The sequence below is a fragment of the Phenylobacterium sp. genome, from assembly GCF_030693625.1.
GTDB classification, from domain to species: Bacteria; Pseudomonadota; Alphaproteobacteria; order Caulobacterales; family Caulobacteraceae; genus Phenylobacterium; species Phenylobacterium ferrooxidans.
Window position 1 is genome coordinate 1 of the sequence record NZ_JAUYAF010000051.1, and the last position, 99,821, is coordinate 99,821.

A 99,821-nucleotide genomic window follows, 5' to 3' on the forward strand; every position below is an offset into this window, starting at 1 on the left:
CACGATCGTGGCGGTCCAACGCCGCCAGCGCACCTTCTCCTTGGCGAGGACGACGGCGACCAGGACCGAGAACAGCGGCTGCGAGAAGGCGATCGCCGTCGCATCGGCCAGCGGCAGCATCGACACGGCATAGAAGCCCAGCACCATCGAGGCGGTGCCCATGACAGTGCGCCAGAAATGGCCGGCGAGGCGCTTGGAGTGCCAGGGCTTCACCTGGCCGGCCACGATGATGGGCAGCAGCAGGACGAGGCCGATGACGGCGCGGAAGAAGGCAGTCTGGACGCTGTCGATCTGTTCCGACAGCAGCCGGATCATGACGCCGGTGGACGTGAAGATGAATCCGCCGCTGACCAGCCACAACGCACCCTGCACGTTCGGCGGCAGACGTCGCAGCCAGGCGAGCATAGATCTTCCGCCCTTCAGATCTTGCGATCATGGCCGGCCCAGTAGGGCGCGCGCAGGTCCTTCTTCAGCACCTTGCCGACCGGACTTCGGGGAAGGACCGCGATGAAGTCGACCGACGTGGGTGCCTTCACGCCGCCGAGCTTCTCCTTGGCGAGATGGATCAGCTCGTCGGCCGCCACGGCGGCGCCGGGCTTCAGCTCGACCACCGCCTTCACCGCCTCGCCCCACTTCTCGTCAGGCACGCCGATCACAGCGCAGTCCTGCACGGCGGGATGGCTCCACAGCACCTGCTCGACCTCGCTCGGGAAGACGTTGAAACCGCCGGAGATGATCATGTCCTTCTTGCGGTCCATGAGCGTCAGGAAGCCGTCGGCGTCGAACACGCCGACGTCGCCCGTGCGGATGTAGCGAAGGCCTTCGGGCGAGTACCACTCGGCCTCGGAGGTCTTGCCCGGCTGGTTATGGTAGCCGACCATCATGGCGCCCGAGCGGCCGACGACCTCGCCGATCTTGCCCTGGGGCACCTCCTTGAGGTCCTCGTCGATCAGGCGGATGTCGTGGCCCGGCAGGGGCCGGCCGACGGTGTGCAGCTTGTCGGGGAACTCGTGGGCCGCCAGGCCGCAGGAGCCGCCGCCCTCGGTCATGCCGTAATATTCGATCAAGCCGCCGGGCCAGCGCTTCAGCACGTCGGCCTTCAGGGCCGCGGCGAAGGGGGCGCTGGTGGAGAACTTCATCACGTAGCTGGAGAGGTCGTAGCTGTCGAAGTCCGGCCGCTCCATCAGCCGGCGGTACTGCACCGGCACCAACATGGCGTGGGTGGCGCGGTATTGCTGGGAGAGCTTCAGGAACTGCTCGGCGTCGAACTTGGGCATCAGCACCGCCGTGCCGCCGTTGGAGAGGGTGGGCAGGTAGGAGACGAGCGTGGTGTTCGAATAGAGCGGGGTGGAGATCATGGTCACCGCGTCCTCGCGATAGACCCCGCGCCGGATCTGGCCCCAGCGCATCTGATGCGGCTGGACGATGCCCTTGGGCGTGCCGGTGGTGCCCGACGAATAGATGATGTTGAAGGCCTGTTGCGGGGTGACGGTCACCGGCTTGGGCTTGGAGCCTTCGGGGGCCAGCCATTGCGTCAGGGGGATACCGGCGTCGGAGCCGTCCAGGGCGACCCGCTGGGCGGTGATCTGGTCGGCGACGCCGGCCAGCGCGTCAGACACGCCCTTGTCGAGGAAGAAGACCTTGGCCCCGCAGTCCTTCAGCATCCCCACCAGGCCTTCGGGGGTGGAGGACGGGGCCAGGGGCGCGACGGCGGCGCCGGCCCGCAGGATGCCGAAGAAGGTCGCGCCATATTCCACCGAGCTGGTGGCGCAGACCGCGGCGACGCCCTGGTTCTCAACGCCCTCGCGCTGAAGCGCCGTGGCCATGCGATCCATGAAGGCGTCGAGCTGGCCGTAGGTCATGGTGGATTTGGCGTCCACCAGGGCGTGCTTGTCGGCCCGTTCCTTGGCCTGCTGCCCGATCACCTCGGCCAGCGTCCCGAAATCCTGGCTCAGCATCTGTTCGACAGACATCGACGGCTCCCTACCCAAGGCTCAAATTTTGTCGGGCCGTCATAGCCACAAGGCCCCGGCTCCGCCAATCGAATATGGCGCTTGCCGAGACGATCTTCCGCGAGGGAAAATGGTGGCGACCCCGCAGCATAGGCGGGGCGCCTCGCCCGGAATTCAATCGGGTCGATTTCATTTGGGACGACACATAATTATGGCCGACGAGATGATTTCCCTCGGCGCGAAGCTCAAGGCCTTCGCGCAATCCCAGCCCGACGCTCCGGCGGTGAGCTGCGGCGATGTCACCCTCTCCTATTCCCAGTTCCACAGGCTGACCAACCGCGCCGCCCGCGGCCTGCTGGCCTATGGGGTCAAGCACGGCGACCTGGTGACGCTGGGCCTGCCCAACTCCACCGACTTCGCCGTCGCCTGCTGGGCCATGTGGAAGATCGGCGCGACGCCGCAGCCGGTGGCCTTCCGCCTGCCCCAGGCCGAGCTGGAGGCCATCATGGAGCTGGCCAAGACCCCGGTGGTGATCGCCGAGTTCGAGGCCAAGATCGACCGGCCGCTGCTGAAGGTTTCCGACCTGCTGGCCAAGAGCGATGACGACAGCGACCTGCCCGACGCCACCTCGCCGGTCTCCAAGGCCCCCACTTCAGGGGGGTCAACCGGCCGCCCCAAGCTGATCCTGGCCGGCCAGCCCGGCGTGACCACCAAGGAGACGCCGGCGGTGGGCGGCTGGCAGCTGACGCCTGAGTCCATCGCCGTCCTGCCCGCGCCGCTCTATCACAACGCCGGCTTCGGCATGATGATGAGCGTGCTGAACCTGGGCGCGCACCTGATCGTCCTGCCGCGCTTCGATCCCGAGGGCACGCTGGCGGAGATCGAGAAGCGCCGCGCCACCTGGATCTACATGGTGCCCACCATGATGAACCGGATCTGGCATCTGCCGGAGGAGGTGCGGACCAAGTACGACCTGAGCTCGCTGAAGACCCTCTGGCACCTGGCGGCGCCCTGCCCGCCCTGGCTGAAGGAGGCCTTCATCCTCTGGCTGGGCGGCGAGGTGATCCAGGAGCTCTATGCCGGCACCGAGGCCCAGGCCTCCACCGTCATCTCCGGCACCGAGTGGATGGAACACCGGGGCTCGGTGGGCAAGGTGCGCATGGGCGAGATGGTGGCCTTCGACGACGACGGCAATCCGCTTCCGCCCCGCGAGATCGGCGAGATCTACATGCGCCGGCCCGAGGGCATGGCGCCCAGCTACAAGTACCTGGGCGCGACGGCCAAGGTGCTGCCGGGCGGCTGGGAGAGCCTGGGGGACATCGGCTGGTTTGACGAGGACGGCTATCTCTACCTGGCCGACCGGCGCACCGACATGATCCTGGTGGGGGGCTCCAACGTCTATCCCGCCGAGATCGAGGCCGCGCTGGAGGAGCATGACAGTGTTCAATCCTGTGCGGTGATCGGCATTCCGGACGACGACCTGGGCAACAAGATCCACGCCATCGTTCAGACGCGGGGGCCTGGCGACGAGGCGGCCCTGCGCGAGCACCTGAAATCGAAACTCGTCACCTACAAGCAGCCGCGAACCTACGAGTTCGTGGACGAGCCCCTGCGCGACGACGCCGGCAAGGTGCGGCGCACCGCCCTGCGCGACGTCCGCATCGCCAAGCTGAAGGACCAGCAGCCGGCCTGAGGCTTCGCAAGCGCGCGGACCCGTCGGCCCTCTCGCCGACGGGCCGAGGTTTGCGCTTGGCGCGCCTGAGGGCTAAGCCAACCGCCATTCATGAAAAGACGAATTTGAGGAAGGGGATCGATGAGTATTAAGGGCAAGGCCTACATCATGGGGGCCTATGAGCACCCCACCCGGGATGCTCCCGACAAGTCGACGCCGCAGCTGCACGCCGAGTGCGCCAAGGGCGCCCTGGCCGACGCGGGCCTCACCAAGGACGACATCGACGGCTACTTCTGCGCCGGCGACGCACCGGGCTTCGGCGGCATGTCCATGGTCGACTATATGGGCCTCAAGAACGTCCGCCACATGGACTCCACCGAGACCGGCGGCTCGTCCTACCTGCTGCACGTCGGCCACGCGGCCCAGGCGATCGCTGCGGGCAAGTGCACCGTGGCGCTCATCACCCTGGCCGGCCGTCCCCGCCAGAACAAGTTCTTCCCCGGCGGCGGCGGCGGCCGTCCCGGCCAGCTCACGGACGGCGCGCCGGAAGCCGGCTTCGAGAACATCTACGGCGGCTCGACCCACAACACCTACGGCATGTGCGCCATGCGCCACATGTACGAGTACGGCACCACCAGCGAGCAGCTGGCCTGGATCAAGGTCGCCGCCAGCCACCACGCCCAGTACAATGAGCACGCCTTCCTGAAGGACGTGGTCACCGTCGAGCAGGTGGTGAACTCCCGCATGATCGCCGACCCGCTGCACCTGCTGGACTGCTGCGTCGTCACCGACGGCGGCGGCGCCCTGATCGTCACCAGCCCGGAAGTCGCCAAGAGCCTGAAGCGGCCCCTGGTGAAGGTGATCGGCGCAGGCGAGGCCCCCAAGGGGCCGCGCGGCGGCAAGGACCTGGATCTCACCCACTCCGGCGCCCTGTGGTCGGGGCCCATCGCCTTCGAGGAGGCGGGCGTCACGCCGCAGGACATGAAGTACGCCTCGATCTACGACAGCTTCACCATCACGGTGTTGATGCAGCTCGAGGACCTGGGCTTCTGCAAGAAGGGCGAGGGCGGCAAGTTCGTCTCCGACGGCAACCTGATCTCCGGTGTCGGCAAGCTGCCCTTCAACACCGACGGCGGCGGGCTGTGCAACAACCACCCCACCAACCGCGGCGGCATCACCAAGGTGATCGAGGCGGTGCGCCAGCTGCGTGGCGAGGCCCACCCCAAGGTCCAGGTTCCCAATTGCGACCTGGCGCTCGCCCACGGCACGGGCGGATCGCTTGGCACCCGCCACGGCGCGGGCACCGTCATCATGGAACGGGAGGCGTAAGATGAGCCAAGCCCAAGACAAGCCGGCCGAGGGCCGCAAGATCCCGGCCCCGGCCGTGACCATCGAGAGCAAGCCCTTCTGGGACGCCGCCGAACAGGGCAAGTTCCTGATCAAGCGCTGCAACGCCTGCAACGAACCGCACTGGTATCCGCGCGCGCTCTGCCCCTTCTGCTTCTCCGACGACACCGTCTGGGAAGAGAGCCCGGGCGAAGGGGTGATCTACACCTACTCCACCATGCACCGCTCGCCGACCGGCCCCTACGCGATCGGCTATGTCACCCTCAATGAGGGCCCGGCGGTGCTGACCAACTTCGTGGACTGCGACCTCTCCAAGCTGGCCATCGGCCAGAAGGTGAAGGTGAAGTTCCAGGCCACCGAGGGCGGTCCGCCCGTCCCGGTGTTCTCGCCGGTCTAGGCGCAAGAGATGCTCCCCCTCTGGGGGAGCTGTCAGCGAAGCTGACTGAGGGGGACTTTGACTCTTGTTTTGGGGTCAAAGATGTCGCCTACGGCGATCCCCCTCCGTCAGCCGGCTGCGCCGCCTGCCACCTCCCCCACATCGCCCTGCGGCCCCGGGGGAGGATCTTGGCGCCCTACTCCGTCTTCAGCCCCATCTCGGCGGTCACCTCGGCGGTGTCCTGTCCCAGGCGCGGGGCGTGGCGGCGGATGTTGGAGGGCGAACCGGTGAAGCGCACCGGCGGCTTCATGGCGTTGTAGGGCCCCGAATGCGGGTGGTCGTAGCGCTCGAAGAAGCCCACGGCCTTCAGGTGCGGGTCGTCGGGCAGATCGTCCAGCCGGGCGGTCTTGACGATGGGGATGGAGAGCGGCTTCAGCAGGTCCAGCCATTCCTGGGTGGTCTTGGTTTGGGTGACTTCGCCCACCAGGCCGTAGAGCTCGCCGATGTGCTTGGCCCGTGTCGCGTAGTCCGAGAAGCGGGGATCCTTGCCGAAGGTCTCGGCCATGCCGGCGGCGGCGAAGAACTGGTCCCACTGCTTGTCGGTATAGGGCAGCAGGCCGATGTAGCCGTCCTTGGTCTGGTAGGGTTTGCGGTTGGGATTGGCCACCCGCTGGTAGGCCCACTGGCCGGTTGGCGGCTCGAAGGTGTGGTCGTAGAGGTGCTCCACCAGGTTGAAGCTGGTGACGCATTCCAGCATCGGCACCTCGATGAACTGGCCCTGACCGGTGCGTTCCTTGTGCAGCAGCCCGGCGGTTATGGCCTGACACATGAACAGGCCCGAGACCTTGTCGGCCACCAGGGTCGGCAGGATGCGCGGCGTGGGGTTGCCGTCAGTGCGGGGCAGCAGGTCGGCCAGGCCCGAGGCCGACTGGATCAGGTCGTCATAGGCGGGCTCCCCGGCATAAGGCCCGTCAGAGCCATAACCCGCAGCGTGAACATAGACGACGTCAGGCCGCAGGGCCTTCACGTCCTCATAGGCCAGGCCCAGGCGCTTCAAACCCTCGTAGCGCACCGAGACCGCGAAGACGTCGCAGCTCTTGATCAAGGCCTCCAGCAGGGGACGCGAAGCCGGGTCGCGCATGTCCATCAGCACCGAGCGCTTGTTGCGGTTGATGGTCAGGAAGATGGGGCCGAGGTCGCGCGGGGTTCCCTCGGGCACGTGGCCAGCCCAGCGCATGATGTCGCCGCCGTCGCCCCGGCCCGAGCCGGGGTCCTCCAGCTTGATGACCTCCGCGCCCTGGTCGCCGAGCATCTGGGTGGCGTAGGCGCCGAACACCACGCTGGTCAGGTCCAGGATGCGGATGCCCGCCAGGGGGCCGGTGGCCTTGTCCGCAAGTTGCTTGGTGTCGGTCACGTCGATGCTCCCCGTCGGTTCTTAGGCCCTGGAAGATCATTGAAGCCGGGGTGGACGCAAGGGGTCACGCCGGGGCGCTGGGCCAAGGAATTTTCACCGGGTGCTTGCCGTCCGGCGCGGCAACCCGGCTAAATCGCGCCAAGGCCGGATCAACAGGCATTGAGGGCGGACGCATGGACTTCGAACTTTCCGAAGAGCACCGGATGCTCAAGGACCTGGCGCAGAAGTTCGTCCGCGACGAGCTGATGCCGCTGGAGAGCGCGGTCCTGGCGCGGGAGGCCTCAGGTCACGGCGTCGGCCTGACCAAGGCGGAGCGCGAGAAGATCGACGTGGTCTCCAAGCGCCTGGGCCTCTGGGGGCTGGACGCGCCGGAGGACGTGGGCGGTTCGGACCTGCCGCAGGTGGCCCTGGTGGCCGTGAACGAGGCCCTGGGCTCGACGGTCACCCCCTACACCCTGCCGCCGGACTCGCCGAACCTGCGGATGCTGATGGCCACGGTGACCGAACGCCAGCGCGAGGCCTATCTCGCCCCCTATGTGCGCGGCGAGACCATCAGCGCCATCGGCATCTCCGAGCCGGGCGCGGGCGCCGACCCCGCCGGCATGATCACCAAGGCCGTGCGGGACGGCGAAGACTGGATCATTGACGGAAGAAAAATCTGGACGAGCCGGGCCGCCGAAGCCGACTTCACCATCGTCATGGCGGTGACCGACCGGGAGAAGGGCGCGCGGGGCGGGATGAGCGCCTTCCTGGTGGACGGCGACAATCCGGGCTTCAAGGTCCTGCGCAAGATCCCGATGATCGGCGGGGCGACCACCTATGAAGTGGCGCTGGAGGACTGCCGGGTGCCGGGCTGGAAGCTCCTGGGGACTGAGGGCCAGGGGTTCGCGCCGATGCAGGTGCGACTGGGGACCCGGCGGATGGAGATGGCCGCCTGGTGCATCGGCCTGGCGCAGCGGGCCCTGGACATGATGTGCGAGTACGCGCCGCAGCGGGTGACCTTCGGCCAGGCCCTCTCGGACCGCCAGGCCGTGCAGTGGTGGGCGGCCGACGCGGCCATCAAGATCCACGCCGCCCGGCTGATGACCTATGACTGCGCCGCCAAGCTCGACCAGGGCCGCGACGTGCGCAACGAGATTTCCATGGTCAAGGTGTTCGCCACCGAGATGGCCTGGGAGGTCATCGACAACGCCATGCAGTGCTTCGGCGCCATGGGCATGACCAAGGAAATGCCCTTGCAGCTGATGGCCTCGCTGGTACGCAACATGCGGATCTATGACGGCCCCTCCGAAGTCCACCGCATGGTGGTCGCCCGCAACCTGATGGGAACCCGACGATGAGCAGCTATGACCACCTGAAGGTCACCCATGATGGCCACGTGGCGACCGTGGAAATCGACCGCCCGCCCTTCAACCACGTCTCCGTCGAGCTGATGGCCGACCTGGCCGAGGCCCTGGAAACCCTCGACGGCGACGGCAAGACCCGCGCCGTGGTGCTGTGCTCGGCGGGCAAGGCCTTCTGCGCCGGCGCCGACCTGGTGGCCAGCGACGGCATCGCCAGCGGCGGCATGGGCGGCATCGGCAGCCTCTATGACCAGGCTGTGCGGCTCTATTCCATCGAGACCCCGATCGTGGTGGCCGTGCAGGGCGCGGCGGTGGGGGCGGGTCTCGGCCTGGCCCTGGTGGGCGACTTCAGGGTGGCGGCGCCCGAGGCGCGGTTCACCGCCAACTTCGTCAAGCTGGGCTTCCATCCGGGCTTTGGCCTGACCCACACCCTGCCCCGGCTGATCGGTCAGCACCGCGCCAACCTGATGTTCCTGACCGGTCGGCGGGTGAAGCCCGAGGATGCGCTGGCCTGGGGCCTGGTGGACGAGATCGCGCCCCTGGCCGACCTGCGCGCCGCGGCCGGCCGCCTGGCCCAGGAGATCGCCGAGAACGCGCCCCTGGCCGTGGTGGCCACCCGCAAGACGCTGCGCTCTGATCTCGCCGCCGCCGTCCGCGCCCAGACCTTCCACGAGCATGAGCAGCAGACCCTCCTGCGGGTCACCGACGACTATGCCGAGGGCGTGAAGGCGGTGTCCGAACGCCGGGCCGGCAATTTCACCGGCCGCTAGAGGAATGGTCCACCCGCTGGATCGACCAGTGTGGAGCACGTTGAGCACCCGCCAGCGGGCCCTGGCCTTGGGCGATGAGAGGGCCCTGCGCTTCGAGCCGCGCTACAACGTGTTCGGCGCGGCGGCGGATGGGTCGCCGGAGAACCTGGCGGCGCTCGCCGAGTTGATCCCGGCGGATGGGACCCTGTGGGTGGTGGAGGCCGAGCCGTTCACGCCGCCGCCCGGCGTCGTGGTGCGGAAGGCCGCCGTCTGCGCCCAGATGGTCGCCGAGCGCCCCAGGCCGGGCGATCCGGACTTCGCCTTCGAGGACCTGACCGAGGCTGACGCCCCGCAGATGCTGGCCCTGGCCACCCTTACCGAGCCGGGGCCGTTCCTCGAGGCCACCCACCGGCTGGGCGCCTTCGTGGGGATCAAGCAGGACGGGCGGCTGGTGGCCATGGCGGGCGAGCGGATGCGTCCCGACGGCTTCACCGAGGTCAGCGGCGTCTGCACCCATCCCGACCATCGCGGGCGCGGCTACGCCGGGCGGCTGATGCGGGTGGCGGCCGGGCGGATCACAGCCCGCGGCGAGACGCCCTTCCTGCACTCCTACGCCAGCAATCTGGGCGCGATCAGCCTCTATGAGTCGCTGGGCTTCGTGATCCGCCGCGAAGTGACGGCGACGGTGCTGGCGAAAGCCTAGGCGGCCTTGCCGAGCTGCGAGGCCGCGCGGGCCAAGTCCGTGATCCGGCCCCAGTCTCCCGCGCGTACGGCGTCCATCGGCGCGACCCAGGAACCGCCGACGCAGATGACATTGGGCTGGGCCAGGTAGTCGTCGGCGTTCTCCAGGCTGACGCCCCCGGTGGGGCAGAACATAGCCTGGGGGAAGGGGCTGGCGAAGGCCTTGAGCGCGCCCACGCCGCCGACGATGTTGGCGGGGAAGAGCTTGAAGTGGGTGTACCCGGCGCGCAGGCCCCACATCAGTTCGGTGGCGGTGGCGATCCCGGGCAGCAGGGGCACCGGGCCGTCGAAGCCCTCGCCCTCAATCAGGCCGGGGCTGACGCCGAACTTCGCGCCCGCATCGGCCACGGACTGGCGGGCCGAGGCGGTGGTGATGGTGCCGGCGCCCACCACCGCGCCCTCGACCTCACCGGCGATGCGGCGGATGGCTTCAAGGGCGGCCGGGGTGCGCAGGGTGACCTCCAGGGCGTAGAGCCCGCCCGCCACCAGCGCCTTGGCCAGGGGGACCGCGTGGGCCTCTTCCTCGACGATCAGGACCGGGACGACCGGGGCGAGCTTGAGGATGTCCTGCAGGGTCAAAGCCGGTTTCCTTCCAACTGTTTCAGCGCCCGGGCCGAGCCCACCAGCGCTGCGTAGGGATGGACGATCAGGGAGGTGGGGATGTCGCGGGTATAGTCGGAAAGCCGGCCCTTGTCTTCGAACCGGCGGCGGAACTCACCGCTGTTGAGGCGGTCCACCATGCGCGGCGCGATGCCGCCCGAGACATAGACCCCGGCGCGGGCGCCGAAGGTCAGGGCCAGGTCGCCGGCCACCGAACCGAGGATGCCGCAGAAGCGGTCCAGGGTCTCGGCGCAGAGCGGATCGCCCGCCTGGCCGGCGGCGAACACCGCCTTCTCATCCGCCAGGCCGGTCTCGACGCCACGAATATCCCCCAGCGCCTTGTAGAGCTGGAACATGCCGCGGCCGGACAGAACCCGCTCGATGGAGACCCGTCGGTGGATCTTGCGCAGGCGCTCCAGCACCTGGGCCTCCAGCTCGTCATGGGGGGCGAAGGCGGCGTGGCCGCCTTCGGTGGCGATGGGCACGTCGCCCCGCTCCGAGCGGGCGAGCCCCGCGACCCCGAAGCCGGTGCCGGCGCCCAGGACCACGATAGGCGCGCCCTCGGCGCCCTTCATCACCGGCCCCAGAGGCTTGAGATCGTCGGCGCTCAGGGCCGGGGCGGCCATGGCCTGGGCGGCGAAATCGTTGATCAGCCGGGCCGCCTCGAAGGCGAAGGTCCCCACCAGCTCGCCCTCGGAAATCCGCCAGGCGAGGTTGGTGAACTCGATCTCGCCGTCCACCACCGGACCGGCCACCGCCAGGACGGCGCGCGGCGGACAACGACGGCCGACCGTGGTGTCCAGGTACTGGCCGATCACCTCGCCCAGGGAGCCGAAGTCGGCGGCGGGATAGGTCTTCGGATGGCGGATGTGACCGGCGTCGTCCACCAGGGCGAGACGTGCGTTCGTGCCGCCGACGTCGCCGACGAGGCCTGTGTAGCTTGTTTTCATGCGACGTCCCCGAACAGGGTGCAGGCGCCGGCCTCGGCGGGTCCGGCGGCGCGGCGCATGGCGCCGAAGAGCTCACGGCCGTAGCCGAAGCCGGCGGCGGGCTTGGGGGCCCGTGGTCGCGCGGTGAGCTCGGCCGGATCGACGAGGATCTCCAGCACGCCCGCATGGGCGTCGAGGCGCACCCTGTCGCCGGTGCGCACATAGGCCAGGGGGCCTCCAAGGCCCGCCTCCGGCGAGACGTGGATCGCGGCGGGCACCTTGCCCGAGGCGCCGGACATACGGCCGTCGGTGACCAGGGCCACCTTGAACCCCTTGTCCAGGAGGACGCCGAGCACCGGGGTCAGGCTGTGCAGCTCGGGCATGCCGTTGGCCTGGGGGCCCTGGAAGCGGACCACGGCGACGAAGTCGCGGTTCAGTTCGCCGTTCTTGTGGGCCTCCAGCAGGTCGTCCTGATCGTCGAAGACGATCGCCGGGGCCTCGATGATCAAGTGCTCGTCCTTCACCGCCGAGGTCTTGATGACCGCGCGGCCAAGCCCGCCGGCCAGCAGGCGCATCCCGCCCTCGGGCTGGAACGGATCACTGGCGGGCCGCAGGATGTCGAGATTGAGGGACGTGGTGGGGCCTTCGCGCCAGACCAGCTTGCCGTCCTGCAGGAAGGGCTCCTGCTGGTAGCGGCGCAGGCCCTCCCCAGCGACGGTAACCACGTCCTCGTGGGCCAATCCCGCGTCCAGCAGCTCGCGAACCACATAGGCCATGCCGCCGGCGGCGTGGAAGGCGTTCACGTCCTCGCTGCCGTTCGGATAGACCCGCGCCATCAGCGGGGTGACCCGCGACAGTTCGTCGAAGTCGGTCCAGTCGACGATGACCCCGGCGGCCCTCGCCATGGCGACGATGTGCAGGGTGTGGTTCGTCGAACCGCCGGTGGCCAGCAGGCCGACGATGGCGTTGACGATGGACTTCTCATCCACCACCGCCGACATCGGCGCATAGGCGTTGGTCCCGTCGGCGATCTCGATGGCGCGCAGGGGAGCGTGGGCGGTGAGCGCATCGCGCAGGGGCGTATTGGGGGTGACAAAGGCCGCGCCAGGCAGGTGCAGGCCCATCATCTCCATCATCATCTGGTTGGAGTTGGCGGTGCCGTAGAAGGTGCAGGTGCCGGGGCCGTGATAGGACCTCATCTCCATGTCCAGCAACTCGTCGCGGGTGGCCTTGCCCTCGGCATAGAGGCCACGGACCCGGGCCTTGTCGGCGTTCGAGGCCCCGGTGGTCATGGGCCCGCCGGGGACGAAAATCACCGGCAGGTGGCCGAAAGCCAGGGCGCCGATGGTCAGGCCGGGCACGATCTTGTCGCAGATGCCCAGCATCAGGGCCGCGTCGAAGGCGTCGTGGGTGAGAGCCACGGCGGTGGACATGGCGATCACGTCGCGGCTGAACAGCGACAGCTCCATGCCCGGACGGCCCTGGGTGACCCCATCGCACATGGCCGGAACGCCGCCGGCGAACTGGGCCGTGGCGCCCACGGTTTCCGCCGCGGCCTTGATGATCTCAGGGAAGCGCTCCAGCGGCTGATGGGCCGAGAGCATGTCATTGTAGGCCGAGACGATGGCCACGTTCGGCGCGCTGGGATTGCGCATCCGCTGCTTGTCGCCCTCCGGGGAGGCGGCGAAGGCATGGGCCCAGTTGGCGCAGGACAGCTTGGCGCGGCCGGGACCGGCGTGGCGCGCAGCCTCCATTCTCGCCAGGTAGTCGGCGCGGGCCTCGCGGCTGCGCTCGACGATGCGCGCGGTGACGGCGGCGGTGACCGGATGCATGGGGAGTGCTCCTAGACCTACGGCGTCCAGAGGACGCGCACAGGCGCTTTAGACTGTTTGAGGAAGGCGTGCACGGGCAGTCCCGAGCCGTTCTCGACGATGTCGCGCTTCGCCGCGCCGCGGATCAGCACCAGGGCCGAGCGGGCCGCCAGCAAGGCCGGCAAGGTGAGGCTGATGCGGGCCACCGGCGGCGAACCGACGCCGGCCGGAACGCCGATGACGAAGCGGCCGCCGGCCGGGTCCAGACCGGCCGCCATCACCGGACTGCCGGGAATCAGGGAGGCGACGTGGCCATCCTCGCCCATCCCCAGGAACAGCATGTCGAAGGGGGCGAGGGCGCGGAGCTGGGGTTCGGCGATGTCGGCCGCCGCCTCGGGGCTGGGGGTGTTGGCGTAGAGGGGCAGGAAGGTGGCGGCCGCAGCCCGGCCCTGCAGCAGGCGCTCACGGACCAGGCGCTCATTTGAGTCCGGCGACGTCATCGGCAGGAACCGGTCATCGGAAAGGCCCACCGTGACCCGGCCCCAGTCGAGGTCAGCGTCCCGCAGAGCGTCATAGACCGGCGCGGGCGACCGGCCGCCGGTGCCGATCAGGGTGGCGTGGCCGCGCAGGGCCAGGCCCGCCCTCAGGACGTCGGCCGTCGCGGCGGCCGCGGCGGCGGCCAGGGCGGCCTCGTCTGCGAAGGTTTCGATCATCTCCCGCCCATAACGCGGCGCGGCCCGGTCGGATCAGAAAATCTGCGTCGCGCTGCGGAACTTTCTCGCGATCTCGAGGCCTATGTCTTTGCGGATTCTCCTGCACCGCAGAGCGATTCGACTCGCAACAGTCCAAGGATTGCCGCCATGAGAATCGCCCAGGTCCCGCCTCTGTATGAAGCGGTGCCTCCGCGGCTGTACGGCGGCACCGAGCGCGTGGTCTCCCACCTCACGGACGCACTTGTGCAACTGGGTCACGACGTGACCCTGTTCGCCAGCGCCGACGCCCGCACCAAGGCCAAGCTCGTCACCGTCCGCGATCAGGCCATCCGTCTGGATCCGGCGGTCCTGAAGAGCGACCTGGCCGCCCACATGTCGATGCTCTCGGAGGTCCGGCGCCGTGCGGACGATTTCGACGTCATTCACTTCCACACCGACATGGTCCACTTTCCCTTCTTCGAGGACGTGGCGAGCAAGACGATCACCACCCTGCATGGCCGCCTGGACCTGAAGGACCTGGCCGGGGTCTATGAGCGCTGGCCGCAGTATCCCCTGGTCTCCATCAGCGATGACCAGCGCCGGCCCCTGGCCTCGGCGAGTTGGGCCGGTACCGTGCACCACGGTATGACCGCAGACATCTATGAGTTCAGCGCCACGCCCAAGGGCTACCTGGCCTTCCTGGGTCGAATATCACCGGAGAAACGGCCGGACCGGGCCATCGCCATCGCCAAGAGTCTGGGCAAGACCCTCAAGATCGCCGCCAAGGTGGACGCCGCCGACTTGCGCTACTTCCATGACAAGATTGAGCCCTTGATCCTGGGCGATCCGCTGATCGAGTTCGTGGGCGAGATCGGCGACGCCCACAAGTCGGAGTTCCTGGGCGGCGCCGACGCCCTGCTGTTTCCCATCGACTGGCCCGAACCCTTTGGCTTGGTGATGATCGAGGCGATGGCCTGCGGCACGCCGGTTGTGGCGTTTGCCTGCGGCTCCGTGCCCGAGGTGATCGAGCACGGTGTGACGGGCTTCATCGTGCGCACCGACGGGGAAGCCGTGCATGCGGCCCGCCAGGCCGCCAACCTGGACCGCCGGGAGGTGCGCCGCCAGTTCGAGCTGAAGTACTCCGCGACAGCGATGGCGCGGCGCTATCTCAACCTCTACGCCCGGCTGGGCGCGCCGCTCAGCCAGGCCTTCGCCGTCGCCGCAACCGCCTGAGGCAAGAACAGATGGACGATCTCGCACCGGCGCCAGGAGCCCCGGTCGAACATGGCGAGTCGGTCGAGCCCCGCACCCCGCATCGGCTGCATGCCCTGAAGGACAAGGACACCTTCGTGGTGGCCGATTCCTATGGCGACATCCTGGGGGCGGGGGACGGCCTGTTCCACAACGACACGCGCATCCTGTCGCGGTTCCGCGTCCTTCTGGGCGACAAGCCGCCGTCGCTGCTGTCGGCGGCCATCGCGCAGGACAATGTGTTCTTCACCTTCAATGGCGCCAACCAGGCCCTGCCCTATCCGGGCGGGCCTATGGGACCGCCGGGCGTGCTGCACCTGGAGCGCAAGCGCTTCCTGTGGGAGGAGCGGCTTTACGAACGGATCACCTGCACCAACTACAGCCGCGACGTGGTGCTGTTGCCGCTCTCCATCGAGTTCGGCGCCGACTTCCAGGACATGTTTGAGGTGCGCGGCATGACGCGCGCCCGGCGCGGCCACATGCTGCCTCCGGTGCTCGACGGGCGCCGGGTGCGGTTCACCTATGTCGGCCTGGACCAGATTGAGCGCGCCAGCGTCGTCGCCTTCTCCGATCCGCCTGGCCGGCTGACACCGGGCCGGGCGGACTTCATGTACTCCCTGGCGCCCGAAGGGCGGCTGGAGCTCTATCTCGAGATCGGCTCGACCGAGGCGCCGACACCCAGCCGCGAGCGATTCCGCGACGGCGCGGCGCGCGCTCGCTGGGACATGCGCGCCCGGCGCCGGCACGGAGCGCGGATGCGCAGTTCGGGCCGCCTGTTCAATGAGTGGCTGGAAAAGTCGAGGGCCGACCTGGCCCTGCTCACGACGCGCATGGAGACCGGGCCCTACCCCTATGCTGGCATTCCGTGGTTCTCCACCGCCTTTGGTCGCGACGCCATCATCACCGCGTGGCAAATCCTGTGGTTCGAGCCCTCCCTGGCCAAGGGCGTCCTCACCTACCTCGCCGCTCACCAGGCCGAGGAGATTTCCGCCTTCCGCGACTCCGCGCCCGGCAAGATCATGCATGAGACCCGAAAGGGTGAAATGCCGGCCTTGGGCGAGGTGCCCTTCGGCCGCTATTACGGAGGGGTCGACACCACGCCGCTGTTCGTCGCCCTGGCCGGAGCCTATGCCGAGCGAACCGGCGACATGGCCTTGATCGACGACCTATGGCCGGCTCTGAAGGCCGCCACAGCCTGGATGGAGCACTTCGGCGACACCAACGGAGATGGGCTGATCGACTATGCCCGCGGCCAGGAGAGCGGCCTGGCCAACCAGGGCTGGAAGGACAGCCAGGACAGCGTCTTCCACGCTGACGGCCGGTTCCCGAACGGGCCGATCGCCCTGGTGGAGGTGCAGGGCTACGCCTTCGCCGCCTACAAGGCCATGGCGCGCTTCGCCGGCCAGCGGGAGGATCTCGTCAGCCAGACGCGTTGGAGCGAACGGGCCGAGCACATCCGGGAGACGGTGGAGGACCGCTTCTGGATGGAGGACCAGCAGTTCTATGGCATCGCCATCGACGGCGACGGCGTCCTGTGCCGCACGCGAACCTCCAATCCCGGCCACCTGCTGTTCTGCGGCCTGCCATCACCGGAGCGCGCCGCCAAGGTGACGGAACAGCTGCTGTCCGCGCGGTTCGATTCAGGCTGGGGGGTGCGCACCCTGGCCACCGGCGAGGCCCGCTACAATCCGATGAGCTATCACAACGGCTCGGTCTGGCCGCATGACACTGCGGTCTGCGCCATGGGCCTGTCGCGCTATGGGGAGCGTGACGGGGTGGTGAACCTGACCTCGGGCCTGTTCGAGACCGCCGCCAGCTTCGAGATGCGGTTGCCGGAGCTGTTCTGCGGCTTTGGCCGCAACGCCGGCGAGCCGCCGGTGAACTATCCGGTGGCCTGCCTGCCCCAGGCCTGGGCGGCAGGGTCGGTGTTCATGATGCTGCAGGCCTGCCTGGGGATAGGCGTGAACGGCGCTGGCGGCGGTGTGGAGATCATCGACCCGCGCCTGCCCATCGGCATCGACGTCCTGGCGGTGGACGGCCTGCGGGTGGGCGAGGAGAAGGTGGACCTGCTGTTCGAACGGATTGGCGGCAAGATCGTGGTGCAGGCCAGAGGCCAGAGCCTGGTGCCGGTCAGGATTTGCTGAAACAGGAGTAGTTCAAGCTTGAACTAAATCTCAGCGCTTGATCGGCGTATGGGCCAGCCGGAGGATATTGGCCGCGCCGGGCGAGCCCATGGGCAGGCCCGCCAGGATCAGGACCCGATGGCCGGGGGGCGCAAGGCCCATCTCGGTGGCGACAGCGACCGCCACCCGGGCCAGATCCTCGGGATCGGAAATCTCATCGACAACCCGAGCTTCCACGCCCCAGGCCAGGGACAGCCGGCGCGCGGTGGTCAGACGGGTGGTGAGCGCCAGGGTCGGCTGAAGCGGGCGTTCCCGCGACAGGCGCAGAGCCGTCTGGCCGGTGGTGGTGAAGGCCACCAGGCAGGCGGTGGAGGCGGCCTCGGCGGCACGGCGGGCGGCGGCCACCAAGGCGTCGGCGTCGGCGTCCTCCACCGGATATTCGGCGCGCATCAGCTCGGGCCAGCGCGGGTCGCGCTCCACCCGGGTGATGATGCGGTCCATGATGGTCACCGCCTCCACCGGATACTGGCCGGCCGCGGTCTCGGCCGAGAGCATGACGGCGTCGGCGCCCTCATAGACCGCGCCCGCCACGTCGGAGGCCTCGGCGCGGGTGGGGGTGGGGGCGGAGATCATGCTCTCCAGCATCTGGGTGGCGACGATCACCGGGATCCCCCGGGTCCGCGCCGCGCGGATCAGGGATTTCTGCACCACCGGCACGTCTTCCGGGTTCAGCTCGACGCCCAGGTCCCCGCGCGCCACCATGACCGCTTCGCAGAGGTCCAGGATCTCATCGAGGGCCTCCAGGGCGGCGGGCTTCTCGATCTTGGCCAGGACGCCGGCGCGGCCCTGCACGATCTGGCGCAGCTCGGCCATGTCGGAGGCGCGCTGCACGAAGGAGAGGGCCACCCAGTCGACACCCTGGGAGAGCGCGAAGTTGAGGTCCTCCAGGTCCTTGGGTGTCAGGGCGGGAATCGGGATGGCCAGGCCCGGCAGGTTCAGGCCCTTGTGGTCGGAGAGCGCCTCGCCCGCCACCACGACGGTGTCGGCGAAGTCAGGCCCGCACTTGCCGACCTTCAGCCGCACCTTGCCGTCGTCCAGCAGGATGTCGGCGCCGGGCTTCAGGGCCGCGAAGATCTCGGCATGGGGGACGCAGACGCGGGAGGCGTCGCCTTCGGCGGTCTTGCGGTCCAGGCGAAAGTCCTGCCCCACCTTCAGCCGCACCCGACCGTCGGCGAATTCACCCAGCCGCAGCTTGGGGCCCTGCAGGTCGGCCAGCACTGCCAGGGGACGGCCCACCAGGGCCTCCACGGCGCGGACATTGGCGATCGTGCGGGCGTGGTCCTCATGGTCGCCGTGGCTGAAATTCACACGGAACACGTCGGCGCCGGCTTCCGCGAGCGCCCGGATCTGAACGGCGTCGCGGCTGGCGGGGCCAAGCGTCGCAACAATGCGGGCGCGTCGGGCGCGGATCATCTGGTCAGCCTGCCAAATCGCGTTGCGTCGAATAGTTCGATGCTTATCAAAAGACCACCATGCGGTCAGGGCGCAACTGAAGCGGGTCCGTCGCGAATCGAACACAAAGGTCGAGGATTCGGAGCATATGACCCAGACTCTCGACCTGTTTCCCATCGGCAACTGCGCGGCCAGCGCCCTTATCGACCGTTCCGGGCGATTCGTCTGGGCCTGCACGCCGCGCGTGGACGGCGATCCGACCTTCTGCGCCCTGCTGTCGGGGGAGAAGTCGGAGGAACAGGGCTTCTGGTCGATCGAAGTCGACGACATGGCCAGCGTCCGCCAGCACTATGTCCGCAACACCCCGATCCTGGTCACCGAGATCACCGACAAGTCCGGCGCCGTGGTGGAGATCATCGACTTCGCCCCGCGCTACCGGCAGTTCGGGCGGGTCTACCGGCCCATGGCCTTCGTGCGGAAGATCCGTCCGATAAGCGGCACGCCCCGCATCCGGGTGCGCATGCGGCCGATGGTGAACTGGGGCGAGGCGCCGGCGACGATCACCACCGGCTCCAACCACCTGCGCTATGTGGGCGGCGAGATGACCCTGCGGCTGACCACCGAGGCGTCGGTGTCGCACATCCGCGACGAGCGGCTGTTTCGGCTGGAGGAGCCGTTCTCCATGTTCCTCGGCCCCGACGAGGGGTTCGACGCCGACGTGGCCGCCACCACCGAGCGGATGCTGACCGAGACCACCCACTATTGGCGCGCCTGGGTGAGGACCCTGTCGGTGCCCCTGGAATGGCAGGAGGCGGTGATCCGCGCCGCCATCACCCTGAAGCTCTGCGCCCATGAGGAGACCGGCGCGATCGTCGCGGCCCTGACCACCTCGATCCCCGAGCACGAGGGCAGTCAGCGCAACTGGGACTATCGCTACTGCTGGCTGCGGGACGCCTATTATGTGGTCCAGGCCCTGAACAGGCTGGGCGCGGCGGACCTGCTGGAAAACTACCTGGTCTATCTGCGCAACGTCATCGACACCGCCCAGGGCGGCCATGTGCAGCCGTTGTATGGCGTCGGGCTGGAGCCGTCCCTGGTGGAGCGCTTCGCCGACCACCTGCCGGGCTATCGCGGCATGGGGCCGGTGCGGGTGGGCAACCAGGCGCACGAGCATCTGCAGCACGACGTCTACGGCCAGATCGTGCTCTCCACCGTCCAGGCCTTCTTCGACCAGCGCCTGCTCCGGCCGGCGACGGTGGAGGACTTCCGCGACCTGGAGCCGGTGGGGGATCGGGCCTTCGAACTGCACGACCAGCCCGACGCCTCGCTCTGGGAGTTCCGCGGCCGGGAGAACGTCCACACCTATTCGGCGGTGATGTGCTGGGCGGCCTGCGACCGGCTGGGCAATGCGGCCCGGCAGCTGGGCCTGATGGAGCGGGCCGACTTCTGGAACGGCCGCGCGGCCAAGGTGCGCGAGACCATCGAAACCGGAGCCTACAACGAGACGCTCGGCCGCTTCGCCGCCACCTTCGGCGGCGACGAACTGGACGCCTCCCTGCTGCAGCTGGTGGACGTGCGCTTCGTGTCGCCCGAGGACCCGCGCATGGCCGCCACCATCAAGGCGGTGGAGGACGGCCTGCGGCGGGGGCCCTACATGCTGCGCTACGCCGTTCCCGACGACTTCGGCGAGCCCAAGACCGCCTTCAACATCTGCACCTTCTGGCTGATCGAGGTGCTGCACATGTCGGGCCGCACCGAGGAGGCGCGCGAGCTGTTCGAGGAGATGCTGGGCCGCCGTACGGCGGCTGGCCTGCTGTCGGAGGACATCACCCTGGATGGGGCGGAGCTGTGGGGCAACTACCCGCAGACCTACTCCCTGGTGGGGCTGATCAACTGCGCCAACATGCTCAGCCGCCCCTGGACCAGCGTGCGGTGACCGGCTGGCTGAGTGAATCCTTTTCCCGCCGGGGGCGTTAGACCCTCGCAGGAGCGCCCCATGAACGACCGCCACTTCTCCGCCCGCGCCGTCACCGAAGGCCAGCAGCGCGCCTATGACGTAATGGGCCCCGACTTCGAGACCGCCGCCTTCGAGTTTGTCGACCACTGGCACCCCCAGCCCGACGAGGACGGCGACGTCGAGGTGGTGGTCACCGACACCGAGACCGGCGAGCGCCACTGCTTCCGCATCGACCTGGGGTCGGGCGAGGCCGAGGCCTGCGGCTAAGACCCCAAATCAGTCGTACCAGGCCCGCTCTGACCGCTCGATGAGGGCGAAGGCGCCGGCCGGGCCCCAGCTGCCGGCGGCGTAGGGCTTGGGAACCATGCCGCTGTCGGCCCAGGCGGCCTCGATGCCATCGATCCAGGTCCAGGCCTGCTCCACCTCGTCGCGGCGCACGAACAGCGTGCCGTTGCCGTGCATGACGTCCAGCAGCAGCCGCTCATAGGCGATGCGCCGGCGCGCATTGGGCCCGGAATAGGCGCGGAGCAGGGACAGGGACAGCGGCAGGGACTGCAGCCGCATCCCGCCCTGGGTCAGGCCCGGGGCCTGGTTCATCAGGGTCAGCTCGATATCCTCGTCCGGCTGCAGATCGATCACCAGGCGGTTGGCCACCAGGTCGGCCTTGGCGTGATCGCCGAAGATCGAATGGGGCACAGGCTTGAACTGAATGGCGATCTGGGTGCGGCGCTCGGGCAGGCGCTTGCCGGTGCGCAGGAAGAAGGGCACGCCCGCCCAGCGCCAGTTGTCGATATCGGCCCGCAGGGCGACGAAGGTCTCAGTGTTGCTGGCCTGGCCACGTTCGGCCTCGTAGCCGGCGGCGGACCCGCCGCCCACCACGCCCGGCGTATACTGGCCCCGCACGCTGATCGACTGCACATCGGCCCGGGTGAACGGCCGCAGGGACCTCAGCACCTTGACCTTCTCGTTGCGAAGGGACTCCGGCGCCATGTCGGAAGGCGGCTCCATGGCCACCAGGCACAGAAGCTGGAGCATGTGGTTCTGCACCATGTCTCGCAGGGCGCCGTACTCGTCGTAATAGGGCCAGCGGTCGCCGACCCCTTCAGTCTCCGCCACGGTGATCTGCACGTGGTCGATGGTGAGGTTATTCCACAGCGGCTCGAAGAGGGTGTTGGCGAAGCGCAGGGCGATCAGGTTCTGCACCGTCTCCTTGCCCAGATAGTGGTCGATGCGGAACACACACTGTTCCGGGAAGACCGCGCCCACCGCGTCATTGATGACCTTGGAGCTCTCCAGGTCCCGGCCGATGGGCTTTTCGAGAACGATGCGGGCGTCGGAGCCTCCGAGGCCAGCCTCGCCCAGGGCCGCGCAGACCGGGGCGAAGAGGCTGGGAGACAGGGCCAGGAAGAAGATCGGCGTCTTGGCGGCTCCCATCGCCCTTTTCAGCGCGGCCATGCCCGCCGGCTTGGTGGCGTCGCCGCCGACATAGTCAAGCCGGGCGGCGAACCGCTTCCACACCTTGGCGTCGACGGCCCCGGCGCGGATCTTCACCGCCTCATGCACCTGATCGGCGAAGGCCTGGGTGGTCATATCGGCCCGGGCCGTGGCGATGACGCGGAAGTCGTCGGCGAGAAATCCATCGGCGTCGAGGAAGTAGAGCGACGGGAAGAGCATCCTCTGGGCAAGGTCGCCCGTGCCGCCGAACAGGACGATCACGTCGGCCGTGGGGGATTGCGCCATCGCGTCACCTTTCGCGAACCTTCAGATGCAAACCGCGCATAGCGGCGTTCGCCCCCGCAACGTCAAGCCCGCTCATTCGTTCTCTAAGCCAACAAAGGATCGAACCGTGACCGTGAGCGTTCCTGCTCGCGTGCCCGGGGCTATGTGTTTTCGATGACTGTGACTGAGCTGGATCTCCGACCTAACGCGCCGCCCGCGCCCCTGGCCCTGGCGAACGCCGCCCTGTTCCTGGACCTTGACGGCACCCTCGCCCCGATCGCCGCGCTGCCGCAGGATGTGGCGCCAGATCCGCGCAGGACGGCCATACTCGAAAATTTGATGGGCAGGCTTGAGGGTCGCCTCGCCGTGGTCAGCGGCCGCACCCTTGCAGACATCGATCGCATCCTGGAGGGCCGTGTGCCGGCTGTGGCGGCTGTACATGGCCTGGTGCTCCGAGGCGCCGACGGCGCGGTCACCCAGACCGAACCGCACCCCGCCCTGCCCCAGGCCGTCGCCGCCTTGCGGCTGTTCGCCGCCGACCATCCAGGCATGCTGGTGGAGGACAAACTGCTCTCCGCGACGCTGCACTATCGCGGCGACCCCGAGCACGGCCAGGCCGCCCGGGCCGAGGCCGAAAGAGTCGCCGCCCTCACGGGCCTCGCCGTGCAACCCGGCGACATGGTGATGGAATTGCGCACGCCGGGCCCCACCAAGGGCGACAGTGTCGAGGCCTTCCTGGCCCACGCCCCCTTCAATGGCGCGACGCCGATCTTCCTGGGGGACGATCTCACCGACGAGGACGGCTTCGCGGCCGCGCGCCGGCTGGGCGGGTTCGGCGTGTTGGTGGGCCCTGCGCGCCCCACCGCAGCGCAACTGCGCCTGGACGACGTGGCGGCCGCCCTGGCTTGGCTTAAGGCCGCGCGATGAGCCGGCTGATCGTCGTTTCAAACAGGGTCAACGCCCCGACCGGCAAGGGCGACGAGACGGTCGGCGGCCTGGCCATGGCCCTGTCGGCTGCGCTGCGGGAATATTCCGGCCTCTGGTTCGGCTGGAGCGGCAAGACCACCGAAAAGTTCACCGGCGAACTGAACGTGGAGCGCTGCGACGGGGTGACCGTGGCCACGCTTGATCTCGAGGAAACCGACCTCAACGAGTATTACAACGGCTACGCCAACAAGACCCTGTGGCCCCTGTTCCACTATCGCCAGGACCTGACCGCCTATGACCGGTCCTATGGCGAGGGCTATGAGCGGGTGAACCAGCGCTTCGCCGAGACACTGGCCCCGCTGATCGAGCCCGACGACCTGATCTGGGTGCACGACTACCACCTGATCCCCCTGGCCCGGGAGCTTCGGAAGCTGGGGGTGAAAAACCGGATCGGCTTCTACCTGCACATCCCGTGGCCCGCCCACCAGCTGATGGTCACCCTGCCCGGGCACCAGAAGCTGGTGCAGTCGCTGTTCGACTACGACCTGGTGGGCTTCCAGACCGCGGACTACCGCCAGGCCTTCGAGGAATATGTGCTCACCGAGGCCAAGGGGGTGATGGTGGGGTCGGACCTGCGCGCCTTCGGCCGCACCGTGAAGGTGGGCGCCTTCCCCATCGGGGTCGACGCCGCGGAGTTCGCCGAGATGGCCAAGAGCGAGCGGGCCTGGCGCACCTACAACGTGATGATGGCCCACACCGCCTTCCGCAGCCTGATCATCGGCGTCGACAGGCTGGACTATTCCAAGGGTCTGGAGGAGCGGTTCGCCGGTTTCGAGCACTTCCTGGCCCACAACCCCGACGTCCGCCGCGAGGTGCTGTTCCTGCAGATCGCCCCGGTGAGCCGCGAAGGCGTCGAAGCCTATCAGGAGATCCGCGCACGCCTGGATTCCCTGTCGGGTCGCATCAACGGTGAGTTTGCCGACATCGATTGGAACCCGGTGCGTTACGTGAACAAGACCTACCGGCGCGACGAGCTGGCCGGGGTCTACCGCGCCGCCCGGGTGGCGCTGGTGACGCCGCTGCGGGACGGCATGAACCTGGTGGCCAAGGAGTTCGTGGCCGCGCAGAATCCCGACGACCCCGGAGTGCTCATCCTGTCGCGGTTCGCCGGCGCCGCCGACCAGTTGAAGCAGGCGCTGATGGTCAACCCCAACAGCCCGGAAGAGATCGCCGAGGCCCTGAAGCGGGCCCTGGCCATGGACCTATCCGAGCGTGTCGCGCGCTGGGCCCAGATGTTCGAAAACGTCACTCGCGAGGACGTCAACGCCTGGCGCGACGCCTATGTGGGCGCCCTGTCCGACGTGAGGGAAACCCACACCGCCCTGGCCAGCTGAACCTCAGTCTGGATGGTCGGCGGCGCTGGCGGGCGCGACGTGAGGCGGGAAGGCCTGGCCAATGGGACCGTATTTCGCACGGGCCGCCGCCACCCGGGCGGTCATGTCGGCCAGCGCCTGGGGATGGAGGGACGCCACGCTGTAATTCTCGCCGGGGTCGGACCCCATGTCGAACAGCAGGGGATAGCGGTCCAGCGGCACGTCGTAGGTCCGGTAGTAGGAACGCACCACATATTTCCAGCGCGCGGTGCGGACGGCCGCGACATGGGTGTTGTCGAACAGCACGATCTGCTCGTTCGGCGAGGCCGCGCCACGGGTCATCACCGCGCTGAGATCGGCGCCGTCCAGCTCGCGGTCGGCGGGAACCGCGATCCCCGCCATGGCCAGAAGGGTGGGCAGGATATCCAGATTGCTGGAGAGCGCGTCGGTGACGAGCCCGGCCGGCAGGGTTCCCGGCTGACGGGCGATAAAGGGCACCCGGAAGCCTCCGTCCCAGGCCGAGCCGCCCTTGCGGTCGCGGAAGGGGCCCGATGACCCCTCGAACCAGGGGCCGTTGTCAGAGGTGAAGATGACCAGGGTGTCTTCGTCGAGGCCGAGCGCCTTCAGCCTGGCCAACAGGCGCCCGACATTGAGGTCGATCTCCTCCACCACCTCGCCATAGGCGCCGCCGGGGGAGCCGGTGAGGTCGTCGGGATTGGGTTTCAGCGGGATGTGCGGGGCGGTCAGGGTGACCAGGGCGAAGAAGGGCCTGTCGCGGTTCTCCTCCACGAAGGCGATCGTCTGCTCGAAGAAGGTCTGGGTCAGCTTGGCGAAATCGGGCTTCGGCTCGATGACCTCGACCCCGGCCCCCTCGCCCGCATAGAGCGCCAGCGGCTTCATGTCGTGGCTGTAGGGCAGGCCGTAGAAGCGGTCGAAGCCATGGACCGTGGGCGGCCAATGGGGCGCCACATGGCCCAGATGCCACTTGCCGATCAGGGCGGTGGCGTAGGCGTCGCCGAGCGCCTTGGGGATGGTGATCTCGCTGAGCGGCAGGCCGGTGGTGTCGGCGGGCTGGATCACCTCATGGGCCAGCCCTGAACGGATCGCGTAGCGGCCGGTGAGCAGGCCGGCCCGCGACGGGGTGCAGACATTGGCCGAGGCGTAGAAGTCGGTGAACCGGACCCCCTCGGCGGCCATCTGGTCCAGGTTCGGCGTGCGGATGATGCTTCCGCCATCGCAGCCGAGATCGCCATAGCCCAGGTCGTCGGCCAGGATGACGATGAAGTTGGGTTGGCGGCCGGTCATTTCGCCAGCTCCAGGGTCGGCAGGGCGGCGGCCTCCTGGGCGTCCAGGCGGGACTTGCGGAAGTTGGTGCGGACACCGCTCGGGGCGCCGAACTCCATCAGCTGGTCGGACTTGGGATCATAGGCCGGCCAGCCGGCGCAATCGGGCTTGCCGGTCTTGGCGAAGGCCACCCAGCAGCCGTGCATCAGCGTCGCCATGGCCTGGTCGTCAGGCTTGATCATGCTCAGCGGCGTGCGACGGCCCCAGTACTCGAAGACGTACTGGATCTCCGCGGCGTGGAAGGCCCGCGTGACCATCGGGCGGAAACGCGAGCCCACATAGGAGAAGTGGTAGAGCCAGGCGGGCTTGCCCTTGGCGGCCTTGGCGGCCGTCCAGCGCGCCGGCGCGCCGAAGGCTCGGTCAGTGAACACCGCGCGGCCCAGGACCTCATCGCTCTGAGCGGCCTCTTGGGCATAGACCGTACGCACGGCCTGCGGCAGGGCCTTGCCGACAGCCGCCGCACCCAGGCCGAACTCGCTCATCAACGAGTCCTCGCCGGAATTGGAGCCGATGATCAGGGGCACATCGTTGGCGCGGCCCGCGGCGAAGGCCTGGGCCGGGGTCTGCTTCATCAGCCGGCCATCGACGAAGGGCCCGAAATCGCCCTGCGCCTTGGCGATGAGATCGGCGGCGGGAACAGCGCGAAGCTGATCGGCGGCGGGGGCCGTCAGACCCAGCGCGGCGGCGGCCTTCACCCCCTCGGCCTCCTTGTCGGCCAGGGTCGTGGGAGCGCCCCAGCCGCCGCCCGATTGCACGACCGCCTTCTGGTAGAGGCCCTTGGACCTCCGTGCGGCCAACAGGGCGAGCGTGCTGGCGCCCCCGGCGCTCTCGCCGAAGACGGTGACATTGGCGGGGTCACCGCCGAAGGTCCTGATGTTGCGCTTCACCCATTCGAGGGCGGCGATCTGATCCATCAAGCCATAGTTGCCAACCATCCCTGCGCCAGCCTGCTGGGTCAGGGCCGGGTGGGCGAAGTAGCCCAACGGGCCCAGGCGGTAGTTGATGGCCACCAGCACCACCCCGTCGCGGGCGAAGTTGGAGCCGTCATATATCCAGCCGGCGCCATAGCGGTGCGAGCCGCCGTGCAGCCAGACCATCACGGGCGCCTTCCTGGCCCCCTTGGGCGCGAAGACGTTGAGCTGCAGGCAATCCTCGCTCATCGGCCCATTGGCGCTGCCGGAGTTGGGGGCGCCGTCGGCGCGCATGGTCTGCATGCAGGAGACCCCAGCCTTGGTCCCGTCCCGCTCGCCGGCCCAGGGAACCACCCTGGCGGGCGGCGCCCAGCGCTGGGGCCCGATGGGTGGGGCGGCATAGGGAATGTTCCGGTAGATGGCCGCGGTCGGGGTTTCGGTTCCGACGATCACGCCGCCTTCCACGGTCGCCTTGACCGACTGCGCCAGGGCCGGGGCGGCGACGAGCGCCAGGATCGTGGAAAACACGGCGAGCTTCATGGGTTTCGTCCCCGGGCGGCCTGAAATGCGGTCGGCCATCTTGAAATGTCGGGCCGAACCATTCGCCGGCCAGGGACCCGGGTCAAGGCCACGCTCTAGTGGAAATCGCGGCTGTGGATCAGGCCCCCAGCCTTGCGTCCGGAATCCGCCGCCGGCCCCTCGTCGCGCAGGCGGGCGGTGAGGTGGGAGAGGTCGGTGAAGCTCTTGGCCACCAGGTGGACCACGTCGCTCTCGATCTGCAGCTGGCCGTGGACCTGCAGCAGGGTGGCGGTCATCACCAGCCGGCGGTTGGCCTCGAAGGCGTCCTTCCAGATGACGATATTGGCGATCCCGCTCTCGTCCTCCAGGGTCATGAACACCACCCCCTTGGCGGTGCCCGGCCGCTGGCGCACCAGGACGATCCCCCCCACAGAGGTCCAGCGCCGGTCGCGCATATGCTTCAGCGCCGCCGACGGAACCGCACCCGCCTGGGCCAGTTCCCCCCGGAAGAATTCGCAAGGGTGGGCCTTCAGGGACAGGCGCGTGGTGCGGTAGTCCTCGGTGACATTCATGGGCAGGCTCATCAGGGGCAGCTCGACCTGGACCTCCGGACGGTCCATCGCGGCCAGCAGCGGGGCCTCGATCTCGACCCTGGTCTCCCCCAGCAGCCCCTTGACCGCCCACAGGGCCTGGCGGCGGCTCAGGCCCATCCCCGCGAAGGCGTCGGCCTCGGCCAGCAGCTCCATGGCGCGTCGCGACAGGCCGCGCGCGAAGGCCTCGAGCGTGCAGGCGCCGGCGGCGCGCATCTTCATCAAGGTCTTCCCGTCGCCTTCCTTGAAGCCCTTGATCTGCCGCAGGCCCAGGCGCACGGCGCGCAGGCGCTGGCCTGCCAGCGGCTCCAGGGTGCAGTCCCAGTCGCTGGCCATCACGTCGGGCGCGCGCACCTCCACCCCATGCTCGCGGGCGTCGCGGACCAGCTGGGCCGGCTGGTAGAAGCCCATGGGCTGGCTGTTGAGCAGGGAGGCGCAGAAGGCGTCGGGCCAGAAGCACTTCACCCAGGCCGAGGCGTAGACCAGCAGGGCAAAGCTGATGGCGTGGCTTTCGGGGAAGCCGTAGGAGCCGAAGCCCTCGATCTGTCCGAAACAGTTGTTGGTGAACTCCTCGTCGTAGCCCTTGGCCAGCATGCCGGCGATGAACTTCTCGCCGTATTCCCCGACATTGCCGTGGTGTCGGAAGGTGGCCATGGCCCGGCGCAGGCCGTCGGCGGCGGTGTCACTGAAATTGGCGCCCTCGATAGCGATCCGCATGGCCTGTTCCTGGAAGAGCGGCACCCCCAGGGTCTTCTTGAGAATCCGCTCCATCTCCTTCTGGTCGAACCCCTCCGAGGGTCGCGGATAGCTGACCTGGCTCGGGTCGGCGCGGCGCTTCAGATAGGGATGGACCATGTTGCCCTGGATGGGACCCGGCCGGACGATGGCGACCTCGATCACCAGGTCGTAGAACTTGCGAGGCCGCAGTCTCGGCAGCATCGACATCTGGGCCCGGCTCTCCACCTGGAAAACCCCCACGGAGTCGGCCTTGCAGAGCATGTCATAGACCTCGGACGCCTCCTGCGGGATGTGGGCGATGTCGCTGATGACGGTTCCGTCCTCCAGGGGCGGCAGCATGTCGAAGCTGCGCTTCAGGGCGGTCAGCATGCCGAGCGCCAGGATATCGACCTTCATCAGGCCGATGGCGTCGATGTCGTCCTTGTCCCATTCGATGAAGGTGCGGTCAGCCATGGCGGCGTTGCCGATCGGCACGGTCTCGTCCAGCCGACGCTTGGTGAGCACATAGCCGCCGACATGCTGCGACAGGTGGCGCGGGAACTTCAGCAGTTCCTGGCCGAGCGCCGTAGCCCGGCGGATTTCGGGATTGTCGGGATCCAGCCCCGTCTGGCGGATGTGCTCATCGGCGGTCATGTCGCCCCAACTGCCCCAGACGGTGCCAGACAGGGCGGCGGTGACGTCTTCGGTCAGGCCCAGCGCCTTGCCCACCTGGCGGATGGCCATGCGGGGGCGGTAGTGGATGACCGTGGCGACGATGGCGGCCCGCTCGCGGGTGTAGCGGCGATAGACGTACTGCATCACCTCCTCCCGGCGCTCATGTTCGAAATCGACATCAATGTCGGGCGGCTCGCCGCGCTTTTCGGAGATGAAGCGGGAGAACAGCAGGTCCTGGTCGTCCTTGGTGGGGTCCACCGCCGTGATCCCCAGGCAGAAGCAGACACAGGAATTGGCGGCCGATCCGCGCCCCTGGCAGAGGATGTCCTGGCTGCGGGCCCAGGCGACGATGTCGTGGACGGTAAGGAAGTAGTTGGCGAAGCCCAGCTTCTCGATCAGGTCGAGCTCGTGCTGGATCGTCGCGCGCTCCTTTTCTCCCATACCCCCCGCGAACCGCCACTCAGCCCCCGCCCAGGCCAGGTCGCGGAGATGCTGGATCGCGGTCTTGCCCGGCGGCACCGGCTCGTCGGGATACTCGTAGCTGAGATCGGAAAGATCGAACTTGATCCGCCCGGCGATCTCGACGCTGCGCTCCACCGCCCCGGGGAACCTGGCGAACAGACGGGCCATCTCCTCGGGGCTCTTCAGGTGCCGCTCGGCGTTGGCCTCCAGGCGCAGGCCGGCCTCGTGGATGGTGCAGGTCTCGCGGATGCAGGTGACCACGTCCTGCAGGGCCCGGCGTTCGGGGCCGTGGTAGAGGACGTCGTTGGTGGCCACCATCGGGGCTCCGCTGTTCTGGGCCAGGGCCGCCAGCTTCGAAAGGCGGTGCAGATCCCGCGCGCCATAGGGCCGCGACGCCGCCAGCCAGACCGAGCCTCGCAGGGACTGGGCGATCATCACCAGCTTGGCCTCGAATTCGGCGTCCAGGCGAAGCGGCGCAACCACCAGGGTGAGCTGGCCCTCGGCGTGCTGGAGATAGTCTTCCCAGTGCAGTTCGCACTCGCCCTTGAGGCAGCGCCGCTGGCCGGCGGTGAGCAGGCGGGTCAGCCGGCCATAGGCCTCGCGGTCGGAGGGGTAGCAGAGCAGGCTTGGCGTCCCGTCGGCGAAATCGAGACGACAGCCGGTGAAGGCGCGGAACGTCGTGTGCTTCCCCAGCTCCTTCACCGCCGACCAGGCGCGCACCACACCGGCCAGGCTGTTGCGATCGACGACGCCGATGGCGTCGAGGCCCAGGGCCGCGCCCGTCTCCACCAGTTCGTGCGGGTGCGACGCGCCCCGCAGGAAGGAGAAGTTGGTGGTGGTCTGCAGCTCGACATAGCGGGTCATGCGAACAGCCCGTGCAGCCACCACTTGGCCTCCACGCCGGGGGCGTAGATGCCGGCGCGGAACAACCAGAAGCGGGCGCCGGTCTCGTCCTCCACCCGGTAATAGTCGCGGATGTGCGTGGTGCGGGCGTCCTCGATGGCGCCGCGCCACCATTCCTCGCCGATCCGCTCGGGGCCCTCGGCGCGGCGCACCCGGTGCATCTGGCCGCGCCAGCGGAACTGCACCGGCGGGTCATCGGGGATCGGGGCCATCACCAGTTCCAGGGGCTCGGGCCGGCTGAACAGGCGCAGGGGCCGGGGGCGTTCCGGGTCCCATCCGGCCAGCGGCGGGGCCATGGGCGCGCCCGGCGTGGCGGACTGTTCGGGGACGTGGCTCTCCACCGGACGCGCCTTCCAGACCCGGTCCTCACCCAGCCGGTTGGTGAGCCGGTCGATGAGGGGTGCGAGGCCCTCGGCGCCGCCGGCCTCGATCAGGCTGTCCAGGCGGGCCTGGCGGCCGGACACTGGCTCCACCTCGGCGGCCTCCAGGGTCACCACCTCGATCCCGAAGCCCGGATCGACGGTCTCCAGCTTCGGCGCGAACAGCTTGGCGATGCGGGCGGCGTCGCGCCCGGCCAGGGACAGGCCGATGGTCAGCGGCGCCACATAGCCATCCAGGCGATGGAAGCAGAGCTCGAAGCGCCGCGCCCCCTGTCCTTCCTTCTCCAGCCGCGCGCAGAGCTTGGCGGCGACGTCGATGGTGACGCGGGCCATGTCGTCCGGCGCGCTGATCGGCTCGGCGAAGGCCAGGCGCGCGAACCAGGGATTGGGGGGGCGGCGATAGGTCAACGCCTCCTTGGAGCGCCCCAGCGCCTGGTCGATGCGGGTCAGGGTCTCGATGCCGAAGCGGCGGGCGAGCGGCGCGCGGGGAATGTCGAAGAGCTGGGCGAGCGCCTTCAACCCCAGGCGGTCGATCTGGGCGGCGGTCTCAGGCGCCAGCCGCAAGGCCGCCGGCGGCAGGGGCGCCAGCAGGCCGATCTGCTGTCCAGGCCGGGCGATGGCGCCGTCCTCGCCATAGTGGGCCAGCGCCCAGGCCGCGCCGGGGGTGTCGGCGATGGCGACGCGGAAGGCCAGGCCATTGGCCATCAACCGGGCGCGGAAATCGGCCAGCAGCGCCTCCTCCCCACCCCACAGGTGGGCGACCCCGCTGATGTCGAGGAACAGGCCGTCGGGTTCGTCGGCGGCGACGGCCGGCGAGAAGCGGACGCACCAGTCCACCAGGGCCGACAGCGCCAGGGCGTCGGCCTCCGGCTCGGCCTCGGCGGTGATTAGGTCCGGGGCGATGGCCGCCGCATCGGTGACCTTCTGGCCCACATAGAGGCCCAACCTGCGGCCCGCCCGGTCCACGGCCGACAGACGCCGCGTGCCCTTGGCGGACTCGATGAGCGCGAAGGGGCTAGCCTGCGCGGCGGAGGGGTTGCGCCGTCGCCAGTTGGAGATCGCCCAGAGGGGCGACCAGGCGCAGAGGATGCGTGCCATCAGAAGCCTCATGGGTGTAGGCGTCGCCCGCCTCGAACAGCCAGGCGCCGGTACGGCCGCCGCGGCAGCGTTCCAGGGTCACCGCCCAGCGCGGGGGACCCAGGCCAAATTCCCCCGGTCCCGGCTCGCTGGCGGCGGGGGTCACCCGCCAGCGGCTGGCCGCGGCTGAGCCGGTCGCGCCCCGGGCCTTGCCGCCATAGGGCCGCCTGCGGATCACGAAGCCGGTGGCGCCGCGCTTCTCGCAGGCCAGCTGCAGGCGTCGCCCGGCGGTCAGGCTGACGGCCTCCACCTCGGCGAAGACGGCGGCCACGCCGGGGGTGGCGAGCGCGTCCTCGGCCACGGCCAGGGCCTCGTCCTCGTCGCGGGCGCAGACCTGGATCAGCCGCTCGGCGGGAAAGCCAAGCCCCACCAGGCCTGGCGCGAAGAGGTCATCGCGGCGCAGGATCCACACCGCCTCGCCGCGCCTGGCGAGCGGCGCGGCGACCAGGGCGGCGAAGGCGGCGGGACAGGCGGCGGTCTCGGCCTCCATCCCCTCAGCCCCGAACTCGTGCCAGCAGCCCAGGGGAAGACCGTCCCCCAGGAAGCAGCTGTCGATGCGGGGATCACCGAAGGGCAGGGATTCAGAGTCCGTCCGTCCGCCCGCCTCGAGGGTGGCGATCTTCGCCTTGAGAGCGGCGAGCCGCTCATCGCGAAAACCGGACATGACTTCCTGTTCCTTTGTTCCTATTTTGTTCTAGGCTCGGATCAGCAAGAGTCAATCACCCCACGGTGGAGTCCGTCGCCGGCTAGAGGCTGTGAATTTCTTCCGGCTCGGGATCGACCGTAAACCGGACGGCGTCGATCTGGGCTCGGCCCTCGATCCAGGCGCGCGCGATACGGTGGCCACCGTCCATCAGGCGGCCGTCGGCGGAGAAGATAATCGGATAGGAAAGGTCGGCCGCCATGATCCGCCGCGCGTGCGCGGCCACGTCGCGCAGGCTGGGCGCCTGTCCTCGGAACCAGCAGTCCTGGTCGAATTCCGGGATATCGGCGATGGCGACCTGGATCACCGGCAGTCCGGCGGCGGCGGCCCACAGCTTCTGCGTCAGCCAGTAGGCACGACCGCCGGGTACGGTGTGGGAATGTCGTTCGGGACGAGACATGGCGGCAGCTTCACGAGGAAGCCGCCGCCGATCAAGTTCTAGAACCGCAGGGTGCGGGCTTCCTTCACGTGCGGCAGGGCGCGGATCTTGGTGATCAGGGCTTCCGACGGGTCCTGGTCGACGCCCACCAGGGCGATGGCGTCTTCGCCGGCGGAGACCCGGCCCAGGTTGAAGGTGGCGATGTTGACATTGGCGTCGGCCAGGACGGCGCCGAGATTGCCGATGAAGCCCGGCTTATCCAGGTTGTTGACGTAGAGCATGGTCGAGCCAAAGGGCGCGTCCAGGTCCATGCCCTTGACCTCGATGATGCGCGGGGCGCCCGCCATCACCGAGCCGGCGAAGGAGCGCTTGCCCATCGCCGTGGTGACGGTGATCCGCACCAGGCTCTCATAGATGGGGCTGTCGTCCTGCTTGCTCTCCGAGACCGAGATGCCGCGCTCGCGGGCGATGGCGGGCGCCGAGACCATATTGATCTCCGCCAGCATGGGCCGCATCACGCCGGCCAGGGCGGCGGCGGTCAGGGGACGGGTGTTGAGGTTGGCGACCTCGCCCTCATAGGCGATGTCGATGGCCTTGACCTCCACGTCGACCATCTGGCCGGCGAAGGCGCCGAGGCGTTCGGCCAGGGCCACGAAGGGCTTCAGCTTGGGCGCTTCGTCGGCGGTGACCGAGGGGCTGTTCAGGGCGTTGGAAACCGCGCCGGTGAGCAGGTAGTCGCTCATCTGCTCGGCGACCTGCAGGGCCACATTCTCCTGGGCCTCCATGGTCGAGGCGCCAAGGTGCGGGGTGGCGATGAAGTTCTCGGCGCCGAACAGCACGTTATCCTTGGCCGGCTCCTCCACGAAGACGTCGAAGCCCGCGCCGCCGATGTGGCCGCTGTCGAGGCCGGCGCGCAGGGCGGCCTCATCCACCAGGCCGCCGCGGGCGCAGTTGATGATCAGCACGCCCTTCTTGGCCTTGGCCAGGGCCTCGGCCGACAGGATGTTGCGGGTCTTGTCGGTGAGCGGGGTATGCAGGGTGATGACGTCAGCGCGGGCCAGCAGCTCGTCGAGCTCGACCTTCTCCACGCCCAGCTCCACGGCGCGTTCGGCCGAGAGGAAGGGGTCGTAGGCCACGACCTTCATCTTCAGGCCGTTGGCGCGGTCGGCGACGATGCCGCCGATGTTGCCGGCGCCGATCAGGCCGAGCGTCTTGGCGTAGAGCTCCACGCCCATGAAGCGGTTCTTCTCCCACTTGCCGGCCTGGGTGGAGACATCGGCGGCGGGCAGCTGGCGGGCCAGGGCGAACATCATGGCGATGGCGTGCTCGGCCGTGGTGATCGAGTTGCCGAAGGGGGTGTTCATCACCACGATCCCCTTGGAGGTCGCGGCGGGGATGTCGACATTGTCCACGCCGATGCCGGCGCGGCCGATGACCTTCAGGTTGGTGGCGGCGGCGATGACGTCCTTGTCGGCCTTGGTGGCCGAGCGAACGGCCAGGCCGTCATACTGGTCGATGATCTTGAGCAGTTCTTCCTTGCTGAGGCCGGTCTTCACGTCGGCGTCGACGCCGCGTTGCTTGAAGATGTCGATGGCGGCGGGGCTCAGCTTGTCGGCGATGAGGACGCGGGGCATGGGGCGGTATCCTTAGGCGATGTGGGAGCGCGCTCCCGGCGCCGGCGCGTGCGGCGGTCCGGGCGGCGGGAGCGCGAAGGGTCTTAGGCGGCTTGCAGGTCGGCGGAAGTGGACGCGAACGCCCAGTCGAGCCAGGGCGTCAGGGCCTCCAGGTCAGAGGTCTCCACCGTGGCGCCGCACCAGATCCGCAGACCCGCCGGGGCGTCGCGATAGCCGCCGATATCCAGGGCCACGCCTTCCTTCTCGAGGATGGCGGCCAGCTTCTTGGCGAAGTCGGCCTGGGCGTCGTCGGAAAGCGCCGTGATGGCCGGATCGACCACCTTGAGGCACACCGAGGTGTTGGACCGGGTCGCCGGATCGGCGGCCAGGAACTCCACCCACGGGGTCTTGGCGACCCAGTCGGCCAGGGCGCCCAGGTTGGCGTCGGCGCGGCGCTGCATCTCGGCCAGGCCGCCGATGGAGGCGCCCCATTTGAGCGCGTCGATGGCGTCTTCCACGCAGAGCATGGACGGCGTGTTGATGGTGGCGCCCTCGAAGATGTCGAGGCTGACCTTGCCGCCCTTGGTCATGCGGAACAGCTTGGGCATGGGCCAGGCGGGCGTATGGCTTTCCAGGCGCTCCACGGCACGGGGGCCGAGGATCAGGACGCCGTGAGCGCCTTCGCCCCCGAGCGCCTTCTGCCAGGAGAAGGTCACAACATCGAGCTTGGCCCAGTCAAGGGCTTGGGCGAAGGCGGCGCTGGTGGCGTCGCAGATGGTGATGCCTTCACGGTCGGCGGCGATGAAGTCGGCGTTGGGAACCCGAACGCCGGAGGTGGTGCCGTTCCAGGTGAAGACCAGGTCGGCGTCCTTGCGAACCTTGGTCAGGTCCGGAAGTTCGCCATAGGGGGCGTCCAGCACCTCAGCCGGCAGCTTCAACTGCTTGACGACGTCGGTGACCCAGTCCTTGCCGAAGCTCTCGAAGGCCAGAAGCTGCACGGTCTTGGGACCCAGCATCGACCACAGGGCCATTTCCACGGCGCCCGTATCCGAGCCGGCGACGATTCCGATCAGATAGTCGTCCGGCACCTGCAGCACCTCACGGGTGCGGTCGATAGCTTCCTTGAGCCGGGCCTTGCCCAGCTTGGAGCGGTGCGAGCGTCCGAGGACGGCGTTCTGGAGATTTTGAGGAGTCCATCCGGGGCGCTTGGCGCACGGGCCGGATGAGAATTCGGGGCGAGCCGGGCGCATGGCCGGCTTGGCGAGGGTATTCATAGCGATGTCTCCCATCCTTACAGATGAGCAGCGCCCCGTTGGGGGGGCGTGGCCCGCCGCGCAAAAACTCCCGTTTCGCGAACAGGGCAAGCGTAATTTTCCGAAAGACAGATTGAGCGGCGCAGGCGCCACATAGGCTTGGCCTCGGCGGCCAGCCATGATTCCTGGGCCCGCGGCGACCGCCGCCGGAGCGCCCCCGCAAGCCATGACCCGTCCGAAACCCATAGACTGGCTGGTCCTGGCCGCCCTGGTGGTCACCTGGGGATCGGCCTTCGCGGCGTTGAAGATCGCCGTCGCCCATATCCCGCCCTTCTGGAACACCGCCCTGCGGCTGTGGATCGCGGTGGCGACCCTTGGCCTCGTGCTGGCGGTCCAGCGCCAAGGCCTGCCCGGCTGGCGGGACCCCGCCTGGCGGTTCTACGCCTTCAACGGCCTGGTGGGGATGGCCGTGCCCTTCGCGCTTTTCGCGCTCGCCGCCGAGCGCCTGCCCTCGGCGATCAACGCCATCTGCAACGGCGCCTCCCCGATCTTCACGGCCTTGCTGGCCCATGCCTTCGTCTCGGGCGAACGGCTTACCGCGCGAAAGGCCGGCGGCGTAGGCCTGGGGTTCGTGGGCCTGCTGGTGCTGGTGGGGCCGCGCCTGACCGGAGGGCTGAGCCTGGAGGCCCTGGCCGTGATCGGCGCCCTGGCCGGCGCCGCCCTCTATGCGGTGTCCAACGTCGTCACCAAGCGCGCGCCGCCCGTGCCGTCGAGCGTCGGGGCCCTGATGATGTGCGCCTGGGGGGCGGTGTTCGCCACGGCGGCGGCGGTGTTCACCGGACCCTTCCCGGCCTGGCCGCCGATGTCCGCGGTGCTGGCGGTGACAGCCCAGGGGGTGTTCCCCACGGCGCTGGCCACCATCGGCTATGTCTATCTGATCCAGCGGCGAGGGCCGCTGTTCCTGTCCATGGCCATCTACATGGCGCCGCTCTGGGCGACGGTTGTGGGGGTTTTGTTCCTGGCCGAGCGGCTCAACTGGACGGCTTTCGCGGCCCTGGCCCTGATCCTCGGCGGCGTGGCCCTGGCGACTCTGGAGCCGCGGCGGGCCGGCGCTCCGGCGGCGACCTAGCGTGGCAGGGCAGGGGCGGAACGGGCGGCGCGGGTCGCCCGCAGGACGGCTAGGGTCCCCAGCAGAATCCCCAGCAGAGTGCCCCAGGTCACCAGGTTGTTGACTATGGCGTAGGTGCGTCCAGGGACCAGCTTGGTGACAAAGAAATAGGCGTGGAGACTGAACTGCACGCCCTGCAGCAGCATCACCGCTCCGATCCACAAGCTGGCGTAGCGGACCGCGAGCACCAGAAAGCTCAGCGCCAAGACCCCGTCCAGCACGAGATGGGGTACCGGGCGGGCCATTTCAGGCACGAGCTCGTTGACGATGACGAAGGCGATGGAGATCAGCAGAGTCATGCTGGCGCCAATGCGCTCAGCCGGGCCGCCCTTAAGCAACCCAAACGCGCAGACCGCGATGATGGCGACCCAAAGAGTTTGGGCAGAGAGTGTTATTGGCATGTCTTGCGCCCCTAACAGGCATTAGGGGCGCAAGACTAGTTAAACTATTGCAACCAAGCGGGTCAGCCGACCTCGCGCATGGTGGTCTTCTCCGCCTTGCGCATGAACTGCGGCGGCTTGTTCTCCGCGCCACCGAGGGTGGTGCGGATGCCGAGGCGGAGCTTGGCCTCGGTCAGTTCATTGTGCACGCCAACCATGGCGGTGCGAGCTTCGCCCAGGGCCTTGATGGCTTCCACCATCTTGATCTGAACGTCGTCGGCGAAGACCAGCGAGGTTCCGACGTCGGAACGGGCCTTCAGGAGGTCCGCCATCAGTTCGGTAGCTTCGATCATGGCCGCGTCAACCGCGGCTTCCGTCGTGAACAACTTGGTCGCGACACGTTGCGCAACAAAGGCCTTTTCCATGGGGGAGCCCCTCTCCAAGAGAATTAACTCAACGGTAGTAGAGGTAAACCAGAGGTTAAGCTCCGTCCACGGGATTCAGACTTTGTTAACTGCGACAACTACGCGCACAGGTTGAGACTGTGTCGGGAAGGACACGGATTCTCCCGACAGGCGAGTGCTTGGAAGCGAAGCGTTAGGAGAATTGGCTTAGAGCTCGATTGCTGGACGGGACTGCGGACGCTCATGACCCAACAACTTCGCGCAACGGGCCCGGCGCACAACGCGACGTTCCATGCTCGCGTGGCGGGTATCGCCCTGATCACGACCATGGTGGTGTTGATCGCCGCCTGCCTCACCTTCATGCTGCAACAGTGGGCGGTGGCTCGCGAGCAGAGCCACATCAATCACGTGGCCTTGTCGGAGATCACCGCGGGCGCCGCAGGCCCGGCCCTGTCGCAGATGGACGCTCAGGCCGCCCGAGCCGCCATCTCCGCCCTCTCCCAGGCCCAGTCGGTGACCAGCGCCCGTCTGCTGGACTCGTCTGGCCAGATCGTCGCCACCTACCAGCGTGCGCAGGGGGCGCCTGGCGGGACCGACGTCATTCGCGCGCCGGTGAAAGTGCAAGGCCTGCGTGTGGGCGAACTGGTGGTGGATGTCATGCCGCCCGCGCTCGGCGCCCTGCTGCCCCAGTTCGTCGCCCTGACCGGCGCCCTGTTCTTCGGTGGGGTCGGCGTGGCCCTGTTCCTGGCCCGCGGGCTCGCCCATAGGGTGATCGCGCCGGTCCAAAAGCTGTCCGACGCCATGCATGACGTGGCGGCCAGCGGCAGCTTTGCTCCCGTCCAGGTGGAAGCGCAGGACGCCCTGTTCCGCAGCCTGACCGCCAGCTTCAACCATCTGCTGACCAAGCTGGACGAGCGCGAGCAGGCCCTGCAGAGGACTCTGCAGGAACTGGTGGAGGCCCGCGACGCCGCCAACGCCGCCAATACTTTGAAGTCCCAGTTCCTGGCCAATATGAGCCACGAGATCCGCACGCCGCTGAACGGTGTCCTGGCCATGGCCGAGGTCATGTCCATGGGCCAGATGGACGATATCCAGCGCGAGCGCCTGGAGGTGATCCGCCAGTCGGGCGGCCTGCTGCTGGCCGTGCTGAACGACGTGCTGGACCTGTCCAAGATCGAGGCCGGCAAGCTCACCCTGCTTGTCGACGACTTCGACCTGGAGTCCGCCATCGCCCCGGCTCGTGAGAGCTTCGCGATCATGGCCGAGAAGAAGGGCCTCGATTTCAAGCTGGACGTCGAGGCGACCGCACAGGGCGCCTGGCGTGGCGACGCCGACCGGCTGGGTCAGATCGTCGGCAACCTGCTGTCCAACGCCGTCAAGTTCACCCAAGCCGGCGAAGTCGCCGCAAGCTTCTCCCTCAACCCCGACACCGGCGCGGTGCGGCTGACGGTGCGCGACACCGGCCTTGGAATCCCCGCCGAGAAGCAGGCGACCCTGTTCGAGAAGTTCGTCCAGGCCGACAACTCCGCCACCCGTCGCTTCGGCGGCACCGGCCTTGGCCTCGCCATCTGCCGCGAGCTGACCCAGATGATGGGGGGCGCGATCTGGGTGGACAGCCGCGAGGGCAAGGGCTCGACCTTCACCGTCGAACTGCCCCTGGAACGCGGCGTCGCCGTCGCAGCGGCTCCAGCCGCGGCGTCCGCCGGGGACAATCCGGAAGAAGGCGCTCTGCGGCTGCTGGCGGCCGAAGACAATCCCACCAACCAGCAGGTCCTGGCCGCGGTCATGGGTTCGCTGGGCCTCGACATCGATATCGTCGCCGACGGGAAGCTGGCCTTTGAGGCCTGGCGCGACGGCGCCTATGACCTGATCCTGATGGACATCCAGATGCCGGTGATGGACGGCATCGACGCCGCTCGGGCGATCCGCGCCGCCGAGCGCGAGCAGGGCCGCCCCCGGACCCCCATCGTGGCCCTCACCGCCAACGCCCTGTCGCACCAGGTGGAGGAATACCTGGCGGCCGGGATGGACGGTCACGTGGCCAAGCCCATCGAGATCGCCAAGCTCTACGAGGCCATCAGCCGCGCCCTCAACGACGCCGCCCAGAATGCGGCCGCCGCCAGCGCAGCCGCCGCGGCCTGATCCCCGCTGCCGCGAAGCTGAACGCCAGACAACGGCGGGCTCAGATCGGTTTCAGGTTCGAAATGTTCATCTCCTCCTCAAGCACGCCAACCGGCGCTGCAGGACATCCAAGGAGGATGGAAGATGAAGAAGATTCTGATTTCGATCGCGGCCGCTTCCGCCCTGGCCGCCGCCGCCGCCCCCGCCGCGGCTCAGTCGTACGGCGCCTATGATCGCGGCGATAACCGGCATGACCGGGGTGGCCAGCACTGGGATGATCGCGGCGGTGGTCGCGGCGGTGATCGCGCCGACATGTTGAAGTTCCGCATCGACCGCGCCGAGCGTAACCACCAGATCAGCCGACGCGAGGCGTTTCGCCTCCGCGAGCAAGTCCGCCTGACGGAGCGTCTTTCCTGGCGGTACCGCGCCGACGGCATCGTGACCCGCTGGGAACGCGCCGACCTCGACCGCCGCTTCGACTCCATTCGGGTCCAGCTGCGCTACGAGCGCAACGACCGTGACTACGGAGCCGGCTACGGCGGCTATCGCCGCTAGACCCTGACGCGAACGAGCGGCCCCACCTCCACGGTGGGGCCGTTTCTCGTTGCGCGGCAAGCTGTTGCAGTCGCGAAACCTGATGAACCGAGAATAACGCAGCGCTCAGATCAGCGTCAGGGGCCGTGTGGTCTCCTAGGGTCAACGTCGCCACACGGGGCGGCGGACAGATCAAAGGACCAACCCCATGAAGAAGATTCTCCTGACCTTGGTCGCGGTCTCCGCCCTCACCGCCGCCGCCCTCCCCGCCGCTGCGGCGCCCCGCGGCGCCAACAACATCAACGCGCACCAGGCGCAGATCGAACACCGCATCAACCAGGGCGTCCGCGGCCACAAGCTGACCCAGCGCGAAGCCACCCAGCTCCGCACACAGGTCCGCCAGGTCGCCCGTCTCGAAGCCCGTTATCGGGTGAACGGCCTGCAGAACTGGGAACGCCAGGACCTCGACCGTCGCCTCGACCGCGTCGGCGCGCAGGTCACCGCCCAGATGAACGACCGCGACCGCGGCGGCGGCCACTATGCCGGCGGCTATCGCCGCTAAGCGTCACAAACGCCCTTCCCCCAAGACCCGCCCCACTCGTCGTCTGCGAGGAGTGGAACGAGAAGAACGACCCAAGGAGACTATCTGATGAAAACCCTCACCATTCTCGCCGCCGCCTCCGTCCTGGCCCTGTCGGCCGGCGCCGCGTCGGCCCAAGGCTGGACGTCCATCAACCAGCGCCAAGCCAGTCTCGACGCGCGCATCGACGCCGGCGTCCGTAGCGGCGATCTGACCCGCCAGGAGGCCGTCGGCCTGCGCAGCGACTTCCGCGCCGTCTCGAACCTGGAAGCCACCTACCGTCGTGACGGCCTGTCGACCTGGGAACGGACCGACCTGGACCGGCGCTTTGACGCCCTCTCCAACCGCATCCGGTTCGAGCGCAACGACCGCCAGGAGCGCCCGCACCACAACGGCGGTAATGGCTGGCAGAACATCAACCAGCGCCAGGCCAACCTGGATCGCCGGATCGACCAAGGCGTCCGCAATGGCAGGATCTCACGGGCCGAGGCCGTGCGCCTGCGCGCCGAGTTCAAGACGATCGCCCGTCTGGAAAACCGCTATCGCGCCAACGGCTTGTCGAATTGGGAGCGGACCGATCTGAACCGCCGCTTCGACACCCTCTCGGCTCGCATCCGGCTCGAGGCCAATGACTCCAACCGCTACGGGGGCGGGTACGGCCACCGTCGCTAGGTCTGCGGGCGGCGCGGCCACGGGTCGCGCCGCCACCCGACTGGATGATGGACATGTCCAAGATCGAGGCTGGCCGCATGAGGGTGGCCCCCCCTTCGACCTGGCGCGCGCCTATCACTGGGTATCGGTCGAAAGCTACTGGGGCGCCGGCATCCCGCGCGAGACCTTTGAGAAGGCGGTGGCCGGCAGCCTGACCATCGGGGTCTATGCGGCGGACGCCCAGTAAGGCTTTGGCCCGTTGACCGGCGTCGACCGCTGGATGGAGATCCGCAAGACCTACGCCTGAGGAATGATGGTCAGTTCCGGCCAGCGGCTGCGGGCCGCCTCGGCGGTGCGCGCGAAGCCTGAGACCCGGCGATTGGGGTTCTCGCGATAGGTCAGCGAGAACAGGTCCCCCAGGCCGAAGGGGGCGACGATGGTCATGGCGCCGTCCGCCTCGAGCCTTGCCGCCACAGCGTTCAGCGGGCTGGCGAACCGGGTCAGGGCCTGGGCGCTGGAGGACAGAGGGGCGTAGGATTCGCCGAACTTGGCTTCGAACCAGAGGTGGACGCGGGCCTGGTTGCGGACCTCCACCATCTCGCGGACCGGCGGCTGGAAGGCCGCGGCCACCCGGGCGATGACGGCGTCCTCGGCGTCCCAGGAGGTGTCGGGGTCGAAGTAGGCCAGGTCGTAGTCCTTGATCCCGTGGTCGGGGTCGCGGCCGGTCAGGTGGTTCAGGACCCGCTGGTAGATGGCCCCGGAGAAGATCAGCCAGTCGGGAAGCTCCAGGGTCGCCGCCGTCTCCATGACAGCCATCAGGCTGGGGGCGGCGCGGAGGATGGCCTCCAGCTCATCGCGATGCTTCACGCCTTGCCCCGCAAGGGCCAGGCGTGGTCGAGGGGGCCGTGGCCGGCGCCGAATCCGGGGGCCTGGCGCATGGCCTCGTGGACATAGGCCCAGGCCCGGGCGACGGCCTCGGTGAGGCTCAGCCCCTGGGCCAGGCCGGCCGCCACGGCCGAGGCCAGGGTGCAGCCGGTGCCGTGGGTGTGGCGGGTGTCGAGGCGCTCGCCCTCGAAGCTGGTCTCACCGTCAGGGGTCATCAGGACGTCGATGACGGTGTCGCCCTCGACGTGGCCGCCCTTCATCAGCACCGCCTGGGCGCCCAGGGTCAGCAGGCGTTCGCCGGCCCGGCGCAGGTCGTCGGTGGTGTGAACCGGCAGGCCGCTGAGGGCCTCGGCTTCGGGAGCGTTGGGGGTCAGGACGGTGGCCCTCGGGATCATCAGGGCGCGCACCGCGTCGACGGCATTGGGGGCGAGCAGGTTGGAGCCGCCCTTGGCCACCATGACCGGGTCCACGACGACGGGAACCCTTACGGTGTCGAGGATCGCGGCGACGCGCTCGACCATCTCCACGTCGCCGAGCATGCCGGTCTTGACGGCGTCGGCGCCGAGGTCGTCGAGGACGGCGCGGGCCTGGGCCTCCACCATGGCGGGGGGGATCGCATGCACCCCGTGGACGCCGAGGGTGTTCTGGGCGGTGATGGCGGTGATGGCGGTGGCGGCGTAGCCGCCGAGCGCGGTGACGGTCTTGATGTCGGCCTGGATCCCGGCCCCGCCGCCGGAGTCGGAGCCGGCGATGATCAGGACGCGTCCGCGGGAGTCAGCCATCCTGGGGGAATAGCGGATTTGGTGGTCTCCGTGGAGGGAAGACTCGGGGGTTTTCAGCTAGGCTCACCCCCATGAGCACCGACATCAAGACCGCCATCGTCACCGGAGCCGGGTCCGGGATCGGCCGGGCCAGCGCGCTAGCCCTTGTGGAGGCGGGGTTTCACGTTTTCCTGGCCGGCCGCCGACTTGGTGAGCTGGAGGAGACGGCCCGACGAACATTGGCCGACAAGTGCACAACGATCGCCACCGATGTGAGCGACGAGGCCTCCGTCCTGGCTCTGTTCGAGGCGGTGAAAACCCGCTTTGGCCGGCTGGACCTGTTGTTCAACAACGCCGGGACCGGGGCGCCGCCCGTGCCGATGGAGGAGCTCAGCCTCGCCCACTGGAAGCGGGTGGTGGACGTCAACCTGACCGGCGCCTTCCTCTGCACCCAAGGCGCCATCCGGCTGATGAAGGCCCAGGACCCCAGGGGCGGGCGGATCATCAACAACGGCTCGATTTCGGCCCACAGCCCCCGGCCCCGGTCGGCGGCCTACACCGCCACCAAGCACGCCATCACCGGCCTGACCAAGTCCACCGCCCTGGATGGGCGGCCCTTCGACATCGTGTGTTCCCAGATCGACATCGGCAACGCCGCCACCGAGATGACCGCGGCCATGGCCAAGGGCGTGCCCCAGGCCGACGGGACACTCGCGCCCGAGCCGATGATGGACGTCAAGGCCGTCGCCGACGCCGTGGTGTTCATGGCCGGCCTGCCCCTGGAGGCCAATGTCCAGTTCATGACCGTGATGGCCACCAAGATGCCCTTCATCGGGCGGGGCTAATACCCGCCCATCCCGGCGAAGGCCTCCCACACCCGCAGCGCCTGGACGGTCTCGGCGACGTCGTGAACCCGCACCGCCGCGACGCCGGCCGATGCGCCGGCCAGGGCCGCGGCCAGGGAGCCGCCGAGGCGGTGGGCGGGATCGCGGGCGGCCGGGTCGAGGCGGGCCAGGAAGCTCTTGCGGCTGGCGCCCAGCAGGACGGGGAAGCCCAGGGCGGTGATCTGGTCGAGGGCCGCCAGCAGGGCGAGGTTGTGCTCGAGCGTCTTGCCAAAGCCGATGCCGGGATCGAGCCAGATGCGGTCGCGGGCCACCCCCGCGGTCATGGCCGCCCGCGCGCGGGCCAGCAGGAATTCGCAGACCTCGGCGACCACGTCCTCGTAGCGGGGGTCGGCCTGCATGGTGCGAGGCTCGCCCTGCATGTGCATGAGGATGACCTCGCAACCGAGTTCGGCGGCGGTCTCCGGCACGCCGGGAGCCGACAGCGCGGTGATGTCGTTCCAGATCGAGGCGCCGGCGAGGACGGCGGCGCGGGCCACGGCGGGCTTCACCGTGTCGATGGAGATGGGGACGCTGGTGCGGGCGCGGACCCGGGAGATCAGCGGGACGACGCGGGCGATCTCGTCGGCCTCGCCGACCGGCTGCGCCCCCGGGCGGGAGGACTCACCGCCGATGTCGAGGATGTCGGCGCCGGCCGCCACCAGCGCCAAGGCGTGGTCGAGGCCGGCGTCAGGATCGAGGAACAGGCCGCCGTCGGAGAAGCTGTCGGGGGTGGCGTTGACGATCCCCATCACGCGCACGGGCGCCGCGGGCCTGGAGGGCGTGGACCGGGGGGTGGAACGTCCGGGTGGCGAGGTCATGGTCCGAGCAGCTAGCAGACCTGCGTGGGGAGTCGAGGTCCTGGACGGCGCGCAGGACCAGCCGGTCTGATCCTTCGGTTCGCGGCGACGCATCTGTAATGGGCGCCTGAGGAGGTCGGCGCACGACTCCGCCCCCAGATTGGGGGGCCCTGCTCATTCCGTCATGTTCGATGTGCTAGAAGGCGGCGAGCAAGCGAGGCTGAGATGATCCTCAATCCCGTCCGTGCATACAGGCGCTGGCGTCGCGCCCAGGAAGAGGCCCTGGACGAGGCCCACATGCTGCGGCGGCGTCATGGCGAGGCCGCCCTGGACGCCGCGCGCGCCAAACTCTCCCGCGAGGACCTGAGTTCCTGGGGACGACGCGTGCTGCAGGAAACCGTGAAGGTGCTGGAGAAGGCGTGAGGCCTGGGGGAGCCCGCCTCTTCCTCCCCTATAGCGAAGCGTATGGGGGAGAAAGAACGACAAAGGGGAGCCGTGAGGCTCCCCTTTGCTTTGGTGCTGGTGGTCAGCCTCAGGCCGGTTCGGGGTCCGTCCGGGGGGAGAGGGGGACCGAGGCGACCGGGAGGGCCGGGCGCCTTGAGTCGCTGTCGTCGCGGTTGGGGGAGACGCCCTTGAGGATGTTGATGATCTCGTCGCCGCTGAGGGTCTCGTACTCCAGCAGGGCCTTGGCCAGGGTGTGCAGGTCGTCCAGCTTTTCGGTCAGAATCCGGCGGGCCTCGTCGAAGGCGGTCTGGACCAGGGTCTTGACCTCCTCGTCGATGAGGTTGGCGGTCTTTTCCGAGACGCTCTGGGTGCGCGACACCGAGTGGCCGAGGAAGACCTCGTCCTGGTTCTCGCCGTAGGAGACGACGCCCAGCTTGTCGGAGAAGCCCCACTTGGTGACCATGGCGCGGGCCAGGCGGGTGGCCTGGTCGATATCCGACGAGGCGCCCGAGGTGATCTTGTCCTTGCCGAAGATGATCTCCTCGGCCATGCGGCCGCCCATCAGGATGACCAGGCGCGAGGTCATCTGCTCATAGGACATCGACAGCTGATCGCGTTCCGGCAGCTGCATGACCATGCCCAGAGCCCGGCCACGCGGGATGATGGTGGCCTTGTGGACGGGATCGGTGGCCGGCACCGAGAGGGCCAGCAGGGCGTGGCCGCCCTCGTGATAGGCGGTGAGGCGCTTTTCTTCCTCGGTCATGGCCATGGATTTGCGCTCGGCGCCCATCATGACCTTGTCCTTGGCGTCCTCGAAGTCGCGCTGCAGGACCATGCGGCGGTTCTTGCGCGCGGCCATCAGGGCGGCTTCGTTGACCAGGTTGGCCAGGTCGGCGCCGGAGAAGCCCGGGGTGCCGCGGGCGATGGTCTTCACATCGACGTCGGCGGCGAGCGGCACGTTCTTCATGTGGACGCGCAGGATACGCTCGCGGCCGCCGACGTCGGGATTGGAGACCACCACCTGGCGGTCGAAGCGGCCCGGACGCAGCAGGGCCGGGTCCAGGACGTCGGGACGGTTGGTGGACGCGATGACGATGATGGCTTCCGACGGATCGAAGCCGTCCATCTCCACCAGCAGCTGGTTGAGGGTCTGCTCGCGCTCGTCATTGCCGCCGCCGAGGCCCGCGCCCCGGTGGCGGCCGACGGCGTCGATTTCGTCGATGAAGATGATGCAGGGACTGTTCTTCTTGGCCTGCTCGAACATGTCGCGCACGCGGCTGGCGCCGACGCCGACGAACATCTCCACGAAGTCGGAACCGGAAATATAGAAGAAGGGCACCCCCGCCTCGCCGGCGACGGCGCGGCCGAGCAGGGTCTTGCCGGTGCCGGGAGGGCCCACCATCAGGGCGCCCTTGGGGATCTTGCCGCCCAGGCGCTGATACTTCTGCGGGTCCTTCAGGAACTCGACGATCTCGGTGAGCTCTTCCTTGGCCTCGTCGACCCCGGCCACATCATCGAAGGTGATGCGGTTCTTGTTCTCGGTCATCATCTTGGCCTTGGACTTGCCAAAGCCCATGGCCCCGCGGGCCCCGCCCTGCATCTGGCGCATGAAGAAGATCCAGACGCCCACCAGCAGCAGGATCGGCAGGCTCTGGACCAGCAGGCCCACCAGGCCGCCCCCCATCTGCTTGACCTCGATGTCCGCGCCCTGGCTTTCCAGGCGCTTGACCAGGTCGTCCTGGTTGTTGGGGGTCATGGCGGCGAAGGACTTGCCGGCCGCGTCCGTCACCTCGACGCTGGGGCCGCGGATCGTGGCCTTCTTCACCTCGCCCGAGGACACCTTGGCCAGCAGCTGGCTATAGGTGATGTGACCGCCCGCGCCGGCCGCCTGGCCGCCGCCGGTCATCATGCTGTAGAGCCCGATCAGGACGACGACGATGACGCCCCAGATGGCGAGATTGCGCAGGTTCATATTGGTTCAGACCGTTCCGGAAAGTGTCCGCTAGACCCCAAGATAGGTGTGCGGACGCGGTTTCACCAGCAAGCAGGGCGCCACAGGACAGAAGATCGCAGCGGCGCCGTGAAAAATCAGCAAAAGCAAAAGGCCGCGCGGGGATCCGCACGGCCTTTCAAATACTTAAGCTTGGAAAAGGGTCAGGGCTCTACCGAGCGCCGGGAGCCTTCTTCGGGGCCGGGATCAGGCCCTCACGCTGGGCGCGCTTGCGGGCCAGCTTGCGGGCGCGGCGAACGGCCTCGGCCTTTTGGCGGGCGCGCTTTTCGCTCGGCTTTTCGTAATGCACGTGCCGCTTCATTTCGCGGAACGAGCCCTCGCGCTGCATCTTCTTCTTCAGCGCCTTGAGAGCCTGATCGACGTTGTTGTCGCGGACGAAAATCTGAACCAGAGTTATCTCTCCTGTTACCCGTTCCCGCTCGGCCAGTCCTGGGGTCAGGCGGCGGCGAACGGACAATAGCCTTGCCCCCGGCGGCACGAGCCTCCGGGATGAGGGCGGCGAAATACCAGACACAGAGGGCGATGTCCACGGCGGACAGGAGCCTTTGGGCGCTATATTGTAAGGCATGGCGCACGAAATCGACTGGGCTGAGGCCACCGAACAACAGATTCTGGATCAGGCTCTCAAGCTTGCCCCGGCGCAGGGGTGGACCTGGCCGATGGTCCGGGCGGCGGGCAAGGCCTGCGGCCTCTCCGTGGCCGAGACCGAGCTGTTGGTTCCCCATGGGCCCGCCGACCTGGCGGCCCTGCTGTCGCGGCGGCATGACGCGCAGGCGCTGGAGCGCCTGGCGGGGACCGATCCCAAGGGGCTGAAGATGCGCGAGCGCATCCGGGCCGGCGTCGAGGCGCGGCTGGATGCGGCGGCCGCCGACGAGGGCGCCGTCCGGCGCTGGGCGGGCTATCTGGCCCTGCCGACCCGGATTCCGCTGGCGCTGAAGCTGCTGTGGGAAAGCGCCGACAGCCTGTGGCGCTGGGCGGGCGACACCGCCACCGACGAGAACCACTATTCCAAGCGCGCGATCCTGTCGGGCATCCTGATCTCGGGGCTAGCGATGCGGCTGTCGGGCGGCAAGGCGCAGGCGATGGCCTTCGTCGACAGCCGCATCGAGAACGTCATGGCCTATGAGAAATGGAAGGCCGGCCGCAAGGGCGGGGACCTGCTGGCCGACGTGGCCGCCGCCTTGGGGAAGATGCGGTACGGGTAATACCGCTCATCCCGGCGAAGGCCGGGACCCAGATACATCCCCCATGCCGGCCGCTGGCCACCCGTTCGTGTGGTTCGTGGGCAATCTTGACGGACCTCTGCGGCTTCGCAGGTCCGAAGAATTGGAACCACGAACCACACGAACCACACAAACCGGGTTCTGACCGAAAGCCGGAGACGAATCTTGGGTCCCGGCCTTCGCCGGGATGCGCGGATGTTTGCCTTCCACCGCGTCAGGGGCCGATGATGTCTCCAACGAGAGGAAACACCATGACCGATGTCACCACCGCCCAGTTCGCCTGCTTCAACGTCACCATCGAGGACGGGGTCGCCCATATCCAGCTCAAGCGCCCGGAGGCCATGAACTCCATGAGCCGGGAGTTCTGGAACGAGCTGCCGGTGATCGTGAAGGACATCGACCATAATGCGCGGGCCCGCTGCATCGTCATCAGCTCCACGGGCAAGCACTTCTCGGCCGGCATGGACCTGGCGGTGTTCGGCGGCGGGGGCTCCACCTCGGCCAACCAGGTCGCCGACCGCCACATCAACGCCGAGCAGCAGCGGCATCATATCCTCTGGCTGCAGGACTGCTTCGGCTGCCTGGACGACGCGCGTATCCCGGTGATCGTGGCCATCCAGGGCGGCTGCATCGGGGGGGCGGTCGACATGACCAGCGCCTGCGACATCCGCTACGCCACCGAGGACGCCTTCTTCTGCATCCAGGAGATCAATATCGGCATGACTGCCGATGTCGGCACCTTCCCCAGGCTCTGCAAGCTGATCCCCGAGGGCTGGGTCCGGGAGATGGCCTATACCGGCCGCCGCATGCCCGCCCAGAAGGCCAAGGAGATCGGCTGGGTCAACGAGGTGTTCCCGACCCACGGGGCCTGCGTCGACCACGCCCTGGTGACGGCCCGCGAGATCGCCTCCAAGGCGCCCCTGGCGGTGACGGGCTCCAAGGTGATGATCAACTATGCCCGCGACCACACCATCAAGGACGGACTGGACTATATCCCCGTCTGGCAGACCGGCATGTTCTCCGGCGCCCACATGGGCGAGGCCTTCACCGCCAAGGCCGAGAAGCGCGACGCGGTGTTCCAGGACCTGCAGCCGCTGAAGCACGGGATGTGACTGTCACCTCCTCTCCCGCCTGCGGGAGAGGGTAGGGTGAGGGCTCTTTCTGAGGTTCCGTTGTTGCTCGTAGGCCGAGACGCGCAGCCTTGCTGCGCGCCCCCTCACCCTACCCTCTCCCCCTGAACGGGGAGAGGAGAAGAGCTAGGCCTCCAGCTCCGCGCCCCGCAGGTTGCAGCCCTCGAGCTTGGCGCCGGCCAGGTCGGCCTCCAGGAAGCGGGCGCGGGGGGCCGAGGCGCCGGTGAAGTCTGCGCCGCGCAGGATAGCGCGCGACAGGTCGGTGCGCACCATGCGGCCGTCGTCGATGGAGAGCGGTCCCAGCTTGGCGCCGCGCAGATTGGCCCGCGTCAGCAGGGCGTCGGTGAGCCGGGCGCCGCGCAGGTCGGCCATGCTGAGGTTGACCCCGCGCAGGTCGCAGCCCGAGAGGTCGGCGCCCTGGAGCTGGACCCCCTGCAGGTCCATGCCGAAGAAGATCGAGTTCGGAGCCGAGAGCCCGCTGAGCCTGCGCCCCTTCAGCCCTCCCGGCACGGAGCGGAAGTCGGTGTCGGGCAGGCGGACGGTCTTGCCGCTCGCGCCGGCGGAGTCACAGAAGGCCTCGTGGGCGGCCAGGACCGCGTCCAGGGGCTTGTCGTCGATATAGACCGCCGCGGCCGGCGCCCTCAGCACCCCGGTGAGGTCGGCGTTGTCGATGTTGGCGAAGCCGATGTCGCAGCGGACCATGATCGCCCGCTTGAGCGAGGCGCCCGACAGATCGGCGCCCGCAAGGTCGGCGCCGGTGAGGTTGGCGCCGTCCATCACCGCCTTGATCAGCTTGGCGCCGCCCAGCGTGGCGCCCGAGAGGTCGGCGTCGGTGAAGTCGGCGGCCATGGCCGAGAGGCCGTGCAGGTGAGCCCCGGCCAGGTTGGCGCCCGACAGCACCGCGAAGCTCAGTTCGCCCGGCCGCTCCTCGTGCTGCAGGATACGGAAGCCCTCGGCCCTGTCCTGCAGGGCGATGCGGCCCTCGCGCAGGTCACAGCCGGAGAGGTCGGCGTGGGCCAGATTGGCGCCGCGCAGGCAGGCGCCGCGCAGGTCGGCCTTGGAGAGGTCGGCCCGCCGCAGGTCGGTGTCGCGCAGGTCGGCCCCGAACAGCACCGCGCCCGCCAGCCTGGTCCCCACCAGGGAGGCGCCGTTGAGCCGGGCCCCGGTCAGGTCGGCGTCGCGCAGGTCCATCCCGTCGAGCTGGCGGTTGGTGAGGTCGACATAGGCGAGGTTGGCGCGCCGGCCGCCGCTGCGGCCCTCGAGGAATCGCCGGTGCTTGTCCAGCGCCAGGCGCAGGCCATCGATGTCGAGCGGTCTGAGGACGAGGACGGCGGGCGGCATGGGGATGCGGAAATTCCTGACTCCGCAATCTTCCCCCTTCGCGTTTAAGGAACCGTTGCGTCAATCCGCCACAGGGGCGCGCCCCGGCGGGATTGCGTCAAAGCCAGCGCTTTTTCTTGAACCACAGGAAGGGGCCGACGCCGGCGATCACCATCAGCACCAGCGCCATCGGGTAGCCGAAACGCCAGGACAGCTCGGGCATGTGGTGGAAGTTCATGCCGTAGATCGAGGCCACCAGGGTCGGCGGCATCAGGGCCACGGAGACCACGGAGAAGAACTTGATGATGCCGTTCTGCTCGATGTTGATCAGGCCGAGCGCCGCATCCAGCAGGAAGGCGATCTGGGAGGCCAGGGACCCCGCATGCTCGGTGAGCGAGCCGATGTCGTGCTGCACCGAGGTGAGATGGGCCCGGCTGGCCGAGGCGGCGGCGATTTCCGGGGCGAGACCGGCGAAGCTGGCCAGACGCCCCAGGCTGACCAGGCTGGTGCGGGCCATGGCCACCACAGACTGGGTGCGGGCCAGGCCCGTCAACAAGGGCTCGAAGGCGCCGCCGTGGGGACGGTCGAAGATGGCATGGGAGCTTTCCTGCACCGCCGCGGAGCCGGCCTCGAGCACGTAGGCCAGACGCTCGACGATGGCGTCCAACAGCTCCAGCATCACCTCCGCCCCGTTGGTGAGGTCGGGGCTTTCGGCGGCGCGCACCGTGAACACCGTGAAGGCCTTGAAGTCCTCATAGCGGATGGTCACCAGGACGCCGCGGGCGAGCACGAAGGTCGCGGGCGCCGAGGTCGGGTGGTCGTCCTGGCTGCGGGCCAGCAGGGTGGCGGTGAGGAAGGTGGCCTTGTCTTCCTGGTAGAGCCGCGACGAGGGCTCGATCTGAGCCATCTCCTCCCGGGTGGGGAGGTCGACGCCAAGCACGCGCTCGACCGCCAGCTCCTCCTCACGCGTGGGGTTGAGCAGGTCGATCCAGATGGTGTCGGCGGGCAGGACCCAGTCCTCGCCGGGCGTTTCGGACGTGGAGGCCGAAGCGCCGCGGCGGATCAGGTTCAGCATCAGCCTATTTGGCTTCGGACGAGCCTTGGGTCGCGGCCATGATCAGGGCGGCGATCTTGTCGGTGGAGTCGGCCGCCTGGCTGAGCATCGAGAAGGGACCGGCGCCGGGACGGACGGCCTGGGCCATCTGGGTGGCGGCGCCCTGGGCCATGGCGACGGCGGTGTTGCCGGCGGCGTTCAGACCGGAATTGGCCACGCGCTGGGCGTGGGTGTCCTGATAGATGAAGCCGTGGGTGGGGTAGGTGGTCGAGCCGAGGTCACGGATGGGATCGTACCAGACCTTGACCTGAGACCAGTCGCCGGCCGGCGAGACGTCGATCACGGTGACGTCCTTCTCGACCTGACCCCGGGTCCCGCCGATGCGCGACCAGTTGGCGTGGGTGATCTGGATGACCCGGTCGGTGAGCACCTGGCTGACCACGGCCACGTGGCCAAGTTGCATCTTGCCGTTGGGCTTGAAGCAGAGGACCGCGCCGGCCTTGGGAGAGAAGCCCGTCTCGTACTTGCCGGCGGCCTGCTTCCACCAGGTCCAGGCGTCGCCAAAGATCTGGACGCCGGAGATCAGGCGGGCGAAGGGCACGCACTGCCAGTAGGTGTCAGCCACCGCGCCAACAGGCGCGAGTGTCAAAACCGCTATGGCGGCCAGGGAACCCAGGACGGTTCTGGTCCGTTTCAGCATGTTAAGAGGAACTCCCCACGCGAACTGCGATTAGGGATACTCATCCGCGGCGCGAAAGCAAAGAGCTTTTCCACGTGTGCGGCGGAAGGTCGCCGAGTCTCCCACAGGGAATTCCACAGCTTCACTGGGCTGTCACACGCCTCAAGGCCAAGATTGTACAGGCAACGGGGAAGTCAAAAGGTTAAAGTTAGGGAAACTAATCCCGATTTTTGGCCTTGCGCTCCGTTATTAAGCTGTCATCGCCTACCGGCTACATTCTTAGATACTGTAATTTTTCCGGCCACTGCTTTCGACCCCGGCGGGTGAAACAATCCGAAACAGACGAACGCACCGTCTCCCAAGACCTCGACGCCGGTTGCGGCGCGCCGTGCCAAGAAGAGACGCGGCGCCTCGTGACGGGTCACATTTCGGGCATTGGCCGGCATTTCGCCTTCGCCCGGGCCGTCCGGCGCCCGGAAAAGCGGCGCCGTGGGCATACCGCTGGGGGCGACTCAGACTTCCCGCGCGATTTTGAGAACCATTCGCAGTAGTCGGGGCCGACGGATAGGCTAGAAGTTGGGGAACGTTCATCTTTCGAGGACCCCCATGGATAGCCTTATGACCCTGGCCGCCGATCCGGCCGCCTGGGCCGCCCTGATCACCCTCGTCGTCATGGAGGTGGTTCTCGGCATCGACAACCTGGTCTTCATCTCCATCCTGTCGAACAAGCTGCCGCTGGAACAACAGGCCAAGGCCCGCCGACTTGGCATCGCCCTGGCCCTGATCATGCGGCTGGCGCTGCTATCCACGATCGCCTTCATCGTCGGCCTCACCGCCACGGTCTTCGAACTGCCCTGGACGGGACCGATCGGCGAAGATGGCAAGGCCATGTTCGAGCTGGCCTTCTCCTGGCGCGACCTGATCCTGATCGCCGGCGGCCTGTTCCTGGTCTGGAAGGCCACGACCGAGGTCCACCACACCATGGACCCGACCCCCAGCCCCAACCTCCTCGACAAGGACGGCGTGATGGCGGCGGGCGTGACCATGAACTTCAGCGCCGCGATCGTTCAGATCCTGCTGCTGGACATGGTCTTCTCCATCGACTCGATCCTGACGGCGGTGGGCATGACCGATCACCTGCCGATCATGGTGATCGCCGTCGTGGTCGCCGTGGTGGTGATGCTGGTGGCCGCCGAGCCCCTGGCCAAGTTCATCAACGACAACCCCACCGTCGTGATGCTGGCCCTGGGCTTCCTGCTGATGATCGGCGCGACCCTGATCGCCGACGGCTTCGGGGTGCACGTGCCCAAGGGCTACATCTACGCGGCCATGGCCTTCTCGGGCCTGGTGGAGGCGCTGAACATGGCCTCGCGCCGCGCCCAGCAGCGCAAGGCCCAGGCTGCGATGGATAATTCCCAGAGCGTTCCGTAAGGTCCAGACAAGGGGGCGGCCGCATTTCCGTCCGCCCCCGGACGTTGCGATAATAAAAATAGATCATTAGGGGCGGCCCTTTCGCCGCCGGGAAACGGCCTTGAACGAACCTCACGTCTATAGCCACGACGAGCGCCGGCTGACGCTCATCTCGGTCATGATCGTGTTCCTGCTGTCGGCCATGAGCCAGACGATCGTCGGCACGGCCATGCCCCGCATCATCGCCGAGCTCTCGGGCCTGCACCTCTATGCCTGGGCCACCACCGCCTATCTTCTGGCCTCCACGGTCATGGTGCCGATCTGGGGCAAGCTGGGGGACCTCTATGGCCGCAAGCCGATCCTGCTGATCGGCATCGGCATCTTCCTGGCCGGGTCCTGGCTGGCGGGCCTGGCCGGCGAGTTCGGCGACCTGCCCCTGCTGGGCGGCGGCATGACCCAGCTGATCATCTTCCGCGCCGTCCAGGGCGTGGGGGGCGGGGCGCTGTTCACCACCGCCTTCGCCATCATCGCCGACCTGTTCGCCCCCCGCGAGCGGGCGAAGTTCTCCGGCCTGTTCGGGTCGGTGTTCGGGATCGCCAGCGTGTTCGGCCCGGTGGTCGGCGGCTTCTTCACCGACCACGGCACGGTGACCCTGTTTGGCCACGTCATCGCCGGCTGGCGCTGGGTCTTCTACTGCAACATCCCCTTCGCCCTGGCCGCCGTGGCGATGATCCTCATCAAGATGCCGACCCTGCCGATCCGCGGCGTGGGGCGCATCGACTGGGCCGGGGCGGGCCTGATCATCGCGGGCTTCGTGCCCCTGCTGCTGGCCATCACCTGGGGCGGGCGGGAATACGCCTGGGCCTCGCCGCTGATCCTCGGCATGCTGGGCTTCGCCATGGCGGTGCTGACCGGCTTTGTGTTCGTAGAGAAGCGGGTGCGCGACCCGATCATCCCGCTGGAGCTGTTCAAGAACACCACCTTCACCACCGCCAACGGCGCGGCCTTCGTCTATTCCATGGCCTTCATGGGGGTCACCAGCTTCCTGCCGCTCTACATGCAGGTGGGCCAGGGCATCCCGGCCACCACCAGCGGCCTGACCATGCTGGCCCTGATGGGGGGCATGATCTCCAGCTCGACCATCAATGGCCAGCTGGTCACCAAGACTGGCCAGTACAAGCCCTTCATGATCGGCGGCGGGGTGGTGCTGATCTTCGGCGTCTTCCTGATGTGCTTCATCGGGCCCGACACCACGACCCTGGACCTGGCCTGGCGACTGCTGATCGTCGGCATCGGCCTGGGTCCCGGCCAGAGCCTGTTTGGCCTGGCGGTGCAGAACGCCGTGCCCTTCCACCAGATCGGGGTGGCCACCAGCTCAGGCCAGTTCGTGCGTCAGATCGGCTCCACCATGGGGGTGGCCCTGTTCGGCGCCCTGCTGACCTCGGGCCTGGCCAGCGAACTGGCCAAGCGCACGCCGGCCGAGCCTGGCGCCGTGGTGCGCACCCTGGACCTGTCGGACCTGCAGGCCATGGCCATGGAGCGCAACCTGCACCCTGAGCAGGCCGCCGCCCGCGCCGCCGATCCCAAGCAGGTGGCGATGGAGCGGACCATCCGCACCAGCTTCTCGGTGGCCATCGTCCACGGGATGATCTTCGCCCTGTGCTCGCTGATCGCCGGCTTCATCCTGATGCTGTTCATCCCGGTGGCGACCCTGAGGGAGCGCCCCATGGCGGCGGCCAAGGCGGCGGAGCCTGGCGGGGATGTGGCGGAGGAGGCGGGGGAGGTTTGAGGGCCGCACCCTCTCCGCTCGTCCCGGCGAAGGCCGGGATGAGCGGGTTTTGGGGGCTACAGAAAACTGTACGGGTCCACGTCGATGGCCACGCGGATCATGCCGGGGGGCCGGAACCGCGCGCGCCAGGCGGCGAGGTAGGCGGAGAGATCCACCGTGCGGTCGGCGCGGATGAGGAAGCGCTTGCGGCGGCGGCCGCGGATCAGGCCGAGGGGGGCGTCGGCGGGGCCGTAGACGGCGACGCCTTCGGCGTTGGGCGCTGTCTGGGCCATCTTTTCCACGAAGGCTTCCAGCTGGACAGGGTCGGGACCGGAGACGATCAGGGCGGCTAGCCGGCCGTAGGGCGGCAGGCCGGCGATCTCGCGTTCCTCCAGTTCGGCTGTGGTGAAGGCGTCGCGGTCCTGGGCCTTCAGGGCCTGCATGACCGGGTGCTCCGGCGCGTAGGTCTGCAGCATGGCGCGGCCGGGACGGTCCTTGCGTCCGGCGCGGCCGGTGGCCTGGGCCAGCAGCTGGTAGGTGCGCTCGGCGGCGCGCAGATCCCCGCCGCGCAGGCCGAGGTCGGCGTCCACCACCCCCACCAGGGTCAGGCCCGGGAAGTTGTGGCCCTTGGCGGCGGCCTGGGTGGCGACGAGAATGTCGATCTGCCCCTCCTCCATGGCCTGGATCAGGCGCTTGGCTTCGCGGGCGTCCCAGACCGTATCAGAGGAGAAGATGGCGATGCGGGCGTCGGGGAACAGGCCGCGCGCCTCCTCCTCCACCCGCTCCACGCCGGGGCCGATGGAGGTCAGGCTGTCCTTGGCGCCGCAGTGGGGGCAGGCCAGGGGCTTGGGCATGGAGAAGCCGGTGAGGTGGCAGACCAGGCGCCCGGAGTAGCGGTGCTCCACCAGCCAGCTGTCGGTGTCGGGCGAGGTCATCCGCTCGCCGCAGGCCTTGCAGAGCACCAGTGGCGCGTAGCCCCGGCGGTTGAGGAACAAAAGCGTCTGTTCGCCCCGCGCCCAGGTCTCGCCCATGGCCTTGACCAGGGGCGGCGACAGCCAGCGGCCGGCGTCGGGCGGGGTCTCGCGCATGTCCACCAGGGTGATATCGGGCAGGACCGCGACCCCGTGGCGGGAGGTCAGGCGCAGCCATCGGTAGCGGCCGGTCTCGGCGTTGCGCAGGGATTCCAGGGAGGGCGTGGCCGAGGCCAGGACGACGGCGGCGTCCTCGATCTTGCCGCGCGCCACGGCCAGGTCGCGGGCCTGGTAGATGAAGCCCTCCTCCTGCTTGTAGGAGGCGTCATGCTCTTCATCGACGACGATGAGGGCCAGCTTGGCGAAGGGCAGGAACAGGGCCGAGCGGGCGCCGATGACGATGCGGCACTGGCTGGTGGCCACGGCTTCCCAGACCCGACGCCGGGCGGGCGGGGTGATGTCGGAGTGCCATTCGGCCGGCGCGGCGCCGAAGCGGGCGGCGACCCGGGCGATGACCGCCTGGGTGAGCGCGATCTCCGGCAACAGGATCAGCACCTGGGCGTCCGGGTCGGCGGCCAGGGCGGCGGCGACGGCCTCCAGATAGACCTCGGTCTTGCCCGAGCCGGTGACCCCGTCCAGCAGGGCGACGTTGAAGCCGCCCTCCCCCAGCATGGAGATCAGGGCCTTGGCGGCGGCATCCTGGCTGGGATTGAGCGGGTGGCCGGCCCGCGACAGGTCGGGGGGCGCGAAGGCCACGGGCGCCTCCACCAGGCGCACAGCCAGCACGCCCTCATCCACCAGGCCCTTGATGACGCCCGAGGAGACCCCGGCGGCGCGGGCGAGGTCGGGCGGGGAGAGGCGCTGGGTCGCAGCCGTCTCCAGGACCTTTGTGCGAGCAGCGGTGGGGCGGGCGGGCTGCACGCCCGTGGCCTCGACGAGCTTTTCGGGGCGGGCCTTTTGAGCCCGGGCGCCGCGCAGGGTGATGGCCAGGGGTGAGCCCGGTGAATCCACCGAATAGCGCGCGGCCCACTGGATGAAGTCGATGGCCCGTTGCGGCAGGGGCGGATCGTCCAGCTTGCCCTCGATGACCTTCAGGGGGCGATTGCCGCCGGTCCCGTCGCGCAGGGCGGTGACCACGCCCCGCAGCAGGCGGGGGCCCAGGGGCGCGGCCACCTGGTCGCCCACCTGCAGGTCCATGCCCTCGGGTTCCTCATAGTCGAAGGCCTCGGGCAGGGGCATGGGCAGCAGAACAGACGCGATGCGGCGGGTCATGATGTGGGGCCCTTCTCCCCTTGCGGGGTCGAGAGCGGCGCTTCGCCAAATCGTTGGCGAAACGCATAGCCGGACCCAAGTGGCCCGGCTCGCTCTCGACGGTGGCCGGTCGGAGACCGGTCGGATGAGGGGTCACGCTCCGCGATCGGCAAACCGCCGCTCATCCCGGCGAAGGCCGGGACCCAGGTGAAACCCACTTCGTTCTCATGGGAAGCCCCAGCGTCGTTCCGGATCGCCTTCGACCGCTCAGGATGAATCTGGGTCCCGGCCTTCGCCGGGATGAGCGGATATGACGTGAGCCTGGCGCGACCCCTCATCCGACCCTGCTCCGCAGGGCCACCTTCTCCCGCAAGGAGAGAAGGACTGGGAAGGGCCTGCTCGTGGCGCATCACGCCCCGCACAGAGGCTGGCCGCGCCGGGGCGCAAAGGCTAAGGAAGCCCCGTTCATTTCCGCGCAGAGGCCCGTCATGCAGCTCTTTCTCGACACCACGGACACCGCCGTCCTGAAGGACCTGGCCGCCACGGGCCTGGTGGACGGCGTCACCACCAACCCCACCCTCATCGCCAAGTCCGGCCGGCCCATGCTGGAGGTCATCGCCGAGATTTGCGATCTCGTCGAGGGGCCCGTGAGCGCCGAGGTGGCCGCCACCGACGTGGAAGGCATGCTGAAGGAGGGCGCCAAGCTGGCCGCCATCGCCACCAATGTGGTGGTCAAGCTGCCCCTGACCCGCGAGGGCCTGATCGCCACGGCCGAGTTCGCCGTGCAGGGCATCGCCACCAACGTCACCCTGTGCTTCACGGCGGCCCAGGCCATGCTGGCCGCCAAGGCCGGCGCCACCTACATCTCGCCCTTCATCGGCCGGCTGGACGACTATGGCATGGACGGGATGGACCTGATCCGCGAGATCCGCGCCATCTACGACAACTATGATTTCGACACCGAGATCCTGGCCGCCTCGATCCGCAACCCCGCCCACGTGACCGCCGCCGCCCTGTCCGGCGCCGACTGCGCGACGATTCCACCCGGGGTTTTCTTGGACCTCTTCAAGCACCCGTTAACCGAGAAGGGTCTTGAACAGTTCATGAGCGACTGGGCCAAAACGGGTCAGTCCATTCTTTAGAACCACAGGGGCGGATGCATGGATCTCGGGGTCGGGCTGAAGGATCAGACGCTAGGCCCCGATGAGGTGCGCCGCTTCCTCGCCGACAATCGCGAATTCCTGCTGTCCGACACCGCCCTGATGGCGCAGCTGGGCCTGCGCCCCGACGCCGCCAATGTGGTGGAGTTCGGTCCCGCGGCGCTCGCCCGCGTGCACGAGGCCCACAAGAAGGAATCCAAGGCCCGCAAGCACCTGGAAGCCACGGCGCGCGCCAATTTCGCAGCCCAGGCCCAGACCCATGGCGCGGTGGTCGACCTGCTGGACTCCCGCAACCATGCCGACCTGGCCCGCCGGGTCGACGAGCTGGCCCAGCTGCGCTTCGGCCTGGCCGCCGGCGTCGTCGCCCTGGAGGGGCCTGACCGCACCCCGGCCGGCTGGCGGGTGATGGCGGAGGGTCAGATCGATCTCGTCATCGGCCACCAGCGCGTGGCCCTGATGGGCTTCCAACCGACCGCGCTTGGCCTGTTCGGCGAGCGGGCGCCGCAGATCAGGTCCATGGCCATGGTGCGCATGGCGATCTGGGAGCCGGCCCGCACCGGCCTGCTGGCCTTCGGCTCGGCTGATGAGCACGGCTTCACCGAGGACATGGGCGCCGAGCTGGTGGCCTTCCTGGCCCGGGTCGTCGAACGCACGGCGGAGCGATGGCCGGTCCTGTGACCACCGCCCGGCAGGTGCTGGCGGAGTGGCTGGTCCACCTGGCCCAGGAACGCCGCGCCTCGCCACGCACCGTTGAGGCCTATGGCTTCGCCGCCGGCCGCTACATCACCTTCCAGGAAGGGCATCGGGGCGAGACCCTGACGCTGAAGGCCTGCGGTGAGCTGACCGCCGGCGAGATCCGCGCCTGGCTGGCGCACCTGCGGTCCGGCGACCATCCCCTGTCGCCCCGGTCGCTGTCCCAGTCCCTGTCAGCGATCCGCACCTTTCACCGCTATCTCGACCGCCGCCACGACACCCCCAACCCCCACCTGGCCCTGGTGCGGGGGCCCCGGGTGAAGCCGTCGGCGCCACGTCCGGTCACCGAGGACCAGGCGCGGGGCATGATCGCCGAGCCCGCGATGGATCCCGACCGAGAAGACTGGGAGGTCGCCCGCGACGAGGCGGTGCTGACCCTGCTCTATGGCTGCGGCCTGCGGATTTCCGAGGGGCTGTCGCTGAAGCGTTCGGACGCGCCCCTGGGGGAGTCGCTACGGATCGTCGGCAAGGGGTCGAAGACCCGGATCGTGCCGGTGCTGCCGGCCGTGCGCGAGGCGGTGGACGCCTATCTGGCGACAGTTCCCTTCGTGCTGTCGCCGGGCGAGCCCCTGTTCCGCGCCAAGCGAGGCGGGGCGCTCAGCCCGCGCCATGTCCAGGCCACGGTGCAGCTGTTGCGGGGGCGCCTGGGCCTGCCCGCCAGCGCCACGCCGCATGCCCTGCGCCACTCCTTCGCCACCCACCTGCTGGGGGCCGGCGCGGATCTGCGCTCCATCCAGGAACTGCTGGGACACGCCTCCCTGTCCACGACCCAGCGCTATACCGACGTGGACGCGGCGGCTTTGTTGAGCGCGTACAACTCGGCCCACCCGCACGCGTAACCCACGTCATCCCGGGCGAGCGCAGCGAAGACCCGGGACCCAGGGGCGGTGTGCTGGGCCCCTGGGTCCCGGATCGCCTATCGGCGTCCGGGATGACGGGATTGGTTAGCCCCGCAGGTGCGCTGTCTCATTCAGGCTGAGGATCGCCCTCTGGCCGCTGCGGGCGCACATGTAGCGGTGGATGCTGGTGTAGCGGGGCTCGAAGAACAGGCGCGGGGCCATGCCCAGCACGTGGGCGGTCCAGACATTGATCACTCCGCCGTGGCAGAAGACCGCCACCCGCTGGCCGGGATGGCTCTCGATGATCTCCTCCAGGGCCTCGACGACCGCCTGCTGGAAGACGCCGATGTCGACGCCGTGGTCGCCGTCGGCCATGGCCTTCCAGGCGGCGTAGTCCTCGCGCTTCAGCTCCTCCATGGGGACATAGGCGCCTGAGTCACGGTCGAACTCGGCGATGCCGTCATGGTGGCGAAGGTCGTGGCCGCTGTGGGCCAGCAGGGGACCGGCGGTCTCGATGGCGCGCAGCATGGGGCTGGAATAGACCGCGTCGAAGGTCTCGCCGGCCAGCCACTCGGCGACCCTGCGGGACTGGTCGTGACCCTCGTCGTGCAGGGGCGGATCGGCGCTCTCGTGGCTGCGCACCGGCAGGCCATGGCGGATCAGCACGAGTTCCATCGGTTTCCTTCCCCAACGCTTTGCACCCAGGGGACCGGGTTTTCAGGCGCGCCGCAAGGGCTCAGGTCCAGGCGGTTGAAGGTCTCTCCATGCGCACCCAAGGGACGCCGTCATCGCCCTGCGCGACCTCAGCGAAGCCCTCACGGGCGTAGAAGGCCCGCGCCCGGATATTGGCGGTCTGGCACTTCAGCGACAGCGGGTTGGGCGCGGAGGCCGCGACATGATCCAGCAGGGCCTTGCCGACACTGTGGCCGCGGACATCGACATAGAGGGAGTGCAGGAACGAGTCGCGGCGATAGAGGGCCGCGACGCCGGCGATGCGGCGCTCGAGGACGGCGACATAGACCTCCTCCTCTCGGGCGTCGCGAAGGAAGTCCTGGGCGTTGTGGCGCCAGGCCGGAAGCCAGGTGAAGGTCTCGCGCAGCACCTTCTGATAGATGGCGCCGGCGATGGGCAGCTCCTCCGGGCGGACCCGGCGAACCTCCATCAGGCTTGCATGATCCAGCCCTCGACCCCCATGGCGGCCTGGCGGCCGGCCTCGGAGCGAGTGGGATGGGGGTGGCAGGTGCGGGCGATGTCCTCACTGGCGGCGCGGAAGGCCATGGCCACGCAGTATTCGCCGATCAATTCGCCCGCCTGGGGGCCGATGATGTGGACGCCGAGGATCTCGTCGGTCTTGGCGTCGGCCAGGACCTTGGCGAAGCCGTCGGTCTCGTGGTTGATCTTGGCGCGGCTGTTGGCGGTGAAGGGGAACTTGCCGGCCTTGTAGGCCACGCCCGCCTCCTTCAGCTGCTCCTCGGTCTTCCCGACCCAGGCGACCTCCGGGTAGGTGTAGACCACGCTGGGGACCAGATTGTAGTCCACGTGAGCGTACTTGCCGGCGATGAGCTCGATCACCGCGACGGAGTCCTCCTCGGCCTTGTGGGCCAGCATGGGTCCGTAGATGGCGTCGCCGATGGCCCAGACGCCGGGCGCCGAGGTCTTGAAGTGGTCGGTCTCGATGAAGCCGCGCTTGTCGGGGACCACGCCCACGCTCTCCAGGCCCAGGCCCGCGGTATAGGGCCTGCGGCCGATGGCCAGCAGCACATAGTCTGCGGTCAGCGTCTCGATCTCGCCACCGGCCACCGGCTCGACGGTGAGGGTCACTCCGGTCTTCGACGACTTGGCGCCGGTGACCTTGGAGCCCAGCTTGAAGGCCATGCCCTGCTTGGTGAGGGACCGCTGGAAGGTCTTGGCGGTCTCGGCGTCCATGCCCGGCGTGATCCGGTCGAGGAACTCCACGACGGTGACCTCTGCGCCCAGGCGGCGCCAGACCGAGCCCAGCTCCAGGCCGATGATGCCGGCGCCGATCACGATCAGGCTCTTGGGCACCTCCGGCAGGGTGAGCGCGCCGGTGGAATCGACGATGCGCTTGTTGTCCACCACGACGCCCGGCAGGCCCGAGGGCTCCGAGCCCGTGGCGATGACGATGTTCTTGGTCTCCAGCACGGTGACCGAACCGTCGGGGCCGGTGACCTCGACCTTGCCGGGCCCGGCGATCTTGCCCATGCCCTTGATCCAGTCGACCTTGTTCTTCTTGAACAGGAACTCGATGCCCTTGGTCAGGGCCAAGACGCTGTCGGCCTTCTGTTTCATCATCTGGGGCAGGTTGAGGGTCGGCGTCACCTCGATGCCGAGGGTGGCGAAGTCCTTGTTCGCCAGCTCAAACATCTCCGAGGCGTGCAGCAGGGCCTTGGACGGCATGCAGCCGACGTTCAGGCAGGTGCCCCCCAGGGTCTCGCGCTTCTCGACCACGGCCACCGAGAGGCCAAGCTGGCCGGCCCGGATGGCGCCATTGTAGCCGGCGGGACCGCCCCCGATGATGACGACGTCGTATTGGGCCATGAGCCTGGTCTTCCGAATTGAGGTGCGCTGGGGAGGATATGGGGAGGCGGACGCCTTCTAGATATCCAGCAGCAGGCGCTCCGGGTTCTCGATGGCGTCCTTGACGTGGACCAGGAAGGTCACCGCGCCCTGGCCGTCCACCACGCGGTGGTCGTAGCTGAGCGCCAGGTACATCATCGGGCGGATCACCACCTGGCCGCCGATGGCCATGGGGCGCTCCTGGATCTTGTGCATGCCGAGGATGCCCGACTGCGGCGCGTTGAGGATCGGCGTCGACATCAGCGAGCCGTAGACCCCGCCATTGGAGATGGTGAAGGTGCCGCCCTGCAGGTCTTCCATGGCGAGCGCCCCGTCCCGGGCCTTCTTGCCCAGGGCTCCGATGGCCTTCTCGACGCCGGCCAGGTTGAGCGCGTCGGCGTCACGGACCACGGGAACCACCAGGCCTCGGTCGGTGCCGACGGCGACGCCGATGTCGTAGTGGTTCTTGTAGATGATGTCCTGGCCTTCGATCTCGGCGTTGACCTCCGGGACCTGCTTCAGGCCGTGGACCACGGCGGCCACGAAGAAGCTCATGAAGCCCAGCTTCACGCCGTGGGTCTTCTCGAAGACGTCCTTGTACTTGGTGCGCAGGGCCATGACGTTGGTCATGTCGACCTCGTTGAAGGTCGTCAGCATGGCCGCGGCGTTCTGGGCCTCCTTCAGGCGGCGCGCGATGGTCTGGCGCAGGCGGGTCATGCGGACCCGTTCCTCGCGCGCATGGATCTCGCGCGGAGCCGAAGCGACAGGGGCGGCGGCGGGCGCATTGGCGCGGGCCTCGAGGGCCGCGAGGGCGTCACCCTTGGTCACCCGGCCGTCCTTGCCGGTCCCGGATATCGCGCCGCCGTCGAGGTTGTTCTCAGCCACGATGCGCTGGGCCGAGGGGGCGAGGGGCGCCGCGGCGGCCGCGGGCTTGGGCGCGGGAGCCGCAACAGGCGCAGGCGCGGGCGCAGGAGCGGGAGCGGGAGCGGGAGCGGGAGCGGGCTCGGCCGCCTTGGGGGCTTCGGCCTTCGGGGCCGCCGGCTTCGGCGCGGCGGCGACAGCGCCCTCGGTCACGTGACCCAGGACCGCGCCGGGCTCGACCGTGGCGCCTTCCTCGGCGCTGATGGAGGTCAGCACCCCGTCAGCGGGGGCGGCGACTTCCAGGCTGACCTTGTCGGTCTCCAGTTCGACGAGGATCTCATCCTTGCGGACCGCGTCCCCGGGCTTCTTGGCCCAGCGCGCCACAGTCGCCTCGGTGACGGATTCGCCGAGCGTGGGCGTCATGATGTCGGCCATTGGAGAGGTTCTTCCTGTTCTTTCGGGCGGTCGGTTTAGGCGAAGGCTTCAGCAAGGAACGTCTGAAGCTCCTTCATGTGCCGGCTCATCTGGCCGGCGGCGGTGGAGGCCGAGGCGGGGCGGCCGACATAGCGGGCGCGCTTGGCCTTGATCTTCAGGCGTTCGAGGGTGAGCTCCAGCCACGGGTCCACGAAGGTCCAGCCGCCCATGTTCTTCGGCTCTTCTTGACACCAAACGAGCTCAGCATTGGGGAAGCGCGACAGCTCGGTGGACAGCGACTTCACCGGCCACGGATAGAACTGCTCCAGGCGCATGAGATAGACGTCGTCGACGCCCTTCTCCTCGCGGGCGTCCAGCAGGTCGTAATAGACCTTGCCCGAACACAGCACGACGCGGCGGATCTTGTCGGGCTCCACCAGCTTGGTGGCGGTGTTGACGCCGCGCTCGGCGTCGTCGTGCAGCACGCGGTGGAAGGACGAGCCCTCCGCCAGGTCCACGAGCCGTGACGTCGCCTTCTTGTGCCGCAGCAGCGACTTGGGCGTCATCACCACCAGGGGCTTGCGGAACTCGCGGCGCATCTGGCGGCGCAGGACGTGGAAGTAGTTGGCCGGCGTCGAGCAGTTGACGACCTGGAGGTTGTCCTCCGCGCAGAGCTGCAGGAAGCGCTCCAGGCGGGCCGAGGAGTGTTCCGGGCCCTGGCCCTCGTAGCCATGGGGCAGGAGCAGGACCAGGCCGCTCATCCGCAGCCATTTCCGTTCACCCGAGGAGATGAACTGGTCGATCACCACCTGTGCGCCGTTGGCGAAGTCGCCGAACTGGCCTTCCCACAGCACCAGGGTCTTGGGGTCGGCGAGCGAGAAGCCGTACTCGAAGCCCAGCACCGCCTCTTCCGACAGGGGTGAGTCCAGCACCTCGAAGTGGGCCTGGCCGGGGCGCAGATTGGACAGCGGCTGGTAGTGGGCCTCGGTGGTCTGGTCGATCAGGTCGCAGTGGCGCTGCACGAAGGTGCCGCGCACGCTGTCCTGGCCGGCCAGGCGGACGGGGAAGCCCTCGTCAAGCAGGGTGGCGAAGGCCAGGTGTTCGCCGGTGGCCCAGTCGAGGCCCTCCCCGGTTTCGATGGCCGCGCGGCGGTTCTCGATGGCGCGCTTGACCGTCTTGTGGACGTCGAGGCTCTCCGGGATCGCGGTGACCCGGGCGCCCAGGTCCAGCAGCTTCTGCAGGGCGACGCTGGTGTCGCCGCGGCGGTCGTCTCCGTCGGGCAGGGCCAGGCCCGCCCACTTGCCATCGAGCCAGTCGGCCTTGTTGGCCTTGTAGGTCTTGCCGGACTCCATCTCCTGGTCGAGGAAGTCGTCGAACTCCTTCATCCAGGCGGCGACGTCGTCCTCGGTGATCACGCCCTCGCCGATCAGCTGGCGGGAATAGAGTTCGCGGGTCGAGGGGTGGTCCTTGATCTTGGCGTACATCAAGGGCGAGGTCATCGTCGGGTCGTCACCCTCGTTGTGACCGAACCGGCGATAGCAGAACATGTCGATGACCACGTCCTTGCCAAACTGCTGGCGGAACTCGGTGGCCACCTTGGCGACATAGGTCACGGCCTCGGGGTCGTCGCCGTTCACGTGGAAGATCGGCGCCTCCACCATCAGGGCCACGTCCGACGGATAGGGCGAGGAACGGCTGAAGGCCGGAGCCGTGGTGAAGCCGATCTGGTTGTTGACGATGAAGTGGATGGTGCCGCCGGTGCGGTAGCCCTTCACGCCCGAGATGGTGAAGCATTCGGCGATCACGCCCTGGCCGGCGAAGGCCGCGTCCCCGTGCAGCAGCAGGGGCAGGACGTGGTTGCGGCCGGAGTCCGGCGCGTCGCGCAGGGTGTAGGCCTGCTTGGCGCGCACTTTTCCCAGCACCACCGGGTTGACGATCTCCAGGTGGGAGGGGTTGGCGGTCAGCGAGAGGTGGACATTGTTGCCGTCGAAGGCGCGGTCCGAGGAGGCGCCCATGTGGTACTTCACGTCGCCGGACCCTTCCACATCCGAGGGCAGGCTGGAGCCGCCCTGGAACTCGTGGAAAATGACCTGGTAAGGCTTGGCCATCACGGCGGCCAGGACGTTCAGGCGGCCCCGGTGGGGCATGCCGATGACGATGTCCTTCACGCCCAGCGCGCCGCCGCGCTTGATGATCTGCTCCAGGGCCGGAACCATGGCCTCGCCGCCGTCAAGGCCGAAGCGCTTGGTGCCGGGGAAGCGCTTGTGCAGGAACTTCTCGAAGCCCTCGGCCTCGATGAGCTTCTTCAGGATGGCGACCTTGCCCTCCTTGGTGAAGCTTATTTCTTTATCCCGGCCCTCGATGCGCTCCTGCAGCCAGGCCTTCTGCTGCGGATCTGAGATGTGCATGTACTGCACGCCGATGTCGTTGCAGTAGGTGCGGCGCAGGATCTCCAGGATCTCGCGGATGGTGCCGGTTTCCAGGCCCAGCACGAAGTCCAGGAAGATGGGGCGGTCGTAGTCGGCCTCGGTGAAGCCGTAGGAGGCGGGGTCGAGCTCGGTGGCGTCACCCTCCGGGATGGCGATGCCCAGGGGGTCCAGGTTGGCCCGTAGGTGGCCGCGCATGCGGTAGGCGCGGATCATCATGATGGCGCGCAGGGAATCGAGGGTGGCGGCGCGGACGGATTCGGGATTGGCGGCGGGCGCGGCGCGCTCGGCGACCTTGGCGCCGACCTTGGCCTCCACGGCCGGCCACAGGCCGTCGATGGCCGAGAGCCAGTCGGGGCGGGCGGCGGGGGCGGTCTTCTGGGTCCAGCCAGGCCTGACGGCGGCGGCCTTAACCTCGTCGGCGCGATCCTGTAGCGAGGCGAAGAAGGCGCGCCACGAAGCCTCGACCGCGTTCGGGTCGGCGGCCCATTTCGCGTAGAGGTCCTCCACGAAGGCGGTGTTGCCGCCATAGAGGAAGGAGGTCTCGGCGAGCACCTCGTTGATCAGACCTGCATCGTCGGCCATGTCGTTCGCTTTCCCGGAGGGACCGCGAAGCTTCAAAAGAGGAGCCGAGCGCGGACCGCCCTACGCTTGATTGTGCACCCGACCGAACTCCTAGGAGTTCGGTCAAACACTTAGTGAGACCTTTCCTAACGCCGAACCGGCCCCCACTTCGGCTGGAAAGGTCTTAGGCGCCCTTGAGCACCTCAAGAAGGGTTTCGCCCAGTTTCGCCGGCGAAGGTGACACGCGGATGCCCGCAGCCTCCATCGCGGCGATCTTGTCCTCGGCGCCGCCCTTGCCGCCGGAGATGATCGCGCCCGCGTGACCCATGCGCCGGCCAGGCGGCGCGGTGCGTCCCGCGATGAAGCCGACCATAGGCTTCTTGATTGCTGAATTCTTAATGAACTCAGCCGCGTCTTCTTCCGCCGACCCGCCGATCTCGCCGATCATGATGATCGACTCGGTCTCCGGGTCCTTCAGGAACATGTCGAGCATGTCGATGAACTCGGTGCCTTTCACCGGGTCGCCGCCAATGCCCACCGCCGTGGATTGCCCCAGGCCCACCTGGGTGGTCTGGAACACGGCTTCGTAGGTAAGCGTGCCCGAGCGCGAGACAACACCCACCGAGCCCTTCTTGAAGATATTCGCCGGCATGATGCCGATCTTGCAGGCTTCCGGGGTCAGGACGCCGGGGCAGTTGGGGCCGATCAGCCTGGTTTTTGAGCCGATCAGGGCGCGCTTCACCTGGATCATGTCGGCCACCGGGATGCCCTCGGTGATGCAGATCACCAGGGGGACTTCGGCGTCGATGGCTTCCAGGATGGAGTCCGCGGCGAAGGCGGGCGGGACATAGATGACGCTGGCGTCGGCGCCGGTGGCGCGGACGGCCTCGTCGACAGTGTCGAAGACCGGGAGGCCGATATGGGTGGAGCCGCCCTTACCGGGAGTGACGCCGCCGACCATCTTGGTGCCGAAGGCGATGGCCTGTTCGGAGTGGAAGGTGCCCTGGGCGCCGGTGATGCCCTGGCAGATGACGCGCGTTTCTTTGCCGATGAGGATGGACATCAGGCGGCTCCACGCACGGCGGCGACGATCTTCTCGGCGCCATCGGAAAGGTCGTTGGCGGCGATGACGTTCAGGCCGCTCTCATTGATGATCTTCTTGCCGAGCTCGGCGTTCGTGCCTTCCAGGCGCACCACCAGGGGAACCGTCAGGCCCACCTGCTTGACCGCCGCCACCACGCCCTGGGCCAGGACGTCGCAACGGGCGATGCCGCCGAAGATGTTCACCAGGATGCCCTTCACGTTGGGGTCGGCCATGATGATCTTGAAGGCCGCCGTCACCTTGGCTTCGTCGGCGCCGCCGCCGACGTCCAGGAAGTTGGCGGGCTCGGCGCCGTAGAGCTTGATGATGTCCATGGTGGCCATGGCCAGGCCGGCGCCGTTGACCATGCAGCCGATCTCGCCGTCGAGAGCGATGTAGCTGAGGTCGAACTTGGAGGCCTCGATCTCCTTGGGGTCCTCCTCGCTCTCGTCGCGCAGGGCGACGATGTCGGCGTGGCGATAGAGGGCGTTGCTATCGAAGGAGACCTTGGCGTCGAGGACGCGCAGCTGGTCGTCGGCGGTGACGATCAGCGGGTTGATCTCCAGCATCGACATGTCCTTGGCCAGGAACGCCGTATAGAGCTGGCGCAGCAGCTTGCCGGCCTGCTTGGAGAGGTCGCCCTTGAGGCCCAGCGCCTTGGAGAGCTTCAGGCCGTGGTGGTTCCAGACGCCGGTGGCCGGGTCGATGGAGAAGGTGATGATCTTCTCGGGAGTGGAATGGGCCACCTCCTCGATGTCCATGCCGCCTTCGGTGGAGGCCACGACCGAGATCCGGCTCGTGTCCCGGTCCACCAGCAGGGACAGGTAGAATTCCTTGGCGATCGCCGCGCCTTCCTCGATGTAGAGGCGGTTGACCTGCTTGCCCTTGGGGCCGGTCTGGTGGGTCACCAGCACCCGGCCGAGCATCTCGGTGGCGTTGGAGCGGACGTCATCGACGCTCTTGACCACCCGGACGCCGCCCTTGGCGTCGGGGCCGAGGCCCTCGAACACGCCCTTGCCGCGGCCGCCGGCATGGATCTGGGATTTCACTACGAAGACCGGGCCCCCGAGGGTTTCGGCCGCCTTGACGGCCTCCTCGACGGTGAAGGCCGGATAGCCACGCGGGACCGCCACGCCGAACTCGGAGAGGACGGCTTTGGCTTGATGCTCGTGTATATTCATGAGGTCGCGAGACGCGCTGTTTGGGCTCGCCCAGTGCGGCGAGAAGCCGGGGTATAAGCGCCGTTCCGGACCGTTGCAACCGCGCCACGGTCAGAAAAATAACGTTCGCGTCCAATTGTCCGGCAGGTGCGTTCCCTGCCGCGGAACACCCCGCGCCGGGCGCCGGAGCGTCAGGCGAAGAAGACGTTCCACATGGTTCGGCCGGGGATGAAGGTCAGGCCGCCGGCGATGATCAGGCCGCCGTAGAACATGCCCATCATGAAGCGGCGGTGCTGTTTCACGTCATGGCGGCGGGCCGCGATGACCGCCAGGGGCAGGGCGATCAGGGTCCAGCCGGTGATCATGTGGATGAACGACCAGCGGTCGCCGTTCACCCCGGTGATGAAGATCGAGGATCCGGCCACGATGGACATGGCCGTCACCCACAGCCAGCCGGCCCGGCGGTGGAAGGTCACGCCCTTGCGCATCAGCATCAGCATGGTGCCGATCACCAGGGCGACCACCGCGGCCGCCAGATGGAGCTGGATGACCAGGGGCTGGGCGGCGAGCAGGCCCCAGTCCGGGGCGCGGAGCCGGCCGCCGCTGGCGGCGCGGACAATGCCGCCGGCGACAGGGACCAGGGCGACCGCCAGCCCGACCGCCGCCAGGGGCAGGACGACCCTGCGGATCTCTTCAATCCGGCTGGGGGCCGCCTGCGCCGACGTTTGAGAAACCCGCGACATCATCTATCTCCGCTGGATGGCCCTCGTGGCCCGTCGCCGCCTTGTGGAGATCTCGTCGCCCCATGCGCAAAGGACGTTGCGTCGAATGACAGATCGACTGCGCGAGTCGCAGCCCGGCGCCGTTCACGCTTCGCGACTGGAACCCCTGAGCCAGGCTGGGATCCGGCGGACGCTCGTGGTGTCGGCCAGCGTCGGGGTGTTCCTCAGCTTCGTGGAGGCCTTCGACAGCGGACACGTGGGCTTCCTGCCGCGCACGGCCTTCATGGTGACGCTCGGCCTGGCCGGGGCGCTGCTGGGCATGGTGAGTTTCCAGCTGACCGGCCTCATTCCCCTCACCCGCCGCGGCCTGGTGGTCCACACGGCGATCAGCGGCACCCTGATGACGCCGCTCATGGGCCTGCTGGTCTGGGGCGCGGTGGGATTTGTGTCGAGCGGCCGGGCCCACAGCCGTGAGCTGCCGCAGTACATGCTGATCACCTGGGTCATGTGCCTGGCGATGAGCGGCCTGGCGATCTTCCTGTCCCATCGGCGCATGGCGGCCCAGGCGCCCACCGCCGCGCCGGCGCCCGTGAAGTTCCTGGAACGCCTGCCCCTGAAGCTGCGGGGCGCGGAGATCTGGGCGGTGGAGGCCCAGGACCATTACCTGCGCCTGCACACCTCCAAGGGCCAGGACCTGATCCTGATGCGGCTGGCCGACGCCGTCGCCGAACTGGCGGGGATCGAGGGCGCCCAGGTGCACCGCTCGTGGTGGGTGGCGCGGGACGCCGTGGCCGACGCTCGTCGGGGAGACGGGCGGGCGACCCTGACGCTGAAGGACGGCTCGGAGGTCCCGGTCAGCCGCACCTACGCCAAGCTGATCCGCGAGGCCGGCTGGATCTAGCGCGACGCTCTACGGGCGGCCCAGTCTTCCCGGCTCTGACCCCAGACGTCGACCGTGAGCGCCTCGTAGGGCGCGGGCATCTGCGCCTGGCGCAGGATGGTCGACCCCAGGCGCCTGGCCACCGCGGCCGAGGCGGTGTTGGCCGGGTCGATGGTGTGCACCACCTCATGCCAGTCGAAGCTGTCGAAGGCCCAGTCCGTGGCGGCGATGGCCCCCTCCGTCGCATAGCCCTTGCCCCAGCGGTCGCGGATGATCCCCCAGCCCACCTCGGTCCCCGGCCAGCCCTCGGGCTGCCAGGGACCCAGCCGGCCGACCCAGTCGCCGGTGGCCTTCTCGATGACGCTGAACATCGAAAACCCGCTGATGGTCCAGGCGCCGGTGACCGAGCACAGGGCCCGCCACACTACGGAGGGTGCCTGAAGCCCGCCGATGTGCCGGGCGGCCTCCTCATCGGCCATGAAGGCGCACCAGGGCTCGAAGTCGGCCGCGCAGGGCGGGCGCAGGATGAGGCGGTCGGTCTCGAGGGTCGGGCCGATGGCGGTCATGGGCGGCTCCTGCGTTCCGCCCGACATAGCGTCGCGCGGGCGAGCTTCGCAATGGCGGTTCAGGCGCGGTTCAGATGCGCGCCGCAACGATAGGGTCGCCTCGGGGGTTCAGGAGGCTTGGACCAAGGACGCGCGTCATGACCACTGAAACCCGCGGCGGCTCGCCGCCTGACGCCCCTATTGTCGTTGGCCCCCCCGCCAAGTCGCCTTTCAGCAGGCCGATGATTCTGGCGGGGGTCGCAGGCGCCTGCGTCCTGGGCCTTGGCCTGGGTCTCTTGGCTCGGCCGCAGTTGGCCGAGGACACCCGCACGCCCGGGTCGATGAAACCGGTGGAGCAGGTGCAGATCGAGATCGATCGCGACGAACCCCTGCCCGCCGTATCTGGCGGCAAGCTGGAGCTGCTGCCCTCCGGCCTTCAGGCGCCTCGTCCCGCGCCCGCCACACCGCCCGCCGCTCTGCCCGCCGCTCTGCCCGTAAGCGAGATTCAGCCCCCCGTCCGCCAGACCCGGCCCGTGGCCCGGGGCCCCAGCTTCGACTGCGGCCAGAGCGCCAGCGCCGCTGAGGAACTGGTTTGCAACGACGAGACCCTGGCCGCCCAGGATCGGCGGCTGGCCAGCGCCTGGCGCCGCGCGATGGACTCCGGAGTTCCGATGCACCGCCTGCGCCGTCAGCAGCAGCGCTGGCTGGACGCCCGCGAGGACGCCGCGCGCCACGCGCCCGAGGAGGTGGCCGACCTCTACGATCAGCGGATCCAGGAGCTGGACGAGGTGGCGGCCTACGAGCGCTGAGGCGTCGCGTCAGGGTTGATCAACAATTCTATCCAGACGCGAAATTAACGGCGCCGTTCAGCCACAATTCATCGCATCCCCAATATGGGTATTGGCGTCGGTTCGAGAGGGCGGGCGCACATCGGGGCCACTCCGGGGCGTCTGCGGCGGACCAGAATACGCCAGGACGTTCACCATGTTCACCCCCAGCAACCTCCTGCGCCTCCGCGCGCCGGAAGGCCACGAAACCCCGATGATCTTCCGGCCCCTCGAGGCCGAGAGCCCCCACCCCCACCTTTCGATCAATCCGGTCCACATCTCCGCCGCCGTCAGCATCGCCTGCGTAATGGGGATGGGACTGGGCCTCTGGATGCGGGCCGATATGGATCGCCGCACCGCCGGCTCCGCCCTGCGCCAGGCCACGCCCCGCGCGGCGGCCGACGCCCCGGCGGCGCAGCGGGTCCAGATCGTGCTGGCCAGGCCCGACGAGGAGATCGCCCCGGCGGCCAGCCTGGTGGACGTCGGGGTTTCCGCGCCGCCGCCCGTCGCCCAGACCGGCCAGATCGTCGACGCCGTCTTTGTGGAGGCCCCCAGCTTCGATTGCCGCAGCGCCCGGACCCTGGCCGACCAGATGGTCTGCGTGGACCCGGCCCTGGCCGAGGCCGACCGCCGGCTGTCTGGCGCCTACAAGGCCGCCTTGGGCTCGGGCGCCGATCATCCGGTGCTGGCCAGGGGCCAGGCCCGCTGGCTGGCCGCCCGCGAGGCGGCCGCCAAGACCTCCCCCGAGGCCCTCGCCAGCCTCTACGAGAAACGCATCTCCGAGCTGGCGGCCAATGAAAACCCCGCCCGGCCAGCGCCGAGCGGGGTCCAAGAGGCGCGTGTGGCGGGCGTGGACGCCCAGCCGGTTTCCTAGACCAACAGGTCCTTGATGGTCTCGCGTTCGCCCACCAGTTCGTCATTGGTCAGCGCGATCTTGCTCTTGGCGAAGTCGTCCATCTCGTAGGAGGTGATGACCTCATAGGCGCCCGGCGCGGTGGTCTTCACCGGCATACCGGCCCAGACGCCTTCGGCGAAGCCGTAGCGGCCCTGGCTATCGACGGCGACCGAGTGGATCGCGCCGACGGTGTTCAGGTCGCGCACGTGGTCGATCAGGGCGTTGGCGGCAGAGGCGGCCGAGGACAGGCCACGGGCCTCGATGATGGCCGCTCCGCGCTTGCCGACGGCGGGCAGGTACTCGTTCTTCAGCCAGGCCTCGTCGCCGATCACCGAGGCCGCGTCCTTGCCGCCGATCTTGGCGTGGGTGAAGTCGGCGAACATGGTCGGGCTGTGGTTGCCGTAGATGAACAGGTCGCTGACGTCGTTGATCGAGACGCCGGCCTTCTTGGCCAGCTGCGCGCGGCCGCGGTTCTCGTCCAGGCGCACCATGGCGGTGAAGCGATCCTTGGGCAGGCGCTTGGCCTGGTTGGCGGCGATCATGACGTTGGTGTTGCAGGGGTTGCCCACCACGGCCACGCGGGCGTTGTCGGCGGCGACGGCGTCGATGGCCTTGCCCTGGGCGATGAAGATCTTGCCGTTGTCCTTCAGCAGGTCGGCGCGCTCCATGCCGGGACCGCGGGGCTTGGAGCCCACCAGCAGGGCCCAATTCACATCTTTGAAGGCCACTTCGGCCTCGCCGGTCAGGACCATGTCCTGGAGCAGCGGGAAGGCGCAGTCCTCGAGCTCCATGGCGACGCCCTTCAACGCCTTCTGGGGGCCTTCCACCGGGATTTCCAGCAGCTGCAGGATCACCGGCTGGTCCTTGCCGAACATTTCGCCCGAGGCGATGCGGAAGAGGAGGGCGTAGCCGATGTTGCCGGCCGCGCCGGTGACCGCCACGCGGATGGGGGTCTTGGTGGTCATGGGGCTGCTCCGATAGCTGTTGCGGGACGGCAGGTGCGCCAAGTCGGGGGTCCCCGTAGCTCAAACCACCGCCTTGCTGCAATGCCGCACGCGGAGTTTAGGCCCTTTGCGGCGGCGCGGACGCGTGGTCATCCTGCCGTCATGCTCCAGCTCGACCCCGCCTTCCTGGCCACATCCCACGCCTTGGGCGACCTTCGGCTCTGCCATGTCCGGCTGCAGGACGACGCGCGCTATCCTTGGCTGGTGCTGATCCCCAGGGGAGCGGGCCTGCGGGAGATCGAGGACCTGCCGGCGGCGGATCGGGCCGTCCTGATGGAGGAAATCGTCAGGGTCGGCCAGGCCCTGCGGGTCCTGGGTGAGGCTCTGGGCGCCCCGCCGGAAAAGCTGAACGTCGGTGCCTTGGGCAATGTGACGCCGCAGCTTCACGTCCATGTGGTGGGGCGGCGTGGCGACGACCCGGCCTGGCCCGGGCCGGTGTGGGGCCACAGCCCGGCGGAGACCTACGCCGCCGACGAGCTTGCCTACGCGACCGACATGGCGCGCCGCGCGCTTAGCCGTTGACTCCTCGAGGTTGTATTTCTGTTGAAAGCCCCCGGAAGCTGAGTCTTATTGGCAAATTCGGATAACACCGGTCGGGGGACTGGCATGACGTTGCGACATACGATGGTGACCGTGGTGAGCGGAGCCTTGGCGATGGCCGGGTCGGCCGTGGCGCAGACGATGCCGTCACCCAGCCGCGAGCTTGTTCGGGTTGGCGCCGACACGCTCATGGACCGGCCGCTCGGCAAGAAGAAGGATCAAGCCGGCGTGCAGATTCCCCTGCTGTCGGAGCGGCTCGACGGCTGCCTGTCGCCAGAGGCGCCGGACTTTTCCTGCGTGGCTCGGACGACCCGCGCTGCCGCCCGATCCTATCGCCGCCTCGCAGGTGTGCGCCAATGGGAAACCGACGCCTTCACCACCGGCTCGGCCGCCGGCTTGACGGTGGTCGCCATCGGTGTCGGCCATGCGGCCAAAGACAGCCTCAACGCCTGGACCGCCGTGGGTCTGCTGCCCTTGATCGCTGACGACCTGGCCTCTCCCGGTCCGCGCGCCCGGCTTTACAACGTCGCCGCCATCGCCATGACCATGACCGTCGTGCGGGCTGAGTCCTTGAACGCCGCGCTTGGCGCCATAACGCCTCAGATGACGGGGGGCGGCGGTCATACGGCGGACTTCCGTGCGCGGGTGCGGGAAGCCTGCGATCCGTCCACCTTGGCCAAGCTTGATCCCGCCAGGATCAAGCCGAGTTTGGGGAGCGACGCGAGGAAAGCGGCGGAAAGAGCAAACGCCAATCTAGACACGCGGTGCGACCAACTCACCGCTGCCGCCAGGAAGCTGGGGAACGCCGCCAGCATCTGGACTTTCGGCGGCGACCAGGCGGCACGCAGCCTGGCGGCCGACACCGCCATCCTCGACGACACGGTCGCGCGGCTTGACCGCAGCATGCGGGCGACCTCCAAGGAAACCCTCTCGGTTGTGCTAAAGGCGCCCTTCAATCTGGCCTCGAGCCTGGTGGGGGGGCAGACCGCGCCCCCGGAATACACTGGCCGCAATCTGCCGGTGTTCACCTCCACCTACAGCTTCAACCTCGGCCGCGTTCCGGATGCGGAGGTGCCGGGAGCCCTTGGGGCCGCCTTGGAGGCGCCGCCCGCCCTGACGGCGTGGGCGAAGCCCGTTCAGCAGATCAACAGCCTGACCGATGAGATCAACGCCGCCATCGCGGCGGCGGTCTATTTCAAGGCCGAGAATGAGCGCTCAGTGCTGTCCATCAGCCCCGGCAACAACCCGCCAGTGACCCTGTCCACGCCCTCGCGCCCCTAGTTCCGGCGCATCGTCACCGACCGGCGCTCGCCGCGTTCGGTCAGTTCGCCTGACCAGGTCCCGTTGCTGTCGGCGTTGAGCATCAGGATCGAGGGCTCGGCGCCGGGCCGTGGCGTCAGGCGGATGATGAGCTGCCCCCCGACGCGGCTGATCGTGTCGATGAAGCCCGAAGCGTCCGTGGCGCCCCGCCGGCGGGGATCGCGCCACGCGCCCTCGAGATTTCCGGAACCGCTGTCCACCAGTTGCAGGTCGTAGAGCTCCGCGCCCCCGGCCCTCAGGGTCCAGGCTCCGTCCAGCGGTCCCTGCAGACCCTGGGCGGAGTTGAAGGACGAGCGCATGCGCGCTTCATAGCTGAGGTCGACGGCGGTCGGCGGCGCCTCCGGCGTCTTGCCGATCTCGTCGATATGGACTGGGGCGGTGAGGCGGGGCCGGCGCGGCGCGGGCGCGACATAGGGCGGAGGGGTGTAGGCCGGTGGGGTGTAGGCTGGCGGCCGGTAGACAGGCGGGGTGTTCACATAGGGAAGCGGCGGCTGGACCGCGGCCGGGCTGTTATAGACCGGCGGGGGCGTGTAGGCGGCGGGCGGCGGGGAGGCGCCGACCGGCGGTGCGGTGGTGACGGGCGCGCTTGGGACCGGCGCGGCGGTCGGAGGCGGTGACGGGGTGGGAGATTGCGGGATCGTCTCCGACCCTGGCTGAGCTTGGTCCAGCAGGGCGCCGATAGGATCGAGATCCTGCGCGGCGGCCACGGGCGCGCTCAGGATCAGGGCCGTAAAGGCCGCGGCGACGCGCCAGACTCTCGACACCCGGTTTTCCAAATCCTGCCTCACGCCGCGGCGATTGCGTCGGCCACAGCGATCAGACGCTGCGCCTCGACCAGATGCAACCGCTCCACCATGCGTCCCTCAATTCGAAGCACGCCCTTAGCTGCGTTTTCCGGCGAATCGAACGCGGCGACAATTATGCGCGCCCAATGGACCTCGCCCGGAGCCGGAGAAAAAGCGGTGTTGGCGGCCTCGATCTGTCCCGGATGGATCAGGGTCTTGCCGTCGAACCCGAACTCCGCCCCCTGCGCGCACTGCCGGACCAGGCCGGCTTCATCTGCGATGCCGTTATGGACCCCGTCGAGAATGGTCAGGCCGTGGGCCCGGGCGGCGGCGACGCTGAGGGACAGGGGCCCCACCAGGGGCGCCCGGTCCACGGTAAGCCGACAGCGCATCTCCTTGGCCAGGTCATTGGTCCCGATCACCAGGGCGTCGAGGCGGCTGGTCCCTCCGCAGGCGGCGATGGACTCCAGGGCGAAGAGGGAGGCGCAGGTCTCGATCATCACCCACAGGCGGGTCTCACCTGACAGCCCCGCGTCGTAAGCCGCCACGTCCGCGGCGCTGGAGACCTTGGGGGCCAGGATGGCGTCGGGACAGGCGGCGGCCGCCGCGGCCAGGTCTTCGGCGCCCCAGGGGGTGTCGAGGCCGTTGACCCGGATCACCACCTCGCGACGGCCAAAACCGCCGGCCTTCACGGCCTCGACGGCCTGCTGGCGGGCGATCGCCTTGGCGTCGGGCGCGACGGCGTCCTCCAGATCCAGGATCACCACGTCGCAGGTCAGGTCGCGGGCCTTTTCGATAGCCCGTGCGTTGGCGGCGGGCATGTAGAGGGCGCTGCGGCGCGGCCGGGCGGCGATCACGGGCGGGCTCCGTTCTCAATTAGGCGGGGCCCCCTCTTACGAGCTAGGGTGGGGCCATGACCATTCGATACGACGAGGATGCAAAAAACGTGCTGGGCGGAGAGCTGATCTCCTGCTCCCTCGACCCCGTCACCGGCTTCTTCCGCAACGGCTGCTGCGAGACCGGGCCGGCTGACACAGGTATCCACACCGTCTGCGCGGTGATGACCGCCGACTTCCTGGAATACTCCAAGGCCATGGGGAACGACCTCTCGACGCCCTCGCCCGACTACGCCTTTCCAGGCCTGAAGCCCGGCGACCGCTGGTGCCTCTGTGCGCCGCGCTGGAAGGAGGCGCTGGACGCCGGCGCCGCCCCGCACCTGGTGCTGGAGGCGACCCACGAGGAAACCCTGGCCATTGTGCCGCTGGGAATCCTCAAGGACTACGCGGTCAAGGCCTGAGCGTCACCGCAGCCGGTATATCTGTTCCAGCTGATAGCGGGACCCGCCGCTGAGCAGCAGGCTCGAATAGAGTCCGAAGCTGCTGACCTCGAAGGGCGGGGATTTCAAAAGGGCGTTGGCCGACAGCCAGGCCGCGACCTCGGCGACATCGGGCCGCTTTAGATAGGCCAGGGTCACGTGGGGCCGATAGGCGCGGGCCTCAGCCTTGAGGCCTGAACGCCGGGCGGCGGTCTCGCAGGCCTTGGCCAGGCGGCGCAGGGCGTCGTTCTCCCTCACCCCGGCCCAGACGGCGTGCAGGTCGGGCCCCTCGCCGAAGGACCCCACGCCCTCCAGTTCCAGGGTCATGGGCGCGGCGGAGATCCGCTCAAGCTCCAGGTGCAGGTCGTCGGCCACATCCTCTCGGACGTCGCCGAAGAACCTCAGGGTGATGTGGAAGGCCTCCACCGGCCGCCAGTTGGCCCCGCCCAGGCCGCTCTGGCGCGCTTGCAAGCCCTCTCCCAGCTCGGAAGGGACGGCGACGGCGGCGAAAAGACGGATCATGCCCGCCAACCTAGGACAGGTCGTGAGAGAGGGCGATACGGCCTGACGCAATCGTAATCGGGCGCCCGCTTGCGTTCGTGCCCTCGGAACACGATATTCAGAGGTGCGCCCATCTGGGGCGTTGCAACAAAGGGCTATGCTCAGATGAGCGACTTCAACCGCGGCGCTGCTCGCACGATCCCCGCGGATCGCGCCGACATGTCGGTGGACGCGGGACTTCGCAGCTTCATGCTCGGCGTCTACAACAAGGTGGCCTTGGGCCTCGTGGTGTCCGCCGGCCTGGCCTTCCTGACGGGGTCCTTCGCACCGGTCCGCGATCTGATGTTCACGGTCTCCAACGGCCGCGTGGGCTACTCGATCCTGGGCATGGTGGTGGCCTTCGCCCCCCTGGCCGTGATCCTGTTCACCTCCTTCGCCAAGAACGTCACGCCCAAGAGCGCCGGCATCACCTACTGGGCGATCGTCAGCCTGATCGGCGCCTCCATGGGCGTGCTGGTCCTGCGCTATACGGGCGCCTCCATCGCCACGACCTTCCTGCTGACGGCCACGGCCTTCGGCGCCCTGTCACTTGCGGGCTACACGACCAAGAAGAACCTGAACGGGCTTGGCAGCTTCCTGATCATGGGCGCCTGGGGCCTGATCGGCGCGATGCTGATCAACATGTTCCTGCAGAGCTCGATGATGAGCCTGCTGATCAACGTGGTGGGCCTGCTGATCTTCGCCGGCCTCACAGCCTACGACACCCAGCGCCTGAAGATGACCTACTACGAACTGGGCGGGAACCAGTCGGCCATGAGCGTGGCCACCAACTTCGGCGCGCTCAGCCTCTACCTGGACTTCATCAACATGTTCCAGTTCCTGCTCGCCCTGCTCGGCAACCGCCGCTAGGTCCCGACGCAGCGACGATCTCGAAACCCCGGCGGGTGACCGCCGGGGTTTTTGTTTGGCTGGAAGCCTGGACTTGGGCTCAGTCCACCACCTTGAAGCGGCCCTTGTCGAAGACCCGCAGCACCTGCTCCAGGTCATGGCCGCGCTTGAGGATCACCCCACCCTGACCGATTACCGACCAAGCCCCCTGGCGCGCCGCCAGGGCCGGCCGCTTCTCGATGCGGTACAGCGGCGCCTCAGTGGCCTTGCGGAACACCGAGAACGAGCAGGCCTCAGCCTGGGCGTCGATGGCGTAGTCACGCCACTCGCCGGCGGAAACCATGCGGCCGTAGAGGTTGAGGATGCGCTGGAACTCGCGGCGTTCGAAGAAGACGCTGGCGGTCGTCGCAGGGGTGGGCTGATCCAGGGCCATTCCCCAGGACGTTAGACCCAATCCGCGCGGTTCCACAATCGGCGGCTGGGGCCAATCGTGTCGGCGCGGCAACGGTCGCCGCCAAACTGGACAAACCGTAATTTCACGCCGCGAAAAGACCTTATTCCGGCCCAGCCGCCGCCTGAAGGGCCCCCGATAAAGTCACTGTCGGTTGGTCGGAACCTTGCTGGTCCCGGATCCTGAACAGCCCCCCCAGCCCCCCTGGATCGCGGGCTTCGATCAGCCGACACCCCTCTCTCTCCGAGAGAACGAGCCCCAAGACGAGCCCGCACGGAGCCCCCTCCCCCGTGCGGGCTTCGTCATGTCTGGAGGCGGGCGCACCGCTCGGGAAGACGGTCGCCTGTCGCACCTCCTGGACGCCCCGCCGGTCAGGCATCATCACAGGACCGACGCCCCTGCGTTGAACAGGGTCGCGCTGAACAGGTGGCCTGGGTCAGTCCTTGAGGGCGGCGGCCAGCACGCGGCCGCCCTTGGGGCCCTGGACGATCACGGCGGTGGCCAGACCCTCAGCCGGGGGCTGCGGCACCCGGTAGGCCGTGGGCTTCCCGCGCCAGGCGCCCAGGCGCTTGATCTCCACCACGACATTGCGGTGAGGCACCGTCTGGCCCTTGTTGTCGCCCGTACGGACAGTGACGTCCTGTTCGCGCGGGTCATAGCGCACCAGCCAGACCTCGGCGCCGCCCCGCGGCACGGCGCCTGAACCGACATCGACCCTGCGCTGGCCGATGAAGGCCATGTCGGGCCCGCGGCGGCGGAAACTGGCGGTGTCTGAGACCAGCTTGTCGATCTTGTCGTCCTGCAGGCCGCCGACCTGGGCGCGGCCGTCGACGACGACCTGCGGCGTATAGGGTTCTCGCAGGTCCAGGCGGGCGACATAGGCCTTCTGGCGCTCGGCGAAGGCGGGCTTGGCGAAGGTGTCCTCCCAGCCGAGATAGTCCCAGTAGTCCACCGAGAAGGTCAGGGCGAGAACGCCCGGCTTCTCGGCCAGCTTGGCGACATAGGCGTTCGCCTCGCCGCAGGAGGCGCACCCCTGGGCGGTGTAGAGTTCGACGATCACCGGCGACCGGGCCTGCGCGCAGAGCGGCAGGGCTGACACCAGCAGACTGAAAAGCGCGACGTTACGCATTGGCGCGCACTTAACCGGACTTCGTTGGTGGGTGGGTTTCAACAAGGTGTGACCGGGCGGCGGGATCGCTCCCGCCGCCCGGCCGGAAACACCTTAGGCCGCCGTGCGGGCGAGGTTGCGCAGCACGTAGTTCAGCACGCCGCCATTCTTGAAGTACTCAAGCTCGGTGGGGGTGTCGATCCGGCAGCGGACCGGGAAGCGCGCGATGCGGCCGTCCGACGGACGGTACATCTCGATGGTCAGCTGGCGGCGCGGCGAAAGCTCGGTCAGGCCACGGATGGTGACGATCTCTTCGCCGGTCAGGTTCAGCTTCTGCCAGCCTTCCTGCAGGAACTGCAGCGGCAGGACGCCCATGCCCACCAGGTTGGAGCGGTGGATGCGCTCGAAGCTCTCGGCGATCACCGCGCGGACGCCCAGGAGCTTGGTGCCCTTGGCCGCCCAGTCGCGGGAGGAGCCGGTGCCGTATTCCTTGCCGGCGAACACCACCAGCGGACGGCCTTCGCCCTGGTAGCGCATGGCGGCGTCATAGATCGCCATGACGTCGCCCGAGGGGAAGTGCTTGGTGACCCCGCCTTCGATGTCCGGGGTGATCTTGTTGCGGATCCGGATGTTGGCGAAGGTGCCGCGCATCATGATCTCGTGGTTGCCGCGGCGGGCGCCGTACTGGTTGAACTCCGTCGTGGGAACCTGGCGTTCGCGCAGATAGACCCCGGCCGGCGAGGTCGCCTTGATGGAGCCGGCGGGCGAGATGTGGTCGGTGGTGATCGAGTCGCCGAACACCGAGAGAACCCGGGCCTCGACGATGTCCGTCACCGGCGACGGCTCCATCTTCATGTCCTGGAAGTAGGGCGGGTTCTGCACATAGGTGGAGCCCATGTCCCAGGCGTAGGTCTGGCCGCCGGCCACCTTGATGCCCTGCCAGTTCTTGTCGCCCTTGAAGACGTCCGAATAGCGGGTGGCGAACATCTTCTGGGTGACGTGCTTGCGCTGCAGGGTGGCGATCTCTTCCGAGGTCGGCCAGATGTCCTTCAGGAACACCGGCTTGCCGTCCTTGCCCTCGCCCAGGGGCTCGGTGGCCAGGTCGATGTTCATGGAACCGGCCAGGGCGTAGGCGACGACGAGGGGCGGCGAGGCCAGGTAGTTGGCGCGCACGTCGGGGTTCACCCGGCCTTCGAAGTTGCGGTTACCCGACAGCACCGAGCAGGCGACCAGGTCGCCCTTCTGAACTGCCTCGGAGATGGCCTCCGGCAGCGGACCGGAGTTGCCGATGCAGGTGGTGCAGCCATAGCCCACCAGGTTGAAGCCGAGCGCGTCGAGGCTCTTGGTCAGGCCCGCGCTCTTCAGGTAGTCGGTGACCACCTGGGAGCCGGGGGCCAGGGAGGTCTTCACCCAGGGCTTCACCTTCAGGCCCTTTTCGATGGCCTTCTTGGCCACCAGGCCCGCGGCGATCAGCACCGAGGGGTTGGAGGTGTTGGTGCAGGAGGTGATGGCCGCGATGACCACGTCGCCGTTGCCGACGTCGAACTTCTCGCCTTCCACCGGCACGCGCTGACCGGCGCTTTCCGGGTCGGCCTTGCCGAACTCCTTGCCCAGCGCCGACTTGAACTCGGCGGCGGCGTCGGAGAGCAGGACGCGATCCTGCGGGCGCTTGGGGCCGGCCAGGGACGGCAGGACCGAACCCAGGTCGAGCTCCAGGCTGTCAGTGAAGACCGGGTCGGGGTCGCCGGGCTCGAACCACAGGCCCTGGGCCTGGGCGTAGGCTTCCACCAGGGCGACGCGGTGGGCGTCGCGGCCGGTGGCCGAGAGGTAGTCGATGGTGGCCTTGGTCACCGGGAAGAAGCCGCAGGTAGCGCCGTATTCGGGGGCCATGTTGGCGATGGTGGCCTGGTCTTCCAGGGTCAGGCCGGCGAGGCCCGGACCGTAGAATTCCACGAACTTGCCCACCACGCCCTTCTTGCGCAGCATCTGGGTGACGGTGAGCACCAGGTCGGTGGCCGTCGCGCCCTCCGGCATGGCGCCGGTGACGCGGAAGCCGATGACTTCCGGGATCAGCATCGGGATCGGCTGACCCAGCATCACGGCCTCGGCCTCGATGCCGCCCACGCCCCAGCCCAGGACCGACAGGCCGTTGATCATGGTGGTGTGGCTGTCGGTGCCGACAACGGTGTCGGGATAGGCGGTGGTGGCGCCGTCCTCGTCCAGGGTCCAGACGGTCTGAGCGAGATACTCAAGGTTCACCTGGTGGCAAATCCCGGTGCCCGGGGGCACGACACGGAAATTGTTGAAGGCCGAGGAGCCCCAGCGCAGGAAGCGGTAGCGCTCGATGTTGCGCTCATATTCGCGCTCGACGTTCTCGCCGAAGGCCTTGGAGGTGCCGAAGTGGTCGACCATCACCGAGTGGTCGATCACCAGATCGACGGGATTCAGCGGGTTGATCTTCTCGGGGTTGGCGCCCAGCGCCGTCATGGCGTCGCGCATGGCGGCCAGGTCGACGACGGCCGGAACGCCGGTGAAGTCCTGCATCAGGACCCGGGCCGGGCGGAAGCTGATCTCGTGCTCGACCGAGCCCTTGTTCACCAGCCAGGCGGCCACGGCGGCGAGGTCGTCGCCGCCGACGGAGACGCCGTCTTCGTTGCGGAGCAGGTTTTCCAGCAGCACCTTCATGGAGGCCGGCAGGCGCGAAACGCCCGAAAGTCCAGCTTCCTCGGCGGCGGGAAGGCTGTAGTAGACGTAGGTCTTGTCGCCCACCGTCAGTTCGCGGCGGGTCTTCAGGCTGTCGAGCGACGCCATATAAGGGATCCTTCCTCTGTTCACGGCCGCTACACCACCGCTTCGGGGATCGCGCGCTTTTCGAGACGGACACACAGCGTCCGTCCCCGCGCCGCGTACGCCCCCCAAGGCGGCGTCGGCCGCGCGCGTCATAACCCCTGGCTCGGCCTACGTCCATGCGGTGGGAAGTTTGACGTCGTGATCTCGCACCTCAGCCTGGAAAACCTGTCGGTCCGACGGGGCGGGCGCCTGCTTTTTGAAAGCCTGAACCTGACCCTCGACGCTGGCGAGGCCGCCGCCCTCACCGGCCGCAACGGCGCGGGCAAGACCAGCCTGCTGCGGACCATAGCCGGCCTCGTCCAGAGCGAGGCCGGGACGGTTGGCTTTGGGCCCCAGGACCCAGGCGCGGCACGGGCGCTGGGCCTGCATCTGATCGGCCACCTGGACGGTCTGAAACCGGGGCGAACCACCCGCGAGGAGCTGACCTTCTGGAGCCTCTGGACCGGTGGCGGCGCGGTTTCGATCGCCCTGGCCATCGAGACTCTGGAGCTGTCCACCCTGCTGGACCTGGAGGTCCGGCGGCTGTCGGCGGGCCAGAGGCGTCGCCTGGCGCTCGCGCGGCTGATCGCCGCTCCCCGGCCGCTGTGGCTGCTGGACGAGCCCCTGAGCCCGCTGGACGCGGGATGGCGGCGGCGATTCGGTCAGGTGATGGCCAACCACCTTTCGACGGGCGGCCTGATCGTCGCGGCGGTCCACGACCCCCTGCCCGTCCCCCACAAGACCCTGGAGATCGGCGCGTGAGCCGGGCCGGCGCCCTGCTGACCCGGGAGGTCTCCCTGGCCTGGGGCAAGGGCGGGGGCCCCCTGGTGGCGCTCGGCTTCTACGCTGGAACCGCCACCCTGCTGCCGCTCGCCACCGGACCGGAGCCCGCGCGCCTGGCGGCCATCGCCACGGGGATGGCCTGGGTCGCCCTGGCGCTGGCCGCCCTGCTGTCCCTCGAACGGTTGTTCGAACGGGACTACGAGGACGGGGCGCTGGACCTGATCGTCCTGTCCCCCGTGCCGCTGGAGATCGTGTGCGCGCTCAAGTGCCTGGGCCAGTGGATCGCCACCGGGGCGCCGCTGGCGCTCGCAGCCCCCCTCGCCGCCATCGCCCTTGGGGCAGAACCGCGCCTCGCGCCGCTGATCTTCGCCTGCGCCCTGGTGGGCGGCCTGGCTTTCGCCTTCACCGGCGGGATTGGTGCGGCTCTGAGCCTCGGAGCCCGGCGCGGCGGCCTGCTGACGGCGGTGATCGTACTGCCGCTGTTCGTCCCTCCGGTGATCTTCGGCGGCGGCGCCCTGGACGCCTTCGCCGGGGGGCTGCCCTGGCGCCCGGGCCTGGCCCTGCTCTGCGCCTATGCCGCCGCCGCGGTGGCGCTGGGTCCCCTGGCGATGGCGGCGGCCTGCCGCAACGCCCTGTCCTAAATTCGCGCGACGGAAAACGCGGGGCCCCGCGTTCAAGGAGTGAGGGATACAAACTCCGGAGTCCGAGACGCCATGAAATTCACCACACCAATGCTGCTGAGCGGCGCAATCCTGACCCTGGGCCTCGGCGGCGCGGCCGTCGCCCAACCGGCCCCGGCCGCCCAGGAAGCCGGACACCGTCACGAGCGCGGCGACCGCCCGCACCGCGATCCCGCCGAGATGGCCGCCCGCCGCGCCCAGCACCTGCGCGACACCCTGCAACTGACCCCGAACCAGGAGCCGGCGCTGAACGCCTTCGTGTCCTCCATGGCCCCGCCGGCCGATCGTCGCGAGAAGATGCGCGCGGCCCGGGGCGAACGCGCCGCCATGACCACGCCCGAGCGTCTGGACCGGATGAAGGCCCGCATGGCCGACCGTCAGGCTCAGTTCGCCCGCCGCGCCGAGGCGACGATGCGGTTCTACAGCCAGCTCTCGCCCGCCCAGAAGAAGGCCTTCGACGCGATGCCTCCAAAGGGCGGCCGCGGCGGCAAGGGCGGTGGTCACCGGGGCGGCGGTCACGGCTAGACTTAGGTTCAGAAAGCGACCCCGGCTTGCCCCAAGCGGCGCCGGGGTCTAATTCGCCAGGGCAATGATCCCGGCGCCCGCCTTCCTGAGTAATCCCGAGCGCTTCATGGCGTTCTCGCGCTGGGCCGCGCCCATGTTCGGCGTCGTCGCCGTCGTCCTGGCCCTGGCCGGCCTCTGGTTGGGGTTCATCGCCCCGGAGGACTACCAGCAGGGCGACACGGTGCGGATCATGTTCATCCACGTGCCCGCCGCCTGGATGGGGATGTTCGTCTACGCTTGCCTCGGAGGCGCGAGCTTCCTGGCCCTAGTGTTCCGCCACGCGCTCGCCGACGCCGCCGCCCAGGCCGCGGCGCCGCTGGGCGCCGCCTTCACCGTCCTGGCCCTGGCCACTGGCGCCCTCTGGGGCCGGCCGATGTGGGGCGCCTGGTGGGTCTGGGACGCGCGTCTGACCTCGGTCCTGGTCCTGCTGCTGTTCTACCTGGCCTACATGGCCCTGAGGGCCTCTCTGGACGACGAGACCAAGGCGGCCCGCGCGGGGGCGATCCTGGCCCTCGTAGGCGTGGTGAACCTGCCCATCGTCCACTGGTCGGTGAACTGGTGGAACACCCTGCACCAGGGCGCCTCGGTGTTCCGCAAGGGCGGCCCGACCATGACGGTCGACTACCTCTATCCCCTGCTGCTGCTGGGCCTGGCCTATATGGCGGCCTTCGGCTCCCTGTGGCTGGTGCGCATCCGCGCCGAGGTCTGGCGCCGCCGCGCCGAGGCCGCCGCCCTGCGCGCGGCGAGAGGCTGACATGCTCGACCTCGATCCCGGCCCCTACGCCGTCTACATCTGGCCCGCCTACGGGCTGACAGTCCTAGTCTTCATCCTGATGATCGCCGGCAGCCTCAACCGCGCCCGCCGCTGGCGAAGGAAGGCCGAGGCCTTCTCCAAGGACCGCGAGGCATGAGCCGCTGGCTAGCGGCCATGCCGCTGATCGCCCTGGTGGCGCTGGCCCTGCTGTTTGGCCTGTTCGCCCTCAAGCACGATCCCCGGGTGGAGCCCCAGGCCCTGGTGGGCAAGCCCATCCCGGACCTTGTCCTGCCGACCCTGGACGATGGCCGGCCGGTGCGCCTGCGTGAGGCCGCCAGGGGGCCGCTGCTGGTGAACATCTTCGCCTCCTGGTGCGCCCCTTGCGAGATCGAGCATCCGGTGCTCGTCGAGATGAAGGCCCAGGGCGTGCCGGTGGTGGGGATCGCCTACAAGGACGCCCCGGACAACACCAAGGCCTTCCTGAACCGCCTGGGGGATCCCTATGTCGCCCGGCTGGTGGATCGGGACGGACGGGGCGGCATCGAGCTCGGCGTCACCGGCGTGCCCGAGACCTATCTGGTTGGGGCCGACGGGATGATCCTGGCCAAGCACACTGGCCCGCTGACCGCCCAGGTCGCCAAGGATCTGTGGGCCAAGGGCGCGCGTTAACCTTGCGTTGACCATATTCGCGCGATGGCTTGAGCCGCGCATTAACCATAAGGCCGCCCGTGGCGCTCCCGATCCGACCCGGCTTCCCGCAGAGTTCCGCTCCAGTCCAGCGGCCGGACCCCGTCCGCAACGCCGGTCAGCGCGCCTTTTTCGAGGCCGCGCTCGGACTGCAGCAGCAGGCGCCGTTGTCGAGCGCTGCGTCCCAGCCGGCGCCGCGACCCCAGCCGGCGGGGCGCATTCCCACCGACCTGCCGGCCGATCCGCCGGAGCGCATCCTGCGCCCGGGCTCACTGTTGGACATCAAGGTCTAGCCGGCCGCCCGAAGGGGGCGCGGAGCGTCAGGCCGCCTTCTTGGCCTTCTTCTCTTTCTTCGGCTTCTCTGCCTTCGGAGCTTTCTCCGCCTTTTCAGGCTTGGGCGCCTTCTCAGCCTTGGGGGCCCTCTGCGCCTTGGGCTTCTTCACCTTGGCGGGCTTCTCAGCCTTCACTTTCCTGGTCTTTTCCACCGGCGGCTGACCCGCGGCCTCGCCGGCGGCGATCAGGTCGCGCAGCACGCTGACCAGCCCCTCGCGCTTGCCCGAGGAGAGCAGCTTCAGCAGCCGAGCGTCGGCGGCGGCCATCTTGGGCTTGGCGTCCTCCAGCAGCTCGCGGCCCGCGGCGGTCAGGCTGACAGCATTGGCCCGGGCGTCGGCGGCGGACCGCTGGCGTTCCAGCAGGCCTTTCGTGATCATCCGCGCAGCCATGTCGGCCAGGGTGGATCGGTCAATGCCGGTGATGCGCACCAGGTCGGTCTGGGTGAGACCCTCGTGAGCCTCCACGGCGCTCAGCACCGCATACTGACGCTGGGTGGGGCCGCCGGCCTCGAAGGTCTCGGAATAAATGTCGAGGGAGAGCTGCAGGGCGCGATGCAGCAGGTGGCTGGGGGACTTGTCCAGGGCCGGAAGCCCGCCCGACTTGGTCTTGGCCATGAGGTGGTCCCGCCATCCAATTGGATCAGGTCGGAAAGCTATAGGCCGATCACGTCGTTTTGACGACACACGTCCGTGGACGGCCTATTCGATCGGGGGCACCGGCGGTGGCTCATCGATCTTGGCGTACTTCATCATCAGCGGGACCTGAGAGAATCCGAACAGGATGTGGATGATGGAGAGGCCCGGGAAGCGGAACAGAACCCAGGTCGCGTCGGGCTGGGTGCGCCAGATGAATTCGTTCAGAGCCGCCACGCAGAGGAAGAAGATCCCGTAGCGCCAGGACAGCTTGCGCCAGCCCTCGTCGGGCATCTGGAACGCCTTGCCCAGCAGGATCTTCAGCGGATTCTTGCGCAGTAGCATGCCGCCAATCAGGAACAGGCCGAAGGCGGCCGAGGTCACCGTGGGCTTGATCTTGATGAAGCGGTCGTCGTGGAAGAGCAGGGTCAGGCAGCCGAACAGCACCGCGATCAGCCCCGCCACCAGGGGCATGGGGGCGATCCGCTTCTCGACCACATAACCGACGATCAGGGCCAGGGCCGCGCCGGCCACCATGCCCCAGGTGGCCTGAACCGTATCGCGGGTGATGAAATAGGCGATGACGAAGCCGACAGGCCATCCGTAGTCGACGAAGCCGGTGACGAACTTCCTGGCGCCAGGCGAAAGGGTCATGCGTCCTCCAGACCGACGAGGGAACGGGCGAAGGCCCGGGCGTTGAAGGGCTGAAGATCCTCGATCCCCTCGCCGACGCCAATGAGTTTGATGGGGCTGTCGGAAGCCTGGGCCACAGGCACCAGGACTCCGCCCCGGGCGGTGCCGTCCAGCTTGGTCATGACGATGCCGGAAACGCCGATCTGGTTACCGAAGATGTTTTCCTGCGCCAGCGCATTGCGGCCCACGGTGGCGTCGAGCACCAGCAGGGTCTCGTGCGGCGCGTCCGGATCGATCTTCTTCACCACGCGGATGACCTTGAGCAGTTCGTCCATCAGGCCCTGCTTGTTCTGCAGGCGGCCGGCGGTGTCGATGAGGACCACGTCGTGACCCTTCTCCTTGGCGCTGGCGATGGCGTCGAAGGCCAGGCCCGCGGCGTCGGAATTGGGTGGCCGGGACATGAAGTCGGCCCCGGCGCGCTCGGCCCAGACCTTCAGCTGCTCGACGGCGGCGGCGCGGAAGGTGTCACCGGCCACCACCAGCACCTTGGCGCCCTTGCCGGTCAGGTCGGCGGCGATCTTGCCGAGCGTCGTGGTCTTGCCCGACCCGTTGACCCCGATGAACAGCACCACATAGGGCTTGGGCCCCGACAGCGGGTCGAAGGTTCCCTGGCGGCTGGAGAGCTCGTCGCCGATGGCTTCGGCGAGCGCCTCCTTGATCTCCATCTCGTCGACGCTCTTGCCGAACTTGGCGTCGGAGAAGCGCTGGGTGATGCGGGCGGCCGAATGCGGGCCGAGATCGGCCTCGATCAGCATCTCTTCCAGTTCGTCGAGCTTGGCCTGGTCCAGCGGCGTCTTGGTGAAGGTCGCCGTGACCTGCTCGGTCAGCGCCTTGGACGACCGCGTGAGGCCGCCGGCGAGGCGCTGGAGCCAGCCCTTCTTGGGTTCAGTCATAGGCGGCTTCTAGCGGCTCCACGGCGTGCGCGATAGAGGATGGGAAATGGACGCCCTCACCGCCACCCTGACCTGGCTGGACTATGCGGCCGTGGCTGTGTTCGGCGCCACCGGCGCCCTGGCCGCGGCGCGGCGCAAGCACGACATCGTCACCTTCGGCTTCTTCGCCGCCGTGACCGGCGTGGGGGGCGGGACCCTGCGCGACCTGCTGATCGGGGCGCCGGTCTTCTGGGTGCAGAAGCCGGCCTATATCCTGGCCTGCCTAGCCGCAGCCACGGCGGTCTGGGTGTTCGGGCCGGGCAAGGGGCGGATGCGGGTGCTGCTGTGGTTCGACGCCCTGGGTCTGTCGGCCTACTGCGTGGTGGGGGCGGCCAAGGCGGCCTCCCTGGGCGCCCCGCCGTTCTCCGCCGTGGTCATGGGGACGCTGACGGCCTGCTTCGGCGGGGTGATCCGCGACGTCCTGGCCCACGAGCCGTCGATCCTGCTGCGGCGTGAGGTCTATGTCACCGCCGCCCTCGTAGGCGCGGGCGTCTTCGTCATCCTGCAGATGTTCGAGGTTCCGGGCTTCCCGGCCGGACTGGCGGGTTTCGCCGCCGCCTTCGCCATCCGCGCCGGCGCCATCCTCAAGGGCTGGGCCCTGCCGGGCTTCCCGGGGCGCGGGACGCCGGAAGACTAGGGTCGGGGCGGCCAGGCCTCGGTGTCGTGGTCGGGATGCTGATAGCTGACCAGGGCGGCGTAGAATTCGGCCATCTTCTTGGCCGCCTCGGGCGCCCGCTCAGGCAGGTTGCCCAGGTCATTCACATAGGGTAGCCGGGACTCCGTCCCCACCTGCAGCGCCGGGACGATTTGCTCCGGCGTGTCGAAGGCGCCGATGGCGATGTTGATCGTCCACTTCGGCGACTCAAAGGAAAGCTGGGTTCCGCAGTCGCCGCAGAAGCCGCGCCGGATCAGGTTGGAGCTCTGAAAATACTTCGGGGCCCCGCGGGTCCACGTGAAGTCGTTGGCGTCCACATAGGGGCCGTAGAAGCCGCCGAAAGCCTTCTGACACATGCGGCAGTGACAGATGCTGGGGCGCCCCAGGCTCTGCGCATGGAAGCGCACGGCTCCGCACTGGCAACCGCCCGACCAACCGCTCATTCCGCCGCCTCCAGCACCGCCACGGTTCCAAGCACGCGGGTCCCGTCGTGGCCCGTGATCCGCAGAGGAACGATGGCGCCCACGGCGGCCTCGCCGACATAGGCGATCTCGGTGAAGTCCTCGGCCCGGGCGACGCCCTCGCGTTCCACCAGGCCCGTGATTGTCCGGCCGAGCTGGCGCTGCAGGTGCCGCTCCAGGGCCCGCTGGCCGGCGGCGCGCAGGCGGGCGGCGCGATCCTTGATCACCGGGCGCTGCAGCTGCGGCATCCGGGCGGCGGGCGTGCCCGGACGCGGGCTGAAGGGGAAGACGTGCAGGAAGGACAGCCCGCCCTCCTCGACGAGGCGCAGGGTGTTGGCGAACATCTCCTCGGTCTCGGTGGGGAAGCCCGCGATCAGGTCGGCGCCGAAGGCCACGTCCGGGCGTACGGCGCGCACATCGGCGATCAGCTTCAGGGCGTCGGCGCGGCTGTGGCGGCGCTTCATCCGCTTCAGGATCATGTCGTCGCCGGCCTGCAGGGACAGGTGCAGGTAGGGCATGAGCCGCGAATCCTCCGCCAGGCAGCGCATCAGGTCGGGGTCGATTTCGGCGGCGTCGATGGAGGACAGCCGAAGGCGCGGCAGCTCCGGGACCAGCTTCAGGATGCGGGCCACGAGTTGGCCGAGCGTCGGCTGGCCGGGCAGGTCCGAGCCCCAGCTGGTGATATCCACCCCGGTGAGCACCACCTCGAGATAGCCCTGGGCCGTCAGCTTGCGGACCTGCTCCACCACCTCGCCGGCGGCGGCCGAGCGGGAATTTCCCCGGCCGAAGGGAATGATGCAGAAGGTGCAGCGATGGTCGCAGCCGTTCTGGACCTCGACATAGGCCCGCGCCCGGTCCTTCAGCCCGTCGATCAGGTGGCCGGCGGTCTCCCGCACGCTCATGATGTCGTTGACCCGCACCCGGCCTTCCGGCGCGCTCGCCGCATAGGCGCCGGCCTCGCTCTTCTCGGCGTTGCCCAGCACCAGGTCCACCTCGGCCATGGCGGCGAAGGCGGCGGGGTCGATCTGGGCCGCGCAGCCAGTGACGATGACCTTCGCGTCGGGGCGCTCGCGGCGGGCCTTGCGGATCGCCTGGCGCGCCTGGCGCACGGCCTCGCCGGTCACCGCACAGGTGTTGAAGACGATGGCGTTGGAAAGCCCGTCCTCGGCGGCGCGGGCCCGGATGACCTCGCTCTCATAGGCGTTGAGGCGGCAGCCGAAGGTGACGATATCGACGCTGTCGGTCATGGCAGCACGCCGGTGAACTCGAGCTCCAGGCCGCCGGTCATGATCACGTGGCCGTCGCTTTCGCGCCACTCGATGACGAGCTCGCCGCCGTCCAGCTCGAGGGTCGCCTTGCGATCGGTGAGGCCACGGCGCGACGCCGCAACCAGAGCCGCGCAGGCGCCGGTGCCGCAGGCCTTGGTGAGGCCGGCGCCGCGCTCCCAGACCTTGAGGCGAATGCGGTCTCGGGCCTTGATCTGAGCAAAGCCGACATTGACGCCTTCAGGAAACAGCCGGTGATGCTCGATCATGGGGCCGACCTCGCGCACCGGGGCGGTCTCGGCGTCGTCCACGAAGAACACCACGTGGGGATTACCCATGGAGACGCAGCCCGGCGTGTGCAGGTGCGGGGCGTCGATGGGGCCGACCTGGAGCTCTATCCCCCGGGTGTCCATCTCCTCCTCCAGGGGAATCTGAGTCCAATGGAGGCCGGGCTCGCCCATGTCGACGCTGACGGCCTTGTCGCCGGCCCGGCGCGCGGTGAGCAGGCCGGCCTGAGTCTCGAAGGTCGCCTCGTCCTTGCCCGACGCTTCCATCAGCAGCCAGCCCACGCAACGGCTGGCGTTGCCGCAGGCGCCCACCTCCTCGCCGTCGGCGTTCCAGAAGCGGACGGCGGCGTCAGCGCGCGTCGACGGATCTATAGAGACGATCTGGTCGCAGCCGATCCCGCCCTCGCGGCTTGCGATGGCGCGCACCTCTTCGGCGCTGGGCGCGAAGGGCGCCGATCGGGCCTCGACCACGACGAAGTCGTTGCCGAGCCCGTTCATCTTCAGGAACGGACGGCTCATAGTGGCGGCTATATAGGCGAGAAATCCCCGCCGATCACCTTTGGCGAGACAGGACCTGCCGTCGGGTCCTAGATTTGCGCGATGAAGCTGCTTTTGACCGCGCTGACCGGCGCTCTGCTGCTGGCTCCCATGGCGCACGCCCAGACCCCCGCTGACCCCTTCACCTGGCTGGAGGAGGTCGATGCGCCCAAGGCTCTCACCTGGGTCGAGGGCCAGAACGCCAGGTCGGCCAAGCGGCTGGAGACCGATCCCCGCTACGCGACCTACCTCGCCGAGGGGCGAGCCATCTTCACGGCCAAGGACCGCATCCCGTGGCCGGAGTTCCGGGCCGGCGGAGTGGACAACCTCTGGCAGGACGACGCCCACGTCCACGGCGTCTGGCGCCACGCGAGCCTGGCCTCCTATCGCAGCGAGGCGCCGGCCTGGGAGACCCTGCTCGACCTGGACGCACTGTCCAAGGCCGAGGGCAGGAACTGGATCTGGAAGGGGGCGACCTGCCTGAAGCCCGCCGAGAGGCTGTGCCTGGTGAGGCTCTCCGACGGCGGCGGAGACGCGGTGGAGGTTCGCGAGTTCGACACCGCCAGCAAGACCTTCGTGAGCGGCGGCTTCCGTCTGGCCGAGGGCAAACAGGACGTGGCCTGGCTGGACCGCGACACCCTGGTGGCGGACCGCATCTGGACGCCTGGCGACGAGACCCCCTCGGGCTATGCCTATGTCGTCAAGACCCTGACCCGCGACGGCCAGGCCCGCGAGGTCTATCGCGGCCTGAAGAGTGACGTCGGGGTCTCACCCATCGTCCTGCGCGGCGCGGGCGGTCGGGCCGACGGCCTGATGGCCCGCCGGGGGATCACCTTTTTCGAAAACGAGTTCGTGCTGCTGGACGCCGGCAGGACGATCCCGGTCGCCCTGCCCCGGCGGGCCGAATACCAGGCCTATGTCGACGGCCAGGTGGTCTTCGATCTGAAGGAGGCCTGGGAGGGCTTCGGCGCCGGCGCCCTGATCGCCTACGACCTTGCGGCCCTGAAGGCCGGGACCGCCAAGCCGGAGCTGATCTTCCAGCCGGGCCCGCGCCAGGCGACCAGCGAGGTCTACGACACCAAGGGCCGGCTGATCGTGAACCTGCTGGACGAGGTGAAGGGCGCGGTCGAAGCCTATGGCCGCAAGGACGGCAAGTGGACGGCCACGCGGCTAGCCTTGCCGAAGGACGCCACCTTCACGGTGCGCTCCGCCTCTGGGGATGACGACCAGGTCTTCGTCGCCGCCGAGGGTTTCCTTGATCCCACCAGCCTGTGGCTGGCCGACGCGGCGACCGGCAAGGCGACCCCGGTCAAGACCCTGCCCGCGCGCTTCAACGCCGCCACCCACGAGGTGAAGCAGCACTGGGCGACCTCGTCGGACGGGGCGAAGATCCCCTATTTCGTGGTGCTGCCCAAGGGCGCGAAGCTGGACGGCTCGCTGCCCACCATCATGTACGGCTATGGCGGGTTCGAGGTGGCCAAGCCGCCGATCTATCTGCCGGAAATGGGCAAGATCTGGCTGGAACGAGGTGGCGCCTATGTGATCGCCAATATCCGCGGCGGCGGTGAGTTCGGACCCGCCTGGCACCAGAGCGTGCTGCGGGAGAAACGCCAACTGTCCTTCGACGACTTCGCCGCCGTGGCGAAGGACCTGTCGGCGCGCAAGATCACCTCGGCGCGCAGGCTCGGCATCTATGGCCGGTCCAACGGCGGGGTGCTGACCACGGTCTCCATGACCCAGCATCCCGAGCTGTGGAACGCCATCGTGGTGGAGAGCCCGCTGATCGACATGCTGCGCTATCACAAGCTGTCGGCGGGGGCCTCGTGGATCGGGGAATACGGCGATCCAGACGTGCCGGCTGACCGGGCCTTCATCGAGACCTACTCAGCCTATGAGAACCTCAAGGCCGGCGTGAAATATCCCGAGCCCTACATCACCACCAACACCCGCGACGACCGGGTCCACCCCGGCCATGCGCGGAAGTTCGCCGCCCGGCTGGAGGCCATGGGCGTCCCCTATCTCTACTACGAGCAGACCTTCGGGGGTCACGCCAACGACGCCGATCCGGAGCTGAACGCCCGCCGCTGGGCCCGCCACTACGTCTACCTGGCTCAGAAGCTGATGGACTGACGATGCCTGGAGATCACCGCTCCGGAACGTCACGCCGCCTGAAGCTTTGATCAGACCCGCTCGATCTTCGAGGCGGCCTCGTCGATGGCCGCGGCGATGGCGTCCACCTGCTCCTCGGTCACGCCGCCGCGCTGCATGCGCAGGCGCAGCGCTGTGCTGAGGTTCTGCATGGCGCGCTGCAATTTGGGACGGGCGCCGGAGGATTGTTCGGCCGCCTCGTCCAGGCGAGCGAAGATGGCGTCCACCGAAGGGCGGTTGGCCTCGAGCGCCTCCTTGCCGGCGGCCGTGGCTTCATAGGCCTTACGTCCACCCTCGGCGGCGATGGGAACCACGAAGCCCTCGTCTTCCAGCAGGGAAAGGGTGGGGTAGATCACGCCTGGGCTCGGCCGATAGGCGCCCCCGGTGCGTTCCTCGAGTTCGCGCATCACTTCGTAGCCATGGCGCGGCTTCTCGGCCAGCAGGGCCAGGACCAGGAACCGCAGGTCCCCGTGTTCCAGAAGCCGGCCGATGCGGCCGCCACGTTCCCCGCGTCCACCATGACCGCGAAGGTGTTCGCGCAGGTGTCCGCCGAAGCCATGACGACTGCGATGTTCGTGTTTATGAGAGAAGTGTCGATGCATTTTCGATCCTATTTAGACATATCGATATTGCAGATATATCTAACCCAGATCGGAATTCAATAGCGATATATCGAAATAGATCGCGGCCGGTGGTCCGGGGCGGCGTCACCCGCCCCGGACGCCTCAGGCGTGGGAGATGGCGGTCTCGATATCGCCGATGGCGTGACCGGTCAGGTCCTTGGCAAGTTCGCCCAGCAGCTTGGCCTCCAGGGCCTTGTGATAATGGCGGCGCAGCTCGCCCAGGGTTTTGGGGGCGGCGATGATGTAGAGGTGCTCCATCTTGCCGGCCAGGGCCTGCTCGTTCAACCAGGCCGCCGTCGCCGCGGCGAAGCCGTCCTCGCGCTGTTGACCGTCATTCGGGTTGGCAGAGCTGGAATAGTGATGGTCGCCGGAGCTGCGATTGACCTTGCCCAGGGTGGCCGGCGGCAGGGCCGTGAGCTTGGGATGAACCTCGTCGCCGCCGTTCCGGTAGAGGTGAAGCGTCACGCCGTCCGCGACGGCGACGGTCGTGCCCTTGGGTAGTTGCATATTCTTGCTCCGATGGATCGGGGAGAACCCCATGATCGCAACGTCTGACGCGGCCGGTCGGGCCCAACCATGATCTGGCTCAATTGCGGGCCGCCGCTCAGGCGTCCCGCAGGGTCTCCGCCAGCAGTCGGCCCTCGGCGCCCCGACTGGAGCCCGAGCGCCAGGCCACCACAATCTCCCGGCTGGGGTGGTCGGCCTTTATGTGGCGCACCGCGACGTGGGCGGCCGAGGTCAGGCCCGCCTCCACCGCCATGGCCGGCAGGTAGGTGACGCCCAGACCTGATCCGACCATCTGCACCAGGGTGGGCAGGGAGGTGGCGGCGAAGGCCTCCTCATCTCCGGTGGCCTTTGGAGGCTTCAGCCCGCACGCCGACAGCACGTGGTCACGCAGGCAGTGCCCGTCTTCCAGCAGGATCAGATCCTCCCCCTCCATGGCCGATGGCGGGAATTCCAGCTGGTTGGCCAGGGGATGGTCGGCCGGGATAGCCGCCAGCAGTTCGTCGTCCGAGACATGGGCGTGGGCCAGGCCCTGCATGTCGAAGGGCAGGGCGATCAGGGCCGCGTCGAGCTGGCCGGCCTTCAGGGCGCCGATCAGGCGCTGGGTCAGGTCCTCGCGCAGGTACAGCCGCAGCTTCGGGAACCGCGACCGCAGCAGGGGCAGGGCCTTGGGCAGCAGGAAGGGGGCGATGGTGGGGATGACCCCCAGGCGGAACCGGCCCGTCAGGGGCTGGCTGGCGTTCTTGGCCGCCTGCACCAGTTCCTCGGCCTCGTTGAGGATGGTGTTGGCGCGGGAAAGCGCGGCCTCTCCCACCGCCGTCAGGATCACGCCCGAGCGGGCGCGGTCCACCACCGGAGCGCCGAGCGTTCGCTCCAGCTCCTGAATGCCCGCCGACAGGGTGGGCTGGGTGACGTGGGCGGCCTCAGCCGCCTTCCCGAACGCCCCGTGCTCGGCGAGGAGCTTGAGGTACTGCAGTTGGCGGATGGTCGGGAGCATGGGGCACCATGGGCTCAGTCTATCGAAAACCCAATGGGGATTGAGCCCGTCATGTCCCTTCTCCCCGGAGGAGGAGAAGGGGCCCGCGTCTAGGCCGCAACCGCCTCCGTCGCCTGGGTGGGGAGACGGATGAGGTAGTCGAAGGCCGAAAGCGCCGCCTTGGCGCCGTCGCCGGCGGCGATGACGATCTGCTTGAACGGCGTGGTGGTGGCATCGCCCGCCGCGAACACGCCGGGGACGGAGGTCGCCCCGTGGCCGTCCACCACGATCTCGCCGCGTGGGGTGAGCGCGATGGCGCCCTCCAGCCACTCGGTGTTCGGGACCAGGCCGATCTGCACGAAGATCCCCTCGAGTTCGACGGTGTGCAGGCTCTCGGTGGCGCGGTCGCGGTAGACCAGGCCGCTGACCTTGGCGCCATCGCCCAGGACCTCGGTGGTCAGGGCCGAGGTGATGATGGTGACGTTGGGCAGGCTGGCGAGCTTGCGCTGCAGGACCGCGTCGGCCCGCAGCTGGCTGTCGTATTCGATCAGGGTGACATGGGCGACGATGCCGGCCAGGTCGATGGCCGCCTCGACACCGCTGTTGCCGCCGCCGATCACCGCCACGCGCTTGCCCTTGAACAGGGGGCCGTCGCAGTGGGGGCAATAGGCCACGCCGGCGTTGCGGTACTGCTCCTCGCCAGGCACGCCCATCTGCCGCCAGCGGGCGCCAGGCGCCAGGATCAGGGTCTTGGCCCGCAGGCTCGCGCCGTTCTCCAGAACGATCTCGTTGAGGTCGCCGGCCGCGCGAGCGGGGATCAGCCTGGCCGCCTTCTGCAGGTTCATCACGTCGACGTCGTAGTCCTTGACGTGGCGTTCCAGGCCGGAGACCAGCTTGGGGCCCTCGGTGTGGGGCACGGAGATAAAGTTCTCGATGGCCATGGTGTCCAGCACCTGGCCGCCGAAGCGCTCGGCCGCCAGGCCGGTTACGATGCCCTTGCGCGCGGCATAGACCGCCGCGGCGGCGCCGGCCGGGCCGCCGCCCACCACCAGCACGTCGAAGACGCCCTTGGCGGCGATCTTCGCCGAGTCACGGGCCGCCGCGCCGGTGTCCAGCTTGGCCAGGATCTGCTCCAGGCTCATGCGGCCCTGGTCGAAGGCCTCGCCGTTCAGCAGGACGGTGGGGACAGCCATGATCTTGCGCGCCTCGACCTCGTCCTGGAACAGGGCGCCGTCGATGGCGGTGTGGCGGATTCGCGGGTTCAGCACGCTCATCAGGTTCAGCGCCTGCACCACGTCGGGGCAGTTCTGGCAGGTGAGCGAGAAATAGGTCTCGAAGGTGAGGTCGGCGTCGAGCGCCTTCACTTGGTCGATGACCTCGGCCTCCACCCGGGGCGGGTGGCCGCCGGCCTGCAGCAGGGCC

The 99,821-nt window shown here is 68.6% G+C and carries 97 protein-coding genes; 43 read left to right on the plus strand and 54 right to left on the minus strand.

Annotated features, from left to right (window positions below; genetic code table 11):
* Nucleotides 1-405: DMT family transporter (locus Q8N10_RS10455; RefSeq protein ID WP_305663918.1), on the minus strand; the 405-nt coding region annotated here is incomplete at its 3' end.
* Nucleotides 406-419: 14 nt separating this feature from the next.
* Entirely contained in the window at nt 420-1,973 is a 1,554-nt protein-coding gene (locus Q8N10_RS10460) for a class I adenylate-forming enzyme family protein (protein ID WP_305663919.1), read from the minus strand.
* A gap of 190 nt (nt 1,974-2,163) precedes the next feature.
* On the opposite strand from Q8N10_RS10460, the gene Q8N10_RS10465 reads away from it, so the two are divergent.
* The 3 genes from Q8N10_RS10465 (at nt 2,164) to Q8N10_RS10475 (ending at nt 5,368) form a co-directional block, all read left to right on the plus strand.
* On the plus strand, nt 2,164-3,645 hold the full coding sequence (locus tag Q8N10_RS10465; protein ID WP_304775179.1) for an AMP-binding protein: 1,482 nt from the start codon (nt 2,164-2,166) through the stop codon (nt 3,643-3,645).
* A 120-nt stretch (nt 3,646-3,765) separates the two neighbouring features.
* Entirely contained in the window at nt 3,766-4,953 is a 1,188-nt protein-coding gene (locus Q8N10_RS10470) for a thiolase domain-containing protein (protein ID WP_304775182.1), read from the plus strand.
* 1 nt (nt 4,954) lies between these two features.
* A complete protein-coding gene (locus Q8N10_RS10475) occupies nt 4,955-5,368 on the plus strand; it encodes a Zn-ribbon domain-containing OB-fold protein (RefSeq protein ID WP_304775184.1) in 414 nt (137 codons plus the stop codon).
* 175 nt (nt 5,369-5,543) lie between these two features.
* On the opposite strand, the gene Q8N10_RS10480 is transcribed toward Q8N10_RS10475, so the two are convergent.
* On the minus strand, nt 5,544-6,761 hold the full coding sequence (locus tag Q8N10_RS10480) for a CaiB/BaiF CoA-transferase family protein (RefSeq protein ID WP_304775186.1): 1,218 nt from the start codon (nt 6,759-6,761) through the stop codon (nt 5,544-5,546).
* Between the two features lie 173 nt (nt 6,762-6,934).
* Here Q8N10_RS10480 and Q8N10_RS10485 point away from each other — a divergent pair, with 173 nt between their 5' ends.
* Genes Q8N10_RS10485 through Q8N10_RS10495 form a run of 3 tightly spaced genes read left to right on the plus strand, consistent with a single transcriptional unit; the run spans nt 6,935 to nt 9,556 of the window.
* The gene (locus Q8N10_RS10485) at nt 6,935-8,101 is read left to right on the plus strand and encodes an acyl-CoA dehydrogenase family protein (RefSeq protein ID WP_304775188.1); all 1,167 of its coding nucleotides are present in this window, start codon (nt 6,935-6,937) and stop codon (nt 8,099-8,101) included.
* On the plus strand, nt 8,098-8,874 hold the full coding sequence (locus Q8N10_RS10490) for an enoyl-CoA hydratase/isomerase family protein (protein ID WP_304775190.1): 777 nt from the start codon (nt 8,098-8,100) through the stop codon (nt 8,872-8,874). Before Q8N10_RS10485 ends, Q8N10_RS10490 begins: the two co-directional genes overlap by 4 nt.
* 40 nt (nt 8,875-8,914) lie before the next feature.
* Nucleotides 8,915-9,556, plus strand: a complete 642-nt coding sequence (locus Q8N10_RS10495) for a GNAT family N-acetyltransferase (RefSeq protein ID WP_370690169.1) — start codon at nt 8,915-8,917, stop codon at nt 9,554-9,556.
* Here the strand turns inward: Q8N10_RS10495 and eda are convergent.
* The 4 genes from eda to pgl are packed head-to-tail and all read right to left on the minus strand — an operon-like array spanning nt 9,553 to nt 13,647.
* On the minus strand, nt 9,553-10,173 hold the full coding sequence (eda, locus tag Q8N10_RS10500) for a bifunctional 4-hydroxy-2-oxoglutarate aldolase/2-dehydro-3-deoxy-phosphogluconate aldolase (protein ID WP_304775193.1): 621 nt from the start codon (nt 10,171-10,173) through the stop codon (nt 9,553-9,555). The genes Q8N10_RS10495 and eda overlap by 4 nt on opposite strands.
* Entirely contained in the window at nt 10,170-11,144 is a 975-nt protein-coding gene (glk, locus tag Q8N10_RS10505) for a glucokinase (RefSeq protein ID WP_304775196.1), read from the minus strand. The genes eda and glk overlap by 4 nt, the downstream gene beginning before the upstream one ends.
* On the minus strand, nt 11,141-12,955 hold the full coding sequence (gene edd / locus Q8N10_RS10510; protein ID WP_304775198.1) for a phosphogluconate dehydratase: 1,815 nt from the start codon (nt 12,953-12,955) through the stop codon (nt 11,141-11,143). The genes glk and edd overlap by 4 nt, the downstream gene beginning before the upstream one ends.
* Before the next feature lie 17 nt (nt 12,956-12,972).
* A complete protein-coding gene (gene pgl, locus Q8N10_RS10515) occupies nt 12,973-13,647 on the minus strand; it encodes a 6-phosphogluconolactonase (protein ID WP_304775200.1) in 675 nt (224 codons plus the stop codon).
* 147 nt (nt 13,648-13,794) lie between these two features.
* Between pgl and Q8N10_RS10520 the strand changes: the two genes are divergently transcribed.
* A complete protein-coding gene (locus Q8N10_RS10520; RefSeq protein ID WP_304775202.1) occupies nt 13,795-14,859 on the plus strand; it encodes a glycosyltransferase family 4 protein in 1,065 nt (354 codons plus the stop codon).
* Between the two features lie 11 nt (nt 14,860-14,870).
* Nucleotides 14,871-17,021, plus strand: a complete 2,151-nt coding sequence (locus tag Q8N10_RS10525) for an amylo-alpha-1,6-glucosidase (RefSeq protein WP_304775204.1) — start codon at nt 14,871-14,873, stop codon at nt 17,019-17,021.
* 30 nt (nt 17,022-17,051) lie between these two features.
* On the opposite strand, the gene pyk is transcribed toward Q8N10_RS10525, so the two are convergent.
* Nucleotides 17,052-18,473: a pyruvate kinase gene (gene pyk, locus Q8N10_RS10530; protein ID WP_304775206.1), complete on the minus strand. Its 1,422-nt coding sequence runs from the start codon at nt 18,471-18,473 to the stop codon at nt 17,052-17,054.
* 127 nt (nt 18,474-18,600) lie between these two features.
* Between pyk and Q8N10_RS10535 the strand changes: the two genes are divergently transcribed.
* Nucleotides 18,601-20,388 (plus strand): glycoside hydrolase family 15 protein, encoded by a 1,788-nt coding sequence (locus Q8N10_RS10535; protein ID WP_304775209.1) that lies wholly within the window; start codon nt 18,601-18,603, stop codon nt 20,386-20,388.
* A 60-nt stretch (nt 20,389-20,448) separates the two neighbouring features.
* On the plus strand, nt 20,449-20,676 hold the full coding sequence (locus Q8N10_RS10540; RefSeq protein WP_304775212.1) for a DUF5961 family protein: 228 nt from the start codon (nt 20,449-20,451) through the stop codon (nt 20,674-20,676).
* 9 nt (nt 20,677-20,685) lie between these two features.
* On the opposite strand, the gene zwf is transcribed toward Q8N10_RS10540, so the two are convergent.
* On the minus strand, nt 20,686-22,149 hold the full coding sequence (zwf, locus tag Q8N10_RS10545; RefSeq protein WP_304775214.1) for a glucose-6-phosphate dehydrogenase: 1,464 nt from the start codon (nt 22,147-22,149) through the stop codon (nt 20,686-20,688).
* 153 nt (nt 22,150-22,302) lie between these two features.
* On the opposite strand from zwf, the gene otsB reads away from it, so the two are divergent.
* Nucleotides 22,303-23,055 (plus strand): trehalose-phosphatase, encoded by a 753-nt coding sequence (otsB, locus tag Q8N10_RS10550; RefSeq protein ID WP_304775216.1) that lies wholly within the window; start codon nt 22,303-22,305, stop codon nt 23,053-23,055.
* Nucleotides 23,052-24,449, plus strand: coding sequence for an alpha,alpha-trehalose-phosphate synthase (UDP-forming) (gene otsA / locus Q8N10_RS10555; protein ID WP_304775220.1), 1,398 nt, complete (start codon nt 23,052-23,054; stop codon nt 24,447-24,449). The genes otsB and otsA overlap by 4 nt, the downstream gene beginning before the upstream one ends.
* Before the next feature lie 3 nt (nt 24,450-24,452).
* On the opposite strand, the gene Q8N10_RS10560 is transcribed toward otsA, so the two are convergent.
* The 8 genes from Q8N10_RS10560 to Q8N10_RS10595 all read right to left on the minus strand — a co-directional run bounded on the left by Q8N10_RS10560 (nt 24,453) and on the right by Q8N10_RS10595 (nt 36,035).
* A complete protein-coding gene (locus Q8N10_RS10560) occupies nt 24,453-25,733 on the minus strand; it encodes a sulfatase (protein WP_304775222.1) in 1,281 nt (426 codons plus the stop codon).
* Nucleotides 25,730-27,223 carry a carboxylesterase/lipase family protein gene (locus tag Q8N10_RS10565; protein WP_304775224.1) on the minus strand — a complete coding sequence of 498 codons (1,494 nt, stop codon included), beginning with the start codon at nt 27,221-27,223 and terminating at the stop codon, nt 25,730-25,732. The genes Q8N10_RS10560 and Q8N10_RS10565 overlap by 4 nt, the downstream gene beginning before the upstream one ends.
* Nucleotides 27,224-27,318: 95 nt before the next feature.
* Entirely contained in the window at nt 27,319-30,510 is a 3,192-nt protein-coding gene (locus tag Q8N10_RS10570; RefSeq protein WP_304775225.1) for an error-prone DNA polymerase, read from the minus strand.
* Nucleotides 30,507-32,027 carry a DUF6504 family protein gene (locus tag Q8N10_RS10575; protein WP_304775227.1) on the minus strand — a complete coding sequence of 507 codons (1,521 nt, stop codon included), beginning with the start codon at nt 32,025-32,027 and terminating at the stop codon, nt 30,507-30,509. Before Q8N10_RS10575 ends, Q8N10_RS10570 begins: the two co-directional genes overlap by 4 nt.
* Entirely contained in the window at nt 31,945-32,730 is a 786-nt protein-coding gene (locus Q8N10_RS10580; RefSeq protein ID WP_304775229.1) for an ImuA family protein, read from the minus strand. The genes Q8N10_RS10575 and Q8N10_RS10580 overlap by 83 nt, the downstream gene beginning before the upstream one ends.
* Nucleotides 32,731-32,812: 82 nt before the next feature.
* Entirely contained in the window at nt 32,813-33,169 is a 357-nt protein-coding gene (locus Q8N10_RS10585; protein WP_304775231.1) for a hypothetical protein, read from the minus strand.
* Between the two features lie 38 nt (nt 33,170-33,207).
* Nucleotides 33,208-34,782 carry a phosphoglycerate dehydrogenase gene (gene serA, locus Q8N10_RS10590; protein WP_304775233.1) on the minus strand — a complete coding sequence of 525 codons (1,575 nt, stop codon included), beginning with the start codon at nt 34,780-34,782 and terminating at the stop codon, nt 33,208-33,210.
* A gap of 83 nt (nt 34,783-34,865) precedes the next feature.
* Complete coding sequence (locus tag Q8N10_RS10595; RefSeq protein ID WP_304775235.1) at nt 34,866-36,035, minus strand: phosphoserine transaminase; 1,170 nt, start codon at nt 36,033-36,035, stop codon at nt 34,866-34,868.
* Nucleotides 36,036-36,240: 205 nt separating this feature from the next.
* Between Q8N10_RS10595 and Q8N10_RS10600 the strand changes: the two genes are divergently transcribed.
* Nucleotides 36,241-37,143, plus strand: coding sequence for a DMT family transporter (locus Q8N10_RS10600; RefSeq protein WP_304775237.1), 903 nt, complete (start codon nt 36,241-36,243; stop codon nt 37,141-37,143).
* Here Q8N10_RS10600 and Q8N10_RS10605 read toward each other — a convergent pair.
* A complete protein-coding gene (locus Q8N10_RS10605; protein ID WP_304775239.1) occupies nt 37,140-37,481 on the minus strand; it encodes a hypothetical protein in 342 nt (113 codons plus the stop codon). The two genes, Q8N10_RS10600 and Q8N10_RS10605, sit on opposite strands and share 4 nt — an antisense overlap.
* Nucleotides 37,482-37,645: 164 nt before the next feature.
* Nucleotides 37,646-37,915, minus strand: a complete 270-nt coding sequence (locus Q8N10_RS10610) for a hypothetical protein (RefSeq protein WP_370690170.1) — start codon at nt 37,913-37,915, stop codon at nt 37,646-37,648.
* A 294-nt stretch (nt 37,916-38,209) separates the two neighbouring features.
* Between Q8N10_RS10610 and Q8N10_RS10615 the strand changes: the two genes are divergently transcribed.
* The 5 genes from Q8N10_RS10615 to Q8N10_RS10635 all read left to right on the plus strand — a co-directional run bounded on the left by Q8N10_RS10615 (nt 38,210) and on the right by Q8N10_RS10635 (nt 42,099).
* The gene (locus Q8N10_RS10615; protein WP_304775243.1) at nt 38,210-40,108 is read left to right on the plus strand and encodes an ATP-binding protein; all 1,899 of its coding nucleotides are present in this window, start codon (nt 38,210-38,212) and stop codon (nt 40,106-40,108) included.
* 123 nt (nt 40,109-40,231) lie between these two features.
* Nucleotides 40,232-40,642, plus strand: a complete 411-nt coding sequence (locus Q8N10_RS10620; protein ID WP_304775244.1) for a hypothetical protein — start codon at nt 40,232-40,234, stop codon at nt 40,640-40,642.
* Between the two features lie 187 nt (nt 40,643-40,829).
* Nucleotides 40,830-41,183: a hypothetical protein gene (locus Q8N10_RS10625; RefSeq protein WP_304775246.1), complete on the plus strand. Its 354-nt coding sequence runs from the start codon at nt 40,830-40,832 to the stop codon at nt 41,181-41,183.
* 87 nt (nt 41,184-41,270) lie between these two features.
* The gene (locus Q8N10_RS21035) at nt 41,271-41,873 is read left to right on the plus strand and encodes a hypothetical protein (RefSeq protein ID WP_370690171.1); all 603 of its coding nucleotides are present in this window, start codon (nt 41,271-41,273) and stop codon (nt 41,871-41,873) included.
* Nucleotides 41,830-42,099 (plus strand): hypothetical protein, encoded by a 270-nt coding sequence (locus Q8N10_RS10635; RefSeq protein ID WP_304775248.1) that lies wholly within the window; start codon nt 41,830-41,832, stop codon nt 42,097-42,099. The genes Q8N10_RS21035 and Q8N10_RS10635 overlap by 44 nt, the downstream gene beginning before the upstream one ends.
* A gap of 50 nt (nt 42,100-42,149) precedes the next feature.
* Here Q8N10_RS10635 and Q8N10_RS10640 read toward each other — a convergent pair whose 3' ends face one another.
* Complete coding sequence (locus Q8N10_RS10640) at nt 42,150-42,719, minus strand: nucleotidyltransferase family protein (RefSeq protein ID WP_370690172.1); 570 nt, start codon at nt 42,717-42,719, stop codon at nt 42,150-42,152.
* Nucleotides 42,716-43,519 (minus strand): bifunctional hydroxymethylpyrimidine kinase/phosphomethylpyrimidine kinase, encoded by an 804-nt coding sequence (thiD, locus tag Q8N10_RS10645; RefSeq protein WP_304775250.1) that lies wholly within the window; start codon nt 43,517-43,519, stop codon nt 42,716-42,718. The genes Q8N10_RS10640 and thiD overlap by 4 nt, the downstream gene beginning before the upstream one ends.
* A 71-nt stretch (nt 43,520-43,590) precedes the next feature.
* Between thiD and Q8N10_RS10650 the strand changes: the two genes are divergently transcribed.
* On the plus strand, nt 43,591-44,343 hold the full coding sequence (locus Q8N10_RS10650; RefSeq protein WP_304775252.1) for an SDR family oxidoreductase: 753 nt from the start codon (nt 43,591-43,593) through the stop codon (nt 44,341-44,343).
* Here the strand turns inward: Q8N10_RS10650 and folP are convergent.
* Nucleotides 44,340-45,131 (minus strand): dihydropteroate synthase, encoded by a 792-nt coding sequence (gene folP, locus Q8N10_RS10655; RefSeq protein ID WP_304775451.1) that lies wholly within the window; start codon nt 45,129-45,131, stop codon nt 44,340-44,342. The genes Q8N10_RS10650 and folP overlap by 4 nt on opposite strands.
* Nucleotides 45,132-45,404: 273 nt before the next feature.
* On the opposite strand from folP, the gene Q8N10_RS10660 reads away from it, so the two are divergent.
* The gene (locus Q8N10_RS10660) at nt 45,405-45,602 is read left to right on the plus strand and encodes a hypothetical protein (protein ID WP_304775255.1); all 198 of its coding nucleotides are present in this window, start codon (nt 45,405-45,407) and stop codon (nt 45,600-45,602) included.
* Nucleotides 45,603-45,711: 109 nt separating this feature from the next.
* Here Q8N10_RS10660 and ftsH read toward each other — a convergent pair whose 3' ends face one another.
* Both ftsH and rpsU read right to left on the minus strand, forming a co-directional pair.
* On the minus strand, nt 45,712-47,595 hold the full coding sequence (ftsH, locus tag Q8N10_RS10665; protein ID WP_304775257.1) for an ATP-dependent zinc metalloprotease FtsH: 1,884 nt from the start codon (nt 47,593-47,595) through the stop codon (nt 45,712-45,714).
* Between the two features lie 190 nt (nt 47,596-47,785).
* On the minus strand, nt 47,786-48,025 hold the full coding sequence (gene rpsU / locus Q8N10_RS10670) for a 30S ribosomal protein S21 (RefSeq protein WP_215342650.1): 240 nt from the start codon (nt 48,023-48,025) through the stop codon (nt 47,786-47,788).
* A gap of 175 nt (nt 48,026-48,200) precedes the next feature.
* On the opposite strand from rpsU, the gene Q8N10_RS10675 reads away from it, so the two are divergent.
* Both Q8N10_RS10675 and Q8N10_RS10680 read left to right on the plus strand, forming a co-directional pair.
* Nucleotides 48,201-48,839, plus strand: coding sequence for a COQ9 family protein (locus tag Q8N10_RS10675; protein WP_304775258.1), 639 nt, complete (start codon nt 48,201-48,203; stop codon nt 48,837-48,839).
* Nucleotides 48,840-49,108: 269 nt separating this feature from the next.
* Entirely contained in the window at nt 49,109-49,969 is an 861-nt protein-coding gene (locus Q8N10_RS10680; RefSeq protein ID WP_304775261.1) for an enoyl-CoA hydratase-related protein, read from the plus strand.
* Nucleotides 49,970-50,113: 144 nt separating this feature from the next.
* Here Q8N10_RS10680 and Q8N10_RS10685 read toward each other — a convergent pair whose 3' ends face one another.
* The 3 genes from Q8N10_RS10685 to Q8N10_RS10695 all read right to left on the minus strand — a co-directional run bounded on the left by Q8N10_RS10685 (nt 50,114) and on the right by Q8N10_RS10695 (nt 53,061).
* Nucleotides 50,114-51,328, minus strand: a complete 1,215-nt coding sequence (locus Q8N10_RS10685) for a pentapeptide repeat-containing protein (protein ID WP_304775262.1) — start codon at nt 51,326-51,328, stop codon at nt 50,114-50,116.
* Between the two features lie 97 nt (nt 51,329-51,425).
* On the minus strand, nt 51,426-52,382 hold the full coding sequence (locus tag Q8N10_RS10690; protein ID WP_304775265.1) for a magnesium transporter CorA family protein: 957 nt from the start codon (nt 52,380-52,382) through the stop codon (nt 51,426-51,428).
* 4 nt (nt 52,383-52,386) lie between these two features.
* Nucleotides 52,387-53,061, minus strand: coding sequence for a CHAP domain-containing protein (locus tag Q8N10_RS10695; RefSeq protein ID WP_304775268.1), 675 nt, complete (start codon nt 53,059-53,061; stop codon nt 52,387-52,389).
* Between the two features lie 585 nt (nt 53,062-53,646).
* On the opposite strand from Q8N10_RS10695, the gene Q8N10_RS10700 reads away from it, so the two are divergent.
* Together Q8N10_RS10700 and Q8N10_RS10705 are read left to right on the plus strand one after the other, a co-directional pair.
* A complete protein-coding gene (locus Q8N10_RS10700) occupies nt 53,647-54,471 on the plus strand; it encodes a TerC family protein (protein ID WP_304775270.1) in 825 nt (274 codons plus the stop codon).
* A 100-nt stretch (nt 54,472-54,571) separates the two neighbouring features.
* A complete protein-coding gene (locus tag Q8N10_RS10705; protein ID WP_304775272.1) occupies nt 54,572-56,239 on the plus strand; it encodes an MDR family MFS transporter in 1,668 nt (555 codons plus the stop codon).
* 56 nt (nt 56,240-56,295) lie between these two features.
* On the opposite strand, the gene Q8N10_RS10710 is transcribed toward Q8N10_RS10705, so the two are convergent.
* Nucleotides 56,296-58,461 carry a primosomal protein N' gene (locus Q8N10_RS10710; RefSeq protein ID WP_304775275.1) on the minus strand — a complete coding sequence of 722 codons (2,166 nt, stop codon included), beginning with the start codon at nt 58,459-58,461 and terminating at the stop codon, nt 56,296-56,298.
* A gap of 467 nt (nt 58,462-58,928) precedes the next feature.
* Between Q8N10_RS10710 and fsa the strand changes: the two genes are divergently transcribed.
* The 3 genes from fsa to Q8N10_RS10725 are packed head-to-tail and all read left to right on the plus strand — an operon-like array spanning nt 58,929 to nt 61,192.
* Nucleotides 58,929-59,582 carry a fructose-6-phosphate aldolase gene (fsa, locus tag Q8N10_RS10715; RefSeq protein WP_304775276.1) on the plus strand — a complete coding sequence of 218 codons (654 nt, stop codon included), beginning with the start codon at nt 58,929-58,931 and terminating at the stop codon, nt 59,580-59,582.
* Between the two features lie 18 nt (nt 59,583-59,600).
* Entirely contained in the window at nt 59,601-60,278 is a 678-nt protein-coding gene (locus tag Q8N10_RS10720) for a DUF484 family protein (RefSeq protein WP_304775278.1), read from the plus strand.
* Nucleotides 60,263-61,192, plus strand: a complete 930-nt coding sequence (locus Q8N10_RS10725; RefSeq protein WP_304775280.1) for a tyrosine recombinase XerC — start codon at nt 60,263-60,265, stop codon at nt 61,190-61,192. The genes Q8N10_RS10720 and Q8N10_RS10725 overlap by 16 nt, the downstream gene beginning before the upstream one ends.
* A gap of 105 nt (nt 61,193-61,297) precedes the next feature.
* Here Q8N10_RS10725 and Q8N10_RS10730 read toward each other — a convergent pair whose 3' ends face one another.
* From Q8N10_RS10730 to Q8N10_RS10765, 8 genes are all read right to left on the minus strand, one after another.
* Nucleotides 61,298-61,867: a histidine phosphatase family protein gene (locus Q8N10_RS10730; RefSeq protein WP_304775283.1), complete on the minus strand. Its 570-nt coding sequence runs from the start codon at nt 61,865-61,867 to the stop codon at nt 61,298-61,300.
* Nucleotides 61,868-61,928: 61 nt separating this feature from the next.
* Nucleotides 61,929-62,354 carry a GNAT family N-acetyltransferase gene (locus Q8N10_RS10735; RefSeq protein ID WP_304775286.1) on the minus strand — a complete coding sequence of 142 codons (426 nt, stop codon included), beginning with the start codon at nt 62,352-62,354 and terminating at the stop codon, nt 61,929-61,931.
* Nucleotides 62,354-63,751: a dihydrolipoyl dehydrogenase gene (gene lpdA / locus Q8N10_RS10740; RefSeq protein ID WP_304775288.1), complete on the minus strand. Its 1,398-nt coding sequence runs from the start codon at nt 63,749-63,751 to the stop codon at nt 62,354-62,356. Before lpdA ends, Q8N10_RS10735 begins: the two co-directional genes overlap by 1 nt.
* 57 nt (nt 63,752-63,808) lie before the next feature.
* Nucleotides 63,809-65,065, minus strand: coding sequence for a 2-oxoglutarate dehydrogenase complex dihydrolipoyllysine-residue succinyltransferase (gene odhB / locus Q8N10_RS10745; RefSeq protein ID WP_304775290.1), 1,257 nt, complete (start codon nt 65,063-65,065; stop codon nt 63,809-63,811).
* Between the two features lie 35 nt (nt 65,066-65,100).
* A complete protein-coding gene (locus Q8N10_RS10750; RefSeq protein ID WP_304775293.1) occupies nt 65,101-68,055 on the minus strand; it encodes a 2-oxoglutarate dehydrogenase E1 component in 2,955 nt (984 codons plus the stop codon).
* Between the two features lie 163 nt (nt 68,056-68,218).
* The gene (sucD, locus tag Q8N10_RS10755) at nt 68,219-69,097 is read right to left on the minus strand and encodes a succinate--CoA ligase subunit alpha (RefSeq protein ID WP_304775296.1); all 879 of its coding nucleotides are present in this window, start codon (nt 69,095-69,097) and stop codon (nt 68,219-68,221) included.
* A complete protein-coding gene (gene sucC / locus Q8N10_RS10760; protein ID WP_304775298.1) occupies nt 69,097-70,296 on the minus strand; it encodes an ADP-forming succinate--CoA ligase subunit beta in 1,200 nt (399 codons plus the stop codon). Before sucC ends, sucD begins: the two co-directional genes overlap by 1 nt.
* Nucleotides 70,297-70,466: 170 nt before the next feature.
* Nucleotides 70,467-71,018, minus strand: a complete 552-nt coding sequence (locus tag Q8N10_RS10765) for a DUF2306 domain-containing protein (protein ID WP_304775300.1) — start codon at nt 71,016-71,018, stop codon at nt 70,467-70,469.
* A gap of 85 nt (nt 71,019-71,103) precedes the next feature.
* On the opposite strand from Q8N10_RS10765, the gene Q8N10_RS10770 reads away from it, so the two are divergent.
* Entirely contained in the window at nt 71,104-71,898 is a 795-nt protein-coding gene (locus tag Q8N10_RS10770) for a LytTR family DNA-binding domain-containing protein (RefSeq protein WP_304775301.1), read from the plus strand.
* Here Q8N10_RS10770 and Q8N10_RS10775 read toward each other — a convergent pair.
* A complete protein-coding gene (locus Q8N10_RS10775) occupies nt 71,895-72,443 on the minus strand; it encodes a GNAT family N-acetyltransferase (RefSeq protein WP_304775303.1) in 549 nt (182 codons plus the stop codon). The genes Q8N10_RS10770 and Q8N10_RS10775 overlap by 4 nt on opposite strands.
* A gap of 137 nt (nt 72,444-72,580) precedes the next feature.
* On the opposite strand from Q8N10_RS10775, the gene Q8N10_RS10780 reads away from it, so the two are divergent.
* Together Q8N10_RS10780 and Q8N10_RS10785 are read left to right on the plus strand one after the other, a co-directional pair.
* The gene (locus Q8N10_RS10780) at nt 72,581-73,231 is read left to right on the plus strand and encodes a lysozyme inhibitor LprI family protein (protein WP_304775305.1); all 651 of its coding nucleotides are present in this window, start codon (nt 72,581-72,583) and stop codon (nt 73,229-73,231) included.
* Between the two features lie 175 nt (nt 73,232-73,406).
* Nucleotides 73,407-74,123, plus strand: coding sequence for a lysozyme inhibitor LprI family protein (locus Q8N10_RS10785; RefSeq protein ID WP_304775307.1), 717 nt, complete (start codon nt 73,407-73,409; stop codon nt 74,121-74,123).
* On the opposite strand, the gene Q8N10_RS10790 is transcribed toward Q8N10_RS10785, so the two are convergent.
* A complete protein-coding gene (locus tag Q8N10_RS10790) occupies nt 74,120-75,109 on the minus strand; it encodes a malate dehydrogenase (RefSeq protein ID WP_304775309.1) in 990 nt (329 codons plus the stop codon). The genes Q8N10_RS10785 and Q8N10_RS10790 overlap by 4 nt on opposite strands.
* Nucleotides 75,110-75,250: 141 nt before the next feature.
* Here Q8N10_RS10790 and Q8N10_RS10795 point away from each other — a divergent pair, with 141 nt between their 5' ends.
* Nucleotides 75,251-75,670, plus strand: coding sequence for an HIT domain-containing protein (locus Q8N10_RS10795; protein WP_304775311.1), 420 nt, complete (start codon nt 75,251-75,253; stop codon nt 75,668-75,670).
* An 84-nt stretch (nt 75,671-75,754) separates the two neighbouring features.
* A complete protein-coding gene (locus Q8N10_RS10800; RefSeq protein WP_304775313.1) occupies nt 75,755-76,969 on the plus strand; it encodes a hypothetical protein in 1,215 nt (404 codons plus the stop codon).
* Here the strand turns inward: Q8N10_RS10800 and Q8N10_RS10805 are convergent.
* A complete protein-coding gene (locus Q8N10_RS10805) occupies nt 76,966-77,772 on the minus strand; it encodes a hypothetical protein (RefSeq protein ID WP_304775315.1) in 807 nt (268 codons plus the stop codon). The two genes, Q8N10_RS10800 and Q8N10_RS10805, sit on opposite strands and share 4 nt — an antisense overlap.
* A gap of 20 nt (nt 77,773-77,792) precedes the next feature.
* Nucleotides 77,793-78,650, minus strand: coding sequence for a CoA ester lyase (locus Q8N10_RS10810; RefSeq protein WP_304775317.1), 858 nt, complete (start codon nt 78,648-78,650; stop codon nt 77,793-77,795).
* Nucleotides 78,651-78,706: 56 nt separating this feature from the next.
* Between Q8N10_RS10810 and Q8N10_RS10815 the strand changes: the two genes are divergently transcribed.
* Nucleotides 78,707-79,090 carry a DUF2237 family protein gene (locus Q8N10_RS10815; RefSeq protein ID WP_304775319.1) on the plus strand — a complete coding sequence of 128 codons (384 nt, stop codon included), beginning with the start codon at nt 78,707-78,709 and terminating at the stop codon, nt 79,088-79,090.
* Between the two features lie 3 nt (nt 79,091-79,093).
* Here the strand turns inward: Q8N10_RS10815 and thpR are convergent, their stop codons facing one another.
* A complete protein-coding gene (gene thpR, locus Q8N10_RS10820; RefSeq protein ID WP_304775320.1) occupies nt 79,094-79,630 on the minus strand; it encodes an RNA 2',3'-cyclic phosphodiesterase in 537 nt (178 codons plus the stop codon).
* Between the two features lie 144 nt (nt 79,631-79,774).
* On the opposite strand from thpR, the gene Q8N10_RS10825 reads away from it, so the two are divergent.
* Entirely contained in the window at nt 79,775-80,518 is a 744-nt protein-coding gene (locus Q8N10_RS10825) for a Bax inhibitor-1/YccA family protein (protein ID WP_304775322.1), read from the plus strand.
* A gap of 79 nt (nt 80,519-80,597) precedes the next feature.
* Here Q8N10_RS10825 and Q8N10_RS10830 read toward each other — a convergent pair whose 3' ends face one another.
* From Q8N10_RS10830 to acnA, 3 genes are all read right to left on the minus strand, one after another.
* Nucleotides 80,598-80,930 (minus strand): DUF2794 domain-containing protein, encoded by a 333-nt coding sequence (locus Q8N10_RS10830; RefSeq protein ID WP_304775324.1) that lies wholly within the window; start codon nt 80,928-80,930, stop codon nt 80,598-80,600.
* A 454-nt stretch (nt 80,931-81,384) separates the two neighbouring features.
* Nucleotides 81,385-82,077, minus strand: coding sequence for a thioredoxin family protein (locus Q8N10_RS10835; protein ID WP_304775326.1), 693 nt, complete (start codon nt 82,075-82,077; stop codon nt 81,385-81,387).
* Nucleotides 82,078-82,170: 93 nt separating this feature from the next.
* Complete coding sequence (acnA, locus tag Q8N10_RS10840; RefSeq protein ID WP_305663920.1) at nt 82,171-84,867, minus strand: aconitate hydratase AcnA; 2,697 nt, start codon at nt 84,865-84,867, stop codon at nt 82,171-82,173.
* A gap of 177 nt (nt 84,868-85,044) precedes the next feature.
* Between acnA and ccmA the strand changes: the two genes are divergently transcribed.
* From ccmA to Q8N10_RS10875, 7 genes are all read left to right on the plus strand, one after another.
* Nucleotides 85,045-85,647, plus strand: coding sequence for a heme ABC exporter ATP-binding protein CcmA (gene ccmA / locus Q8N10_RS10845; RefSeq protein WP_304775329.1), 603 nt, complete (start codon nt 85,045-85,047; stop codon nt 85,645-85,647).
* Nucleotides 85,644-86,309 carry a heme exporter protein CcmB gene (gene ccmB, locus Q8N10_RS10850; protein ID WP_304775330.1) on the plus strand — a complete coding sequence of 222 codons (666 nt, stop codon included), beginning with the start codon at nt 85,644-85,646 and terminating at the stop codon, nt 86,307-86,309. The genes ccmA and ccmB overlap by 4 nt, the downstream gene beginning before the upstream one ends.
* Nucleotides 86,310-86,381: 72 nt before the next feature.
* Nucleotides 86,382-86,873, plus strand: coding sequence for a Spy/CpxP family protein refolding chaperone (locus Q8N10_RS10855; protein WP_304775332.1), 492 nt, complete (start codon nt 86,382-86,384; stop codon nt 86,871-86,873).
* Nucleotides 86,874-86,937: 64 nt separating this feature from the next.
* Complete coding sequence (gene ccmC, locus Q8N10_RS10860) at nt 86,938-87,666, plus strand: heme ABC transporter permease CcmC (protein ID WP_304775334.1); 729 nt, start codon at nt 86,938-86,940, stop codon at nt 87,664-87,666.
* A gap of 1 nt (nt 87,667) precedes the next feature.
* Complete coding sequence (gene ccmD, locus Q8N10_RS10865; RefSeq protein ID WP_304775336.1) at nt 87,668-87,823, plus strand: heme exporter protein CcmD; 156 nt, start codon at nt 87,668-87,670, stop codon at nt 87,821-87,823.
* Nucleotides 87,820-88,335, plus strand: a complete 516-nt coding sequence (locus Q8N10_RS10870; RefSeq protein ID WP_304775338.1) for a DsbE family thiol:disulfide interchange protein — start codon at nt 87,820-87,822, stop codon at nt 88,333-88,335. The genes ccmD and Q8N10_RS10870 overlap by 4 nt, the downstream gene beginning before the upstream one ends.
* 59 nt (nt 88,336-88,394) lie before the next feature.
* Nucleotides 88,395-88,646 (plus strand): hypothetical protein, encoded by a 252-nt coding sequence (locus tag Q8N10_RS10875; RefSeq protein ID WP_304775340.1) that lies wholly within the window; start codon nt 88,395-88,397, stop codon nt 88,644-88,646.
* Nucleotides 88,647-88,673: 27 nt separating this feature from the next.
* Here the strand turns inward: Q8N10_RS10875 and Q8N10_RS10880 are convergent, their stop codons facing one another.
* From Q8N10_RS10880 to ftsY, 3 genes are all read right to left on the minus strand, one after another.
* A complete protein-coding gene (locus Q8N10_RS10880; RefSeq protein WP_304775342.1) occupies nt 88,674-89,300 on the minus strand; it encodes a MarR family winged helix-turn-helix transcriptional regulator in 627 nt (208 codons plus the stop codon).
* A gap of 84 nt (nt 89,301-89,384) precedes the next feature.
* Nucleotides 89,385-89,972 (minus strand): inner membrane-spanning protein YciB, encoded by a 588-nt coding sequence (locus tag Q8N10_RS10885; RefSeq protein WP_304775344.1) that lies wholly within the window; start codon nt 89,970-89,972, stop codon nt 89,385-89,387.
* Complete coding sequence (gene ftsY, locus Q8N10_RS10890) at nt 89,969-90,904, minus strand: signal recognition particle-docking protein FtsY (protein WP_304775346.1); 936 nt, start codon at nt 90,902-90,904, stop codon at nt 89,969-89,971. Before ftsY ends, Q8N10_RS10885 begins: the two co-directional genes overlap by 4 nt.
* Nucleotides 90,905-90,950: 46 nt before the next feature.
* On the opposite strand from ftsY, the gene Q8N10_RS10895 reads away from it, so the two are divergent.
* Entirely contained in the window at nt 90,951-91,580 is a 630-nt protein-coding gene (locus Q8N10_RS10895; RefSeq protein WP_304775348.1) for a trimeric intracellular cation channel family protein, read from the plus strand.
* Here the strand turns inward: Q8N10_RS10895 and Q8N10_RS10900 are convergent.
* Genes Q8N10_RS10900 through dapF form a run of 3 tightly spaced genes read right to left on the minus strand, consistent with a single transcriptional unit; the run spans nt 91,577 to nt 94,130 of the window.
* Nucleotides 91,577-92,041 (minus strand): GFA family protein, encoded by a 465-nt coding sequence (locus Q8N10_RS10900; protein ID WP_304775350.1) that lies wholly within the window; start codon nt 92,039-92,041, stop codon nt 91,577-91,579. The genes Q8N10_RS10895 and Q8N10_RS10900 overlap by 4 nt on opposite strands.
* Nucleotides 92,038-93,306 carry a tRNA (N(6)-L-threonylcarbamoyladenosine(37)-C(2))-methylthiotransferase MtaB gene (gene mtaB / locus Q8N10_RS10905; protein ID WP_370690173.1) on the minus strand — a complete coding sequence of 423 codons (1,269 nt, stop codon included), beginning with the start codon at nt 93,304-93,306 and terminating at the stop codon, nt 92,038-92,040. Before mtaB ends, Q8N10_RS10900 begins: the two co-directional genes overlap by 4 nt.
* Nucleotides 93,303-94,130, minus strand: coding sequence for a diaminopimelate epimerase (gene dapF, locus Q8N10_RS10910; protein WP_370690174.1), 828 nt, complete (start codon nt 94,128-94,130; stop codon nt 93,303-93,305). Before dapF ends, mtaB begins: the two co-directional genes overlap by 4 nt.
* Before the next feature lie 81 nt (nt 94,131-94,211).
* On the opposite strand from dapF, the gene Q8N10_RS10915 reads away from it, so the two are divergent.
* A complete protein-coding gene (locus Q8N10_RS10915; RefSeq protein WP_304775352.1) occupies nt 94,212-96,278 on the plus strand; it encodes a prolyl oligopeptidase family protein in 2,067 nt (688 codons plus the stop codon).
* A gap of 50 nt (nt 96,279-96,328) precedes the next feature.
* On the opposite strand, the gene Q8N10_RS10920 is transcribed toward Q8N10_RS10915, so the two are convergent.
* The 4 genes from Q8N10_RS10920 to ahpF all read right to left on the minus strand — a co-directional run.
* Nucleotides 96,329-96,898 carry a PadR family transcriptional regulator gene (locus tag Q8N10_RS10920; RefSeq protein ID WP_304775354.1) on the minus strand — a complete coding sequence of 190 codons (570 nt, stop codon included), beginning with the start codon at nt 96,896-96,898 and terminating at the stop codon, nt 96,329-96,331.
* Nucleotides 96,899-97,021: 123 nt separating this feature from the next.
* The gene (locus Q8N10_RS10925) at nt 97,022-97,426 is read right to left on the minus strand and encodes a host attachment protein (RefSeq protein ID WP_304775356.1); all 405 of its coding nucleotides are present in this window, start codon (nt 97,424-97,426) and stop codon (nt 97,022-97,024) included.
* 97 nt (nt 97,427-97,523) lie between these two features.
* Nucleotides 97,524-98,420 carry a hydrogen peroxide-inducible genes activator gene (locus tag Q8N10_RS10930; RefSeq protein WP_304775359.1) on the minus strand — a complete coding sequence of 299 codons (897 nt, stop codon included), beginning with the start codon at nt 98,418-98,420 and terminating at the stop codon, nt 97,524-97,526.
* Between the two features lie 89 nt (nt 98,421-98,509).
* Nucleotides 98,510-99,821 (minus strand): alkyl hydroperoxide reductase subunit F (ahpF, locus tag Q8N10_RS10935; RefSeq protein WP_305663921.1); only part of this gene is annotated, 1,312 nt, incomplete at its 5' end.

What these genes read in the sequence shown, in the direction of transcription:
- Q8N10_RS10460 (WP_305663919.1), bottom strand. Translation starts at nt 1,973, where the DNA reads ATGTCTGTCGAACAGATGCTGAGCCAGGATTTCGGGACGCTGGCCGAG.
- Q8N10_RS10465 (WP_304775179.1), top strand. Translation starts at nt 2,164, where the DNA reads ATGGCCGACGAGATGATTTCCCTCGGCGCGAAGCTCAAGGCCTTCGCG.
- Q8N10_RS10470 (WP_304775182.1), top strand. Translation starts at nt 3,766, where the DNA reads ATGAGTATTAAGGGCAAGGCCTACATCATGGGGGCCTATGAGCACCCC.
- Q8N10_RS10475 (WP_304775184.1), top strand. Translation starts at nt 4,955, where the DNA reads ATGAGCCAAGCCCAAGACAAGCCGGCCGAGGGCCGCAAGATCCCGGCC.
- Q8N10_RS10485 (WP_304775188.1), top strand. Translation starts at nt 6,935, where the DNA reads ATGGACTTCGAACTTTCCGAAGAGCACCGGATGCTCAAGGACCTGGCG.
- Q8N10_RS10490 (WP_304775190.1), top strand. Translation starts at nt 8,098, where the DNA reads ATGAGCAGCTATGACCACCTGAAGGTCACCCATGATGGCCACGTGGCG.
- glk (WP_304775196.1), bottom strand. Translation starts at nt 11,144, where the DNA reads ATGAAAACAAGCTACACAGGCCTCGTCGGCGACGTCGGCGGCACGAAC.
- edd (WP_304775198.1), bottom strand. Translation starts at nt 12,955, where the DNA reads ATGCATCCGGTCACCGCCGCCGTCACCGCGCGCATCGTCGAGCGCAGC.
- pgl (WP_304775200.1), bottom strand. Translation starts at nt 13,647, where the DNA reads ATGATCGAAACCTTCGCAGACGAGGCCGCCCTGGCCGCCGCCGCGGCC.
- Q8N10_RS10520 (WP_304775202.1), top strand. Translation starts at nt 13,795, where the DNA reads ATGAGAATCGCCCAGGTCCCGCCTCTGTATGAAGCGGTGCCTCCGCGG.
- Q8N10_RS10525 (WP_304775204.1), top strand. Translation starts at nt 14,871, where the DNA reads ATGGACGATCTCGCACCGGCGCCAGGAGCCCCGGTCGAACATGGCGAG.
- pyk (WP_304775206.1), bottom strand. Translation starts at nt 18,473, where the DNA reads ATGATCCGCGCCCGACGCGCCCGCATTGTTGCGACGCTTGGCCCCGCC.
- Q8N10_RS10535 (WP_304775209.1), top strand. Translation starts at nt 18,601, where the DNA reads ATGACCCAGACTCTCGACCTGTTTCCCATCGGCAACTGCGCGGCCAGC.
- Q8N10_RS10540 (WP_304775212.1), top strand. Translation starts at nt 20,449, where the DNA reads ATGAACGACCGCCACTTCTCCGCCCGCGCCGTCACCGAAGGCCAGCAG.
- zwf (WP_304775214.1), bottom strand. Translation starts at nt 22,149, where the DNA reads ATGGCGCAATCCCCCACGGCCGACGTGATCGTCCTGTTCGGCGGCACG.
- otsB (WP_304775216.1), top strand. Translation starts at nt 22,303, where the DNA reads ATGACTGTGACTGAGCTGGATCTCCGACCTAACGCGCCGCCCGCGCCC.
- otsA (WP_304775220.1), top strand. Translation starts at nt 23,052, where the DNA reads ATGAGCCGGCTGATCGTCGTTTCAAACAGGGTCAACGCCCCGACCGGC.
- Q8N10_RS10560 (WP_304775222.1), bottom strand. Translation starts at nt 25,733, where the DNA reads ATGACCGGCCGCCAACCCAACTTCATCGTCATCCTGGCCGACGACCTG.
- Q8N10_RS10565 (WP_304775224.1), bottom strand. Translation starts at nt 27,223, where the DNA reads ATGAAGCTCGCCGTGTTTTCCACGATCCTGGCGCTCGTCGCCGCCCCG.
- Q8N10_RS10570 (WP_304775225.1), bottom strand. Translation starts at nt 30,510, where the DNA reads ATGACCCGCTATGTCGAGCTGCAGACCACCACCAACTTCTCCTTCCTG.
- Q8N10_RS10575 (WP_304775227.1), bottom strand. Translation starts at nt 32,027, where the DNA reads ATGGCACGCATCCTCTGCGCCTGGTCGCCCCTCTGGGCGATCTCCAAC.
- Q8N10_RS10580 (WP_304775229.1), bottom strand. Translation starts at nt 32,730, where the DNA reads ATGTCCGGTTTTCGCGATGAGCGGCTCGCCGCTCTCAAGGCGAAGATC.
- Q8N10_RS10585 (WP_304775231.1), bottom strand. Translation starts at nt 33,169, where the DNA reads ATGTCTCGTCCCGAACGACATTCCCACACCGTACCCGGCGGTCGTGCC.
- serA (WP_304775233.1), bottom strand. Translation starts at nt 34,782, where the DNA reads ATGCCCCGCGTCCTCATCGCCGACAAGCTGAGCCCCGCCGCCATCGAC.
- Q8N10_RS10595 (WP_304775235.1), bottom strand. Translation starts at nt 36,035, where the DNA reads ATGAATACCCTCGCCAAGCCGGCCATGCGCCCGGCTCGCCCCGAATTC.
- Q8N10_RS10600 (WP_304775237.1), top strand. Translation starts at nt 36,241, where the DNA reads ATGACCCGTCCGAAACCCATAGACTGGCTGGTCCTGGCCGCCCTGGTG.
- Q8N10_RS10605 (WP_304775239.1), bottom strand. Translation starts at nt 37,481, where the DNA reads ATGACTCTGCTGATCTCCATCGCCTTCGTCATCGTCAACGAGCTCGTG.
- Q8N10_RS10610 (WP_370690170.1), bottom strand. Translation starts at nt 37,915, where the DNA reads ATGATCGAAGCTACCGAACTGATGGCGGACCTCCTGAAGGCCCGTTCC.
- Q8N10_RS10615 (WP_304775243.1), top strand. Translation starts at nt 38,210, where the DNA reads ATGACCCAACAACTTCGCGCAACGGGCCCGGCGCACAACGCGACGTTC.
- Q8N10_RS10620 (WP_304775244.1), top strand. Translation starts at nt 40,232, where the DNA reads ATGAAGAAGATTCTGATTTCGATCGCGGCCGCTTCCGCCCTGGCCGCC.
- Q8N10_RS10625 (WP_304775246.1), top strand. Translation starts at nt 40,830, where the DNA reads ATGAAGAAGATTCTCCTGACCTTGGTCGCGGTCTCCGCCCTCACCGCC.
- Q8N10_RS21035 (WP_370690171.1), top strand. Translation starts at nt 41,271, where the DNA reads ATGAAAACCCTCACCATTCTCGCCGCCGCCTCCGTCCTGGCCCTGTCG.
- Q8N10_RS10635 (WP_304775248.1), top strand. Translation starts at nt 41,830, where the DNA reads ATGACTCCAACCGCTACGGGGGCGGGTACGGCCACCGTCGCTAGGTCT.
- thiD (WP_304775250.1), bottom strand. Translation starts at nt 43,519, where the DNA reads ATGGCTGACTCCCGCGGACGCGTCCTGATCATCGCCGGCTCCGACTCC.
- Q8N10_RS10650 (WP_304775252.1), top strand. Translation starts at nt 43,591, where the DNA reads ATGAGCACCGACATCAAGACCGCCATCGTCACCGGAGCCGGGTCCGGG.
- folP (WP_304775451.1), bottom strand. Translation starts at nt 45,131, where the DNA reads ATGGGGATCGTCAACGCCACCCCCGACAGCTTCTCCGACGGCGGCCTG.
- Q8N10_RS10660 (WP_304775255.1), top strand. Translation starts at nt 45,405, where the DNA reads ATGATCCTCAATCCCGTCCGTGCATACAGGCGCTGGCGTCGCGCCCAG.
- ftsH (WP_304775257.1), bottom strand. Translation starts at nt 47,595, where the DNA reads ATGAACCTGCGCAATCTCGCCATCTGGGGCGTCATCGTCGTCGTCCTG.
- Q8N10_RS10675 (WP_304775258.1), top strand. Translation starts at nt 48,201, where the DNA reads ATGGCGCACGAAATCGACTGGGCTGAGGCCACCGAACAACAGATTCTG.
- Q8N10_RS10680 (WP_304775261.1), top strand. Translation starts at nt 49,109, where the DNA reads ATGACCGATGTCACCACCGCCCAGTTCGCCTGCTTCAACGTCACCATC.
- Q8N10_RS10685 (WP_304775262.1), bottom strand. Translation starts at nt 51,328, where the DNA reads ATGCCGCCCGCCGTCCTCGTCCTCAGACCGCTCGACATCGATGGCCTG.
- Q8N10_RS10690 (WP_304775265.1), bottom strand. Translation starts at nt 52,382, where the DNA reads ATGCTGAACCTGATCCGCCGCGGCGCTTCGGCCTCCACGTCCGAAACG.
- Q8N10_RS10695 (WP_304775268.1), bottom strand. Translation starts at nt 53,061, where the DNA reads ATGCTGAAACGGACCAGAACCGTCCTGGGTTCCCTGGCCGCCATAGCG.
- Q8N10_RS10700 (WP_304775270.1), top strand. Translation starts at nt 53,647, where the DNA reads ATGGATAGCCTTATGACCCTGGCCGCCGATCCGGCCGCCTGGGCCGCC.
- Q8N10_RS10710 (WP_304775275.1), bottom strand. Translation starts at nt 58,461, where the DNA reads ATGACCCGCCGCATCGCGTCTGTTCTGCTGCCCATGCCCCTGCCCGAG.
- fsa (WP_304775276.1), top strand. Translation starts at nt 58,929, where the DNA reads ATGCAGCTCTTTCTCGACACCACGGACACCGCCGTCCTGAAGGACCTG.
- Q8N10_RS10720 (WP_304775278.1), top strand. Translation starts at nt 59,601, where the DNA reads ATGGATCTCGGGGTCGGGCTGAAGGATCAGACGCTAGGCCCCGATGAG.
- Q8N10_RS10725 (WP_304775280.1), top strand. Translation starts at nt 60,263, where the DNA reads ATGGCCGGTCCTGTGACCACCGCCCGGCAGGTGCTGGCGGAGTGGCTG.
- Q8N10_RS10730 (WP_304775283.1), bottom strand. Translation starts at nt 61,867, where the DNA reads ATGGAACTCGTGCTGATCCGCCATGGCCTGCCGGTGCGCAGCCACGAG.
- Q8N10_RS10735 (WP_304775286.1), bottom strand. Translation starts at nt 62,354, where the DNA reads ATGGAGGTTCGCCGGGTCCGCCCGGAGGAGCTGCCCATCGCCGGCGCC.
- lpdA (WP_304775288.1), bottom strand. Translation starts at nt 63,751, where the DNA reads ATGGCCCAATACGACGTCGTCATCATCGGGGGCGGTCCCGCCGGCTAC.
- odhB (WP_304775290.1), bottom strand. Translation starts at nt 65,065, where the DNA reads ATGGCCGACATCATGACGCCCACGCTCGGCGAATCCGTCACCGAGGCG.
- Q8N10_RS10750 (WP_304775293.1), bottom strand. Translation starts at nt 68,055, where the DNA reads ATGGCCGACGATGCAGGTCTGATCAACGAGGTGCTCGCCGAGACCTCC.
- sucD (WP_304775296.1), bottom strand. Translation starts at nt 69,097, where the DNA reads ATGTCCATCCTCATCGGCAAAGAAACGCGCGTCATCTGCCAGGGCATC.
- sucC (WP_304775298.1), bottom strand. Translation starts at nt 70,296, where the DNA reads ATGAATATACACGAGCATCAAGCCAAAGCCGTCCTCTCCGAGTTCGGC.
- Q8N10_RS10765 (WP_304775300.1), bottom strand. Translation starts at nt 71,018, where the DNA reads ATGTCGCGGGTTTCTCAAACGTCGGCGCAGGCGGCCCCCAGCCGGATT.
- Q8N10_RS10770 (WP_304775301.1), top strand. Translation starts at nt 71,104, where the DNA reads ATGACAGATCGACTGCGCGAGTCGCAGCCCGGCGCCGTTCACGCTTCG.
- Q8N10_RS10775 (WP_304775303.1), bottom strand. Translation starts at nt 72,443, where the DNA reads ATGACCGCCATCGGCCCGACCCTCGAGACCGACCGCCTCATCCTGCGC.
- Q8N10_RS10780 (WP_304775305.1), top strand. Translation starts at nt 72,581, where the DNA reads ATGACCACTGAAACCCGCGGCGGCTCGCCGCCTGACGCCCCTATTGTC.
- Q8N10_RS10785 (WP_304775307.1), top strand. Translation starts at nt 73,407, where the DNA reads ATGTTCACCCCCAGCAACCTCCTGCGCCTCCGCGCGCCGGAAGGCCAC.
- Q8N10_RS10790 (WP_304775309.1), bottom strand. Translation starts at nt 75,109, where the DNA reads ATGACCACCAAGACCCCCATCCGCGTGGCGGTCACCGGCGCGGCCGGC.
- Q8N10_RS10795 (WP_304775311.1), top strand. Translation starts at nt 75,251, where the DNA reads ATGCTCCAGCTCGACCCCGCCTTCCTGGCCACATCCCACGCCTTGGGC.
- Q8N10_RS10800 (WP_304775313.1), top strand. Translation starts at nt 75,755, where the DNA reads ATGACGTTGCGACATACGATGGTGACCGTGGTGAGCGGAGCCTTGGCG.
- Q8N10_RS10815 (WP_304775319.1), top strand. Translation starts at nt 78,707, where the DNA reads ATGACCATTCGATACGACGAGGATGCAAAAAACGTGCTGGGCGGAGAG.
- thpR (WP_304775320.1), bottom strand. Translation starts at nt 79,630, where the DNA reads ATGATCCGTCTTTTCGCCGCCGTCGCCGTCCCTTCCGAGCTGGGAGAG.
- Q8N10_RS10825 (WP_304775322.1), top strand. Translation starts at nt 79,775, where the DNA reads ATGAGCGACTTCAACCGCGGCGCTGCTCGCACGATCCCCGCGGATCGC.
- Q8N10_RS10830 (WP_304775324.1), bottom strand. Translation starts at nt 80,930, where the DNA reads ATGGCCCTGGATCAGCCCACCCCTGCGACGACCGCCAGCGTCTTCTTC.
- Q8N10_RS10835 (WP_304775326.1), bottom strand. Translation starts at nt 82,077, where the DNA reads ATGCGTAACGTCGCGCTTTTCAGTCTGCTGGTGTCAGCCCTGCCGCTC.
- acnA (WP_305663920.1), bottom strand. Translation starts at nt 84,867, where the DNA reads ATGGCGTCGCTCGACAGCCTGAAGACCCGCCGCGAACTGACGGTGGGC.
- Q8N10_RS10855 (WP_304775332.1), top strand. Translation starts at nt 86,382, where the DNA reads ATGAAATTCACCACACCAATGCTGCTGAGCGGCGCAATCCTGACCCTG.
- ccmC (WP_304775334.1), top strand. Translation starts at nt 86,938, where the DNA reads ATGATCCCGGCGCCCGCCTTCCTGAGTAATCCCGAGCGCTTCATGGCG.
- ccmD (WP_304775336.1), top strand. Translation starts at nt 87,668, where the DNA reads ATGCTCGACCTCGATCCCGGCCCCTACGCCGTCTACATCTGGCCCGCC.
- Q8N10_RS10870 (WP_304775338.1), top strand. Translation starts at nt 87,820, where the DNA reads ATGAGCCGCTGGCTAGCGGCCATGCCGCTGATCGCCCTGGTGGCGCTG.
- Q8N10_RS10880 (WP_304775342.1), bottom strand. Translation starts at nt 89,300, where the DNA reads ATGGCCAAGACCAAGTCGGGCGGGCTTCCGGCCCTGGACAAGTCCCCC.
- Q8N10_RS10885 (WP_304775344.1), bottom strand. Translation starts at nt 89,972, where the DNA reads ATGACCCTTTCGCCTGGCGCCAGGAAGTTCGTCACCGGCTTCGTCGAC.
- ftsY (WP_304775346.1), bottom strand. Translation starts at nt 90,904, where the DNA reads ATGACTGAACCCAAGAAGGGCTGGCTCCAGCGCCTCGCCGGCGGCCTC.
- Q8N10_RS10895 (WP_304775348.1), top strand. Translation starts at nt 90,951, where the DNA reads ATGGACGCCCTCACCGCCACCCTGACCTGGCTGGACTATGCGGCCGTG.
- Q8N10_RS10900 (WP_304775350.1), bottom strand. Translation starts at nt 92,041, where the DNA reads ATGAGCGGTTGGTCGGGCGGTTGCCAGTGCGGAGCCGTGCGCTTCCAT.
- mtaB (WP_370690173.1), bottom strand. Translation starts at nt 93,306, where the DNA reads ATGACCGACAGCGTCGATATCGTCACCTTCGGCTGCCGCCTCAACGCC.
- dapF (WP_370690174.1), bottom strand. Translation starts at nt 94,130, where the DNA reads ATGAGCCGTCCGTTCCTGAAGATGAACGGGCTCGGCAACGACTTCGTC.
- Q8N10_RS10915 (WP_304775352.1), top strand. Translation starts at nt 94,212, where the DNA reads ATGAAGCTGCTTTTGACCGCGCTGACCGGCGCTCTGCTGCTGGCTCCC.
- Q8N10_RS10920 (WP_304775354.1), bottom strand. Translation starts at nt 96,898, where the DNA reads ATGCATCGACACTTCTCTCATAAACACGAACATCGCAGTCGTCATGGC.
- Q8N10_RS10925 (WP_304775356.1), bottom strand. Translation starts at nt 97,426, where the DNA reads ATGCAACTACCCAAGGGCACGACCGTCGCCGTCGCGGACGGCGTGACG.
- Q8N10_RS10930 (WP_304775359.1), bottom strand. Translation starts at nt 98,420, where the DNA reads ATGCTCCCGACCATCCGCCAACTGCAGTACCTCAAGCTCCTCGCCGAG.